Annotated in this window: 91 protein-coding genes and 1 riboswitch (1 of these 92 cut by a window edge); of the genes, 52 read left to right on the top strand and 39 right to left on the bottom strand. The window is 57.8% G+C overall.

Features of this window, described 5'->3' with window-relative positions:
• Positions 1-416 carry the 5' portion of a GNAT family N-acetyltransferase gene (locus IC231_RS02830; protein ID WP_190783093.1) on the bottom strand. Its footprint begins 49 nt before the window's first position, so only the first 416 of its 465 coding nucleotides appear in the window; its start codon is at positions 414-416; the stop codon falls past the left edge of the window.
• 162 nt (positions 417-578) lie between these two features.
• On the opposite strand from IC231_RS02830, the gene IC231_RS02825 reads away from it, so the two are divergent.
• Entirely contained in the window at positions 579-1979 is a 1401-nt protein-coding gene (locus IC231_RS02825) for a PQQ-dependent sugar dehydrogenase (protein WP_190783092.1), read from the top strand.
• Positions 1980-2057: 78 nt separating this feature from the next.
• Here IC231_RS02825 and IC231_RS02820 read toward each other — a convergent pair whose 3' ends face one another.
• Positions 2058-4493, bottom strand: a complete 2436-nt coding sequence (locus tag IC231_RS02820) for a fibronectin type III domain-containing protein (RefSeq protein ID WP_190783091.1) — start codon at positions 4491-4493, stop codon at positions 2058-2060.
• Positions 4494-5030: 537 nt separating this feature from the next.
• Between IC231_RS02820 and IC231_RS02815 the strand changes: the two genes are divergently transcribed.
• The 4 genes from IC231_RS02815 (at position 5031) to IC231_RS02800 (ending at position 12274) form a co-directional block, all read left to right on the top strand.
• Entirely contained in the window at positions 5031-7370 is a 2340-nt protein-coding gene (locus IC231_RS02815) for a gliding motility-associated C-terminal domain-containing protein (protein ID WP_190783090.1), read from the top strand.
• Positions 7371-7636: 266 nt separating this feature from the next.
• Entirely contained in the window at positions 7637-9007 is a 1371-nt protein-coding gene (locus IC231_RS02810; RefSeq protein WP_190783089.1) for an Nramp family divalent metal transporter, read from the top strand.
• A gap of 102 nt (positions 9008-9109) precedes the next feature.
• Positions 9110-11365 (top strand): TonB-dependent receptor, encoded by a 2256-nt coding sequence (locus tag IC231_RS02805; protein WP_190783088.1) that lies wholly within the window; start codon positions 9110-9112, stop codon positions 11363-11365.
• A 63-nt stretch (positions 11366-11428) separates the two neighbouring features.
• Entirely contained in the window at positions 11429-12274 is an 846-nt protein-coding gene (locus IC231_RS02800; protein WP_190783087.1) for a transporter, read from the top strand.
• 44 nt (positions 12275-12318) lie between these two features.
• Here IC231_RS02800 and IC231_RS02795 read toward each other — a convergent pair whose 3' ends face one another.
• The 3 genes from IC231_RS02795 to IC231_RS02785 form a co-directional block, all read right to left on the bottom strand.
• Positions 12319-13530: a DUF1501 domain-containing protein gene (locus IC231_RS02795; RefSeq protein ID WP_190783086.1), complete on the bottom strand. Its 1212-nt coding sequence runs from the start codon at positions 13528-13530 to the stop codon at positions 12319-12321.
• A gap of 92 nt (positions 13531-13622) precedes the next feature.
• Entirely contained in the window at positions 13623-15188 is a 1566-nt protein-coding gene (locus IC231_RS02790; protein WP_190783085.1) for a DUF1800 domain-containing protein, read from the bottom strand.
• Positions 15189-15247: 59 nt separating this feature from the next.
• Positions 15248-17863, bottom strand: coding sequence for a lamin tail domain-containing protein (locus tag IC231_RS02785; RefSeq protein ID WP_190783084.1), 2616 nt, complete (start codon positions 17861-17863; stop codon positions 15248-15250).
• Positions 17864-18013: 150 nt separating this feature from the next.
• Here IC231_RS02785 and IC231_RS02780 point away from each other — a divergent pair, with 150 nt between their 5' ends.
• Both IC231_RS02780 and IC231_RS02775 read left to right on the top strand, forming a co-directional pair.
• Complete coding sequence (locus IC231_RS02780; RefSeq protein WP_190783083.1) at positions 18014-19012, top strand: aspartate-semialdehyde dehydrogenase; 999 nt, start codon at positions 18014-18016, stop codon at positions 19010-19012.
• Positions 19013-19035: 23 nt separating this feature from the next.
• Positions 19036-20151 carry a TonB family protein gene (locus IC231_RS02775; protein WP_190783082.1) on the top strand — a complete coding sequence of 372 codons (1116 nt, stop codon included), beginning with the start codon at positions 19036-19038 and terminating at the stop codon, positions 20149-20151.
• A gap of 28 nt (positions 20152-20179) precedes the next feature.
• Here IC231_RS02775 and IC231_RS02770 read toward each other — a convergent pair whose 3' ends face one another.
• The 4 genes from IC231_RS02770 to dxs form a co-directional block, all read right to left on the bottom strand.
• Positions 20180-20932, bottom strand: a complete 753-nt coding sequence (locus IC231_RS02770) for an alpha/beta fold hydrolase (protein ID WP_211538823.1) — start codon at positions 20930-20932, stop codon at positions 20180-20182.
• A 187-nt stretch (positions 20933-21119) separates the two neighbouring features.
• Positions 21120-22601, bottom strand: coding sequence for a T9SS type A sorting domain-containing protein (locus IC231_RS02765; RefSeq protein ID WP_190783080.1), 1482 nt, complete (start codon positions 22599-22601; stop codon positions 21120-21122).
• Positions 22602-23120: 519 nt separating this feature from the next.
• The gene (locus IC231_RS02760) at positions 23121-23669 is read right to left on the bottom strand and encodes a YceI family protein (protein ID WP_190783079.1); all 549 of its coding nucleotides are present in this window, start codon (positions 23667-23669) and stop codon (positions 23121-23123) included.
• A gap of 204 nt (positions 23670-23873) precedes the next feature.
• Complete coding sequence (dxs, locus tag IC231_RS02755; RefSeq protein ID WP_190783078.1) at positions 23874-25817, bottom strand: 1-deoxy-D-xylulose-5-phosphate synthase; 1944 nt, start codon at positions 25815-25817, stop codon at positions 23874-23876.
• A 323-nt stretch (positions 25818-26140) separates the two neighbouring features.
• On the opposite strand from dxs, the gene IC231_RS02750 reads away from it, so the two are divergent.
• Complete coding sequence (locus tag IC231_RS02750; protein WP_190783077.1) at positions 26141-27232, top strand: lysylphosphatidylglycerol synthase transmembrane domain-containing protein; 1092 nt, start codon at positions 26141-26143, stop codon at positions 27230-27232.
• An 89-nt stretch (positions 27233-27321) separates the two neighbouring features.
• On the opposite strand, the gene IC231_RS02745 is transcribed toward IC231_RS02750, so the two are convergent.
• Positions 27322-27738: a lipocalin family protein gene (locus tag IC231_RS02745; RefSeq protein ID WP_190783076.1), complete on the bottom strand. Its 417-nt coding sequence runs from the start codon at positions 27736-27738 to the stop codon at positions 27322-27324.
• 248 nt (positions 27739-27986) lie between these two features.
• Here IC231_RS02745 and IC231_RS02740 point away from each other — a divergent pair, with 248 nt between their 5' ends.
• From IC231_RS02740 to IC231_RS02725, 4 genes are all read left to right on the top strand, one after another.
• Positions 27987-28274 (top strand): LysM peptidoglycan-binding domain-containing protein, encoded by a 288-nt coding sequence (locus tag IC231_RS02740; protein WP_190783075.1) that lies wholly within the window; start codon positions 27987-27989, stop codon positions 28272-28274.
• Between the two features lie 350 nt (positions 28275-28624).
• Positions 28625-28737, top strand: a riboswitch (SAM riboswitch).
• 384 nt (positions 28738-29121) lie between these two features.
• Complete coding sequence (locus IC231_RS02735; RefSeq protein ID WP_190783074.1) at positions 29122-30510, top strand: O-acetylhomoserine aminocarboxypropyltransferase/cysteine synthase family protein; 1389 nt, start codon at positions 29122-29124, stop codon at positions 30508-30510.
• A gap of 244 nt (positions 30511-30754) precedes the next feature.
• Positions 30755-31789: a homoserine O-acetyltransferase family protein gene (locus IC231_RS02730; RefSeq protein ID WP_190783073.1), complete on the top strand. Its 1035-nt coding sequence runs from the start codon at positions 30755-30757 to the stop codon at positions 31787-31789.
• Positions 31779-32309: a hypothetical protein gene (locus IC231_RS02725; RefSeq protein ID WP_190783072.1), complete on the top strand. Its 531-nt coding sequence runs from the start codon at positions 31779-31781 to the stop codon at positions 32307-32309. The genes IC231_RS02730 and IC231_RS02725 overlap by 11 nt, the downstream gene beginning before the upstream one ends.
• Before the next feature lie 104 nt (positions 32310-32413).
• Here IC231_RS02725 and IC231_RS02720 read toward each other — a convergent pair whose 3' ends face one another.
• Positions 32414-33640 (bottom strand): alpha/beta hydrolase, encoded by a 1227-nt coding sequence (locus IC231_RS02720; protein WP_190783071.1) that lies wholly within the window; start codon positions 33638-33640, stop codon positions 32414-32416.
• A gap of 100 nt (positions 33641-33740) precedes the next feature.
• On the opposite strand from IC231_RS02720, the gene IC231_RS02715 reads away from it, so the two are divergent.
• Both IC231_RS02715 and IC231_RS02710 read left to right on the top strand, forming a co-directional pair.
• Positions 33741-34646 (top strand): S66 peptidase family protein, encoded by a 906-nt coding sequence (locus IC231_RS02715; RefSeq protein WP_190783070.1) that lies wholly within the window; start codon positions 33741-33743, stop codon positions 34644-34646.
• Positions 34647-34657: 11 nt separating this feature from the next.
• Entirely contained in the window at positions 34658-35182 is a 525-nt protein-coding gene (locus IC231_RS02710; RefSeq protein ID WP_190783069.1) for a GNAT family N-acetyltransferase, read from the top strand.
• Positions 35183-35196: 14 nt separating this feature from the next.
• On the opposite strand, the gene IC231_RS02705 is transcribed toward IC231_RS02710, so the two are convergent.
• From IC231_RS02705 to IC231_RS02690, 4 genes are all read right to left on the bottom strand, one after another.
• Positions 35197-36522 (bottom strand): alpha/beta fold hydrolase, encoded by a 1326-nt coding sequence (locus IC231_RS02705; protein ID WP_190783068.1) that lies wholly within the window; start codon positions 36520-36522, stop codon positions 35197-35199.
• Between the two features lie 95 nt (positions 36523-36617).
• The gene (locus IC231_RS02700) at positions 36618-37640 is read right to left on the bottom strand and encodes a M28 family peptidase (RefSeq protein ID WP_190783067.1); all 1023 of its coding nucleotides are present in this window, start codon (positions 37638-37640) and stop codon (positions 36618-36620) included.
• 138 nt (positions 37641-37778) lie between these two features.
• Positions 37779-39326 (bottom strand): cysteine--tRNA ligase, encoded by a 1548-nt coding sequence (cysS, locus tag IC231_RS02695; protein ID WP_190783066.1) that lies wholly within the window; start codon positions 39324-39326, stop codon positions 37779-37781.
• 172 nt (positions 39327-39498) lie between these two features.
• Positions 39499-40644, bottom strand: coding sequence for an endonuclease/exonuclease/phosphatase family protein (locus tag IC231_RS02690; RefSeq protein WP_190783065.1), 1146 nt, complete (start codon positions 40642-40644; stop codon positions 39499-39501).
• A gap of 139 nt (positions 40645-40783) precedes the next feature.
• Here IC231_RS02690 and IC231_RS02685 point away from each other — a divergent pair, with 139 nt between their 5' ends.
• The 5 genes from IC231_RS02685 (at position 40784) to IC231_RS02665 (ending at position 50546) form a co-directional block, all read left to right on the top strand.
• Entirely contained in the window at positions 40784-44341 is a 3558-nt protein-coding gene (locus tag IC231_RS02685; protein WP_190783064.1) for a DUF7948 domain-containing protein, read from the top strand.
• Between the two features lie 129 nt (positions 44342-44470).
• On the top strand, positions 44471-44941 hold the full coding sequence (locus IC231_RS02680) for a ribosome maturation factor RimP (protein ID WP_211538822.1): 471 nt from the start codon (positions 44471-44473) through the stop codon (positions 44939-44941).
• A gap of 119 nt (positions 44942-45060) precedes the next feature.
• A complete protein-coding gene (nusA, locus tag IC231_RS02675) occupies positions 45061-46356 on the top strand; it encodes a transcription termination factor NusA (RefSeq protein ID WP_190783063.1) in 1296 nt (431 codons plus the stop codon).
• Positions 46357-46478: 122 nt separating this feature from the next.
• Positions 46479-49529 (top strand): translation initiation factor IF-2, encoded by a 3051-nt coding sequence (gene infB / locus IC231_RS02670; RefSeq protein WP_190783062.1) that lies wholly within the window; start codon positions 46479-46481, stop codon positions 49527-49529.
• A gap of 384 nt (positions 49530-49913) precedes the next feature.
• Positions 49914-50546 carry a hypothetical protein gene (locus tag IC231_RS02665; protein WP_190783061.1) on the top strand — a complete coding sequence of 211 codons (633 nt, stop codon included), beginning with the start codon at positions 49914-49916 and terminating at the stop codon, positions 50544-50546.
• A gap of 411 nt (positions 50547-50957) precedes the next feature.
• Here IC231_RS02665 and IC231_RS02660 read toward each other — a convergent pair whose 3' ends face one another.
• The 3 genes from IC231_RS02660 to mscL form a co-directional block, all read right to left on the bottom strand.
• A complete protein-coding gene (locus tag IC231_RS02660) occupies positions 50958-51410 on the bottom strand; it encodes a hypothetical protein (protein WP_190783060.1) in 453 nt (150 codons plus the stop codon).
• A 108-nt stretch (positions 51411-51518) separates the two neighbouring features.
• Positions 51519-52529 (bottom strand): DUF3078 domain-containing protein, encoded by a 1011-nt coding sequence (locus IC231_RS02655; RefSeq protein WP_190783059.1) that lies wholly within the window; start codon positions 52527-52529, stop codon positions 51519-51521.
• Between the two features lie 102 nt (positions 52530-52631).
• A complete protein-coding gene (mscL, locus tag IC231_RS02650; protein ID WP_185887752.1) occupies positions 52632-53054 on the bottom strand; it encodes a large conductance mechanosensitive channel protein MscL in 423 nt (140 codons plus the stop codon).
• A 225-nt stretch (positions 53055-53279) separates the two neighbouring features.
• Here mscL and IC231_RS02645 point away from each other — a divergent pair, with 225 nt between their 5' ends.
• The 7 genes from IC231_RS02645 to IC231_RS02615 all read left to right on the top strand — a co-directional run bounded on the left by IC231_RS02645 (position 53280) and on the right by IC231_RS02615 (position 61436).
• The gene (locus IC231_RS02645) at positions 53280-54071 is read left to right on the top strand and encodes an enoyl-CoA hydratase/isomerase family protein (RefSeq protein ID WP_190783058.1); all 792 of its coding nucleotides are present in this window, start codon (positions 53280-53282) and stop codon (positions 54069-54071) included.
• Positions 54072-54198: 127 nt separating this feature from the next.
• Positions 54199-55704, top strand: a complete 1506-nt coding sequence (locus tag IC231_RS02640) for an oligosaccharide flippase family protein (protein ID WP_190783057.1) — start codon at positions 54199-54201, stop codon at positions 55702-55704.
• Between the two features lie 100 nt (positions 55705-55804).
• Positions 55805-56239, top strand: a complete 435-nt coding sequence (gene dut, locus IC231_RS02635) for a dUTP diphosphatase (protein ID WP_190783056.1) — start codon at positions 55805-55807, stop codon at positions 56237-56239.
• Between the two features lie 113 nt (positions 56240-56352).
• A complete protein-coding gene (locus IC231_RS02630) occupies positions 56353-57363 on the top strand; it encodes a sugar phosphate nucleotidyltransferase (protein ID WP_190783055.1) in 1011 nt (336 codons plus the stop codon).
• 114 nt (positions 57364-57477) lie between these two features.
• Positions 57478-59295: a tetratricopeptide repeat protein gene (locus IC231_RS02625; protein WP_190783054.1), complete on the top strand. Its 1818-nt coding sequence runs from the start codon at positions 57478-57480 to the stop codon at positions 59293-59295.
• A complete protein-coding gene (locus IC231_RS02620) occupies positions 59288-60061 on the top strand; it encodes a DUF4292 domain-containing protein (protein ID WP_190783053.1) in 774 nt (257 codons plus the stop codon). The genes IC231_RS02625 and IC231_RS02620 overlap by 8 nt, the downstream gene beginning before the upstream one ends.
• Positions 60045-61436, top strand: coding sequence for a murein hydrolase activator EnvC family protein (locus IC231_RS02615; protein ID WP_190783052.1), 1392 nt, complete (start codon positions 60045-60047; stop codon positions 61434-61436). The genes IC231_RS02620 and IC231_RS02615 overlap by 17 nt, the downstream gene beginning before the upstream one ends.
• Before the next feature lie 247 nt (positions 61437-61683).
• Here the strand turns inward: IC231_RS02615 and IC231_RS02610 are convergent, their stop codons facing one another.
• The gene (locus IC231_RS02610) at positions 61684-62655 is read right to left on the bottom strand and encodes a GAF domain-containing DNA-binding protein (RefSeq protein WP_190783051.1); all 972 of its coding nucleotides are present in this window, start codon (positions 62653-62655) and stop codon (positions 61684-61686) included.
• A gap of 319 nt (positions 62656-62974) precedes the next feature.
• Here IC231_RS02610 and IC231_RS02605 point away from each other — a divergent pair, with 319 nt between their 5' ends.
• The 5 genes from IC231_RS02605 (at position 62975) to IC231_RS02585 (ending at position 68085) form a co-directional block, all read left to right on the top strand.
• Positions 62975-63196: a Sec-independent protein translocase subunit TatA/TatB gene (locus IC231_RS02605; protein ID WP_190783050.1), complete on the top strand. Its 222-nt coding sequence runs from the start codon at positions 62975-62977 to the stop codon at positions 63194-63196.
• Between the two features lie 11 nt (positions 63197-63207).
• Positions 63208-63615, top strand: coding sequence for a Sec-independent protein translocase subunit TatA/TatB (locus tag IC231_RS20285; protein WP_190783049.1), 408 nt, complete (start codon positions 63208-63210; stop codon positions 63613-63615).
• A 14-nt stretch (positions 63616-63629) separates the two neighbouring features.
• Entirely contained in the window at positions 63630-65066 is a 1437-nt protein-coding gene (gatA, locus tag IC231_RS02595) for an Asp-tRNA(Asn)/Glu-tRNA(Gln) amidotransferase subunit GatA (RefSeq protein WP_190783048.1), read from the top strand.
• A 153-nt stretch (positions 65067-65219) separates the two neighbouring features.
• On the top strand, positions 65220-67241 hold the full coding sequence (locus IC231_RS02590) for a LysM peptidoglycan-binding domain-containing protein (protein WP_190783047.1): 2022 nt from the start codon (positions 65220-65222) through the stop codon (positions 67239-67241).
• A gap of 136 nt (positions 67242-67377) precedes the next feature.
• A complete protein-coding gene (locus IC231_RS02585; RefSeq protein ID WP_211538821.1) occupies positions 67378-68085 on the top strand; it encodes a DsbA family oxidoreductase in 708 nt (235 codons plus the stop codon).
• 78 nt (positions 68086-68163) lie between these two features.
• On the opposite strand, the gene IC231_RS02580 is transcribed toward IC231_RS02585, so the two are convergent.
• On the bottom strand, positions 68164-69159 hold the full coding sequence (locus tag IC231_RS02580; RefSeq protein WP_190783046.1) for an aldo/keto reductase: 996 nt from the start codon (positions 69157-69159) through the stop codon (positions 68164-68166).
• A 438-nt stretch (positions 69160-69597) separates the two neighbouring features.
• Between IC231_RS02580 and IC231_RS02575 the strand changes: the two genes are divergently transcribed.
• The gene (locus IC231_RS02575) at positions 69598-71082 is read left to right on the top strand and encodes an alpha/beta hydrolase family protein (protein ID WP_190783045.1); all 1485 of its coding nucleotides are present in this window, start codon (positions 69598-69600) and stop codon (positions 71080-71082) included.
• A gap of 64 nt (positions 71083-71146) precedes the next feature.
• Positions 71147-72553 carry an alpha/beta hydrolase gene (locus IC231_RS02570; RefSeq protein ID WP_190783044.1) on the top strand — a complete coding sequence of 469 codons (1407 nt, stop codon included), beginning with the start codon at positions 71147-71149 and terminating at the stop codon, positions 72551-72553.
• Between the two features lie 87 nt (positions 72554-72640).
• Here the strand turns inward: IC231_RS02570 and IC231_RS02565 are convergent, their stop codons facing one another.
• Positions 72641-73921 carry an MFS transporter gene (locus IC231_RS02565; protein WP_190783043.1) on the bottom strand — a complete coding sequence of 427 codons (1281 nt, stop codon included), beginning with the start codon at positions 73919-73921 and terminating at the stop codon, positions 72641-72643.
• Positions 73922-74026: 105 nt separating this feature from the next.
• Here IC231_RS02565 and IC231_RS02560 point away from each other — a divergent pair, with 105 nt between their 5' ends.
• The 4 genes from IC231_RS02560 (at position 74027) to nth (ending at position 76393) form a co-directional block, all read left to right on the top strand.
• Positions 74027-74497, top strand: coding sequence for a hypothetical protein (locus IC231_RS02560; protein ID WP_190783042.1), 471 nt, complete (start codon positions 74027-74029; stop codon positions 74495-74497).
• Positions 74498-74776: 279 nt separating this feature from the next.
• Positions 74777-75412: an RNA polymerase sigma factor gene (locus tag IC231_RS02555; protein WP_185887769.1), complete on the top strand. Its 636-nt coding sequence runs from the start codon at positions 74777-74779 to the stop codon at positions 75410-75412.
• Positions 75351-75581, top strand: coding sequence for an anti-sigma factor (locus tag IC231_RS02550; RefSeq protein WP_190783041.1), 231 nt, complete (start codon positions 75351-75353; stop codon positions 75579-75581). The genes IC231_RS02555 and IC231_RS02550 overlap by 62 nt, the downstream gene beginning before the upstream one ends.
• 110 nt (positions 75582-75691) lie before the next feature.
• Positions 75692-76393, top strand: a complete 702-nt coding sequence (gene nth / locus IC231_RS02545; protein WP_190783040.1) for an endonuclease III — start codon at positions 75692-75694, stop codon at positions 76391-76393.
• Here the strand turns inward: nth and IC231_RS02540 are convergent.
• Together IC231_RS02540 and gldB are read right to left on the bottom strand one after the other, a co-directional pair.
• Positions 76387-77676, bottom strand: a complete 1290-nt coding sequence (locus IC231_RS02540) for a glycosyltransferase family 4 protein (RefSeq protein ID WP_190783039.1) — start codon at positions 77674-77676, stop codon at positions 76387-76389. The two genes, nth and IC231_RS02540, sit on opposite strands and share 7 nt — an antisense overlap.
• Positions 77677-77773: 97 nt before the next feature.
• Positions 77774-78790 carry a gliding motility lipoprotein GldB gene (gene gldB / locus IC231_RS02535; protein WP_190783038.1) on the bottom strand — a complete coding sequence of 339 codons (1017 nt, stop codon included), beginning with the start codon at positions 78788-78790 and terminating at the stop codon, positions 77774-77776.
• Between the two features lie 108 nt (positions 78791-78898).
• On the opposite strand from gldB, the gene IC231_RS02530 reads away from it, so the two are divergent.
• Positions 78899-79573, top strand: a complete 675-nt coding sequence (locus tag IC231_RS02530; protein ID WP_190783037.1) for a porin family protein — start codon at positions 78899-78901, stop codon at positions 79571-79573.
• 96 nt (positions 79574-79669) lie between these two features.
• Here IC231_RS02530 and IC231_RS02525 read toward each other — a convergent pair whose 3' ends face one another.
• The 3 genes from IC231_RS02525 to IC231_RS02515 all read right to left on the bottom strand — a co-directional run bounded on the left by IC231_RS02525 (position 79670) and on the right by IC231_RS02515 (position 82911).
• Positions 79670-81283 carry an Rne/Rng family ribonuclease gene (locus IC231_RS02525; RefSeq protein WP_190783036.1) on the bottom strand — a complete coding sequence of 538 codons (1614 nt, stop codon included), beginning with the start codon at positions 81281-81283 and terminating at the stop codon, positions 79670-79672.
• A 325-nt stretch (positions 81284-81608) separates the two neighbouring features.
• Positions 81609-82523, bottom strand: a complete 915-nt coding sequence (locus tag IC231_RS02520; protein WP_190783035.1) for a tetratricopeptide repeat protein — start codon at positions 82521-82523, stop codon at positions 81609-81611.
• An 82-nt stretch (positions 82524-82605) separates the two neighbouring features.
• A complete protein-coding gene (locus IC231_RS02515; protein ID WP_044014459.1) occupies positions 82606-82911 on the bottom strand; it encodes an HU family DNA-binding protein in 306 nt (101 codons plus the stop codon).
• 217 nt (positions 82912-83128) lie between these two features.
• On the opposite strand from IC231_RS02515, the gene mutY reads away from it, so the two are divergent.
• The 6 genes from mutY (at position 83129) to IC231_RS02490 (ending at position 89798) form a co-directional block, all read left to right on the top strand.
• The gene (mutY, locus tag IC231_RS02510; protein ID WP_190783034.1) at positions 83129-84196 is read left to right on the top strand and encodes an A/G-specific adenine glycosylase; all 1068 of its coding nucleotides are present in this window, start codon (positions 83129-83131) and stop codon (positions 84194-84196) included.
• Between the two features lie 90 nt (positions 84197-84286).
• Positions 84287-84715 carry a single-stranded DNA-binding protein gene (locus tag IC231_RS02505; protein ID WP_190783033.1) on the top strand — a complete coding sequence of 143 codons (429 nt, stop codon included), beginning with the start codon at positions 84287-84289 and terminating at the stop codon, positions 84713-84715.
• A gap of 150 nt (positions 84716-84865) precedes the next feature.
• A complete protein-coding gene (gene gldD, locus IC231_RS02500) occupies positions 84866-85462 on the top strand; it encodes a gliding motility lipoprotein GldD (protein ID WP_190783032.1) in 597 nt (198 codons plus the stop codon).
• Between the two features lie 69 nt (positions 85463-85531).
• The gene (gene recG, locus IC231_RS02495) at positions 85532-87631 is read left to right on the top strand and encodes an ATP-dependent DNA helicase RecG (protein ID WP_190783031.1); all 2100 of its coding nucleotides are present in this window, start codon (positions 85532-85534) and stop codon (positions 87629-87631) included.
• 580 nt (positions 87632-88211) lie between these two features.
• Positions 88212-88334 (top strand): hypothetical protein, encoded by a 123-nt coding sequence (locus tag IC231_RS20155; protein WP_262892750.1) that lies wholly within the window; start codon positions 88212-88214, stop codon positions 88332-88334.
• A gap of 30 nt (positions 88335-88364) precedes the next feature.
• Complete coding sequence (locus IC231_RS02490; RefSeq protein WP_190783030.1) at positions 88365-89798, top strand: hypothetical protein; 1434 nt, start codon at positions 88365-88367, stop codon at positions 89796-89798.
• A gap of 184 nt (positions 89799-89982) precedes the next feature.
• On the opposite strand, the gene IC231_RS02485 is transcribed toward IC231_RS02490, so the two are convergent.
• The 6 genes from IC231_RS02485 to IC231_RS02460 form a co-directional block, all read right to left on the bottom strand.
• Positions 89983-91407 (bottom strand): Glu/Leu/Phe/Val family dehydrogenase, encoded by a 1425-nt coding sequence (locus tag IC231_RS02485; RefSeq protein ID WP_190783029.1) that lies wholly within the window; start codon positions 91405-91407, stop codon positions 89983-89985.
• A gap of 426 nt (positions 91408-91833) precedes the next feature.
• Positions 91834-93621: an acyl-CoA dehydrogenase family protein gene (locus tag IC231_RS02480; protein WP_190783028.1), complete on the bottom strand. Its 1788-nt coding sequence runs from the start codon at positions 93619-93621 to the stop codon at positions 91834-91836.
• Positions 93622-94017: 396 nt separating this feature from the next.
• Positions 94018-95196 (bottom strand): acetyl-CoA C-acyltransferase, encoded by a 1179-nt coding sequence (locus IC231_RS02475; protein WP_190783027.1) that lies wholly within the window; start codon positions 95194-95196, stop codon positions 94018-94020.
• Between the two features lie 178 nt (positions 95197-95374).
• Positions 95375-97783, bottom strand: coding sequence for a 3-hydroxyacyl-CoA dehydrogenase/enoyl-CoA hydratase family protein (locus tag IC231_RS02470; protein ID WP_190783026.1), 2409 nt, complete (start codon positions 97781-97783; stop codon positions 95375-95377).
• Positions 97784-97939: 156 nt separating this feature from the next.
• On the bottom strand, positions 97940-98416 hold the full coding sequence (locus IC231_RS02465) for a MarR family winged helix-turn-helix transcriptional regulator (protein WP_190783025.1): 477 nt from the start codon (positions 98414-98416) through the stop codon (positions 97940-97942).
• Between the two features lie 143 nt (positions 98417-98559).
• Positions 98560-100341, bottom strand: coding sequence for an AMP-dependent synthetase/ligase (locus tag IC231_RS02460; protein WP_190783024.1), 1782 nt, complete (start codon positions 100339-100341; stop codon positions 98560-98562).
• A 201-nt stretch (positions 100342-100542) separates the two neighbouring features.
• Here IC231_RS02460 and IC231_RS02455 point away from each other — a divergent pair, with 201 nt between their 5' ends.
• The 4 genes from IC231_RS02455 (at position 100543) to IC231_RS02440 (ending at position 103667) form a co-directional block, all read left to right on the top strand.
• Entirely contained in the window at positions 100543-101730 is a 1188-nt protein-coding gene (locus IC231_RS02455; protein WP_190783023.1) for a formimidoylglutamase, read from the top strand.
• Positions 101731-101761: 31 nt separating this feature from the next.
• A complete protein-coding gene (locus tag IC231_RS02450) occupies positions 101762-102046 on the top strand; it encodes a cytochrome b5 domain-containing protein (protein WP_190783022.1) in 285 nt (94 codons plus the stop codon).
• A 92-nt stretch (positions 102047-102138) separates the two neighbouring features.
• A complete protein-coding gene (gene murQ, locus IC231_RS02445; RefSeq protein ID WP_190783021.1) occupies positions 102139-102939 on the top strand; it encodes an N-acetylmuramic acid 6-phosphate etherase in 801 nt (266 codons plus the stop codon).
• 161 nt (positions 102940-103100) lie between these two features.
• Positions 103101-103667, top strand: coding sequence for a hypothetical protein (locus IC231_RS02440; RefSeq protein WP_190783020.1), 567 nt, complete (start codon positions 103101-103103; stop codon positions 103665-103667).
• 89 nt (positions 103668-103756) lie between these two features.
• Here IC231_RS02440 and IC231_RS02435 read toward each other — a convergent pair whose 3' ends face one another.
• From IC231_RS02435 to era, 3 genes are all read right to left on the bottom strand, one after another.
• Positions 103757-103993, bottom strand: coding sequence for a hypothetical protein (locus tag IC231_RS02435; protein WP_190783019.1), 237 nt, complete (start codon positions 103991-103993; stop codon positions 103757-103759).
• Positions 103994-104142: 149 nt separating this feature from the next.
• The gene (der, locus tag IC231_RS02430) at positions 104143-105465 is read right to left on the bottom strand and encodes a ribosome biogenesis GTPase Der (protein ID WP_190783018.1); all 1323 of its coding nucleotides are present in this window, start codon (positions 105463-105465) and stop codon (positions 104143-104145) included.
• A gap of 188 nt (positions 105466-105653) precedes the next feature.
• Complete coding sequence (era, locus tag IC231_RS02425; RefSeq protein ID WP_211538820.1) at positions 105654-106553, bottom strand: GTPase Era; 900 nt, start codon at positions 106551-106553, stop codon at positions 105654-105656.
• 231 nt (positions 106554-106784) lie between these two features.
• On the opposite strand from era, the gene hemH reads away from it, so the two are divergent.
• Complete coding sequence (gene hemH, locus IC231_RS02420) at positions 106785-107822, top strand: ferrochelatase (protein ID WP_394368197.1); 1038 nt, start codon at positions 106785-106787, stop codon at positions 107820-107822.
• 78 nt (positions 107823-107900) lie between these two features.
• On the opposite strand, the gene IC231_RS02415 is transcribed toward hemH, so the two are convergent.
• Positions 107901-108380 carry a PRC-barrel domain-containing protein gene (locus IC231_RS02415; protein ID WP_190783015.1) on the bottom strand — a complete coding sequence of 160 codons (480 nt, stop codon included), beginning with the start codon at positions 108378-108380 and terminating at the stop codon, positions 107901-107903.
• 71 nt (positions 108381-108451) lie between these two features.
• Positions 108452-109108, bottom strand: coding sequence for a hypothetical protein (locus IC231_RS02410; protein WP_190783014.1), 657 nt, complete (start codon positions 109106-109108; stop codon positions 108452-108454).
• Positions 109109-109258: 150 nt separating this feature from the next.
• Here IC231_RS02410 and IC231_RS02405 point away from each other — a divergent pair, with 150 nt between their 5' ends.
• Both IC231_RS02405 and IC231_RS02400 read left to right on the top strand, forming a co-directional pair.
• Positions 109259-110248: a DUF2157 domain-containing protein gene (locus IC231_RS02405; RefSeq protein WP_190783013.1), complete on the top strand. Its 990-nt coding sequence runs from the start codon at positions 109259-109261 to the stop codon at positions 110246-110248.
• Complete coding sequence (locus tag IC231_RS02400; protein ID WP_190783012.1) at positions 110245-111432, top strand: hypothetical protein; 1188 nt, start codon at positions 110245-110247, stop codon at positions 111430-111432. Before IC231_RS02405 ends, IC231_RS02400 begins: the two co-directional genes overlap by 4 nt.
• A gap of 78 nt (positions 111433-111510) precedes the next feature.
• On the opposite strand, the gene IC231_RS02395 is transcribed toward IC231_RS02400, so the two are convergent.
• Both IC231_RS02395 and glmM read right to left on the bottom strand, forming a co-directional pair.
• Positions 111511-112659: a cysteine desulfurase family protein gene (locus tag IC231_RS02395; protein WP_190783011.1), complete on the bottom strand. Its 1149-nt coding sequence runs from the start codon at positions 112657-112659 to the stop codon at positions 111511-111513.
• Between the two features lie 104 nt (positions 112660-112763).
• Positions 112764-114158 carry a phosphoglucosamine mutase gene (gene glmM / locus IC231_RS02390; protein WP_190783010.1) on the bottom strand — a complete coding sequence of 465 codons (1395 nt, stop codon included), beginning with the start codon at positions 114156-114158 and terminating at the stop codon, positions 112764-112766.
• A 179-nt stretch (positions 114159-114337) separates the two neighbouring features.
• Here glmM and mazG point away from each other — a divergent pair, with 179 nt between their 5' ends.
• Complete coding sequence (gene mazG, locus IC231_RS02385; RefSeq protein WP_190783009.1) at positions 114338-115177, top strand: nucleoside triphosphate pyrophosphohydrolase; 840 nt, start codon at positions 114338-114340, stop codon at positions 115175-115177.
• Positions 115178-115343: the final 166 nt, after the last annotated feature.

Raw genomic sequence — 115343 nt, 5'->3', positions numbered from 1 at the left:
AACCGGTCCGGCGCAGCCAGCGGAGCAAACCCGAACTGCGTGTAGAGGCCGTGGGCATCCAGAGTAGCCAGCATCCGGCGGCGCAGCCCCTGCAACTCGGGCCGGGCCCACACTACCTGCATCAGCCACTTGGAAAGGCCCTGCCCACGATGCGCGGGCAGCACAAACACGTCGCAGAGCCAAGCAAACGTAGCATAGTCCGTCACGACGCGTGCGAAACCGGCCTGCTGCCCATCCGGGTCATACAGTCCGAAGCACAGCGAGTTGGCAATAGCCTTTTTCAGCAGCGGCAGCGGCATGCTCTTCGCCCAATACGATTCCTCTGCCAGGTACTGATGGATAGCAGCTATATCAAGCCGGGCAGGGTCGGTGCTGATTGTAAAGCCGGCAGGGTGCCACGAATCGGGAATCGGCATAGGAAGCAGGTAAAGCAGGAGGAAAAGATGAGCCGGCACTGCGTCGCAGCCAGGGGCTCAGCAAATCTACACGGGAACAGGTACAGAGTACGGTCCCAAAAACCAATATTATTTATTCCTAGTATTACAAATGTATTCCTTTCACCATCAACTCTTTTCTCTATGAAACGCATTGCTACTCTACTACTGCTGGCGGGTATGGCAGCGCCGGCCTGTGCCCAGCAGAACCCGGCGCTGGCCACCTACACAGTGGGCACCACTACCCTCACGCTTTCGGCGCTCAGCACAGGGCTCGATACACCCTGGGAAATTCTGTGGGGCCCCGACGGCTTTTTGTGGATGACGGAGCGCGGCGGCCGCATCAGCCGCGTGAATGCCACCACCGGGCAGGTACTGCCGCTGCTTACCGTAGCCGACGTCACCGAAACCGGCGAAAGTGGCTTACTGGGCATGACTCTGCACCCCGATTTCAGCCTCAACCCTTATGTGTACATCGTGTACAACTACACCGAGAATGGTGCGCTGAAGGAAAAGCTGGTGCGCTACACGTATTCGGCCACGGCGGGCACGCTCTCCAGTCCGCTGGTGCTGCTCGGCAACCTGCCCGCTACCACCACGCACAGTGGCTCCCGCCTGCTCATTCTGCCCGACCAAACGCTGCTGATGACGACCGGTGACGCGCAGCTGCAGCCCGAAGCGCAGAACATTGCTTCGCTCAATGGCAAAATTCTGCGGCTAAACCTCGATGGTACGATACCGGCCAACAACCCGACTCCCGGCAGCCCGGTCTACACGCTGGGCCACCGCAATCCGCAGGGCCTGGTCCGGGCAGCAACAGGCCGCCTCTACAGCTCAGAGCACGGGCCCAACAACGACGACGAAGTGAACCTGATTGAACCCGGCCGCAACTATGGCTGGCCGAACGTGGAAGGCTTCTGCAACCTGCCAGCCGAGCAAACCTTCTGTACCGCCAACAATGTGCGTGAGCCCCTGGTTGCCTACACCCCTACCCTGGCGGTAGCCGGCATTACAGCCTATAGCAATCCAGCCATTCCGCAATGGAGCAACTCGCTGCTCATGGTCAGCCTAAAGGCCGGCACCCTCACAAATTTGCAGCTCAACACTGCCGGCGACCAAGTAACCAGCCAGGCCAATATCTGGACCGGCACCTACGGCCGCATGCGCGCTATTTGCGTTTCACCGCAGGGGCGCGTCTATATCGGGACCAGCAACCGCGACGGCCGGGGAGCACCCGCCGCTACCGATGACCGGATTCTTGTGCTCGAAAACCGCGCCTACACTCCCAATTCCGTACGCAGCCGCCAGTCTGACGCCCTAGCCCTGTGGCCCAATCCGACGGCGGGTTCCGTTTCAGTCCGGTTGCCGGAACCTGCCAGCAGCCCACTCACGATACACGATGCGCTGGGCCGGGTTGTTCAGACCGTAGCCATGGCCGGCCGCAAAGAAGCGACTCTGGATATTCGTCAGTTGGTGCCAGGGCTTTACATGCTGCAGACCCAGATGGGCAACACCCAGCTTACGCGCCAGCTGATAGTAGAATAAGCGGTTTCCGCCGGCCTGCACAAAAAAAAGAGCGACGCTGGGCGTCGCTCTTTTTTATTTAGGGTATGCAGGGTCATACTAGTCGAGGACCACCTTGCGGGTGATGGTGCTCTCGCCGACCTGCAGGCGCAGGGTGTAGAAGCCTTTAGCCAGGCCCTGCACCGGCAGCGCCTGGTCTACGGAGCCACCGCGTACTGGCACTTGCTGAGTCATCACGCGCTGGCCCAGGGCATTCAGCATTTCTGCTTTCACCGAGCTGGTCGTGTTGATTCCGCGCAGGCTCAGCGTCAGCGTCCCGTCATGGCTGGGGTTAGGATATACGCTAACCTCGCCCTGTGGCAGCTGCCCTACCCCCGTAGAGAGGATATTGGCAATTCCAATGGTGAACGGTCCCTGCGTATCGCTCGAGCCAAAGCCCGATACGGAAATGTAGTAAGTAGTACCGGCTGTCAGAGCGGGCAAGGGCAGTTGGCCGGCCGCGATGTTGGAGCCCGTGCTGCCCTGGCAGGCAATCTGCGTGAATGGGCCGTTGCAGCTGGCTGCCGAGAACAACCGGACCTGGCCGGCCGGGTTGCCGGCCACCTGCACCGACAGAGTAGTGGAAGAGGCAGGAGCAACAAACCGGAACCAGACATCCTTCGGATTGGCGGCCGTAGAGCAGCCAGGGTTGGAGTAGCCATTGGCAACCGTTGCGGTAGCACCCAGGTTGGAAGAAGCCAGCGGTGCGCTGCCAGGAGTCAGCGCGGTAGCGTTGCAGGGCTCATCGTTGACAGTGGGCGGAATCAGGGTGGTGAAACTGGCCGTCACCGGCACCGACGTCTGGCCCACGGCGCAGCTGCTGACCACACTCACCGTGTACTGCGTCAGCCCCTGCAAGCCCGTCAGGTTCACCGGCGAGCCCGTGCCGGTTACCGTCACGGCCGGACCCGTGGCCGGCGTGGCCACGACCGTGTAGTTGCTCACACCCGTGATGGGGGTGAAGGTAACCGTGGCGCTGGTGCCCGTGATGTTGCTCACGGCCAGGTTGCTCACCCGCGCACACGCCGAAATCGACACGTTGTCCAGACCAATGTCGGTCGAACCGAAGTCAGCGCGGGCCCGGAAGCGGATAACCGTCGTGGCCGAGGTCGTGTTCAAGGCCAGCGTCTTTGGCTGCCAGGCCGTAGCCAGGCCAAAACGCAACAGCTGGGGCCCGAAGGTCAGGCCGCCGTCCGTGGAAATCTGCACCGTCAGCGAGTCCGAGCCGGTGGTGTTGATGTAGTCGAAGCTCAGCTCCCGGTTGCCCGCACCCGTCATGTTCACATACAAATCCATCGTCCCGATCAAGCCGGCGCTGGAATAGCCGCTGTGGAAACGGGCCGAGTGGGCGCTGCCCTGCGCGCCGGTTGGCGAGTACAGGTAGCTGGTGGCAGCGGTCCAGTTGGCAGCGGCGCCATCATCCTCGCGGCGCCAGGAGTTGTTGCCGGTCAGGGGCGTGTTGCGCCAGTTGTTGCCGGGCACGTCGCGCGTGTTGCAGCGGCTGAGCCAGGTGCTTTCGAACGTCTCATTGAACGGAACCGACGCATACAGCGGCGTCACGCAGTCCGTCCGGAACGAGCCTGCGTTGGAGCGGCCCGAAGTGCTGCCCGAGCAGATCTGCGTCACGTAGAACTGGTATTCCGTGCTGGCCGTCAGGCCCGGAATGGTTACCGAGTTAGTCGCGCTGGTAATAGTCTGCCCGCCAGTACCCGGTGTGAAGCCTGTGGGACCGTAGTTGATAGAGAACGTGCCACTACCACCCGTCACGGTCCAGCTTACAACAGCGGAGTTAGCCGTAGTAGAAGTTACCGTCAGGTTGCGTGGCGTTGGGCAGCCGGTAGCCGGAGGCGGCGTAAAGGCATACACTTGGCCAGAGGCAGGAACCGTGGCAATCGACGTGGTTTCTACCGTAGAGCTGGCCGTAGGCGAGGCGCTGGTATTGTTCAGCGAGAGGAAGTCAACAGGTGTTGAGGTTCCCGATATGCCGATGGAAGCCGAGGCCGAGTTAGGCGTGCCATTTTCGGGGCGGTACACAAACTCGACGCGGTTGGTGGTTTCGTAGAGCTTCACCTGAAACGAGACGACTGGCGCAGTAGCACTGTAGTTCCATTCCCAGCTCAGCCACTCGAAGGTGAACACGCGGTTTGGGGCAGTGCCCGTCGTCTGGTACTTAGCGGCACTACCGGCTCCTTCACCGGCCAGGTCGTCCCAGAGGGGCGCTACCAGCGGGCGAATAGCGGCAGCAGCAGCGTCCAGGTCGTTGGTCAGGCTGCTGGAGGCGGCACTGTTGAACGAGAGAAAGCCGTTGGAGCTGGCGTACACGTTGGTGTAGGGCACGCCATCAAAAGCAAACGAAAAGCCGATGGGAACAGCGCCCGATATGGCATCGTCGTCCTGCACCGCTGCTACTACCGTAGCTGTAGCTGGCAGCGGAGTGAACGTACCCTGGGAAGCGGCAAACTGGTAGGTATCTACCTGGGCCTGTGCTGTACTCATTGCCAGCCCTAAACCAGCTACGGTAGCCAAAGCTCTACCCCAATAGGTGCGAGCCCGAACTTTAGTCTGTAAAAGTTTCTGCATGCTTGCTAAGTGTTTGAATGGTTGGGTGAAAAAGAAATGTATCTGGGCGGTATGAAGCTGTAATAAATAGAAAAAACCGCCTATTACATAACCTAACTCCTATTTATTCATCAAAACTTCTCTCTTCTCAGCCATAGGAGGCAGCCACTCTATAGCCAAAACCCGATGTTCCTTTAGAACTTCTGTGGGAAAAGCAGCAGGTCACTGACATTTCACATTACTGCCAGCTACTCATCTATTGTCGAGTTTAGTTTTTAGAGTATTACTTCTGCAATAAATACCATAATTATGTTATAAATCTCCTCGTTTGAATCATATTAAAGGCATGATTCTTGTGCCTTATTTTTCTAAATGACTGTAGAGTGTATGGTCATTGGAGGAAAATGTGTTTATCTTACCGCTGCGTTTTTCCTCCACCCTGTTTTGTTTCTTTTCCTCACTAACAATTCACCCATGCAAAAACTGTTACGTGCCACCTACCTGCTGGTCACGGCGTTGTGTTTGACTTTTTTCGGGATGCACTCCGCCGAAGCTTCCCACTTTCAGGGGGGACAGCTGACCTACGAATCCTTAGGCAACAACCGTTACCGCCTTATCCTGCGCGTATTCCGGGATTGCAGCGGTGCTGACCTTTACACCACTGCCCGGTTTGTTTGCCGGCCAACCGGCTGTGCTACCACAGGCCCGCTGGTGCAGACTTATACAGTGCCTCTAAAAGGTGGCTCCACTATCGGTTCTCCGTACTGCGCTACTGCTCCCGGCGGCACCAGCCCCTGCGACGCCGGTCTCCCTACGAACTACGAAACCGGCCGCTACGACACTGTGGTGACGCTGAACCCTGCCGCTGAGTGGCGCATTAGCGTGGAAGACAACGCCCGCCCGGATCTGGCCAACATCAATGGCAACACCAACATCTACTACGAGGCTACGCTGAACAACTTGGCGAACGGCCAGACCATTCAGAACAACTCGGCCCAGTTTGACCTGCTGAACGTTCCGGTACCATTCGTATGCTGGAAGCAGCAAACCACCCTCAACTTTACGGCTACTGATATTGATGGTGATGAATTGGTGTACTCGCTAGACCGCCCACTGGTGAGCTGCAACAACCCCAACACCTATAATTCAATAGGTGCCGGAACTGGTGGTGTAATTGTGTTGCCGCCCGAAAACGGTCAGCCTTGCGTGGCTATTCTGCCTACTGCTCTGGGCTCCTACAGCCCCACGTTCCCTATTGCTTCTTTCTCAGTAACTGGCAACTGCCCAGCAAAAACGGCTGTTCCTGATTTCCGCTTTAACGCTAGCAACGGTAGCTTCACGTTCACTCCCTACCTCTACACTCCGGGCACTACCACGGCGCAGCAGGCGCAGAATAAGTATGTAGTAGTAGGTAAAGTGTCGGAATACCGGGTTATCAACGGTGTGCGTACGCTTATCGGTTCGGTACGCCGCGACATTCTGGTGGTAGTTATCGACTGCTCGAATGCTATTCCAGGCGCTCCTGTTGCTACCGGCAACAACACCAACTCCGGTGTTTCCATCGTTAACTCCGTCGACTCGACTTTCATTGAAGCTTCGACCTGCAACTACACTCGTGTTCTGGTTCGTTTCACCGACCCGAATCCTGCTGACTTGCTGACGGTAACGTTCCCTCCCCTCGACCCAGGCGTACCTGGTCAGCCTACGTACCTGCCAACGGACGTAGGAACGTTCCGGGTAATTGGCCAGGGTACACGCAACCCGATTGGCATATTCGATATCCAGCCCGACGTACTGTTCACAAACCAGACGTTCCGCATTCCGGTACAGATCCGCGACAACGGCTGCCCAATCATCGGTCAGCAGACCCGTATCATCGTGCTGTCGGTGAAACAGCGTAACCCAGCCAAAGTAGTGGCAGCAACGGCCCAGCCGTTCGTATGCGCCGGTACTCCCGTTAACCTGACGGCCACTCCTACCCGTCCTGACTCTGTGTTGGTAAACATCAATACTCCAAGTGTCACAGGCAAGTTAGCCACCTACACCTACCAGTGGAGCGCGGCCAACGGTCTGGCTACTGCCGACCAGAACAAGCAAAACGTTACGGTACGCCCGACTCAGACCACGCGCTACTATGTGCGGATCAATGCCACGGACTTCCGTCAGTCCCCGGTGCCTACCTGCGTAGATACCACCTCTATTCTGGTGCGCGTTGCGCCTCCGGTAACGGCTAATTTCACGGCCACTGGCCGCCCTGGCTTCAATCTGGATGGTATCAGCAGCAAGGAGAGTGTGCCGCCGCGTATCTTCTCCTTCGTGAATACCTCGAAAGGCAACAATCCTTCGCCGGCCGATACGGCTTCCGTTACTTCCCGCTGGACCTACCAGCGCACTGCTGACGCCAACGGCAACCCTGTAACGGAAACTGCGCAGGTGTTCTCGAACCGCTTTACGCCTCGCGACCTGACATTGCGTGAAGGTGGCACGTATGTATTCACGCTGCGCCTCTCGAACCGGGCTGGTTCTACTGAATGCACGCCAAGCCTGAAAACGCAGGAGGTTAAAGTTCCAAATCTGGTTATCCCGAACGTATTCACGCCTAACAAAGACGGCAAAAATGATGTGTTCGTACTGACGACTGAAGAAACCGGCAGCAAAGTGCAGATCTTCAACCGTTGGGGCCGCCTGATTAAGGAGTACGCCAACTACCAGAACAACTGGGATGGTGGTGAGCAGCCTGCCGGCGTTTACTACTACCTGCTAACCGATAAGAGCGGCAAAACCACGAAAGGCTGGGTAGAACTGGCCCGCTAGTCTACACCCCGCTTTCTTACAAAGGCCCCGCGAATCTCGCGGGGCCTTTTTTGTGCGCCGTCCGCTGGTTCGCTGCATTCCAGGGCTGCCGCCATTGGTCGGTTGGCAATTATTGCGGTAGAGAAAGACTGCCTGAGCACAGCAGGTCACATTTCGCCGTTCTGAGCAAACCTTTTCGCCCTGATCAAGGTATTTATGTTGCCTTAAAAATATTTTTAGACAAGTCTAAAAAGTATATTTGCCTACCTGTTCCGTTGCACGCCCCCATGACCCCAGCACTACAACCGCCTCCTACCCAGCCAGCAGTAGCCCCTGCCGACGCAGGCTGGCGGCGCGTCCGCACTTCTGTTTCGCTGAGTGAAGTTCATGCCAGTATCAAAGTACCCTCTACCGACGCCTCGTTCTGGCGTAAGATGAGGGCTTTCTGGGGCCCGGGCCTGATGGTAGCCGTGGGTTACATGGACCCCGGCAACTGGGCCACCGACATTGCCGGTGGGTCGCAGTTTGGCTACACGCTGCTTTCGGTCATCCTGATATCCAACCTGTTTGCCATGCTGCTGCAGCATCTGGCAGCCAAATTGGGTATCGTAACCGGGCGCGACCTGGCGCAGGCTTGCCGGGACCATTTCTCCAAGCCGGTTTCGATGGTGCTCTGGTTTCTGTGTGAAATTGCCATTGCCGCCTGCGACCTGGCAGAAGTCATCGGCTCGGCCATTGCCCTGAACCTGCTGTTTGGCCTACCCCTGCCGTGGGGCGTAGTGCTTACCATTCTGGATGTGCTGGTAGTGTTGCTGTTTCAGAGCCGCGGTTTCCGCGTGATAGAAAGCATTGTTGCCGGCTTAACAGTCGTGATTTTTGGGTGCTTCCTGTACGAAATCATCGTATCGAACCCCGACTACTTCGGCATTCTCGGTGGCCTGGTGCCGCAGCCGCAAGTCGTAACCAACCCCAAGATGCTCTACATTGCCATCGGGATTCTGGGCGCTACGGTAATGCCCCACAACCTGTACCTGCATTCGAGCATCGTGCAGACGCGCGCCATCGAGCAGACAGAGCCCGGCAAACGCATGGCCATCAAGTTTGCCACCATCGACTCGACCGTCGCGCTTTTCCTCGCGTTTTTCGTGAATGCGGCTATTCTTATTACAGCCGCAGCGGCATTCCACCGCAACGGCCTGCACAACGTAGCCGACATCAGCGACGCGCACAAGCTACTGGCCCCAGTGCTGGGTGCCGGCGCAGCCAGCGCTGTGTTTGCGGTGGCGCTCCTGGCGTCGGGCCAGAACTCCACGCTGACCGGCACCCTGGCCGGGCAGATTGTGATGGAAGGTTTTCTGGATCTGAAACTGCGCCCCTGGCTGCGGCGCCTTATCACCCGGGCTATTGCGGTGGTGCCAGCACTTATCGTGACGCTGATTTACGGCGAGAAAGGCACTGGAGAGCTACTGGTGCTCAGCCAGGTCATCCTGTCCTTTCAGCTGAGCTTTGCGGTGGTGCCGCTGGTGCTTTTTACCAGTAGCAAAGCCAAAATGGGCGTATTCGTGAACCGGCCGTGGGTGCAGGTGCTGGCCTGGATAGTGTCCGGCATTATTATCGTGCTGAACGTGTACTTGCTGTACGAGACATTTTTCGGATAGTCTCCTGAGAAACGCAGTGGCTTGCTAGTGCTGCGTTTTTTTGCAACAACGATTTTAGACTAATCTAAAAAATAGTCATAGCACAGCCTAAATATGCAGGCCATGAAACAGCTTTTACTTACGCTCCTGCTGATCTGGAGCACTGCCTCCGAAGGGTGGAGCCAACCGGGAAGCATACGGGGCACAGTCCGGGCTGAGGGCAAAGCAGTACCGTTTGCCAGCATTGGGGTGAAGGGTACCAGCACGGGCACTACTGCCGATGAGCATGGTGCTTTTAGTTTGCCCAAGCTGACGCCTGGCAGCTACAGGCTGGTTGCTACGGCCGTAGGATTTCAGCCGATGGAACGCTCCGTGACGGTTTCGGCAGGAAAAGCCACCACGGTAGCCATTGCGGTGGCGCCCGCCAGCAGTGCGCTGGGCGAAGTGGTAGTGAGCGGCACTCTGGGCGAAGTCCTCAAGAGCGAGTCGCCAATAGCCGTGGAGCTGTATACGCCGCGTTATTTTCAGAAGAACCCCAGCCCCTGTCTTTTCGAGAACCTGACGATGGTGAATGGCGTGCGCCCCCAGCTCAACTGCAACGTGTGCGGCACCGGCGACATTCACATCAACGGGCTGGAAGGCCCCTACACGATGGTGCTGATTGACGGAATGCCCATCGTCAGCTCGCTAAGCACGGTGTATGGGTTGAGCGGCATTCCGAGTAGCCTAGTGGAGCGAGTGGAAGTGGTAAAAGGTCCCGCCTCGACGCTGTATGGCTCAGAGGCAGTGGGTGGCCTGATCAACGTTATTACAAAGAACCCAGCCAAAGCCCCGCGCTTTTCGGCCGATATCTTCGGCACCTCACACCGCGACCTAAATCTGGATCTGGGCACGGCCGCAAAAGTAGGCACCGCCTCTACCCTGCTCAGCACCAATCTATATGGCTACAACCAGCGCCGCGACGTGAACCGTGACGGTTTTACGGATGTGCCCACACAACACCGGGTATCGGTGTTTAACAAATGGAGCTGGCAGCGGCCCGAGCAGCGTGCGGCCAGCCTAGCCGGCCGCTACTATTACGAGGACCGGTTTGGGGGCCAATTGGGCTGGCGGCCCGAGTTTCGAGGCGGCGACAGTGTGTATGGTGAGAGTGTGTATACCAGCCGCTACGAGCTGCTGGGCCAGTACCAGTTGCCGGTGGCGAGCCAGAAACTAATGCTAAGTGGCTCGTTTAACCAGCACCGCCAAAACTCAGCCTATGGCACCACGCGCTACAACGCAACGCAACGGGTGGGCTTCAGTCAGCTGACCTGGGCTAAAAACCCAAATATTCGCCACAACCTGCTGCTGGGCGCGGCTTTCCGCTCTACCTGGTACGATGATAATACACCGGCCACCGGTAGTGAGCAGCACAATCAACCCGACCTGATTAACCTGCCGGGCGTGTTTGTGCAGGACGAGTTCCGGCTCACGCCCGATGCTACCCTGCTGGCCGGGCTGCGCTACGACTACAATCCGCGGCACGGCAACATCCTGACACCGCGCCTCAACTACAAATGGGGCACGGTGGACGGCAGCCGCGTATTTCGGGTAGGTATCGGCAATGGCTACCGGGTAGTAAACCTCTTTACGGAAGACCACGCTGCCCTCACCGGAGCCCGCCAGGTGGTAGTGCCAGAAGCGCTGCGGCCGGAACGCAGCTGGAATGCCAACATAAACTACACGCGCTTTGTCACGACCAGAGCGGGTGGCACGCTCACCTTCGATGGCAGCCTGTTCTATACTTATTTCACCAACAAAATCAGCCCCGACTACGACACCGACCCCAACCAGATTATCTACCGCAACCTCGACGGCTACGCTATTTCGCGGGGCATTTCACTGAACACTGATTTCGCCTTTTCGCGGCCTCTGAAGCTGATTGCGGGCGTTACCATAATGGATGTTTTCAGGCGCGAACGACTTGCCGAAGGTGAGGCCCTGCGGCGGGTAGCACAATTCCATGCGCCAGTATTCTCGGGCACCTATACCGCCAGCTACACTTTCACGCAACTGGGCCTGACGGTAGACTATACCGGACAGGTGAGCGGACCGATGCAGTTGCCGGTACAGCCCAACGACTTCCGTGCCAGCCGCTCGCCGTGGTTTTCGCTGCAGAATCTGCAGGCCACTAAACGGCTGGGGCCAGGCCTGGAACTGTACGGTGGGGTGAAAAACCTGCTTGACTTCCTGCCTCGCCACGCGCTGCTACGCCCCTTCGACCCGTTCGATAAAGCCGTGAGCCAGAACAACCCCAACGGCTATACTTTCGATACCAGCTATAACTTTGCGCCGCTGCAGGGCCGGCGTACGTTTCTGGGGGTGCGCTATAGTTTATAGGTATTTCTGCCTGAACTCAACAACACCTGCCTGCACTGCGTAGGCAGCGCATTTCCCGCTCGTATGCTGCTTACCCTAACATTGGCTTTGAGCTTGGCCAGTTCGCCCACCGCTCCTGACACGCTCAAACGGGCCAGCCAAACCCGTCCGGCCGATGTGGAACAGGGACCAAAACGGCAATTGCGGCCACTCAACGCCGACCGTCCTGGCGTAACGGAGAGTCCCAACACCGTGGGGCGGGGGCGCATGCAACTGGAAACCGACCTTGTGCGCCTTATTACCAGCAAACCCAGCCAAGAACCCCGTTCACGCGTGATGCGTCTGAATGCCTTTGCCATCCGGGCCGGCCTCACCGACCATACCGAAGTGCAGGTGTTCGTGGACCCCTACACCGTGGAAAAGCAGTGGGAACCGGGAGAGCCAATGGAGCGGAGTGCCGGCTTCGGCGACGTGGCCCTGCGCATGAAGCACAATTTTATTGGCGACGACGACGAAGCTGACGCATTGGTAGTGGCTGCCATCGGCTTTGTGCGTTTGCCCACCGGAGGGAGCCAAGGAACAGGCGGCTACGAATACGGAATACTGGTGCCGGCAACCTACAATTTTCAGCATGAATGGCATATCAGTGCCCAGGCGGCCTCTTTTTTAAGCTACGACCGGGACGCCAAGCAACATGCCGTAGAACTGGCCCCATCCGTTGCCGTTGACCACGGCTTCAACGACTGGCTGGCCGCATTTGCAGAATTCTCAACCAGCAAAAACCTGAAAACCCATCAATGGAATTCGGCAATCAGCACGGGCCCTATATTTCATGTAAGTGAGCGGGTGCAACTGGATTTTGGCCGACGTTTCGCTATCAGTAGCAGTGCAGAACGAGAGTATTACGTGGGACTTGTAATAGAACGTTGATTCAGCTTAAAAGCAACTCCACTAGCTATCAGCCGAACTTATAATCAAACAAGTCCTTTCAGGCGCTCAAACCGGCTGCCCAGAATAGCTTGGTCGTCGGCTTCCAGCCAGTCGTGCAGGAGGGTGGCATAGAGGCTGCGGAAGTCGAGTTGGTGGCGTAGGTCTCCATCGAGCAGGTTCTGCAAATCGGGCGCGTTGTTGAGGACGCCTTTCTGCTGCAGCCCGCCGCCCACAAGCAGCACATTGTTGGCGGTACCGTGGTCGGTGCCGTTGCTGGCATTCTGGCTTACGCGGCGCCCGAACTCCGAAAACACCAGCACCAGCGTATCATCGAAGTTGCCTGCTTTCTGCAGGTCTTCGGCAAAGGAGCCCAGGCCTTCCGATAAATCACCGAGTAGCTTGCCCTGCTGCTCCTGCTGGCGCACGTGCGTATCGAAGCCGGTGAGCGAGACATAAAACACGCGCGACTCAATACCGGAATTAATCAGCTCGGCGGTGGTTTTCAGGTTGCGGCCAAATTCCGTGTTTGGGTACGTTACCGCCGATTTGTAGACCTTGCTGGTCTGGTACAGATAGTCGGCTGAAGACGAGGTTTCGGCCAGCGTCTTGTACAGATAATCCAGCTCCGACACGGTTCCAGCAGGCTTTTCGCCGCTCACCTGCGCAATAAAACGGTTCTGGGTTATCTGATGAAACTTGGTCGGATTCTTCAGCGCTAGGCCTTTGCGCAGGTCGCCTTTCATGGCCAGACTTAGGGTGTCGTCCACTTCCAGTCCGTTGTATGGCACCTGGCAGGATGGGCAGTTAGAGTCGAGGTAGCGGCCTAGCCAACCCGTGCTCAGGTACTGGTCGGAGGCAGAGCCGCTTTGCCAGATGTCCATGGAGCGAAAATGTGACCGGTCGGGGTTGGGGTAGCCCACAGAGTTGAGTACAGCTACCTGCCCTTGGTCGTAAAGGCCTTTCAGCCGCTTCATGGCTGGGTTAAAGCCAAGGTCTTTATCCAACGTCAGAATACCGCTTTGCTCTCTGATGCCGAGCGTGGGCCGGGCTTTATAGTACAGGTCGTTGCGGTACGGAATAACGGTATTCAGCCCATCATTGCCACCGCCCAGCTGCACCACCACCAAGCGGCGGCCTCGCGCGTCGCGCAGGCTTTTAAGGCCTTGCCGGTCCAACGCGTGCAGAAATTTAGGCACGAAGAGCAGGCTGCTGGCCAGCACTGAAGTCTTAAGAAAGTCGCGGCGGGAAGTAGTCATGGAGAGAACTTAGAAATGAGAGCCCAGCACTTAAAAGTGGGGCCACGGAACAATCCGATGTTCTGCGGCCTAAATCCCGGGGTCTGTCTTAATCACATCAACTGGTATTCTGGCAGACTGAGCAGGCTCGTGACCATAGCGCGCAACCTTACTTCGGCCGGGGCCTTGTCGGCAGCCTGCTGAATGAGGGCCAGGTTTTCGGAGCGAATCGGGACCTGCAATACAAATCCGCTGAGCTGCGCGGCCTGCTTTTCCGAGGGTGTTTTGGCCAGAAGCGCCTGCACCGGCCCCAGCTTCACGGTCGTTTTCACCTGCTGCTGAAAGGTGCGGTCGGCCCGCGTCAGGTTAGGAGCTATGTCGTTTTCATCCTGCTTCAGCGCCACATTAAACTCGGCATTTTTGAGCAGCACCGAGGGCAACTGCAAACGGGACAGCAGCGACGACGAATCTATCCAGTTGCGGCCGCCGGGCCAGCCCGCTACGTTTGGCGGCTCAAATAGCGTTTGCCCCAGGGCCTTCTGAAATACAATGAGCGGTTTGTCATCCGCGAGTTGTAGCCCCATAGTGCGCTTGATACCCGCCAGCAGCTCTACCGGCGACTTGATGCGGGTACCCACATGGGCCGGCGCATAGAACCAGTCGGCCGTAAACATCTGCTCCAGCAAAGCGCTGATATCGTAGCCGCTCTTAAAAAACGCCTGGGCCAGCGGCTGAATATGCGCCGGGTTGGGCGTATCGTTTACGAAGAACCGGTAGAGCTTGGTGGTGAGGTACTCGGCCGTGCGCGGCTGCTCCAGAATAATACCCAGCACCTGCTCGCCGGTGAAGTTTCCGGTGCGCCCCAGAAAGGTCTTGCTGCCGTCGTCGTGCTGTTTTTCCCGAAACACAAAGTGTCCCTGCGCATCGTAGCCCCAGCCCGTGAAGGCGCGGGCCGCTTCCTTGATGTCGGTTTCGGTGTAGTTGCCGCGGCCCATCGTGAAGAGCTCCATCACCTCCCGAGCGAAGTTCTCGTTGGGCCGCTGCTTGCGGTTTTGCTGGTTGTTGAGGAACTGCAGCATAGCGGGCTCCTTGCTCACGGCCAGCAGCAGATCAGAAAATTTACCCAGCGCGAGCTGCCGGATGGTGTTGTTGAGGTGCAAAGCGGCATCGGGGCGGCGCACCCGGCAGGCAAAATGGCCGTGCCAGAAGAACGTCAGCTTTTCACGCAGCTGTGCCGGCGAAGTAGCCATCCGCTCCATCCAGCCGGTATTCATGGCGTAAAAAGCATCCCGAATACTCTGGTTCTGCAGTTTGCGCTGCTGGGCATTCATGTCTTGGCGGCGCAGCAACGGCGGCTGAGCACGCCCCTTCGGCTGGGCGGGCAGCGCCGAGCGGCTTGGTAGCGCAGGCAGTTCCGTACCGACAGTCATAGCCGTTTGGTCGGGGGTAGTTACCATACTTGACTGTGGCGTGCCTGCTGCCGGAGCAACCAGCCGAAACTGCGCCAGCGGTTCAGTATAGCGCATGGTTGGGCCATCGAGCAGCTCAACTTTCTCGGAGTCGCGCAGCAATTGGCGCAGGGCTTTGCGTGGTGAAAGGCCAGCGGCTATGTCTTCGGGCCGTGGTCCGAACCCGGCGCGCCAGTACAGGTGCTGCAGTTGCTGTTGCGTCGTCGTCATGGTGCTTGGACGCAATTCTGCGCCGCGGGTTTAACTCGCTTCATGCTACGCAGGCTTCCTCAGAACCGCGCCCCCAGCACCACCGTCTTTTTGTACTCCTGCTTACTGCCGCCGTTGGGCCCAAACAGCTCTACCAGCAGCACATAGTAGCCGACGGCCGCTTTCTGGCCCCGGTCGGTGAGGCCGTCCCATTGGAAAAAACCACTGGTAGCCAGTGTTTCGTTGCGAACCAGCCGGCGTGTGAGGCGGCCTTGTGCATCGTATACCGTGACGCTGGCCGCATACCCGGTACCATCCAACTGATAGTTGAGGGTGGTGAAGTCCTGCATGCCATCCTCATCGGGGGTGAATACCTCGGGCTCGACACTGAACTGCTGCGCGCCGCCTGCTGCGTCTTGCTGCTGCGAGTTGCGGCGGCCCGGCGTGGCATAGCCCACGCTACTGGCGGCCGAATGGAAATTGGCCGCCGTACTGGGCCCTTCCGCCCGGATACGCTCCAGCGACACGCCGTTTAGGTCATCCAGCAGCTTCAGGTGCTGGTCTTTGTTGTAGCTGTAGCGGTCCAGACTGCGGCCCTGGCCGTCGAATACCGCCACTACGCCTGCATCATCGGGAAAAATTGGAAATCCGGACATCGCCAGAAACGCCGCCGGTTCGGAGCTGGTCGGGTACTGGCTTTGCACGATATCGGGGCGGGTGGTGAGCAGCACAAGCTGGCCGGGCGCCAGCACGTAGGCGCCGCTACTGATTTGCTCCGCGTCCACGCTGCCGTCGGGCTTTTCGTTGCCGAGCTGCCAGTTCTGCACGTCCAGGTACTTGCCGGAGCGGTTCAGCAGCTCCACGAAATCCACGGCATTGGTGCGCGGGTTAAACAGAATTTCGTTGATAACCACGTCGCCCGGCGCTGCGGCTGACGGTAGCCCAAACGTGGCGGAAGTAGCCGACCCGGCTGCATTGCCCACACAGTCGGTGGCGCGCTGCACCGTTACGGTCAGCGCCTGGTTGGCTTGCAGAGCCGTTCCCAGCGTTAGGTCTACGGTGCGAAAATCGGGTGCTTCAGGAGCAGCGCGGGTAACCGCAACGGCTGGGCTCAGGCCGTAAAGGGCCGTATTAGCCGCCGCGAGGCTATCGAGCTTCTCCCCAAAAAACAGCCGCACAGTAGTCGGGTTCAGAGCCAACGCGCGCAGCAATACAGGCGCCGCGCGGTCAGGGTTGGAGGTACGCACGGAGTTGGCGCGGCCGGGGGTGCCGCCGCTGGCATCGGTGCTGGCCGTCCAGTTCTCGATGCCGGCGCAGGGGTTGGCAGGGTCTACCATTTCCAGGCTCCAGCCTCCCTCCTTCTTGCGGCTGTCCTTGTACCAGGTATCGGAGTAGCTGATTTCGAACAAGGTCCGGCCGTCCCGGCTGCGCAACAGCAGCTGGTCACCGGCATTGGTCAGGCTCGGAAAATTACTCAGCCCGAATACTTTGCCATAGGCCGCAAATTGTGGCACCCGAGTGCTGCCGCACACCACCGCATATTCGCCGGGCAGCAGCGTGGCACCGGCCGGAAATACGGCCGGGTTGCCGGTCTGTCCCGGTTTCAGGAGTCGCACGCCCGCCAGGTCCAGCACCGCCGTAGCCGACGGGTTGTGGATTTCCAGATACTCTGAGGATGGCAAGCCCACAACCGGCGTTTCGTCCGCGAATATTTCGGTGATGAGCACTTGGTTGATGGTTGGTGCTACTGCCGTTCCGGTATAGGTAAAGCTGGCGGCCAGGGGACCAGCGGCGGTATTTCCGTAGAGGTCGGAAATGGTGCGGGCCTCCACGGTGTTCGGCCCGAGCGGCAACGCGGCGGCCAGCGTCAGGTGCACGAGGGCCGGGTCGGTGGCGTCGCGCTGCGCGGCCGTAACGGCCGGCGCGCCGGTAGCGGTTAGGCGGTAGTTGGCCGCAACTTGGGGAGTGGCTACTGGCTCATTGAAAGTTAAGTCCAGCTGCTGCGCGCCCGCAACACCGGCACTTAGCAGCCGGGGCGCGGCAGAATCCTGCACCCGAAAATCATCGAAATAGAACGCCCTGTTGTTGGCGGCCGAATACGTGAGGTACACCCCGAAATAAAACCCGCGCTGGTAGGTAGCATCAGAGGCGCTGCCTTCGCTGGTATAGGTAGTGCCGCCTGTCAGGTCGCGCTCCAGGTTCCATGCATCAGTAGCCGAGCGGCTTACGCGCACCCGCACCAGGTTGTTGGTGAGCGAGCTAAGAGTCGCATCGGCCCCATTTACGACGTAGACCGGGCTGCCGGTGGCGTCCTTACGGAACAGGGACACTTCGTCGGGAGTGCCGCCGAGGCGCACGAAATAGCCACGGTTGCCGGTGGCTTTCAAATCTGCCTGCTCCGACACCAGCCACACATCGGCGTAGTTGCCACTGCTGGTAGCTAGGCGCAGATTGGCCCAGAATTCCCATACAGTGCCACCTGTAGCGGCTTGGCAAGGCGTCACGAGTTGAAGTTGGGTGCCGGTAGTGGCCGGGCCGTCGCTTTGCAGTTGCTGGCTCGTAACCTGAAAAGAGGTAGCGTCGCCGGTCCAAGAAGGATTTTGGGTAAATTCTCCATCGGCAAAGGTTTCGGTCAGCTGAGCCGTAGCGGCCAAAGGGAGCAACACCGCTAGTAGCGGCAGCATTAGTTTCTTCACGGAGATAAGCAACTACAAATGAGTCCGCACGGCCTAGACGAAGGCAAGTCGCGCAGTGTTATATAATGCGAAGAGAAATATAGAAAACATTCTATTCCGTACCAAACCCTCATCTTTTCCCGAACTTTGTCTTTCTAAACACGCAATTCCATGAAAGTAGCCGTAGTAGGTGCCACCGGCTTGGTCGGGGGCGAAATGCTGAAAGTATTGGCCGAGCGCAACTTCCCGGTCACCGAACTATTACCCGTAGCGTCCGCCAAATCGGTAGGCCAGGAAATTGAGTTTCAGGGCAAAAAATACAAGGTCGTGAGCATGGACGACGCCATTGCGGCGCGCCCGGCCGTGGCTATTTTCTCGGCCGGCGGCTCCATTTCCAAAGAGCAGGCGCCGCGTTTCGCGGAGGTAGGCACCGTAGTCATCGACAACTCCTCGGCCTGGCGCATGGACCCCACCAAGAAGCTGGTGGTGCCCGAAATCAATGCTAACGAGCTGACCGCCAACGATAAAATCATTGCCAATCCTAATTGCTCTACCATTCAGATGGTGGTGGCCCTCAACAAGCTGCACGAGCGGTACAAAGTGGAGCGCATTGTTGTGAGCACCTACCAGAGCGTGACGGGCACCGGCAAGCAGGCCGTAGACCAGCTGCAGGCAGAGCGTGCCGGCCAGACGCCTAGCAACCCCGCCTATCCGCACCGTATCGACCTAAATGTGCTGCCCCACATCGACGTGTTCGAGGACAACGGCTACACCAAGGAAGAAATGAAGATGGTGAAGGAAACCAAGAAAATCTTCGGCGACGACTCCATCCGTGTCACGGCTACTACCGTGCGTATTCCGGTCATGGGTGGCCACTCGGAGGCGGTGAATGTGGAATTTGCCCAGGAATTCGACCTCGACGAAGTGCGCGAAATTCTGCGCCAGACGGAAGGTGTGGAAGTAGTGGACGACGTGAAGAACAACGTGTATCCGATGCCCAAAGACGCTCATGGCCGTGACGCCGTACTCGTCGGGCGTCTCCGCCGCGACGAAACCCAGCCGCGTACCCTCAACATGTGGGTAGTAGCCGACAACCTGCGCAAGGGAGCCGCTACCAACGCCGTGCAGATTGCCGAAGCTATGCTGAAGATGGGCCTGTTGACGGCCTAAACCTTTATGTTACTCACTTACCCATGTTTATAGCATCTTATTTCCGGCCGCTCCTGCTGAGTAGCCTGTTGCTTGTTGCCGGCCGCTCTCTGCAGGCCCAGACACCGACTGTTATTGAAGACAAAGTATTCAGCTATGTTGAGAAGATGCCGGAGTTTCCCGGTGGCCAGCAGGCACTGTTCCGCACGCTGGGCCAGACGGTACAATACCCGGCCGAGGCCATAGCTAAACGCGTGGAAGGCCGGGTGCTTGTCAATTTCGTGGTAGCCTCTACCGGGCAGGTGCAGCAGGTGAAGCTGGCGCGTGGCATCAATCCGCTGCTAGATACCGAGGCGCTGCGGGCCGTAGCAGCGCTGCCTGCTTTCCTGCCGGGCAGGCAGGCGGGTAAGGCCGTGGCCGTTTCCTACACGCTGCCTATTATATTCAAGCTGCCCGCACCAGAACCAGTGGCTGCCCCTGCCGCCGCGCGCCCCGTGACGGAGGATCATGCCCCGCACCCGGTAGGTGGCCAAGAGGCGCTGGAAGCCTATCTGCGTACCGCGTCCTTCCCCGAGGCGGCCCGGCAGGCGGCCTTTTCCGGAGTGGTGTTCGTGGCTGTCAAGGTCGATTCGGTAGGCGCATTTACATCGGTAAAGGCCCAGCCCGGCCCGATGACGAAAGAGCAGCACAAGCGTCTGAAGCCAGAATTGCTGGCTGCCGCCGAGGACCTGCTCGGCAAAGGGCCTACCTGGGCTCCGGCTCTCAAGAAAGGTCAGCCCCGGCGTGGCGGCCACCTGATTCCGCTGGTATTTGATGCGGCCGCGGGCACCGTCAGCCTGTATCCGCGCGTGCGCCTGTTTCCCGATGAGCCGCCCACGGCCGAGGGAGGGCCGCAGACGCTGTCGAATTTTATCGGTCGGAACGTGAAATATCCGCCGGCCGCTTTGCGCAGCCGGACCAGTGGCACCGTCAAAATCTTCTTTGAAGTGAGTGAGGAGGGCCGCGCCGAAAATCCGTTGGTGCTACAGTCCGTTGCGCCGGAGCTGGATGGCGAGGCGCTACGCGTTGTTGGCCTGCTGCCGCCCATATTTCCGGCCCTGGAAAAAGGCAAGCCGGTGCGCGCCTTCTTCGTAGTGCCCGTTACTTATCGTATGCAGTAGGTAGGATAGTTACGCTGCCCTGACTTAATTACTTAAACACCACCTCCGCAAAATCCACCACGGCGCGGCGCGTTAGTTCCGGCTCCTCGAAGTAGCCCAGGTGCCCAACGTCGCTCAGGAGCAAGGCATGGCTTTGGGCCGGCAGGGCCAATTGTGGCAGCAGGCTTTCAGCCGGTACCGCCACATCGTCTTTGCCCGCAATGAACAACACCGGAAACCGGGCCTCGCGCAGCACTTTGGTGCGGTCGGGGCGGTTTTTCATAGCTTCCAGCGCCCCCAGCACAGTGGCTTCGGGTGTAGTCTTGCCAATTTCTTCCAGAAACTCGCGCTGCTCCAGCATACACTCCCGGTTAGCGGGCGCAAACAACGGCCGAATAAACGATTCCATGAACTTCTCGACGCCGTGGCGGCGTACGAAATCCATGTTTTTGTCGCGGTTGGCCTTCTTTTCGCTGGTATCGGGCAGGGCGGTGCTGTGGAAGAGCACGAGGCCGGCCACCATTTCGGGGTAACGCTCGGCGAAGGCCAGGGCCACGTAGCCGCCCATACTATGGCACACCAGCAAGGCCCGCTCCACGTTTTTCTGGCGCAGTTGCTCGGCTACGTAGCGCGCCTGCGCCTCCATCGAGTAGTCCCTTATGTCATGCACGTTGGTGCCGTGGCCGGGCAGGTTTAGCGTGAGCAGGCGGTAGCCGTCGGGAAAGTCGCGGGTGAATTCGGTCCAGACTTCGCGGGATTCGGCAAAGCCGTGGAGAAACAGAATGGTAGGCTGAGAGGACATAAAGCAACAAGAGTGAGGGCGCCACATTACGCCGATTTGCCCCCAAGTACGCACATCCACATGATTCTGCTGGTGGTCCGAATTAGCGGCACCGGTCTAACTGACGTTCCCAATTCAGCCAGTAATACCAACAACAGCCAGCCTATTGTAGGCTGGCTGTTGTTGGTATGCTGCCGATGTACTTCGTTTATCTGTGGTTGAGTTGAATAATCTGCTCGCTGGTAGCCTGCACCACGCGCAGAAAATAGAGACCCCGCGGCAGCCGCGCTACCTCCGGCAGGCTTATTTCTTGGGTGCCACCCGCTAGCGTCAGTTTCTTTTGGAATACTAGCCGGCCAGTGCCGTCCAGCATTTCAAAAGTGGCCGGTCCGGCCGTAGGGGCCGTTACCACTACTCGAATTGCTTGCTGAAACGGATTAGGATAAGCTTCCACCCGGATTTCTTTGCCCGTGCCTTTCAACACCTTCACCGGAGACGTATAGGTCTCACCAGAGGCATCGTGCTGCACCAACCGATAATACAAAACCCCAGCTTTGCTACGACCAAGTTCAGTGTCGGTAAACGAGTAGTAGGTGCGAGCCGAAGTAGTACCTTGGCCCAACTGCTTGTTGATGGCAGTGAAAGTCGTGCCATTGAGACTTCGCTCTACTACAAAATGGCTATTGTTTCGCTCTGAAGCAGTAGCCCAGAGGATGCGTGGCTGTTCCGCTTGCCATTCCGCCGTAAAGCTGATCAACTCGACCGGTAATGGGTTAGGAGTGCCAATATAGAGAGTGGTATTGGCAGAATTACAAGTCAGGGCGGAATTGACGGCGGCAGCCGTATACGTGGTCTGAGTCGTCGGATTCACGATAATCTGGTTGCCAGCGGCGCCAAGCGTGGTCGTTATACCATTAGCTGTTTCTGTCCATACGTATTGGCCACTGGTACTACCCTGCGCTGTCAGCGTTACAGACTGCCCCGACGTGATATAGTTATCAGCGTCGCTGGAGGAAATTGAAACCGGGGTGGCAATGTTGATCCTTTGCGTCACGTTGCCGCTACCACAGGTAGGAATGTTCGTCTCAACCGTGTAGTAGGTAGAGTTTCTAGCCACAACTGTCAGCGTGCCCGTTGTGTTGGCATCAATTCTAACCCCCGCTGCATCCCGAAAAGTGTAGGTAGTGTTAGCTGGAGCACCCGTAGCGGTAAGGGTTACGCTAGTGCCGGGGCATACAGTTGATGTTACGGGCGCACCGCTCTGCAGGGCAGCAGTGAGGTTTAGCGTGGGAGTGAGATCCACATCAATCGTTGCCAGCTTGTTGTTTGAGCAACTAATAGAGTGAAAAAACCGAAACCGAGTAGCCCCGGCAGATTCGACCGGCAGCGTGAATGTATAGCTTTGGCCAGGCTGTGTGGATATGGTTCTGATAAGCGAGTTTGTCGCAATACTTCTTATTTCCAGCGTTCCGGAAGCCGTGTTCCCAGCTTCCGTCAGCGTAAATGTGGCATTGCCGGTACCATCCGGGCAGTAGGTAGCGTTGCCTGTAGCGTTGCCATTCGTGTAATCCTGAGCAATTGTGCTACCCGGATAGAGAATAGAAAACTGCCCTGAGCATGCCCAAACGGAGGGAAAAAATCCGGCAAGCAGAAGTATCAGACTTAGAAGTTTTTTGTACACAGTTTGCATAGTCACTTGGTTACAGTGAAGTGTGATTCATGCCAGAATAGGAATTATACCCATAGGTAGCAGCCGACTTAAGCCAACTTCATACTGTAAAATACAGGACTCCTCTCCGCAAGCACTGAGCCTAAGTAGACTTTGAATTGTAGAAAGAGAAGCCAAGTACCTTCTTCCCGATAACAGCCATTCTTTGCTCAAATACTACCCTGCAATATACGTCCTCCTAGCGCACAAATAACGCTTGGCATATTTTTTATACCATAAAATTCTGTAATTCAGACAATAACAACCATTAACTATCACCTAAATGATACTGTAACATATTATTTGTTTCACATATATCATACACATTTCCAGCGCATTTCAATTTGTACAATTCAAGCACACTATTTTCTGCTAGTAAACTTGCACAGTACCTATCCTCGTTGCACCCAAAATGAGAATAGCCTCAATTTGAATAACACAAGAAAGTGGAAGCAACCATCTCTGGTTACCTCCACTTTCCATAGTTAAAGTCAGCTCTACTTAGACAGCAACTGGCTCAGCCTGCTTCACGAACTGCAGGCTCGCCGACAGTTTCACGTCTTCGCTCACTACAATAGAGCCAGCCTCCGTCACGCCATTCCAAGTCAGGCCGAAATCCTTGCGGTTGATTTTGCCGGTTACTTCAAAGCCTGCCTTCTGATTGCCATAAAAGTCGCCGGCCTGCCCACCGTATTCCACATCAAACGTTACGGGTTTAGTAACGCCGTGCAGCGTCAGGTCGCCGGTAATTTTGTACTCCCCTTCGCTTTGCTTCTCAAACGAAGTCGAAACGAATGTCAGCTCCGGGTACGTGGCTACGTCGAAGAAATCAGCACTTTTCAAATGCTCGTCGCGCTGGGCTTGGTTGGTATCGATGCTGTCGATTTTGGCCGAGAACCGCACGGTGGCGTTATCGAAAGAGTCACCGTCGGTAGTGGCCGAGCCTTCAAACTGCTTGAATGAGCCGGTTACCGTGGAAATAACCAAGTGCTTCACTTTGAACTGTACTTCGGAGTGCGTGGGGTCGAGAATCCAAGTGGTAGAAGCCATGATGGTAAGTGAGTAGGTGAAAGAAAACACGCTGAAACCAGCGGGTGTGTAACAAGATTGAATCTATGACAAATGTAGCAACATTATTTCAATTAATGTACATACATCAATAAATATTTTTTCTCCTGAATATAAAAACCCGGAAACAGCAAAGCCGAAGCAACTGCTCCGGCTTTACAAATACAGGCAATAGGATATACCGGCTTACAGCAGCACCGTTTCTAATGGAGCGGCAGCAGCTACTTTACCGCTCATTTCGCGCAGGGCGGCGGCAATACCAGCCGCGTCGAAGCCGCACTCTTTGTACAGCTCGTCCTGGGTGCCGTGCTCCACGATGCGGTCAGGAATGCCGAGGCGCTTGACGGGCAGGCTGTAGCCGTGGTCGGCGAGGAACTCCAGCACGGCCGCGCCGAAACCGCCGGGCAGGCAGCCATCTTCCACCGTCACAATAGCCTTGTACTGGCGGGCAATGTGGTGCAGCATTTCCTCATCCAGCGGCTTGCAGAAGCGCATGTCGTAGTGACCGGGGTTGAGGCCTTCGGCGGCGAGCTGCTGGGTAGCTTTCACGGCGTAGTTGCCGATATGGCCGATGCTGAGCACCGCCACGCCTTCGCCCTCGCGCACCACACGGCCCGTGCCTACCGTAATTCTCTTCAGGGGCTTGCGCCACTCCGGCATCACGCCCTCGCCGCGCGGGTAGCGGATGCTGAACGGACCGGCGTTTTCGGGCAGGGTGGCCGTGTACATCAGGTTGCGCAGCTCTTCCTCGTTCATGGGGGCCGAAACCACCATGTTCGGGATGCAGCGCATGTAGGCCAAGTCGTAGCAGCCGTGGTGGGTGGGGCCGTCGGCACCGGCGAAACCGGCACGATCGAGGCAGAATACTACGTGCAGCTTCTGCAGGGCCACGTCGTGCAGCACCTGGTCGTAGGCACGCTGCATGAACGAGGAGTAAATGTTGCAGAACGGCACTAAGCCTTGCGTGGCGAGGCCGGCCGAGAAGGTCACGGCGTGCTGCTCGGCAATACCCACGTCGAAGGCGCGGTCGGGCATGGCCTTCATCATGAGGTTCAGCGAGCAGCCCGAAGGCATAGCCGGCGTCACGCCCATGATTTTGTCATTCTGTTCGGCCAGCTCCACGATGGTGTGCCCGAATACGTCCTGGTACTTGGGCGGCTGGGGTTTCTCGTAAGTTTTGGTGTGGATTTCGCCGGTTACCTTATCAAACAGACCAGGCGCGTGCCACAGCGTCTGGTCCTTCTCGGCCAGTGCGTAGCCTTTGCCCTTCACCGTTACGCAGTGCAGGATTTTGGGGCCCGGAATGCTTTTGAGGTCGGTGAGGATGGTGGTCAGATGCTGCACGTCGTGCCCGTCCACGGGGCCGAAGTAGCGGAAGTTCAGGGCCTCGAACAGGTTGCTTTGCTTGAGCAGGGTGGCCTTCATGGCGGCCTCTACTTTGCGGGCAATCTGCTGGGGGTTGGGGCCGAACTTGCTGAGCTTGCCGAGCACGTTCCACAGCTCGTCGCGCACCTTATTGTAAGTGCGGGAGGTGGTGATGTCGGTGAGGTATTCCTTGAGCGCGCCCACATTGGGGTCGATGCTCATGCAGTTGTCGTTGAGGATAACCAGCAGGTTGGAGTTGGCCACGCCGGCGTGGTTGAGGGCCTCGAAAGCCATACCGGCCGTCATGGCCCCGTCGCCGATTACGGCAATATGCTGGCGGTCGAACTCTTTCTTGTAGTCGGAAGCCACGGCCATGCCCAGCGCCGCCCCGATGCTGGTGCTGCTGTGGCCCACCCCGAAGGCATCGTACTCACTTTCGCTGCGCTTGGGAAAGCCCGACATGCCCTGGTAGCGGCGGTTTGTCGGGAACCGGTCGCGGCGGCCGGTGAGGATTTTGTGGCCGTAGGCCTGGTGTCCCACGTCCCACACCAGCTGGTCGTAGGGCGTGTTGAACACATAATGCAGGGCCACCGACAGTTCCACTACGCCCAGCGAGGCGCCAAAGTGGCCTCCGTAGATCGAAACCGAATCGATAATGAACTGACGAAGCTCCTGACTTACCTGCACCAGTTGGTCCGGGCTGAGCTTTTTCAGGTCGGCAGGTGAGTTTATAGCTGCCAGCAATTCACCGGGTTCGACGATCATAAAATGGAAGGAGGCAAGTGGGAATAAGTAGCGGGGCAACAGATGAATAGCCCAAAAGGTTAGGACTATCTGGGGAAGCTGCGCGCGCCTTAGAGCAAAGGTACGATTTTTCCTTCCGGTCGGTTGGAACGGCACAGCCCCGATAATATGCCATTTTCGGGCCGTTTACGGCAGTTTGAGCAGGATCCAACGACGAAGCACTGTTGGGATTTACGGCACCCGTATCGCCGTTTTCGGGCGTATGTAGCCGCTGTACCAATCTGGTACCCGCTGTTCTGGCCTGCCAGAAAATGTACCTTTGTCTCCTCACCCGCCTCCCGCCCATGCTCCAGCCTGCCCCCGTCGACGAACAAGCTCAGGACCAGCAACTACTCGACCGGCTCCGGCCTTCGCGCATCATTCTGCCGGTTCTGATTGGGTTGAGCGTGGTGGGCTTTATGTTCTGGCGCAGCTACAAGCCCGGCGACCTGGCTCCTCTGGCCAATGCAAAGCCCTTGTGGCTGCTCTTGATGCTGGTGGTGCTGCTGGCCCGCGACGCCGGCTACGTGTACCGGATCCGGTACCTGACGGAGGAAGTACTAAGCTGGCGGGCTTCGCTGGACGTGATTATGCTCTGGGAGTTTTCGTCGTGTGTGCTGCCTTCGGCCGTGGGCGGCACGGCGGTAGCGCCAGTATTGCTGCACAAAGAAGGTATCCCGCTGGGCAAATCGGTAGCCTACATCATGGCTACGGCCATGCTCGACAACCTGTATTACGTGCTGGCCGTGCCGCTGGTGGTACTCATTGGGGGCGACGCGTTGTACCCGCACGAAGCGCTGCAGGGCGGCCTGATTGCTACGCTACGTATCGGCTTCATCCTGAGCTACGTATTCGTGACGGTATATGCCGGCCTGATGTTGTATGCTATTTTCATCAATCCCCGGTCTGTGAAACGGCTGCTGATTCGCCTATTTTCTATGCGGGGGCTGCGGCGGTGGCGTGGCAAAGCGTATAAGCTCGGCAACGAGCTGATTCTGGCCTCGGTACAGCTGCGTGGCAATGGCCTGGCCTATTGGCTACGGGCCTCCCTCAGCACGGCTTTCGTCTGGACGGCGCGCTACCTGGTTATCGGCTGCCTGATTGCGGCGTTTATTGACGTATCATGGCCGGAGTTCTGGCTGATTTTTGGGCGGAATCTTACTTACAAGGTTATTCTGCTGATTGCTATTACGCCGGGTGGCGCGGGCATTGCGGAAGGCGCTTTCCCCACGTTCTTCGGCAAGTTCATCGGCACTCCCACCATGACCAATTTCATGGTATTGCTCTACCGCATTGTCACCTATTACCTCTACCTCGTGCTGGGTGCCATCTTCCTTCCACGCTGGATTACGCGCATCTTCGGTAAGCCGGAAGCGGATAAAATCATGTCGTCCTAGCGAATGGAGTAGCAGGTCGCAAACAGGAAAAGCCCTTTCACGCAATGTGAAAGGGCTTTTCCTGTTTGCAGCCTATTGGCAGAGCAGCGTTATTCTTTTTCCAGGCGCAGTTCGGCGCCGGCGCCGCTTTTCAGCGTCAGCTTGTCATCGGTCAGCGTCACGACGTCGAAGGTGTTGCTTTGGGCAGCGCCATCGGGAGTCATGGTGATTTTCTTGCCGGCCTGATCGAAGTCATATTTACCATTCACGGCTCCGGCTGGCGAAGTCATGTTGTACTGGCCATTGGCGAAGAAGGTAATCCGCTCATCCTCCTGAGCGTCGGTCTGCTTTACTTTGTCGCCGGTAGCATCCAGCTCCTTATCGGTTTTCCAGACTTTGCTGGTAGTGCCATACAGCATGTTTACTCCTTCTACTTTGCCTTCCTTGCTTCCGCAGGAAGCCGTGAGGAGCGAAACCAGCACGAGCAGGCTGGCCAGGTAGCGGAACGGATGGGAGAGGGTTTTCATACGATTCTTGATGGTTGGTTGGGAGATATACCTTGCCCACAATATGCTGGCCAGGGCAATGGCTGGCAATAGGGCATTTGCTGGGCTTCTTACGGTAGCTACCTGGAAGTTGTTCAATACTCAGGAATCTGAATATGCACTTTCTGCTTTCATAACTTATTGCTGGCCTTGGCGTAAAAAGCCCTGACCAGCAACCGTTGTGTTTCTCGTCAACGTTTCTCCCTCTCATCCAAAACCAACGCACGACTATGGGACTGTTTGATTTTCTTTCGAATGAAGGCGAAAAGAAGCCGGTTGAGCCCGCCAACAAGCCCGCTGCCGGAGGTGCTACCGACTTTTTCGGCAATGCCAATGCGAATGCTGAGCAAGGCGAAACCTACACCGTAGTAAGCGGCGATTCGCTCTCGAAAATTGCCAAGAACCGCTATGGTGATGCTGCCAAATGGCACCAGATTTACGATGCCAACAAAAGCATCATCGGCTCAAACCCCGACCACATTGAGGTAGGCCAAGTGCTTACAATGCCTAAGCTATAGCATTCTCCTTATCCAGGAAAAATCACAAAAAGCCACTCTTGTTCGAGTGGCTTTTTTAATGCCCAAACTGGCCGAAATTCATTATCCGACATGTACCTAGCAGAGCCTTTGGCAGCCGGTATTTTTAAACAGAGTAATGGCCCATCATCCGCTACCACGTAGCCTCAACCGATTCATCAGCTTATATTATTCTGGCTGAAAGCGAATTACTGGCACGCCATAGAGCGCGCCGCCGAACAGTGCCGGCGAGCGAAATATTTTGCACAGCTATTGCGAATATCAATTTTGCGCCTATACCTTTGCAACACCAACTCGGTACTCCCCCGCTCGCGGCGGGGCAGTTTTCATAGGATTTATACAGAAGCGGCGAGAGAACAGGCTCCCTGACCCGCTGGCAACCTTCGACCGCGCGAAAGGTGCCAATTCCTGCCCGACCGGCTTTTGCTGGCGGGGCATATAACTCGAGTGCCATGGAAAACAACCTCACTTTCGCTCTGTCATACCCTGCCGCCCCGGTTGCCTTGTTGCATGCCGCCTCGCCGCAGGGTTTGCGCATTTCCGTAACCGCCGCTACGGCCAGTGTTTCTGTGCTGCGAATGCGAAAGCGCTGTCTTGGCGCGTGTTGTTGCTGTTGCTAGCCGAATTGCCGGCCCTTTAGCCTTCCCTACCCTTCTGACTTTGCCCGGTTTCGGCTTTGCCGGCCGCCAGTGCTTCTGCAGCTCACAATGTGTTCTGCTTTCTGCTAGCCGATGCTGTGCTGGCCGCTCCCGCTACACGCTGCTGTAGCCTTTTCAGCGCCTTTCGCTTCGCGCTTCCTCCTGCTTCTTTCCTAAACTCAAAGACTATCATGTCTACACCAACCCTTCATTTCGAGACGCTTCAACTCCACGCCGGCCAGCAGCCCGACCCCGTAACTGGTTCGCGGGCCGTGCCTATTCACCAGACTACTTCCTACGTGTTCAGGAATGCAGAGCACGGTGCCAATCTGTTTGCTCTGAAGGAGTTTGGCAACATCTATACCCGTTTGATGAACCCAACGACTGATGTGTTTGAGCAGCGTATTGCGGCGCTGGAGGGAGGTGTAGCCGCATTAGCCGTAGCATCAGGGCAGGCCGCGCAGTTCATTGCCCTCAACAACCTACTGCAGGCCGGCGACAATTTCATCAGCACTACGCACCTGTATGGCGGCACCTACAACCAATTTAAGGTGGCCTTCAAGCGCCTGGGCATCGAGGTGCGTTTCGCTGACGGCGACCGGCCGGAAAGGTTTGAGGCGCTGATTGACGAGAACACCAAAGCGCTTTACCTCGAAACCATCGGCAACCCCAGCTTCAGCGTGCCGGACTTCGAGCGGATTGCGGCCATTGCCAGGAAACACGACCTCCCACTCATCGTCGACAACACGTTTGGAGCGGGCGGCTACCTGTTCCGACCCTTGGAACACGGCGCGCACATCGTGGTAGAATCGGCCACCAAATGGATTGGCGGGCACGGTACCAGCATCGGGGGCGTGATTGTGGACGGTGGCACCTATGACTTTGGCAACGGTAAGTTTACGCAGTTTACGGAGCCGAGCGAGGGATACCACGGGCTGGTATTCAATGACGTTTTCGGCAAAGGCGGGCCGTTCGGCAACATTGCTTTCATCATCCGGGCCCGGGTGGAGGGCCTGCGCGACTTTGGTCCTTCGCAGAGCCCGTTCAATTCCTTTCTGCTGCTGCAGGGCCTCGAAACGCTGAGCCTGCGCGTGGAGCGTACCGTGGAAAACACACTGCGCCTGGCTACCTGGCTGGAACAGCATCCGCAGGTGGAAGCCGTGAACTATCCAGGTCTGAAGAGCAGCCCCTATTACGGGCTGGCCCAGAAATACCTGACCCGCGGCGCGGGCGGCGTACTCACCTTCGCCATCAGAGGCAGCAAGGATACAGCGACCCGCTTCATCGACAACCTGAAGCTGGTGAGCCACTTGGCCAACGTCGGTGATGCAAAAACGCTTATCATCCAGCCCTCGGCTACTACGCACCAGCAGCTTTCAGAAGCCGAGCAGCGCGCCGCCGGCGTTACGCCAACGTTGCTGCGTTTGTCAGTGGGCATTGAGCACTTCGAAGATATTCGCGCCGATCTGGCGCAAGCGTTCGAGGCCGTGCGCCATGCCGCTCCCCAACAATCTGAGGCTGCAGGCAGCACGCTGCTGCCCGAGCCGCAACCCGAACATGCCGCTACGCTGGAGGTCTAGAGAGAGGGGTAAAGTCCGGCCGTTTTGAGAGGGCGGCCGGCTTCACCTCCAGCCATACGGTATGCGGGCAGGGCGCTGCTTTTTTTGTGAGAGAGGGAAACAGCGCTACCTGCCCGCCCATAGCCGGGGCTGAGCTGGCAACAGCTGGCTCAGCCTGCGGGCTATGATAGTAACACTATGTGCTGGAGCACGGCTTCAGCTGCATTTCGGAACGGGTGTCCGTTTCAATTTCCTTTGATGAGTTATGAGTAACGAACCGCACCTTTTCCGGCTGCCGCGTGCTTTGCGGCTGGAAAGTGGCGCTGTGCTGCCGCAGGTGGATATTGCCTATCACACCTACGGCCGCCTTAAGCCGGCCCGCGACAACGTAGTGTGGGTATGCCACGCCCTGACCGCCAACGCCAGCGTGCCGGACTGGTGGCCCGGCCTGTTCGGAGCAGGCTGCTATTTCGACCCCGCCGACTGGTTTATTGTCTGCGCCAATGTGGTGGGCTCCTGCTACGGCAGCACCGGGCCGCTTTCCGTGGATGAAACAACTGGTCTGGCAGCTTATCAGGCGTTTCCGCTTCTCACCGTCCGCGACCTGGTGGCGGTGCACGAGGCGCTGCGGGAGCATTTGGCGCTCCACCAGATCCATACCCTGATTGGCGGCTCATTGGGTGGCCAGCAGGCCGTGGAATGGGCAGTGCAACGCCCGGCCCTGTTTGAAAACCTGATATTGCTGGCCACCAATGCGCGGCATTCGGCCTGGGGCATAGCCTTCAACGAAGCGCAGCGGCTGGCCATTCTCGCCGACCCAACCTACGCCACGGCTACCCCCGGTGGTGGCGCGGCCGGCCTGCGGGCGGCCCGGGCCATGGCGCTGCTCAGCTACCGCAGCTACGATGCGTACCAGCGCAGCCAGACCGAGCCCAACGACGAAGCCTTGGACGACTACCGGGCCAGCTCCTACCAGCGCTACCAGGGCGACAAGCTGGTAGCGCGCTTCAATGCCTATTCCTACGTGGCGCTTTCCCGAACGATGGACTCGCACCATGTGGGGCGCGGCCGCAACGGCATTCGGGCGGCGCTGGAGCGGATTCGGGCCCGGACGCTGGTGATTGGCATTACCTCGGATGTGCTGTTTCCGCCAGCGGAGCAACAGTTGCTGGCGCGCTATATCCAGGGAGCTATGTACGCCGAAATGGATTCCCCTTTTGGCCACGACGGATTCCTGCTTGAAACCGCGCAAATCACGCATCTACTCGAACGATTCTACGTCCAGACCTATGTTCACTGACTTTGTGCCCTTTGCCGGGCTGCCGGGCACTTCGGCCCAGCCAGGCTATCTGTTTCATTTTGCAGAGGAAGCCACCGCTATTGACAAGGCTTTTGCGGCCAGCCAGGGGAAGCATATTAGGCAGGTGAGCAGCCTGCAGCGCTTACCCAACGGCCAAGTAGTGCAACTGTCACTTCCTCAAATGGTCGGTTCCTATACCGCGCTAAACGCTGAAACAGCGGTACCGGAATCCGATTTCAGCACAGGCTTCGTCGGCTTTCCTGATGCCGACCTGCTGTGCGACCTGGAGCTGGAAATTTACCTGCGCACCGAGGAAGAGCGGATTATCGACCTGCTTGATTTCAGCGAAATTTCGGAGGAAGCCGATGAAGACGGGTACATGGTAGGGTATGTGGCCCTGGCCCACCTTATCCGGCACCGCGCCACACTACAGAAATACGGTGTGTTTTTGCTGCGCACCGGTCCGCTACGAGCTGTCAGTGCCGCAACGCAGCAAGTGCTGGCGGCCTCTGCCGCTTAATTACAGCTCCTACTCTACCCAACCAAAGGCCAGCAGCGGCGCGAAACCCCGGATTTTGGGATTTCGCGCCGCTGCTTCTTTCCTATTAAAAACGTGCGGCCCCACTATTCGAACAGCAGCCGGATAGTGGGTAGTTGTTCGCCGCGCAGCAGGTAGGTTCCGGCTTTCAGCTCTTCGCGCAGCAGCAGCTGGTTGGCTTGCTGCCAGCGGAAGCGGCGCACCACCCGGCCCGTAGCATCCAGCAGCTCTACATCCTGTGGCCGGAAAACCACCCCGGGCGGCACCGCCAACCGGATTTCGCTGGAAGCCGGCACCGGGTACGCGCTGGTTACTTGGCCGACTGACCTGGTTCCTGATGCGGTGCTCAGGACTGTACCTGGCTGCCGCAGCAAGGGGCGCAGAAAGTCCCGGATAGTCCGAAATGTGGTATCGGCGTACGCTAGGCCATTGGCACTGGTGCTTTCGAAAGGAATATGGCCGGCCCCGCGCAGCGTACGCAGGGTGTTGGGCACTCCTACAGCCGTAGCACGCGGGTTAAGCAGGCCGCTTCCCACCACGTACTTGGGCGGTAGCGAGGAGCCTACGCGCCCTTTGAAGTATGGTACCACATTGTCGGCTGTGCCGTGCACGCTGCACAGGGGCGGGTTGCCGGGCTCGATGTAGCTGACGCTTTCGGTGGCGCCGCTCAGGTTGAGCACAGCCAGCACCGCGCTGCTGTAGCCGGGGTTGCCGCTCTGCCCCTCAATGCCGCCCAGGCTGGCAAGCCCCACGTAGCCCGGAACTTCCGAAACCTTGTCCAGGTAGCCGACCTGCAGGGCAATAAAGCCGCCGGCCGAGGAGCCACCTACCACAATGTAGCGCGGGTTTGTCCGGTAGACACGCGTGGTAGCTGCGTCCTGCCGGAAAAAGCGCACGGCGGCCCGCATGTCCTGCATGCCCCGGATGGAAGCCTTGGCAATATTGACGGTATCGAACGGAAAGAACAGCAGCCGGTAGTCGATGCTGGCCGTGACGTAGCCGAGGCGGGCAAACCGGGTGCATACGTCCACCATGTACGCATCGGTGCGGCTGCCCGTCACGAAGCCACCCTGATGGGCAAAAATGATAACCGGCCGGCGGCTCACGGTGTCGCCAGTGGGCTGGTAAATGTCCATGGCCAGCGGCTGCGCAGTGCCCAGAAAGTTGATGGCCGAGCCGTACACCACGCCGCTCGTAACCGTTACGTTCGAGAAAACGGGCTGGTAGTAGCGGCCCCGGGTAGTATCAATCTGGGCCGAAGCCGCCACCTGCAGACCCAGCCAGGCAAGTAGCACGAGTAGGAGTTTCTTCATGACCGACGGCTAGCTTTATAAGAAGTTACACCTTCTCAGGACGTGGAAATGCGGGGCAGGGTTCCGTAAGTTTACGGCTTCTACCGTACCGGTTTTCCTTATGTCTGCTATTGCTCCCGTTCCGCTCCGCTCCGGCGACCAGGTGGCCATTGTTTGCCCGGCCCGCTCCGCTTCGCACGAAGAGCTGGGCGCTGCTGTAGCCGTGCTCGAAAGCTGGGGGCTACGCGTCGTGCTCGGCGACAGTACCAATATCCGCCACCACCAGTTTGGCGGCGAGGACGACATGCGCCACCGCGACTTCCAGCAGCAGCTCGATAATCCGGAAATACGGGCCATTCTGAGTGCGCGGGGCGGCTACGGCACCACCCGCATCATCGACCAGCTTGACTTCTCGCGCTTCGCCGACAACCCCAAATGGATAGCCGGCTTCTCCGACATCACGACACTCAACTGCCATCTGCTACGGCTGGGCTACCAAAGCATCCATGGCGTAATGCCGCTGCTCTTCAATCAGGCGGGAGGAGAAGACTCACTCGAAACCCTGCGCCGGGCGCTGTTTGGCGAAAATATACTCTATGCAGTGCCCGCGCACCCGCTCAACCGCCCGGGCATGGCGGCCGGCGAGCTGGTGGGCGGCAACCTTAGTCTGCTCCAGACACTCACCGGCACGCAGTCGGATGTGTCTACGGCCGGGCGCATTCTGTTTCTGGAGGACATTGATGAGTACCTGTATGCCATCGACCGAATGATGGTACACTTGGACCGCACCAATAAGCTGCGCGACCTGGCAGGCCTTATAGTAGGGCATTTCACCAATCCGCAGGACAACACCGTGCCTTACGGCCAAACGCCCAACGAAATCATTCAGCACTACGCCGACAAATACCGCTTTCCGGTGGCGCATGGCTTCCCGGTAGGCCACGAACCGCAGAATATGGCCCTTGTCTGCGGCCGCAAAGCCCGCCTGACGATAAGCCAGGACGGCACGCAGCTGGAGTACCTTTAACTTTTCTTCCGATGGCTATTTCGATTCGACGGGTAGGACTGCCCGAAGCGCTGCCTTTCTTGCCGGAGCTGGTTGGGCTGCTGCAGGATTCCGTGGACAACGGCGCCTCGGTGGGGTTTCTGCCGCCGCTGGCGGCTGCCGAAGCCACGCATTTCTGGCAGCAGGTGCTGGACGCCGTGCAGGCCGACCACCGCATTCTGTTGCTGGCCACCGATGAGACGCAGGTGCTGGGCTCCGTACAGCTCGACCTGGTAGAGAAGCCCAACGGCCGCCACCGCGCCGAAGTCATGAAGCTGCTGGTGCACTCCCGGGCGCGCCGCCAGGGTCTCGGCCGCCAACTGATGCAGGCCCTCGAAGAGCAGGCCCGCCAGCACCAGCGCAGCACCTTGGTACTGGACACGCTGCAGGGCGAGCCATCCGAGCTTCTGTACCAAAGCCTGGGCTACGTAGCAGTTGGGGCCATTCCGCGCTTCGCCCGCGTGGGCAGCGGCGCACTGGAGCCAACGGTCATCTACTACAAGCTGCTGGAAGGCTGAGCAACAGCCGCAGCTTAGTTGCGGGGCCGCTGCTGCCGCAGAAAGTTCAGCACAGTTTCGTTGAAAAGGGGGCCGTTTTCCTGGGGCGCGTAATGCGTCAGGTTAGGCAGGATAATCACCTGTCCCTGCGGAATATGTTGAGCAATCAGGCGGGTGTGGGCTTCTTTGATGATGTCCTTTTCGCCGGCCAGCACCAGCACCGGGGCCGTAATGGCACGAAGCTGGTCGGGCTTCATCTGCGGGTATTTCAGAAGCATGGTAGTCAGCCGATGGCCCAGGTTCCACTCCTTTTTAAATGGCCCCAACAACGTGAGCAGTAGCTGGTCTTGCCGCACCTGGTGCAGCATAGACGCCACCACTGCCGTCGTATCGGAATACAGGTTGGCGCCCATCGTGACGAGCGTGCGCACCTGCTGCGGATAGCGCAGAGCCATGCTCAGGCCAGTATTGCCCCCGTCGCTCCAGCCCACGATGTGCGCGGCCGGAATGCGGAGCGTGTCGAGCAGCGCGTGCATGTCGTCGGCAAACAGGTCGTAGGTGAGCGGACCTTTGGTGCTGCCCGACTGGCCCTGGTCGCGCGTGTCCACGGCAATTACCTGATATTCCTGCGCCAATGCCCCAATCTGGCTCTGGAAGCTACTGATGGATTCGCCGTTGCCATGGAGCAGCAAAAGCGGCTCCCCCGCGCCATAGGTTTCGTAGTACAACCGGGCGCCATTCACGGTAGCGTAGCGGCCCGCCCGCAGATTGTGGCCATAGCGCACAATGTCGTGCCCGTCTATCTGTAGAAACCGGTTGCCGGTGCTGTCCGTGGCCAGCTGCCGGGTGAAGCCCACCACGGGCCAGTTGTGTTGCCAGCCCGCTGGCAGCCCCACTCCGGAAATAGGAGCAGCTTCCTCAAAACTGCTGTTGCGGAGCGGCACTGGCTCCCACTGGCCCCGCCCGCGGGCTACTTCCAGCCGAAAATCATCGAACCCGAAGCGCCCATTCAGGTAGTAGCCCGCGAAAATGGTCAGTGAATCCGCTTCCTTATCGAGAGTACCCGTGATGGTATAGGTGCGCCATTCGTTGGCAACGGCCTTTTGCGGCAGATACGAGAAGGAACCACTGCGGCGACGCGTTTTCATCACCGAGGCCGCTAACCACGCGTCAGCTTTGCCGGAAGTGTCTGATGCTACTTTGATGCGGGCCGACACGCGGTAGGGCAGGCCGGCATACGGGCGCACGCTCACTTTTTGCAGAAACCCATCTACCACGGCAATCCGCGGCGCAGGCTGCGCCAGAGCGGCCAGGGGCAGAATCAGGCACACTACAGCCAGGCATATTTTCTTCGAAATCACGCGTAAAAAAGGATAGAGAGGTGAATAGTAACTGTATTAAAAAAAAGCCCCGGCACTTCACGCAGCCGAGGCTTTTCTTTGCTTGCAACCGGATTCTACTCGCCGTAAATCGTCTGGAGCACCGTTTGGCCTACTGCCTTCAGCGTGCGTTTGTCGATGACGCTCATGTTGTCTTGGGTGGTGTGGTGGTAGGCGGGAAAGTAGTCGTCGCCGACGGGCAGATGGTCGATGATATCGATGGTGCGCACACCAGCCTGGTTCGTGAAGACGTGGTCATCGGTGATGCCCGGCGAATCCTGGAACAGAAAGTAATCGGAGTAGCCAATCTGGGCGGCAATGTTCCAAACCTTGTCTACTACGTCGCGGGCACTCTGGCGCGAGAGGTCCTCACGGCTGAATTTGCCGTTTTTCGCACCTACCATATCCAGCAGAATGCCATATTCGGGCTTGTAGTTGGCGGGCAGCATGTTCTTGGACCAATACTGCGAGCCCAGGCACCAGCTGGAGCCACCCGACGATTCCAGACCAGCCAGTCGGTTTTTCAGCTCGCCCTGGGTGCTCGAATCATAGCCATAGTCCTCCGAGTCGAACAGGATGAAGTCGACGCCGACGGCCGGTGTGAGGCTATCGGGCTGAGCGGCCAGAATCCGGGCCATTTCCAACGCAATACCTACACCGCTGGCGCCATCGGAAGCACCGTCCAGGGGCGCATTTTTGTTCTTTTCATCCTTGTCGGCAAACGGGCGCGTGTCCCAATGCGCGAAAATGGTGACGCGGCGGGCAGCCTGGGGCTGGAACTGCGCGATGATGTTGCGCGACTTCAGCATCTTGCCATCAAACGCCATAGCCTCAAACGGCTGCTCACGCACCGTCAGTCCGTAAGCTTTGAACCTGCTGATAATCCAGTCACCGGTCTTGACGTGGGCGGCCGTATTAGGCACGCGCGGCCCAAATGCCACCTGCTTTGCCACGAAGGCGTACGCCGAATCGGGGTTGAAAACGGGCGCCACCGGTAGCTTGGCCGGCGTTTCTGTTTCGGTGGTGGTTTTCTTGTCGGGGCAGCCGGTGAGCACCAGCAGAGAGGCCAAGGCCAGAGGCGCGAGACGGAAAAGTTTCATGTAGATAGGTTCTGAACGTCATGCAGCGCATGTTGCGCTTGGAGTAAGAACGAAGCATCTCGCCTACTGATATTGAGTTACTAACCTGACGTCAGCCGGCGAGATGCTACGCTCTGGTGACGTTCTTTTACAACCTGGTTACTCTTCGCTGTAGGCCCAGTCGATGCCGGCTTTGGTATCCTTCACCACGATACCCTGCGCCTTGAGGGCCGCCCGAATCTGGTCTACTTTGTCGTAGGCTTTGGTGGCTTTGGCTTCCTGGTAGAACTCCAGCGTGAGGCTGAGCAGGTCTTCGGCGCTGGCGCGGGGCTCATCCACGAGGCCCAGCACATCCTGCACCAGCGCCCGGTAAGCCTCGGTAGCATCCTGCACAGCGGCGGCACTCACGGTAGCCAGCGTGGCGGGGTTGGCCTGGAAACCGTTGAGCTTGCGCAGCAGATTGAACAGGCTGGCAATGGCGCGGGCCGTGTTCAAGTCGTCGTTCAGGCCCACAAAGCAGTCGGCTACCAGCTTGCGCAGTTCGTCGTCACCGGCCATGGTATCAGGAGCCTTGCCTTCGGCCACCGGAGCCACCGTGCGCGCTTTTATTACTTCCGAAGAGAGACTGGCTTCGCGCAGCTTATCGAGCAGGCGCAGGCCGTTCATCAGCTTGCGGTAGCCTTTGCGGGCCGCCTGCAGGCCTTCATCGGTGATGTCTACGGTGCTACGGTAGTGCGCCTGCAACAGGAAGAAGCGGGCCGTCATGGGCGAGTATGCCTGCGCCAGCGTGGTATTGGTGCCGTCGAACAGCTGACTAATGGTAATAAAGTTGCCGAGCGACTTGCTCATCTTGGCCCCGTTCACCGTTATCATGTTGTTGTGCATCCACACCTGCGCCTCGTTGGTGGGGTGGTCGCACGCTTGGCTTTGGGCTATTTCGCACTCGTGGTGCGGAAACATGAGGTCGAGGCCGCCGCCATGAATGTCGAACTCGGCACCCAGGTACTTGCGGCTCATGGCCGAGCACTCCAGATGCCAGCCCGGAAACCCGTCGCTCCATGGCGAGTTCCAGCGCATGAGGTGGCGCTCATCGGCTTTTTTCCAGAGGGCAAAATCCAGCGGGCTGCGCTTTTCGTCCTGCCCGGCCAGGTTGTCGCGGGAGCCGGCCAGCAGCTCTTCTACCACGCGGTTAGAGAGCTTGCCGTAGCCGCGCCCGGCGGCATTGTAGGCCGGCACATCAAAATACACCGACCCATTGGCCTCGTAACCAAAGCCGTTGCTGATGATCTGCTGAATCATCTCAATCTGCTCGATGATATGACCGCTGGCCCGGGGCGTGATATCGGGCGGCAGGCAGCCCAGAGCTTCCATATGGCCCTGGTAGAGGTTGGCAAATTGCTCGGCCACCTGCATGGGCTCCAGTTTCTGCGCCTTGGCGCGTTTGCTGATTTTGTCCTCCCCCTCATCGGCATCCCCTTCGAGGTGGCCGACATCGGTGATGTTGCGCACGTAGCGGACGGTATAGCCGAGGTAGCGCAGGTAGCGCGTCAGCACATCGAACACTACCGGGCCGCGGGCATTGCCTACATGAGCCTCGCTGTACACAGTCGGTCCGCAGAGATAAACGCCTACGAAAGGTGCGTGCAGGGGTTCGAAGGGAGCTTTGCGGCGGGTAAGCGTATTGTAAAGCGAAAGTGGGTGCTGCATGGCCGCAAAGGTATCAAATAGAAGCATCACGAATGGGAGCCGGCCGTGAGGATACGTAGCTTCACCCGCCAGGGTGTTTCGGTTCGTGTCGCGCCCGCTTGGCAACGTAGCATCTACCGTCATTAGCGGGTCCAACGCCCCGTCATCGCCGCCTAGAAAGCCCGAAGGCGCTTTACTTACCGGCTTTTGCCTTTCGGATCAGCCGATACGTGGCCAGAGTGGGAAAGTGGTCGGAGTAGGGAATTTCGTAGTGCACCCAGAAGTCGTCTACCTGCCACTGAGGCCCGGCAAACTGATTGTCGATGCGCACAAAAGGCAGGCGGCCGTTGTAGGTGCTGCCGACGCCATTGCCGACACTGGCCCAGGCGTTCTGGAAACGGTCGGCGAGCTGGTCGTAGCTATAGCTGTAGGGCAGGTCGTTGAGGTCGGCGCAGAGTAGCAGCGGGTACGGGCTGGCCTCGAAGCGGCGGATAAGGGTATCCATCTGCCAGCTGCGCGCCACCATCCCGCGCTTGAAGCGGCGCATCAGACCCAGGCCCTTCTTCTTCAGCCCCGACTTGCTGGAGTAGCTGTCCACGATGTCCTGCTCATCCATGCTCATGCTCTGCAGATGGAAGTTGAACACCCGGATAGTATCGCCGGTGGGCAGATGCAGGTCGGCCCACATGGCGTGGTTCTGGGTGAGCTTGCCGAAACTCACGGTGCCCCGGTGCACAATAGGATAGCGCGAGAAGATGGCCATGCCGAATTCGGACCCGGCGCCGTTGGTGAGTGTCCGGGAGAGGAAGCTTTGCCGCCCGCTCTGCTCCCCGATGCGCTCCACGGAGTTGAACACGTTCTTCTCTTTGCTGGTAGAGGTGCGCGGCTCGTTGTAGAATTCCTGCAGGCAAAGCACTTCGGCCGGGCTGTCGGCGAGCCACTGAATCATCTTTTTGGAGGATGCCAATTCCTTGTCGCGTAGCTGCGGATATACGTTGAAGATGCGCACGTTGGAGCTGAGCACCCGCACGCGCGGCCCGGTGGCGCTGTCGGCCGCGGCGGAAGGCAGCGGCGCAATGCGCAACGGATGCACGGCCAGCCCGCGCTGGAAGTGCGGCCACGTCAGCACCGCCACCAGCAGCGGCAGCGCTGCCACCCGCCAGTTGCGCAGCAGCCAGTAGAACACGGCCAGCAGGTTCAGGCCAAGCGCCACGGGCAGCGTGAGAGCCCCAAACGCAGCCGGCCAGAAGGTATAGGCAGGCACCTGCACGCAGGCAATGGCAATCAGGAGCCAGCCAATAATAAGTAAGGTGCAGGTGAAAGCAAACGAACGACGCACGGCAGAAGCAACCCGGCCCACAGACCGGCGGTGATGTGCAAAGGTAAGCGGAAGCCGGCTAGGCGCCGGGCCCGATTTTTGCGCGCGGATCAAGACCAGTTTTCGTTGTACTTTTAGCTTCTCTGTTTACGATTTATCTATGTTTCTTTCTACTGTACGCTTCTTTTACGCTGGCTTTCTGCTGGCTACCATCCCTGCCGCATCCGGACTGGCCAGCCCTGTAAAATCTGGTGCCGTGGCACCCGAAACAGCCTCGTTGGAGTTTGTCGAAAACAAAGGCCAGTGGGATGGCCCGGCGCGCTATGCGGCGGCCCTGCCGAGCGGCCGCCTGTTCCTGACTTCGGCGGGCTTCACCTACAGCTTCCTCGACCCGAAAGCGCTGGGCCGGCATGCCCGCAAGGGCAAGGGCGAGACGGGAGCGGCTCCCAAACCCGCCAACCCCGACGAGCTGCGCGGCCATGCCTACACCGTCACGTTTGAGGGCGCCAACCCCGCCCCCGCTATGGCCGGCGAAGAAGGCACCCCGGCTCCTTACAATTATTTCCGGGGCAAAGACCCCAAGCGCTGGGCCAGCAATGCCCGCGGCTTCCGGCGCCTGCGCTACACCAACCTGTATCCCGGCATTGGGGCCGTGCTCTACGAAAACGCCGCTCAGAAGCTCGAGTACGACTTTGAGGTAGCGCCCGGCAGCAAGCCGGCCGTTATTCGGATGCGTTACACTGGCCTGGACAAGCTCAGCCTTACCCCGGACGGCAGCCTGCTGGCTCAGACTTCCGTGGGGAACGTGACCGAGCAGGCTCCCAAGGCGTGGCAGGAAATCAATGGCCGGCGGGTGGCCGTGCCGTGCGCCTTCGAACTGCAGGGCACTACCGTGAGCTTCCGGCTGGGCAAGTACGACCGGCGCCGCCCCCTCACCATCGACCCCACAGTCATCTTTTCTTCCTTCACCGGCTCTCAGGCCGATAACTGGGGATTTACGGCCACCTACGACGCGCAGGGCAACATGTATTCAGGCGGGGCCGTCTTCGATAATGGCTTCCCTATTTCGCCCGGCGCGTTCCGCACTACCTTCAGCGGGGGCACCGATGTGGGCATCATCAAGTACAACACGGCGGTGAATGGCTCTGCCGCCCGCCTCTATGCCACCTATGTGGGTGGCAACAGCGCGGAGGTACCGCACAGCATGGTCGTCAATCCGCAGGGCGAGCTGGTGATACTGGGCTCTACCGGCTCCAACAACTTTCCTGTGACTGCCGGCGCATACGACATTACCCACAACGGCGGACCGCAAATCAACCCCGATAATGATTATGAGCCGCTCAAATATCACAATGGAGCGGACCTGTTCATTGCCAAACTCTCGGCCAACGGTACGACCCTACTGGGAAGCACTTATGTGGGCGGCTCTGGCACCGATGGAGTGGTTTCGGTTTTTACGGCTGGCGGCACCGTCGACGGATTGCCTGGCTCGCCCGTCGTCAACTACGGCGACCAGTTTCGGGGGGATGTCACGACGGATGGCGACGGCAATATTTATGTAGCCTCCGTTACAAGCAGCCCCAACTTCCCTACTCCCAACGGCTACCGCACCAGCTTTCAGGGCGGCGCCTTCGATGCGGTAGTGCTGAAACTCTCGGCAGACGTACGCAGCCTGCTCTGGTCTACCTACCTAGGCGGAGCCAGTTCTGATGCGGCTTACTCGCTGCAGGTAGATGCCACGCGCGGCGTGTATGTGGCTGGTGGCACCCTGAGCACTAACTTTCCAGCCACCACCGGCACTGTGCAGCCCACGTTCAGGGGCGTGCTGGACGGCTTCATTACGCACCTGAGCAGCACCGGCTCTTCCGTGTTACAGTCCTCGTACATCGGCACTATTGCCTACGACCAAGTTTTCTTCGTGCAGCTGGATGCCGCCAGCAACGTATATCTGCTGGGCCAGACGCAGGGCAGTATTCCCATCAGCCCGGGTCTCTATGGGGCACCGAATGGCCGGCAATTCATTCAGAAGCTCGACCCCACCCTCAGCAGCACGCTCTACAGTACCCGCTTTGGTAGTGGCAGCACCCTCTTCCCCGACATTTCTCTCTCCGCTTTCCTCGTCGATGACTGTGAGCGGATCTATATCAGCGGCTGGGGCGGTAGGGTCAATGATCCGGGAGTCGATGATCCTACCATTCCGCGAAATTTCAGCTCCACGCTGGGGCTTCCCGTCACGGCCAACGCCATTCAGGCCAATACCGACGGCTCTGACTTCTACCTGGCGCAGTTTCGGCCCGGCATGACGGCCCTGGAGTACGCCACGTTCTATGGGGAGCAGGGCGGCCGCGGCGAGCATGTGGACGGCGGCACGTCGCGCTTCGACAAGAAAGGGGTGATTTATCAGGCGGTATGCGGCGGCTGCGGCGGCACATCTGCCTTCCCGATACCACCGGGCGCCAATACCTACTCGGCTACCAACCGGGCTGGCAACTGCAACAACGCCGCGTTTAAAATCGACTTCGGCATTATCGTGGCCGACCCAGGCCCGAGCCGCTACGTATGCGTCAATAGTGCTCCGCTGGCCCTGACCGGCTCACCAGCCGGGGGCACCTGGACCGGGCCGGGCGTTACGGCCATTCCGGGCGGCGGCTACCAGTTCACGCCGGTTCCGGCCCGTCTGGGGGTCAACGTTCTCACTTACTCGGTGGCGTCTACCGGTACCTGCGTCAGTACCCGTCCGCTGAAAATCACGGTTACACCAGAGCGGCCTGTCACCATCACCCCTGTTCCACCGAAGTGCATTACGTCGGGTAGTGTGAACATGGTGGCTACTCCGGCCGGCGGCACGTTCAGCGGGCCGGGCATGTCGGGCAGTGTTTTCAACCCGGCCACCGCCGGCATTGGCACACACACTCTCACCTACTCCGTTTCTGATACGCTAGGCTGCGGCGTAGGCACCCAGACGGTAGTCGTCAGCCAGTTGCCGCAGGTGCAGGCCGGCCCCGACACCACGCTCTGCGCCGACCAGACCAACCCGTTTCAGCTGCGTGGCATGAGTCCGGCCGGCGGCACCTGGAGCGGCACCGGCGTCACCCCGAACGGGCTTTTCACTCCGCCCAATACCAACAACCGGGGTGGCATTTTCTCGCTCACCTACAACTATACCTCCAACGGCTGCACCAACTCCGATACGCGCACCGTGTTGCTGGCGCCTACTTCCGCTGCCAATGTAGCGTTGAACCTGCCGGAATGCGCGGCCTCGCCCCGTTATACCGGCCTCGCCCCGTTTACCTGCCAGTTTGAGCCCATATTGCCCGGCGGCACCTACGACTGGGATTTTGGCGACGGTTCGCCGCACTCTACCGAAATCAGTCCGTCTCACTTGTATGAGAACAGCGGCACGTATAACGTGCGGCTCGTGGCCCGCTATGCCGGCTGCGTAGTAGAAACGGCCTTCGCGCCGGTCGTGGTAGGCGACGTACTGGTCCCCAACATCATCACCCCCAACGGCGACTCGCTCAACGATTCCTTCAAGCCGCGCTTTAGCTGCAAGCCAACCCGCCTGCAGGTGTTCAACCGCTGGGGCACCCTGGTATTCGAAAGCAAGGAGTATCACAACAACTGGGGCGGACAGGGCCTTCCCAACGGCATCTACTACTACCTGCTACGCGACACGGATAACCGGCGTGCCAAAGGCTGGGTGGAGATAACCCGGTAGGTACTAAAGGCCCAGCAGCAGGCTGGCGCTTGCTTTCGGCGGTTTCTTGCCGTATATTTGCGCAGTATTCGGATTGTGAAGAGGGGACGTAGCGTCCCCTCTTTCTTTTATCACCCGGTTCAAGTCCAGATGAATTTCGATCAAAACCTCATTGCGGAGATGCTTCAGGATAGCCTTGCCGGCTTCGATCTGTTCGTGGTAGACCTGAGCGTATCCGATGCTATCCGGCCCAAAATCACCGTCACCCTCGACAGTGAGCAGGGCCTGGGCATTGATGAGTGTGCCAAAGTGAGCCGTCGGCTTGCCAAGCGCATTGATGAGCACTACGGCGAAGATGCCACCTACTCGCTCGAAGTTACCTCACCCGGTGCCGACCAGCCGCTGACCGACCCGCGCCAGTACACCCGGCACGTAGGCCGCACCTTCAGCCTGAAGCTGCAGGACGGCACTGAGAAAACCGGCACGCTGGAAGCTACCGAAGCCGAAGGCATCCAGCTGGCCGAAGTGGTGAAGGACAAAAACAAAAAAAAGACGCTCCCCGCCATCCTGGTGCCATTCACCGACATTCAGGAAGCCCGAATCGTCATTTCGTTTAAATAGAATGATTGCTCGTTAGAAATTGTTGAGTAATGTTGAGCACTACTGCCCTGGCAGTTTAGCACTCAATTCCATCCAGCAATTCTGGCCAGTAACACCCAATAACCAACAATTTAAATCAGATGAACAGCAACGTCCTGATTGAATCGTTTGCCGAATTCGCCCGGAGCAAAAACATCGACCGTCCCACGATGATGAGCATCCTGGAAGATGTGTTCCGCACGATGATTCGCAAAAAGTACACCGATGACGCCAACTTCGACGTCATCCTCAACGTGGACAAGGGCGACCTGGAAATCTACCGCAACCGTGAGATTGTGGATGACGACTCGGAGGACATCTGGGACCACGACAAAATTCCGCTGGCCGAAGCACAGAAGATCGAGCCCGATTTTGAGGTAGGCGAACAGGTTACGGAAGAGGTAAAGCTGGAAGACTTTGGCCGTCGCGCCGTGCTTATGGCCCGTCAGACGCTGATTCAGCGCGTGAAGGACCTGGAGCGCGACCACCTCTACCAGACCTATAAAGATCAGGTGGGCGAAATCATTGCCGGCGAAGTGTATCAGGTATGGAGCCGTGAGGCTCTCATTCTCGACAAGGACGAGAATGAACTGGTACTGCCCAAAGGCGAGCAGATTCCGAAAGACCGCTACCGCAAAGGCGACTCCGTGCGCGCCGTAGTACACAAGGTGGAAATCATCAACGGTACGCCCAAGATCATTCTGTCGCGGGCTGCGCCAGCCTTCCTAGAGCGTCTGTTCGAGCAGGAAGTACCCGAAATCTACGATGGCCTCATCACCATCAAGAACATTGTGCGCGAGCCGGGCGAGCGGGCCAAAGTAGCCGTAGAAAGCTACGATGACCGCATTGACCCGGTAGGCGCCTGCGTTGGTATGAAAGGCTCCCGTATTCACGCCGTAGTGCGTGAGCTGGAGAACGAGAACATCGACGTGATTAACTATACCGACAATCTGGAGCTTTATATTGCACGGGCCCTGTCGCCGGCCAAGCTCACGTCGATGAAGATAAACGAACAAACCGGCCGGGTTTCAGTGTTCCTGAAGCCAGACCAGGTTTCGCTGGCCATCGGCCGGGGCGGCGCCAACATCAAGCTGGCCAGCCGCCTCGTCGGTATGGAAATCGACGTATTCCGGGATGCCGGCGACTACGAAGAAGACATTGCCCTCGACGAATTCTCGGATGAGATGGAGTCTTGGATTATTGACGAGCTCAAGAAAATCGGCCTCGATACGGGCCGGTCGGTATTAGCTGTGAGCAAAGAAGATATTGTGCGCCGCACGGAGCTGGAAGAAGAGACTGTAGAAGATGTTTTCCGCATCATCCGCAACGAATTTGAAGGCGAAGAAGAGAGCACCGACGAAGCAGAAACCTCCACTGCCAGCGACAACGCGCAATGAGCGCGCGGGCTTCGGCCCGGCAAAGGCGTTAGATTGAGCCAGCCGGCTTGATTTAACACCGGCTGGCTCCATTTAAAATAGTACCTTTGCACCAAGATAAGAGTATCGTTCGCGAGCATAGAATGGCGGAAGCAGCAACCAAACGGCTTAGTCAGGCAGCCAAAGACCTGAACGTTGGGATGAACACTATCGTGGAAACCCTGACGAAAAAGGGATTTCCGGTAGAAAACAAGCCTACAACCAAGCTGACTTCCGAGCAGGTAGCGTTGTTGGACAAGGAATTTGCGTCTTCAGCTCAAGACAAGCTGGAAGCCGCCAAGCTCAGCCAGGCCAAGCGCCAGAGCGAGCTGGAGGCAGCTTCGCATGCCCGTCCGGCAGAGCCTGCAGCCCCGAAAGCCCCGGCTCCCAAACCAGCCGAAGTCCCGGCTCCGGCCCCGACGCCCGCACCAGTTGCTCAGGCAGCTCCAACTCCTCCGGCGCCTGCCCCCGCACCCGCCCCAGAAGCTCCCAAAGCTCCAGGTCTTAAAGTGCTGGGCAAAATTGAGCTTGATGCCAAAGGACGCCCGGTGCCTCCCAAAGCAACTCCGGCTGCTGCTCCCTCTTCTGCTCCGGCAGCAGAACAGACACCTAAGCCAACTCCCGCTCCAGTAGCAGAAGTAAAACCGGCTCCAGCACCGGAAGCGGCTCCTCCTGCTCCTGCTCCTGCTCCTGCTCCTGCGCCAGTGGCTCCTGTAGCTGCTGCTCCAGAGCCCAAACCGGCTCCGGTTGCGCCCACGCCAGCTCCAGTAGCTCAAAAGCCAACCCCAACTCCGACTCCGGAAGTTGCGCCGACATCTGCGGCGCCGGTTACTGATGCGCCAGCTACGGCACCTGTTGCCGATGCTGCGGGCGAAGAAGCCGGTACTATCGTGGCCAAAGCCGACCAGCTGAAAGGCCTGACGGTACTGGGCAAGATTGAGCTGCCGATGGATTCGTCGCGGCGTGGAGGCCGTGGGGCGCGCCCCGTTGCCTCTTCCGACGTGCGCAAAAGCGGCTTGGCGGCCGACAAGAAAAAACGTCAGCGTTTGCCTGGCCCAGGTGGCACCACGCAGCCGGGCTCAGCCAACCAGGGCACTCAGCAAGGCAGCGGCTACCAGGGCAACCGTCCGGTTACTCCGGCTGGTCAGCGCCCGGGTGGTCCCGGCCAGCGTCCCGGCGGCCCCGGTCAGCGCCCCGGTGGTCCTGGCCAGCGCACACAACCCACTGTTCCGCTCACGCCTGAGCAGAACGACAAGCAGATTCAGGAGCAGATCAAGGCTACGCTGGCCAAGCTCAGCGGCGGCCGTGGTGGCAACAATAACAACCGCGCTAAATACCGCCGCGACAAGCGGGCTGGTGTAGCCGAGGACCGGGAAGCCCAGCGCGCTCAGAACGAGCTGGACGCCAAAACGCTCAAAGTAACCGAGTTCATCTCCGCCAATGACTTGGCTTCACTGATGGACGTTTCGGTGAACGAGATTATCAAGGTCTGCCTGAACATGGGCATGTTCGTGTCCATCAACCAGCGCCTCGATGCCGAAGCCATTACCGTCATTGCCGACGAGTTTGGCTACGATGTGGAATTCCTGTCCGCTGAGGAAGAGGATACCGTTATCGAAATCACCGACAGCGAGGAAGAACTGCAGCCGCGTGCACCTGTGGTAACCATCATGGGCCACGTCGACCACGGTAAGACGTCTTTGCTTGACTACATCCGTAGCGCTACGGTAGCCAAAGGCGAAGCCGGCGGTATCACGCAGCACATCGGTGCCTATGATGTGATGACCAAATCGGGCAAGCGCGTAACCTTCCTGGATACGCCGGGTCACGAAGCGTTTACCGCTATGCGTGCCCGTGGTGCCAAGGTGACGGACATTGCCATCATTGTGGTAGCTGCCGACGACTCGGTGATGCCGCAGACGAAGGAAGCCATCAACCACGCGCAAGCCGCTGGTGTTCCGATTGTAATTGCCCTCAACAAGATTGATAAGCCCGGTGCCAACCCCGACAAAGTCCGCGAGGAGTTGTCGGTTATTAACATCCTGGTGGAAGAATGGGGCGGCAAATACCAGAGCCAGGAAGTTTCGGCTAAGACCGGCCTGGGCATCGACGACCTGCTGGAGAAAGTCCTGCTGGAAGCCGAGATTCTGGAACTGAAAGCCAATCCAGACCGCAACGCCATAGGTAGCGTTATTGAAGCCTCGCTGGACAAAGGTCGTGGCTACGTAACCACCATTCTGGTACAGACGGGCACCATGAAAGTGGGCGACATCGTGCTGGCGGGCCCACACTACGGCCGCGTGAAGGCCATGACGGACCACCGCGGTAAGAAGATGAAGCAGGCTGGTCCCTCTACTCCGGTGCAGGTACTGGGTCTGACCGGCGCACCGCAGGCCGGCGACAAGATTCAGGTGATGGAGTCGGAGCGCGAAGCCCGCGAACTGGCCACGCAGCGTCAGCAGCTGGCCCGCGAGCAGAGCATGCGTACCAAGAAGCACATCACGCTGGACGAAATTGGTCGCCGCCTGGCTATCGGTTCGTTCAAGGAGCTCAACGTCATCGTGAAAGGCGACGTGGATGGCTCGGTGGAAGCACTGGCCGACTCGCTGCTGAAACTGAGCACGCCGGAAGTGGCCGTGAACATTCTCAGCAAGAGCGTGGGTGCCATCTCCGAGTCCGACGTATTGCTGGCTTCCGCTTCGGATGCCATCATCATCGGCTTCCAGGTTCGTCCTTCGCAGAGTGCCCGCAAGCTGGCTGAGCAGGAGCAGATTGACATCCGCCTCTACTCTATCATCTACAACGCCATCAACGAGGTGAAGGATGCTATGGAAGGCATGCTGGCCCCGACGGTGAAGGAAGTAGTAGTAGCCAACGCCGAAGTTCGCCAGGTATTCAACATCACCAAAGTAGGCACCATCGGTGGCTGTATGGTGACGGACGGTACCTTCACCCGCAAAACCAAAGTGCGCCTCGTGCGCGATGGTATCGTGGTGTACGCCGGCGACATTCAGGACCTCAAGCGCTACAAAGACGACGTGTCGGAAGTGCGCCAGGGCTACGAGTGCGGTATCTCTATCAAAGGCTTCAATGACCTGCGCGAAGGCGACAACATTGAGGGCTTCGAAGAACAGGAAATCAAACGGACGCTCTAAGTGTAACCCGTTTCGATAGGTACAACGCCCCCTACTGCTTTGGCAGTAGGGGGCGTTTGCGTTTGGACGTGGCTGTCACATCATTATGCTATTGACCTCGGGGAGGCAGAAAGGTAGTTTTGTATCAGTTCATGATTGGATTGAACAACCGCCTGTCACTCAGGCCTTGATGTAGACGCATAGCTCACCTGACTGGTAGCAATAGCACTGACTTGGGCAGCTCGCATGGTAGCGCTTGCCACGCCTCAGCAATCTTTCCGGGGGTGCTGTTTCTTCATCGATAACCTCGAGACGTCAGCGGAACAAGACTGTGATATACTCCTGAAAACAGGCCGCTCTGCCGCAGTTCAGCACACCCCGCCCCGATTCTTTTCTGCTTCTGCTATGAACAACTTCGCAACTCTTCTGGTCCTCACAGAAATAGCTCTGCTTGCTTCCTGCGGGCAGCTTGATGAGGCCCGCAGTACCTACACAGCCGTTGCTACAAGCGCCCGGGCTGCGAAGAATATGGGAGCCGCACTGGAGGCCGCCGAGAAGAAGCGGGCAGTACGGACCGAGCGGGGCGACACAGTCTCCCTCAATTACAAGGACCTACAGCGCTATCTGCCAGGAAGCATTGCTGGTTTTATGCCGGTAGGTGACCCCAAGGGCGAATCCGTGAACATGAGCGGTATCAGCTATTCCAGCTGCGAACAGACGTACAGGAAAGGCGACCAGCACCTGAAGGTGCAGCTTATAGACTACAATGGGGCAAATGCCCTTTACGCCGGCGCCACGGCCATGATGTCAGCAGGCTTTTCGCAGGAGAATGATGAAGAACTCATGCGCGGCTGCGACCTGGGCATAGCCAATGTGAAGGGCTGGGAAACGCTGCAGAAGAAAGAGCACAAGGCCAGCGTAGCCTTGGGAGTCGGCGACAGATTCTTTGTAGCGGTGGAATCGGATGGGCAGAATAATACTGATTTCGTGAAGCAAGTAGCCCGCGACATCGACCTGAACGCGCTGGCCAAACTATAGCACGGCAGGCGCTCAAAAGCCGCCTTCCTCACTGGTACCATACAGAATCCAGCATTATGCGCCGTACTTGTCCTCCACTGAGCAAACGTCCCGCTTCCTGCCACTGCCATATGCCGGCGCCGGTCTGCTACCTCTCGCTGTGCAGCAACACCTCGGCTGGCTCCTCCGCAACAGCGGCCCCGGAATCCTCAATGGCACTGCCGGGGCCCGGCTGGGACCCAAGCAAGCGCCAACTATCCTGACACCACACCTATTTGTGCTGCCAGCCTGTGCAGCACGTACCGCAACTCAGTTCTTCTTTAGCAGCATCGAGGGCGAACGGTGGCCTCGAAACCGCTGAAGATGCGAAAAGCCCCGGAGCGATGCGCCGGGGCTTTTTTTCTTTCTTATTGCATAGAAGTTTCTGTGCCTTTAAAAAGGCAGGAAGCGCTTCTTCTTTTTATGATTGAGCGGCTTGCCTTTGGGGTCGATACCAGGAGCAGCACGTCCTTCCCCCTTCTTCATCATGGCGTTACGGGTATGCTTGCCCGCTTTAAATTTGCGCACCGTAAAGCCCCCAGAACCTTTCTCATACTGCCGCGCCGGCCCCGAAGCCCGTCCGAAGCTGGTATTGGCCGACCCGCCTGCGCGCGCCTCCAGCAGCTCGATCTGCTGGTCGCGCTTGGCATCCTCGGGGTTCATGTTCATGCGCCGCTGCATGTTGGCAATATCGGCGGAGGAAGCCTTGCGCTTGCTTTTGCGCAGGCCCTGCTCGTTGGCCTGCCGCACCTGGTCTTCAGATGTAGAACGAGGAGCCTGAGCGTGAGCGGGCTGGCTAAGCAGGCCGGCGGAGGCCAACAAAGTGGTTGCAATCAGTTTTTTCATGCGCGGAAGCGGGTGGAAAAGCATTGAGTACCGACCAGGGAAGGCAAAGGGGGTGGCTTCGGGCCTATGGCGCGGCAACGGGTGGGTCCCCAAGTTAGTTCAAAATCTTTAAAACTTGTAAGTCAGTCCAATACCCAGCGTTTCCTTGAATTGTATGCGTCTGCCGCGGGCAGTGGGGTCTCCGTTCTGCTCGTCCACGTTCAGCGGCACCAAAATGTCGTCGTCGTACACGAGGGTAGTAGCCACACTGGCACTAAAGAACTTATTGACCTTGAAATCCAGCAGGTTTTCCCAGTTCACATCCACGTTCTGTGGATTGTGGGCGTAGTTGCTGAACAACTCCAGTCGGGTCTGGTAGGTAATGTTAGGCAGCAGCGGCCGGCGGTAGCGGGCATTGATGTAAGCGCCTAACTCCTCACGCAGCCTTTCGCCGGTACCAGCTACAGCCCGGCCGTCGGAGCCAAGACGGGCAGCTCGCACGCCAAAAGCACCGGCATCGGCCAGCGCCTGATCGGCGACTACTGTGAACTTACCTGTTACGGGAGAAAGAAACAGTGAAAAGTCATCATTGGGCTTGTACTCAAAGCCCAGAGAAGCCAAGATGTAGGCGGGCGCAAAGAACTTCGACAGCAGTGAATCCGTCCTGACGATGTCGTTGGTAGGGGTCAGTTGGGTTTTGAGGTTTAGCTGGCCGGCATAAGACCATTTGGGAGCAAAATTGCGGGCATAGCGGGCATTCAATTCCAGGCGGTCATCGTTCTTGCGCACTCTCGATTTGCCGGCTTTCAGCAGGCCATAAATCAGGTTGCCGGCCAGGTCCACGGAGTGCTTGTCTTCGCGGTAGTGCGCATAGATATTGCCCAGCCCCAGCAACGACAAAGAGCTTTGTCCGCCTGGCGCCCAGTTGCTTAGGCTTACCTGGCTGAAATTGAGCGTACCGGCTCCGCCTCGCCGCCACCCTTGGGCCGTGTCAACTTCAGCAGATATCTTGTAAGCGGCTTGCGGAGCAGGCACCCGGTTCGGAATCGGGTCCTGACCGTAAGCCAACGCCACAGGCAACCATGCACACAAGGCAGCCAACAGGAAACGTTGGCCGAAGAAGGAGGAAACAGTTTTCATAGCGTAGGCTGAGAAAGTGAATGAGAGCCAAAAAGCCGGCCTCTGCCCCGCTAGTCAGCAGAGAAAAGGCCGGCTTTATAAGCGGCAATCGAAACTGGTGTATTAGCTGCGGGTGCGCAGTGCATCCCGGATTTCCATGAGCAGCACCTGGTCTTTAGTTGGGCCCGGATCAGCAACAATTACTTCCTGCGGCTTCTTAAAGCGGTTTGCCAGCTTCACAATCCAGAAGATGGCAAACGCCATCAGTATGAAAGCAATGACAGCGTTCAGAAACAGTCCGTAGTTGACGGTGGCAGCCCCAGCTTTCTTCGCTTCCTCCAGCGTTTTGTAGGTCGAGCCATCGAGCGCAAGGAACCAATCTTTGAAATCCATTCCGCCGGTGAGCAGGCTCAGCACAGGCATCAGAATATCATCGGTCAATGATTTGACGATGTTTCCAAAAGCCCCACCGATGATAACACCTACGGCCAGATCCAGCACGTTCCCTTTGGAAATGAACTCCTTAAACTCAGAAACGAATCCCATATACGTGAAGGGTTTTGGTGGAAGAGAGAATAGAACTCGGGCAATATAATATCTTTTTAATTCCTTCTACAGTCCGGGTTAGTTCAGTAGTATCAAAATAGTAAGAGCATTTTCTGCCCTTTTTTTACCTGCCCTCCCTGGCTCCATAGCCGGTAGGGCCGCGGGCATGAGGGCTGGCGTTTTGCGCTATCTTTGCTCATCCGCTGATCTATTTCTTCCTTCTGCATGGCCACTTTCGACAATCTGCTGTATGACCTTGATGCTGCATCCGGCATCCTGACCATCACGCTGAACCGCCCTTCCAAGCTGAATGCACTGAATGCTGCCACGATTAAGGAAATCGGCATGGCAATGCAGTTGGCCCTCGATGATACCGCCGTGCGCGGCATTATTCTGACCGGGAGCGGAGAAAAGGCGTTTGTGGCCGGAGCAGATATTGCCGAACTAGCGGCTGTTGAGAGTGAGTCGTTGGCGCGCCGAGCGTCAGAATCAGGCCAGGAAGTATTCTGCGCTATTGAGGAAAGCCCGAAACCGGTTATTGCTGCCGTTAATGGCTTTGCATTGGGCGGAGGCTGCGAGTTGGCTATGGCTTGCCATATGCGTATTGCTGCTGATACGGCCCGTTTTGGCCAGCCGGAAGTGAACCTGGGCCTGATTCCGGGCTATGGCGGTACGCAGCGCCTTACGCAGCTGGTGGGCAAAGGAAAAGCACTGGAATTGATGCTGACCGCCGACATGATAAAAGCTGATGAAGCCCTGCGTCTTGGTTTGGCGAACCATGTGGTGCCGGCCGCTGAGCTGATGGACTTTACCCGGGCTTTGCTGGGCCGCATTCTAAGCAAAGCGCCTCTGGCCGTTGGGCTGGTCATCGACAGCGTGAATGCCTATTATGCAGATGAGCGCCACGGCTACCAAGTAGAAGCCAATGCCTTCGGGCAGTGTTTTGCCTCCGATGACTTCAAAGAAGGCACTCAGGCGTTTCTGGAAAAGCGCCCGGCGGCATTTACCGGCAACTAGTAGAGAACGAAGCAACAACGCCCATGCAGCGGTTTGGCAAAGCCCTTTTTTGGGTTAGAACAGGCTCTTTGCTTTGGCGAGATACTCCGGTTGTGCCGCTGCACAATCGTCATCAGTACCATATTAAATGAGCGTAGCGAAGAAGCTTGCCTCGCAGACCGCCGTGTACGGTATCAGCAGTATTGTGGGCCGGGTGCTCACCTATTTGCTGGTACCCGTGTACACGGCCCGCTTTGCGGCAGCCGAATACGGCATTGTGACCGGACTCTACGCCTACGTATCTTTCCTGAACGTGGTATTCACGTACGGTCTGGAAACGACGTTTTTCCGCTTCGCCAACCGGGCTGGTGCCGACCGGCAACTTCTCTATGACAGAGTGCTTAGCCTGTTATTGGTTAGCAGCGTGGTGCTTGCTGGGCTGCTGGCGTGGCAAGCTGGCCCATTGCTGCAGCTGCTGGGGTTGCCGCCCGGCCACGAGCGGTATGCCGTGTGGCTGGCCCTGATTTTGGGCCTCGATGCGGTGGCGGCTATTCCGTTTGCCCGCCTTCGGTTGGAAAACAAGGCCCGCAAGTTTGCCGCCATTCGCATGGCCAATATTCTGCTGAACGTAGGGCTGAACCTGTTTTTTATTGTAGTGTGCCCCGATGTGCTGGCTGGCAAATACCTGACTGGCTTGCAGCCGCTGGTAACACGCCTCTACGACCCCACCATCGGCGTTGGCTACGTGTTCTTGGCCAACCTGGCAGCTAGCGCCTTCACACTGCTGCTGCTAGGCCGCGAATTGGCCGCTTTCCGGTTCCGTCTGAGCCTGGAACCATTGCGCCCATTGCTCACCTACGCCTACCCTATCATGCTGATGGGCCTCGCTGGCATGGTCAACGAGACACTGGACCGGATTCTGCTGCCGACCTGGCTGCCGGAAGGCTTCTATCCCGGCAAGAGCAGCCTGACGGCCGTAGGCATTTATGGAGCTTGCTACAAGCTTAGCATCTTTATGAGCCTCGTGATTCAGGCGTTCCGCTACGCCGCCGAGCCGTTCTTCTTTGCCCAAAGCACCGAGAAAAATTCGCCAGCCACTTTCGCGCAGGTACTGAAGTGGTTCACATTGTGCTGTGCCCTGATTTTTGTGTTCATCAGCGTGAATCTGGAGGTATTTGCGGAGCTGTTTCTTAAGCGTGCCGAATACCGCGAGGGTATAGCAGTCGTACCAGTGCTGTTGCTGGCCAATCTGTTTCTGGGGGTGTATTGGAACCTGTCCGTATGGTTCAAGCTCACAGACAAGACCTACTACGGCACCTACATAGGGGCCGCCGGCGCAGTGCTGACCATTGCACTGAACTTTCTGCTGATTCCGGTGCTGGGCTACATGGGTTCGGCCCTGGCTACGCTGGCCTGCTACTTTATGATGGCAGCCATCTGCTGGTGGCTGGGCGAACGGCATTTTCCCGTGCCGTACCCGGTAGCGAGGCTGCTGGGCTGGCTGCTGGTGGCCACTGGTGTAGTGGCCCTGGGCTGGCTGGTTTCGGTGGAAAGCTACTGGCTCCGACAGGCGTGGCACGGGCTGCTATGCGCCGGGTTCCTGGGGCTGATGGTGGCCGTCGAGAAGCCGCAGCGTGTGCTAGCCCGGCGCTAGCCGCGGGTGCTGTCATCCTCTGCACAACCAATTACCTCGCGTGAGTCTGTCTGAATTGACTGGGCAATCAAAACGAGTAATCAAAAACTACCTTTGTCTTATGCAGATTCCCGTTATCAACCGTTCCCACCATCCGCTGCCCGAGTACCAGACAGCCCATGCCGCCGGCCTTGATGTACGTGCCAACCTGGAGGCGCCTATTACGTTGAAGCCCCTGCAGCGCGCCCTGGTTCCAACTGGTCTGTTTATGGAAATTCCGGTGGGCTATGAGGTGCAGGTGCGGCCTCGCAGCGGCCTTGCCTACAAGCACGGAATCGGTATCGTGAACAGTCCGGGTACCATTGATGCTGACTATCGTGGCGAACTGAAGGTGCTGCTGGTAAACCTTTCCGACACGGAGTTCGTGATACAGGATGGCGAGCGTATTGCCCAGTTGGTTGTGGCCCGGCACGAAGTCGTTTCGTGGCAGCCGGCCGAGATGCTGAGCGAAACGCAACGCGGCGCGGGCGGCTACGGCAGCACAGGCGTGCAGTAGCCATATTGAGTCGAGAAGGGAGAAGCTGACATGCTGTTAGCGGCTCTGCTACAGAAGATTCAATAGATATTTTTACAATTCACCATCCAAACTCCTCATAACCAACTTACCAGATGAGAATCATTGTCCCGATGGCAGGCATGGGCAAGCGTATGCGCCCGCACACCCTCACTGTTCCGAAACCACTCATTCCCATTGCTGGCAAACCCATTGTGCAGCGTCTGGTGGAGGATATCGCCAAAGTATGCGGCGAGCCGGTGCAGGAAGTAGCATTCATCATTGGCCGCTTTGGAGCAGAGGTGGAGAAAAGCCTTGTGAAGATTGCAGAGTCAGTAGGCGCCAAGGGCACGATTCATTACCAGGACGAGCCGCTGGGCACGGCACACGCTATTCTATGTGCTCAAAGCGCCCTGACTGGCCCCGTGGTAGTAGCCTTCGCCGACACGCTCTTCAAGGCAGATTTTACACTTGATTCCAGCGTGCCCGGCACCATCTGGGTGCAGAAAGTAGACGACCCGAAACCCTTTGGCGTGGTCAAGCTGAATGAGCAGGGCCAGATTACAGACTTCGTCGAAAAGCCTCAGGAGTTTGTATCAGACCTAGCCATTATCGGCATCTACTATTTCCAGGACGGCGAGTATCTGCGCAGCGAACTGCAGTACCTGCTCGACAACAACATCATGGACAAAGGCGAGTACCAGCTCACCAATGCCCTCGAAAACATGAAAAACAAGGGCACTACGTTCGTGCCCGGCCGCGTTACGGAATGGCTTGACTGCGGCAACAAAGACGCTACCGTTTTCACCAACCAACGCTACCTGGAGTACCTGCAGGAGCGTGGTGAAAACCTGGTAGCTGACTCAGCCAAGGTGACCAACTCCGTTCTGATTCCGCCAGTGTATGTGGGCGAAGGCGTAATTATCACGGATTCGGTAGTAGGCCCACACGTTTCGCTGGGCAACCAAACCAACGTGCGTGGGTCTGTTATTACGAATTCCATCGTGCAGCAATCGGCCACGGTGCTTCACGCCAATGTCACCAATTCCATGATTGGCAACTTTGCCACCGTGGCCAGCACCCCTGACGACCTGAGCTTGGGCGACTACAATACGCTGCGCGTATGATAATTTAGTAGCCGCTTACGTTACGCAGAAGCGCGGGGCCATTCCGCCGTTTTGGGTATCTTGACCTTCTTCCGTTTCTTCTGACTGGCGGATCTGCTCCGCGCTCCTGTCTTCATGCGTCGCGTTTTTCCTTCCCTATTCCTCCTGCTGGCTTTGCTGTACCTGCCCGAACCGGGAAGGGCACAGCAAAGCCAGTCTGGTACTACGGCCACTCCGAAGGCAGAGGCCAAGCCCCGCAAGCTGAGCCGCAAAGAGCGCAAGGAACTGGCCCGTCGGGCCGAGTTGGATGCCGTCAGCAGCCAGCGCCAGCTCACTGAAAAGGACCGTGAGGCCAGTGAAGCCTTCTTCGTGGAGGGAGTGAAGTATGTGATTCTGGAGGACTACAACAAGGCGCTGGAGCGGCTGCTGAAGGCGTATGCCCTCAATCCTGGTAATGCGGCCATTAGCTACAAGATTGCCGAAACCAACCTGCTTAGCGGCAACCTGAAAGACGCCAGCAACTTCGCGCAATCGGCTGTCAAGCTCGACCCCAAAAACGCCTACTATTACCTGCTGCTGGCCCAGACCTACGCTTCGCAGAAGCAATACGACCAGGCTGCCAAAGTATATACCCAGCTGATTCAGGATGTGCCGGACTCCGGCTACTACCTTTTTAATCTGGCAGATCTGTATCTGGCCCAGGGCAAGCTGAACGAGGCGCTGGCCACACTGGAACGCGCTGAGAAGCAGTTTGGCCCGCTGGATGAGGTGTCGTTCAAGAAACAGCAGATTTACCTCAAACAGAACAACCTCGACAAGGCGCTGCTGGAAGGCGAAGCCTTGATCAAGGCCAACCCCGACGAAATACGCTACGTGCTGGCGCAGGCCGAAATGTATGCTGCCAACAACCGCCTGCCTGATGCTGTGCGGGTAGCCGAACAGGCCCTCCGCCAAGACCCCGAGAGTCCACAGGCCCGCATGATTCTGGCCGATGTGTACCGGCAGCAGGGCAACGCCGCTGAGTCGGAGAAGCAGATTAAGCTGGCCTTCGAAAGCCCGGGCCTTGATATTGATGACAAGGTGCGTGTGCTGGTGGATTTCATTAAGCAGCTGCCCAATCCCAAGATTGAGAAAACAGCCCTAGACCTAGCCGCCATTACAGTGCGGGTACACCCGAAAGAAGCCAAAGCCTACTCCGTGGCCGGCGACATTCAAACCCTCACCAACCATAAAGAGGACGCCCGCAACACCTACTTGCAGGCCATTAAGCTTGATAATTCCCGTTACCAGATCTGGCAGCAGGTAGTATTGATTGACGCGGAGCTGAACCAGACTGATTCGCTGCTGCGACACACGGACCGCGCGCTGGAGCTGTTTCCGAACCAGGCACCGCTTTGGTTTTATAATGGGGTAGCCTACGTGCTGAACAAGCAGCCCGCTAAAGGCGTGAAAGCGCTGGAATATGGCCGCAAGCTGGCCACCGACAACCCCGAGCTGCTAGCCCAGTTTGACACCCAGCTTGGTGATGCCTACCATGAGTTAAAGGAGTATGCCAAGTCGGATGCGGCCTATGAGGCAGCGCTGACATTTGATGCCAACAACGCACAGGCTCTCAACAACTACAGCTACTTCCTATCGGTGCGGGGCGAAAAGCTGGACCGCGCCAAGGAAATGTCGGGCAAGCTGGTGAAGCAGTTCCCTGATAACGACACATATCTGGACACCTACGCTTGGGTGCTGTATAAGCAGAAGGACTATGCTGGCGCCAAGCAGTATCTGGAAAAGGCACTACTTACCAGCAAAGATGCCACGGTAATTGAGCACTACGGCGACGTGTTGTTCCAACTTGGCGACAAGGATAAAGCCCACACCGAATGGCTACGGGCGAAAAAGATAGGCGGTGCATCGAGCCTGATTGACCGCAAAATCAAAGACAAGAAACTATATGAGTAAACACATTGCGCTGAGCCTGCTTCTGGCCATCATCCTGCTGGGCAGCTGCACCCGGAAAGCGGTTCCTACCAAATCGGGGGCGGCCACCAAGCGGCCTGTACCGGAAGCCGTGCGCGCTACCAATGTGGAGTTCCGCTTCCTATCGGCGAAAGGCAAAGCGCAGTTCGATTACCAAGGCAACCAGCAGGCAGCCAACATCAATGTTCGTATCCGCAAAGACAGTGTCATCTGGATTTCGGCTTCACTAATTGGCTTAGAGGGCGTACGCGCTTATATCACCCGCGACTCAGTGCAGGTGCTAGATAAGCTGCACCGCGAATATTACGCCGGTGACTATGCCTACCTGAGCAAACGCCTGAATGTGCCCGTCAACTTCGACATGCTACAGGCCCTGCTTCTTGGCAACTACCTCCCTCCTCTCGACCCAGCCACCGAACCCAAAGTGGCCACGGAAAACTCGATGCAGCGGGTCAATTATGAGCAGGTAGGCCTGCTTGTGCAGCAGCTCATCGAGTTGGGAAAGGCACGCGTGCAGCAGCTTACAGTAGAAGATCCGGCTACTCAGAACAAGGTAACCGTGGACTACACCGATTTCCGGGTGTTGGAACGGGCGCCGCAGTCTTTCGCCTACAATACGCTTTTGCAGATTCAGCAGGGCCAGAACAAACCCACCACTGCTACGCTCAGCTACCGTACCGTTGATGTAGACAAGGAGCGCCTGCAATTTCCGTTCTCCATTCCAAAAGGCTATGCCCGGAAGAAGTAAGCGCTGGCTGGCAATTGTCTTGCTGTGCAGCCAGCTGGGAGCGCTCAGCCTGAATAGTGTCTTGCTGGCACAGCGCGCACAAACAGCCAAGCGTACCACGACGACCAAAAAGACGAAGGCCCAGCTGGAGCGGGAACGGCAGGCTACTCTGCGCCGCATCCGGGAAACCAGCCGTATTCTGGAGCAAACTCAACGCCAGAAAGAGGCCTCTTTGGGCCAGCTGAATGCGCTGAAAGAAAAGCTGACCGTACAGCAGGGCGTCATCCGCAATATTTCCTCGGAGCTGTACTACATCAAAACCGATGTACAGCAAACCGAGACGCAGGTCCAGAAAACCAAACAGAACCTGGAGCAGCTGAAGGCGGAGTATGGCCGGCTTATCTATGCCGGCTCCAAAACGGCCAACAGCTACAACCGCATCATGTTTCTGTTTGCGGCGGAGTCCTTCAACCAATTTATGTTGCGCCTGCGCTACATCCGGCAATACTCGGAAGTGCGCCAGGCCCAAGCTGCACAAATTGCAGGCACCCAACAGCGCCTGAGCCAGCAGCTCAACGGCCTGAAAGTGAAACAGGAGCAGCAAGGCCAGCTCCTGAACACGCAGGTAGCCGAGAAGAACAACCTAGTAACGCTCAAAACCCAGCAGGACCAAGTAGTAACCAAGCTCAGCAAACAGGAACAGGGGCTTCGGCAGGAACTAGCCGACCGCCAGCGCGCCATAAGCCGGCTCGACAACCTGATTGCGGACCGGGTGCGGGAAGAAATTGCCCGTGCCGCCCGGGTGGCTGCGGCCAAAGCCGCCGCTCGTGCCGCTGCCCGCGAACGGGCCGAACGGGCAATTTCTTCCACACCCGGCCGCACTTCCACGGAGGCGCCGGCGCGCACATACTCCGAGCCGTCGGAGCCCGCTGAACCCGTCCGGACTGACCGGGTGACGCTGACCCCGGAAACAGCCGTGCTTTCGTCATCCTTCGCCGATAACCGGGGCCGCCTGCTCTGGCCGGTTGCCAAAGGCTTTATCTCCCAGCGCTTTGGCCGCCACAATCATCCGGTGCTCAAGAACGTGGTAGTAGAAAACCGCGGCATCGATATTCAGACTGGTTCCGGCGAGGCAGTGCGGTCCATTTTCGACGGCAAAGTGCTGACCGTAGCCAGCGTGCCGGGCATGAACAACATCGTGATGATTCAGCACGGCGAATATTTCACGGTGTACGCCAAGCTGCGGAGTGTGAGCGTGAGCGAAGGCCAGACCGTAAAAATGCGCCAGCAGATCGGCACGGTATATACCTCTTCCGAAGGCACTTCCGAGGTGCAGTTTCAGGTGTGGCGCAACAGCTCCAACCTCAACCCTGAAAACTGGCTGGGGCGCCACTAGCGTGCTGCCGGCGCATAAAAAAACACCGCACACGGTACGGTGTCTTTCTGAGCTATGAAAACAAACTTAGCTATCAGGATTCCCTGCTTACCGAACCAGACGAAGCTGGCCCACAGCAAGGCAGGAGCCCACCGATAACATGCCGAAATATAGGGAGTTGCCTGGCCACCCCGCGTGAAAATTCGGTGAAAGCCGGATTTTTCACGCTGAACGGCCGGCTTTTCTCATTCCAGTTCCGCAACCGGCATTAAATCAGGTTCAGGCGGCTCAGCAGAATGGCTTTGTAGGAATTGCCGATAGGAATGAGAGTGGGGGCCTGACGGTCTTGCGGCCGGCCTACGTCCACCTGCACCGAGTCGCCTTCGATAGCCATAATCCGATCCAGACAGACGATATACTTTCGGTGAATGCGGGCAAATTCGCGGACCGGCAGCTTCGTTTCCAGCTCTTTCATGGTGCTGTACACTGTATACCGTTCCCGCGAGGTATAGATGTTTACGTAGTCGCCCAAGGCTTCTACGTACCGAATGTCTTCGGTATGCACGCGAATCAGGCGGTGCTCCTGCTTCACGAATATTTCGTTGCGGCTGCCCATAAACATGGATTGCGCCGCGTCGTTGGCCAGCCGGATCAGTCCGTCCAGTTTCTGGCTTTCCTGCTCCAGTTGCAAACGGGCGCGGCGTAGCTCCAGATGCGCTACTACCTCCTTCGCCAGAATGCGTAGCGCGTCGCGTTGCTGGGCCGTCAGCTGGCGAGGCTCCGTATCAATAGTGCAAATCGTGCCCAGTGCCTGGCCTTCCGGCGTAATCAGGGGCGCGCCGGCATAGAAGCGTACGTTCGGATCATTTATCACCGTTGGGTAATGCTGAAAAATGGGGTCCTTCCGGGCATCAGGCACTTCGAAGACGTCATCTACCTGCAAGGCATACTGGCAAAACGTGAAATTCCGGTCGGTTTCTTTGATGTCAAACTCTACGTTGCAAGCTTTTATCCATTGCCGTTTATCATCGATAAACGACATCATCGACAGGGGCGTGCCACAGATATAGGCGGCCAGCCGCACTAGGTTGTCGAAGGCAGCCTCAGATGGCGTATCCAGAATTTGATAGTTGCGTAGCGCTTCCAGCCGCTCCGCCTCTTTCGTGTGAAGTGCATGTTTTGGAAAGCCAAGGCTGTTTTCCACTTCCGGTGATACTTTAACTGATGTCGACTTTGGCATAGAGCAGAAGAGGGAAGGAAACCGGAACACTGGATAGCAAGCGCACCGCTCCGGCAGACAAGGAAACAACTAAACGACGAACTTGCTTTTTCACGCGCCCAGCAAAGGCTATACTCTGTTGAATAAGCCTATTTTACCGACGAACATTTGTCTATAAAGATAGGAGTTGAATTCGTTTGGCCCGAGTTGCCGGGCAAGTCTTCACGGGTGCGCCGGGCACTTTTTTTAAAATTATGAGGTACCTTTACCAATCCTATTGTATGTGCGTATGCGTACACTAGGCTTTCAACTCCCAACCGGGCTACACGCCCTCCCCAGTATGTTACTTTCCTCGCTTTTCCTGATCGGCAATTTCGGTACGACCGAGATTCTGCTGATTGTTGTTGCCATTATTTTGTTGTTTGGTGCCAAGCGTATCCCAGAGCTGTTCCGGGGCATGGGCCAGGGCATCCGCGAGTTCAAGGACGCCTCCAAGGAGGAAAAGCCGGAGTTTCGCGACCGTCCGGTTAACCCCAACGACTCCAACCAGCCTCGCGCATAACGCCCCGCATCATGCAAACGCCACTTCTTTTTATTGGCGACATCGGGGGTAGTGAGCTGATCCTCATCCTGGTCGTCATTCTCATCTTCTTTGGGGCCAACAAGATTCCTGAGTTGGCCCGTGGCCTTGGCAAAGGCATCCGGGAGTTCAAAGACGCTTCCCGCGAGATTCGCAGCGAATTTGAAAACGCCGGCCAGCCTCAGCAGCCTTATCAGCAGCAGTTCAACCAGAACTATGTGGCACCGGCCCCCGAGGCGGCGCCCCAGCCCCTGCCCGACGACGCTTACGCGCCTTCTGACGCCGCCCCGGTTTCGCCCGGCACTGCCTATGTTCCGCCGGTAGCGCCTCCGATAGATGGCGGCATCACGCCCCCGGTAACGCCCTCAGCCGAGCGCCCCCGTCTTGACCAAATGTCCTAACTGATTTATTCGATTTGAGACGCTTTCATTCTCTCACGGAAGTTCGCCACGAGCTGACGGCAGGCACCACGACCTGCCGTCAGCTCGTGGAGTATTATCTGGACAACATTGAGCGGCAGAACGGCCGCCTCAACGCTTTTCTGGAAGTATGGCCCGATGAAGCACGTGCCCAGGCTGATGCCATAGATGCTAAACTGGCGGCCGGCACGGCCGGCAAGCTGGCCGGTATGGTTATCGGGCTGAAGGATGTGCTGGCCTACAAAGACCACGCGCTGCAAAGCAGCAGCCACATTCTGGACGGCTTCAAGTCGCTGTACACCGCTTCGGCAGTACAGCGGCTGCTGGATGAGGACGCCATCTTCATTGGACGCCAGAACTGCGACGAGTTTGCGATGGGCGCTTCAAACGAAACATCTTATTTTGGGCCGGTGCGCAATGCGCTGGACGAAGAGCGGGTTTCGGGTGGTTCTTCGGGTGGTTCGGCCGTGGCGGTGCAAGCCGATATGTGCCTGGCTTCGATTGGCTCGGACACCGGCGGCTCGGTGCGGCAGCCGGCGGCGTTCTGTGGTATTGTCGGTTTTAAGCCTACGTACTCACGGATTTCCCGCTACGGTCTGGTTGCCTATGCCTCGTCGTTTGATCAGATTGGTACCCTTACCCGCTCCGTAGAGGATGCTGCGCTGCTGCTGGAAGTAATGGCCGGCGCCGATAACTTCGATAGCACGGCCAGCCAGCGTGATGTGCCCGCTTACAGCCAGCTGCTGGAGCCGGCGCCTCATTACCGCATCGGCTACATCCGCGACGCGGTGGAGCGCCCCGGCCTCGACCCGGAGATAAAGGAGGCGCTGGAACGTAAGCTGGAAGAGCTACGCGGCCAGGGCCATGTGGTAGACGCGGTAGATTTCCCTTACCTCGACTACATGGTGCCTACCTATTACATCCTGACCACCGCCGAAGCCAGCTCCAACCTGAGCCGCTTCGATGGTGTGAAGTACGGCTATCGGGCTCCGGATGCTACTGACCTGGCTTCACTCTACAAAAAGACCCGCTCGCAGGGTTTTGGGCCGGAAGTGCAGCGCCGTATTCTGCTGGGCACCTTCGTGCTGTCAGCTGATTATTACGACGCGTACTACACCAAAGCGCAGCAGGTACGCCGCCTCATCAAGGACAAAACCGACGAATTGCTGCGCCAGTACGATTTTCTGGTGTTGCCAACCGCGCCTACCACGGCCTTCCGTATTGGGGAGGTGAACAAAGACACCCTGGCCATGTATCTGGCCGATATATTTACGGTGCAGGCCTCACTGGCTGGCGTACCGGCCGTGTCGGTGCCCGCCGGCCACGACTCGCAAGGGCTGCCGATTGGGCTGCAGGTTATAAGCGGCGCGTTCCGCGAGGAGCACCTGCTGGCTTTCGCCAACTCCTTGACTGAAACTCTGACTCCTGCATAAACAGGCTGTTTTCAGAGTAAAAGCCAAAACGACGAGCGGCAGTTACCGCTCGTCGTTTTGGCTTTTACCTTGGAGTTGTACTTGTGCTGAGTATATTTAACCCGATTTGAATCAGGGCCTTTCGTTTTATAACACGATAACCCGGCCAAGCGAATGAAGAAAAAACTGTTCCGTGTTGTAATAGGCAGTAGCCTCCTGAGTGCTACTCTGGCGCCGGCTGCATGGGCCCAAACGCTGCCCGAAAGGCTGCCGGAAGCTCCCAGGCCATCCGGTGCCGATGACACCACACAGGTAGTGGACCTGCAGCTGCTGCCCGACTCGCTGGTAGAGGCGCCCGTGCCGCTGGATTCGGCCAAGCTGGTTTGGATGCAGACGCCCCCAGAACTGCGCGACCTGGTAGGCGACCGTATCAACTGCTTTGAAACCGACGCTCCGCACGCCTTCAATCCGGCAGTGATGCCGTTTGTGCTGTATTTTACGGAGCGTAACCGGAAGTACATGCAGCGGGTACTGGAGCGAGAGAACCTGTATTTTCCGCTGTTTGAGAAATACCTCGCCAAATACAACCTGCCCGTAGACCTCAAATACCTGGCGGTTGTAGAATCGGCGCTGATTCCAACGGCCAAGTCGCACGTGGGCGCCACCGGCTTATGGCAGTTCATGGGCCCTACGGCCGGCGACCTGCGTCTACGCCGCGACGAATGGGTAGATGAGCGGATGAATCCGGAAAAGGCCACGGAAGCCGCTTGCAAGCATCTGCGCTACCTCTACGGCGTTTTTCACGACTGGGAGCTGGTGCTGGCCGCCTACAACTGGGGAGCGGGCAGCATGCAGCGGGCCATGCGGCGCACTGGCAAGAAAACATTCTGGGACCTGTATCCACATCTGCCGAAGGAGACGCGCAACTACGTGCCTACTTTTACGGCCATCATGTACTCTATGAAGTACGCGCAGGCCCACAACCTGCACTCGCCGGAGCTGAATTACCGGTACGCCGAAGTAATGGATACGCTCCAGGTAGGCGGCCGCGCCCTCGACCTGCACCGGCTCAGCCAAGCCTGCGGCTTCGCCGACTCCTCCGCCCTGCTACGCTACAACCCCGAGCTGAAACGCAGCTGGCTGCCGGAAGGCTACCGCAGCTATGCCGTGCAGGTGCCCGCCACAGCCCGCCCACAGCTGGCCATGGTAGACCGAAGCACTCTGTTTGACTATTGTCGTCCGCGCACGGATATACCCAGCCCGCTGGCTCCGCTGATGGCCCGCCTGCAGGGAGTAGAAGCATTTCCGGCGCGTACGATGGCCGCCAACGGCACACCACGCGAAGAAGATGCCACTCCGGCTCCACGGTTTCGGCGCTTGCGGCACACCGTACGACGAGGCGAAACAGCCGCTGCCGTAGCCGGGCGTTACGATGTTAGTACGGCCCAGTTGGCCCGCTGGAACGCTCTGCGCCAAGGCCGGCCACTGGTTCCGGGCAAACAACTGGTGGTATTTGTGCCGGTAGCTGTGCCGGCCGCCGCGCCTGCTGTTGCTGCAGCGCGTAAGCCGACTACTCCTGCCCGCCTCCCTTCATTTCCTGTAAAAACCGCTTCTGCAACTTCTCCTTCGCCTCAGCCGGACAAACACGCTGTGCCTACTGCAATAGAGGAAGTGGTAGCGGCGGCAGAACCCGTCAGGAGTGCCATTCTAAGCCGCAATCCGCGCGCTATCAGCGAGGAAGCCGCGGCTACTGCCGCCACAGCCGCCACCCTGACGGCTCCCGACGACAGCCTGCCGGGTTTCTATGTGGTTCGGCGCGGTGATAATCTGGCGAAGATTGCCGAAAAGCGAGGCCTGACAGCCACTCAGCTTATGGACTGGAATGAGCTGGGCTCGGAAAAGGTAGTGCCCGGTCAGAAGCTGGTGCTGCGTGCTCCTGCCGACGAGGAAGCGCCGGTGGCAGAAGCACCGGCTAGAAAAGCCCGTACTCCCGAAAAAGCCAGTGTCGCCGTAGCGGCCCGGCCCGCGCCGGCACCAGCCGTTGCCGACCACAAAGTGCACATGGTGCAGAAGGGAGATACTCTCTACAACATCTCACGCCGCTACCAGGGCGTAACGGTAGAACAACTCCGTCGCCTCAACAACCTGACGTCGGATGAAGTGAAGCCCGGGCAGAAGCTGATTGTGGCTCGCTAATTCAACTCAAGATTGGTAGCACAGTTGCCGGTTCCGGAATATCCGGGCCGGCAATTTTGCATTCGGCGAAACCGGGGCATTGGCACAATGGTTATAGGCGCCGGAGCAGGTTGCTTCCCTTCCATCGACTCTACTCATGAAAAAGATACCCATAGAAATCTGGTCTGATATCGTTTGCCCGTTTTGCTATATCGGCAAGCGGCGCCTCGAAAAGGCCCTGGCCGGCTTTCCCCACGCAGATGCCATTGAAATCAAATGGCGCAGCTTCGAACTGGATCCGGAGGCTAACCCAACGCCAGGCGAAAATCAGTACAAGCGCCTCGCAGCCAAGTATGGCAAAACCGAGGACTGGGCCCGGCAGATGAGCGCCAACATGACCCAGATGGCCGCTGAAGAAGGCCTAGCTTTCGACTTCGACCATGCGGTGCCGGCCAACACCTTCCGAGCACACCAGTTGGTACACTTGGCGGCACAACATGGCCTACAGGATGCTGCTAAGGAGCGTCTGTTCAAAGCCTATCTAGAAGAAGGCCAAGACCTCAACGAGGTAGGCACGCTCATCAGCCTAGCGCAGGAGTTAGGTATCCCCAACGACCAAGCGGAAAAGGTACTGGCCGCCGATGCATTTGCGCAGGAAGTGCGCCACGACGAATACCAGGCCCGGCAGATTGGCGTGCGGGGCGTGCCTTATTTCGTCTTCGATGATAAGTACGCCGTTTCGGGGGCCCAGCCCTCCGAAATGTTTGCGGAAGTGCTGGCGCGGGTCTGGGAAGAGGCGCGGCCCCAGCCCGTAGAACTTACCGGTACCGAAGGCGCCGCCTGCGACATTGATGGCAATTGCTAGCCACTGCCTTATCACACAGAAAACGGCCGTTTCAGCAATGAGGCGGCCGTTTTCTGTGCGGTAAAAGCACTTGGTATGTTAAGCTGGTTGCGGCATTTGCTCCAGCTGCTGGCTGATGAACTCTACTTCCTGCGGGGAGAGTTCTACGTCAATGGCACGCGCGTTCTGCACAGCTTGCTCTGGGTTGCGGGCTCCTGCCAGCACCACCGAAATACCCGGTTGCGCCAGCGTCCAGCGCAGCACCAACTGGCCAAGCGTGGCATTTTTGCTCTCTGCCATTGGCCGGATTTTGCTCAGAAACGCATTTACACGCGCCACGTTTTCAGAGGCAAACAGCGGATGCTTGGCACGTAAGTCACTTTCTTCAAATACCTGCCCTGGCTTAATCTTGCCGGTAAGCAGGCCCAGCTGCATTGGGCTGTACGCCAGGATGGCCTTGTGATGTGCCAGGGTGTATGGCACCAAGTTCTTTTCAATATCACGCCGCACCATGCTATAGGGCACCTGGTTGGAAGCCAACGGCAGCACCTTTTCTGCTTCCTGCATCTGTTCCACCGAATAGTTGCTTACGCCCACAGCGCGGACTTTGCCCTGCTCCACCAGCCGAAGTACGGCCTCCATAGTTTCCGGGATGGGCGTGGTTTTGTCGGGCCAATGAATCTGGTACAGGTCAACGTAGTCGGTGCCGAGGCGGCGCAGGCTGTCTTCGCACTCCTTGATGATGCTTTCTGGCGCGGCATACTTATACACGTCGATATCTTGGCCGTCGTTGTTCTTGGTCTTCATGGCGAAGTCGCCTTTTGCCAGGTCCCACCGCATCCCGAACTTGGTTAGCAGCTGTACTTTGTCGCGCGGAAGACCTTTGATGGCCTCGCCCACAATCTGCTCACTCAGCCCCTGTCCATAAATAGGGGCGGTGTCAATGCTGGTCACACCCAGCTCGAAAGAGGCCCGAATAGCCCCTACGGCATCATTCTGCTCGGTACCGCCCCACATCCAGCCACCGGCAGCCCAGCTGCCAAAAGCAATGCGTGAAACATGCACCCCGGAATTTCCTAGCTCTGTGTACTCCATAACGTCTGTCTACTGCAGAGCTGGCTCCGTTGCCAGCCTGCGAAGAGAGGTATAAGCCAGTTAGCCGGATAAGGTTCCGGAAATCTGTCCTGTGGCACTTTGTCAAAGCCAAAATGTAGCCTTCGCAGCCGTTCGTTGGTCAGGCGCTGGTTCTACAGCGGAGAAGCCGCCGGCTCAAACAGGCGGAGCCGTAACGACAGGTAGAAAGAACTTCTGGTTCGAATCCTTCCCCAAGCGTTGGCGTGATAGTCCACAGGCACCATCGGCAAGCCAACAGGAGGCAAGCCCAGTTTGCTACTATTTAGCATCCCCACCATCCTGTGTATACGCCAAGTTAAACCTGGGCAAAAAATAATTGATTGAACTACCTTTGGTTTTGATACTTTCCGTGCCTTCCCCGTATATAGGCATTCTGAAAGGCTTTCTGTTTGTAACTTTATGAAGAAAAGTTTATACGCTCTTTTCCTGTTTTGTGCATTCCTTTTCACTACTCAGGTTTTTGCCGCCGATGGCCCGGTCCTGAACGGCCAGTGGCGTGGCCCGTTGAAAGTACCGGGCGGCCAGCTTGAGCTGATCATAACCATCATTCCGCTCACCAATGGTGGCTACTACGCGGCCCTTGATGTGCCGCAGCAGCGTATCTACCGCATGCCGGTGGAAGTGACGGTGAAAGGCAATGAGCTTAGCCTGGAAATCGAGCAGGCGGGCAGCAGTTTTGTTGGTAAGATCCAGAATAACGGGGCCTTGCTTTCCGGCAACTGGAAGCAGCCCGGCCTGAGTGGCCCCCTGCAGTTGCAACGGGCTAAGTCTTCGGAAATGGCCGCTGGTAAAGTTCGCCTCACTCCTCCTTACCGGGAAGACGAAATCAGCTTCACCAATCCCACTGCCCGGCTGCGTTTGAGCGGCATGCTCACGGTGCCGGCCGGTCCGGGGCCTTTCCCGGCCGTTGTGCTGGTTTCCGACTCTGGGCCGCAGGACCGTGACGCCGGCGAGCAGGAATACCGCATGTTCAGTATCCTAGGCGACTACCTGACGCGCCGGGGCATTGCCGTGCTGCGCTTCGACGACCGGGGTACCGGCAAGTCGCAGGGCATTTACCTCACAGCTACCACGCAGGATTTGGTAGGCGATGCGCAGGCTGCAATGGCCTTTTTGCGCGGTCGTGAGCTTATCAATCCGCAAGAAATAGGGTTCATCGGGCACGGAGAAGGTGCCAACGTAGCCCTGCTGGCCGCCGCCGATGCGGGCCCCGCCAAACCGGCTTTTGTCGTGTCGATGGCCGGCTATGGCTTGCCAGGCCGCCACGTTCTTACCCGGCAGCAGTTGGAGATTATGCGTCTTATCGGCGCCAGTCCGGCGCAGGTCAAGGCTTCTATGGAGTTGCACGCCGATATGATTGATATTATCCGGCAGACCCCTAACGATGCACAGGCACGCGGCAAAGTGGCGGCTACGCTTCGCATGAGCAACACCGACCTCGACCCGCACATGGCGCGGGCCCGAGCGGTGCAGCTTACGTCGCCTTGGTCACGCTACTTCATCGATTTTGAGCCTATGCGCAAGCTGCCGGATGTGAAGTGCCCCGTGTTGGCCATTAACGGGGCCGATGACCTGCAGGTGGAAGCCACGAACAACCTTGCCATGCTGCGCAAAGGGCTGCGCGCCAACCGCGACGTGACCACACGCCGCCTGCCCGGCGTGAACCACTGGCTACAGCCTAAAATGGAAGAGTGGGCCATTGTGAACGGAGAGCAACAGCCTACCTTCTCGCCGAAGGCGCTGGATGTTATGCGCGAATGGATTGCCAAACGCACTACCCAGCCCAATGCGCTACCCGTCACAGTGAAGCGTGCAGCACCGGCCAAGCCGGCCAAGGCCCCTCGGAAGCCTCGGGCTGCCGCGCAACAGCAAGCCAGCCGCTAGCCCGCAGACTCCACAGGTTGCCGTATACTTGCGTTTCTGATTGCCGACCTCTAATTCCGAGCAGATGAAACGTATTTTTTCAGGAGTGCAGGCTCTGCTTTGCGCCCTGCTCCTGAGTGGCAGCGTTGGTGCTAATGCCCAAAGTTCAAAGTCGGTTGCGGGGCCCTGGAATGGTATTCTGGAAACGCCGAACCCGGCGCAGCTCATCATCAACATCAGTGAGCCCCCGAACGGGCCGCGTATTGCTGCGCTGAGCGTGCCGCAGCAAAAAGTGACCGATATGGCCTTCTCCGGCGCAGAAATGCAGGGAGACAGTCTGATACTGCTTTCCGATTTCCTGGGGCTGCGCTACGCTGCCAAGCTCTCTGCCGATGGCCAGCAACTCGTAGGCCTTTGGAAGCAGAACGGGGAAAAATGGAATCTGACGCTGACCCGGGGCCTGCCCGCCCCACCGCCCCCACCCAAGCGCCCGCAGGACCCGCTGGCTCCTCTCCCCTACAGAGAGCAGGAAGTCAGTTTTCAGAACCCTCGAAGCGGCCAGCAGCTGGCCGGCACCCTCACACTACCCGCTGGTAAAGGCCCTTTTCCGGCGGTAGTGCTGGTTTCAGGGTCGGGTCCCCAGGACCGGGACGAGGCTCTCATGGGCCACCGGCCGTTCCTGGTATTAGCCGACTACCTCACGCGCCGGGGCGTTGCCGTACTGCGCTACGACGACCGGGGCGTGGGCAAATCAGGCGGCACGTATGCAACGGCTACCACCGCCGACTTCCTGACCGATGCGCAGGCAGCGCTGCAGTTCCTGCGTACTCAACCCGGCATTCAGCCGAAGCGGGTGGGTATGCTTGGGCACAGTGAGGGGGGGACTATTGCGTTGCTGGCAGGTGCTCAGCCTGCGCCGCCCGCCTTTATTGTGTCGCTGGCCGGCGTGGGCGTGAGCGGCACCGAACTGCTGATTCGCCAACAGGCTGACCTGTTGCGTACGGCTGGCCTCGACACTGCCCGCCTGCAGCAGTTGCGCCGCACCCAGCAGCAGGTTCTACAGATTATCACCACCACTCCCGACAACCCGCCTGCTATATCCAAGGTGGTGCCTTTGCTGAAACAGGCCAGCCCCGGCGTTACGGAATCAGCCCTCACAGCCATGGCATCCCAAATGACGGCCCCTTGGTATCGGTATTTCCTAACTCTCAATCCACAGCCCGAACTGGCGAAGGTAAAAGTGCCGGTATTGGCCCTCAATGGCAGCAAAGATTTGCAGGTTGCCGCTGACCTGAACTTGCCCGCTATTGAGAAAGGCCTGAAGGCGGGCGGCAACCGCGACGTGACTATTCAGCAGCTTGATGGGCTAAACCACCTGCTGCAGACTGCTACAACGGGGTTGCCATCGGAGTACGGCCAGTTGGATGAAACCATTTCCCCCGCAGCACTGCAACTCATTGGTAACTGGATAGCCAGCCACACTAAGCGCTAACTGACCACAAAACAAAAGCGGCCTACTCAGCCCAATGCTGGGCAGGCCGCTTTTGTCTGCACTCTAGCACCTATTACGCTTACGCTGCTAGGCATTCACCTTCTCTGGAGTCATATCAAGCCGGCGCAATTTGTCGGCGCGCCAGGCCGTGATGCCCACTACCAGAATGGTCATGCCTCCGCCAAACACGACGGAACGCACCACGCCCAACAACCGCGCCGCTGCTCCCGACTCGAACGAGCCGATTTCGTTGCTGGAGCCAATGAAGATGTTGTTCACGGCTGAAACCCGGCCTTTCATGTACTCCGGCGTATAGGTGTGCAGCAGTGTGGAGCGCACGATAACGGAAACCGAATCGAAGACGCCCGTCATGAAAAGCAGGAAAAGTGAAAGCCAGAAGCTGGTAGACAGGGCAAACAGGATAGTCGCTACCCCGAAGCCGGCCACTGCCCACAGCAGCTTGCGGCCTGCGTGGCGCTTGAGCGGGAAGTAGGTCAGGAACACTGCCATCAGAACCGAACCTACCGCCGGTGCCGATTCCAGATGACCCAGCCCGGCGGCCCCTACTTTCAGAATATCCACCGCAAACACCGGCAGCAGCGCCACAGCTCCGCCAAACAGCACCGCAAACAGGTCGAGCGACAAAGCGGCCAACACGAGTTGATTCTGAAAGATAAACTGCAGCCCACTCAGCACACTGTCTTTCAGGCCCAGCTTCTCTCCCTCCAGCGGCGGCAGCGGCCGTGACGCAATCTGCAGAAACTGCAGTAGTGCCAGGCCCAGCAGCACCGAAGACACCGTGTAAGAAGCAGCCACGCCTAAGTGCGCAATCAGGTAGCCCCCTATTGCCGGCCCCATGACGGAGGCAGCCTGGTACGTTGTGCTGTTCCAAGTCACGGCATTGGCTAGCTTGTCGCGGGAGGGTAGTAACTGCGGCATAAATGAGAATAGCGCCGGCCCCAGAAAGCCGCGCGCAATGCCACTCAAAAATATTACACTGTAGAGTGGCAGCGTATAAAACGACTCTTTTGCCAGCAGCCCAATGCCAGCTGGCGAAGCAAAGAACCATAGCGCGGCTGCACACAGCACCAGCACTCCTACCGCAGCCACAATAATGTTCTTGCGCCGCACCGAATCGGCAACATGCCCGGCATACAGCGACACTGTGATACTAGGAATAGCCTCCGCCAACCCAATCAGACCCAGAGCCAGCGGATCATTGGTCAGCTTGAATATCTGCCAGCTGACGACTAGGCCCTGAATGCGCGTAGCAATAGTCAGGAATATCCGCGCCGAAATCAGACGACGAAAGTCCGGCAGGCGTAATGCGGCATACGAGTCGTGGCGCGGAACAGAAGAATCGGGCATAGAAGTGTGTCGCAGGCGAAGAAGCGGCAAAGGTAGAGGCTACGCATCGGCAAGCCCCGTATTTCTGCGGCGCTGCTCTTGTTTGCCGGCTGCTTCTTCGTAAAATTGATTGAAACCGGCCCTCTATTATTTCCGGCCGACTTCCCCACCATTATGCCCCAATCCGTTCAGGTCGCCGATTTTGCGGAACTCACTTTCCGGGAAGACCTCCGCGTGCTGCTAGCCCGCTGGCTGCGCCCTATTTCTTCACTTGAGCTGCAACAGAGCTACGAGGCGCTCCTGGCAATGGCAGCACCCCACCGCTGCCGCTTCTGGCTGCTTGATTTGCGCCGCCGTGGCACCAGCACTGAAGACGACACCCATTGGGTACTGGAAATATTTTTGCCACAGCTAGCCCCTCGCTTGGGCGGCCGGATCTATCTAGCCTTTCTTGTCTCGCCGGTTCACTTGGCCGTTATTGACCAGGAGAGCGGTGCACCGCTGGTGGCAAATGCCCATTGTCATGCCCGCCTTTTCACCAAAGAGGGTCTGGCCTCTGCTTGGCTGGCGCGGCGGCACCAGCATGAAAGTGTATAGCCCTTTACAGATACCCGACTTTTTCTACCCCTGAATCAAGGGTTTATCAAAAAAACCAACGGGGTCAACAATAGAAAACCTCTAATTGTCAATGTTCTATGAAAAGGTTTTGAAAAGCCTGAAAAAAAATTCACTTTGAGCATTCCAGGCATTGTGATTGGTCCGGCAGTTACATACATTTGGTTCAGAGGTTCTTCATCATTCGCTCATCTCGAGTTTTTTTCACGGCAACTGCACAATATGGCATAAAGCTCTACGTTTCTTAACCTGTAGTTCTTTATGGAAACCATGCAGCCGAGCGACTCCGCTCTGATATCCCTTTACATTGCTGGCAATGAAGAGGCCTTCGCGCATTTGCTCGAACGGCACAAGGCCCGTGTTTTCACGACAATCATGTTGATTGTGCGCGACGAAGACGTGGCCGAAGACCTGCTGCAGGACACATTCATAAAGGCCATTCACACCATGAAAGGTGGCCGATACAATGAGGAGGGCAAGTTCTCCTCCTGGATCTGCCGGATTGCCCACAACTTAGCCATTGATTTTTTCCGTCGGGAGAAGCGTAGTCCCCTACTCAATCTTGACACTGCCAGCCATGCGTTCAACTCTCTTTCGCACGCCGAAGAGGGAGTGGAAGCGGCTCTAACGCGGGAGGAAACCTATGCCCGGCTTCGGGAGTTAATACAGGACCTGCCTGCGGCACAAAAGGAAGTGCTCGTGATGCGCCACTACGGCGACATGAGCTTCCAGGAAATTGCTGATGCAACAGGTGTAAGCATTAACACCGCTCTAGGGCGGATGCGCTACGCCCTGATTAACCTGCGGAAAAAAATGGCCGCACAGCCCGTTTTCTATGATCAAAACCTTTACCCACGAGAAACTGCTCCGGTACGTATACAACGAATTGCCAGCTGATGAGCAGCAAGAAATAGAGCAAGCCCTGCAGCACGACGCCGAACTGGCGGCCACCTGCGCCGACCTGCTCCTGGCCCAACGCACCCTCGACAGCCTGCGCCACAAACCTGGCCAACGCAGCACCGAGGCCATTCTGCAATACTCCCGCACGTTTCTACGCTCAGCGTAGAAACTTCTTCTTCTCCTCTTTTCCTGCATCCTGCCGGGCTGTTTTCATACAGCTTAGGCAGGATGCTGTTTTTAGGGGGATATTTGTGCATATTCTTTTGCCGTTGCCTTATGCGCAAAACCGAGCGTTACCGCCACTTTCTGGAGTATTTCACAACTCACTTTCCGCAGCCGGAAACGGAGTTGCATTATCGCAACCCCTACGAGCTGATTGTGGCAGTAGTGCTAAGCGCGCAGTGTACTGACAAGCGGGTGAACCAGGTAATGCCTGCCCTCCTGGAGCAGTTCCCGACGCCCGAGCAGCTGGCGGCAGCTACCGCCGACGATATTTTTCCATTCATTCGCAGCGTTTCCTACCCCAATAACAAAGCCAAGCACCTGGCCGGCCTTGGCCGCATGCTGCTGGCTGATTTTGGCGGCGAAGTACCTAGCAGCATTGAGGAATTGCAGCGGCTGCCCGGCGTAGGACGCAAGACGGCCAACGTGGTTGTTTCAGTGATTTACAACCAACCCGCCATGGCCGTAGACACGCACGTGTTCCGGGTTTCACATCGGCTGGGACTGGTAGCTCGCACGGCTACTACGCCGCTGGCAGTCGAAAAAGAGCTGGTACAACACATTCCACAGGACCTTATTCCCAAGGCACATCACTGGCTGATCTTGCACGGCCGCTACGTTTGTGTGGCCCGCCAGCCCAAATGTGCAGCCTGCCCCCTCAGTGGCTGGTGCAAGTATTATGCTGAAGTGGTTGCCAAGCAGGAGAGAGCGAATGCAAAATCTAATTTGGCCGGCCGTATTACAGGAAATCAATAGCCATTCAGCACAACATAGTATATAACCAGCTTACAGAAGCACAAAAGGCAGGTCGTTCGAATACTGGCTTGTTCGAGGATACTCTGCACCGTTGCGGCCAGCTTTTCGCGGCCAAAGGCACTCTGCGCCACCTCGCGCCCGGCCTTGCCTGCCGCTACCAGTTGGGCCGGTTCAGCGAGCAGGCTGGCAAGCAGTGCGCACAAAGCCGTAGCGTCGCTGGGAGGCGAGTACCAACCACAACTGTATGTTTCCACTAGGTCCCGCGTCCAACCGTTGTTCGTCACAATGACGGGCGTGCCAACGGCAAGGCTGTCGTAGAGTTTCGCCGGCGAGTTTGTATCCAGCACCGGCATTCCCAGGAACGACACTACCGACACTTCCGCCAGCCGAAACCAGCTAAATACAGCGTGCCTAGGCTGCGGTGGCACCAGCCGGATAGCCGGGCAGCGGGCAGCGGCCTCCCTCACCCGCGGCTCATCATACCCGAGCCCCAGGAAAAGCCATGTCAGGTTGGGCATCTGGGTGGCCAGTAGCTCTGCTGCTGCCAGCAGCGTCGGGATATCATTGGCGCGGCCCAGCGTACCGGCATAAAGCACCACCCTGCACCCTTCCAAACCCTGCTCACGGCGCAAAGCGGCCACAGCTACATCAGTTGCGCTGGCGGCCAGATCCAAGTCGGTGCCATTGAGTACTGTAGTAACTTTGGCAGGCAGGGCCAACGGAGATTCAGCAGCCGGGCTTCCCAGAACGGTTTCCACGTAGCGCGTCATGTCCGGCGACAGGGCCATAATATGCTGCGCGCTCCTATACAGGCTCTTTTCTAGCGCAAACAAGCGCCGCTGCGCCCAGTGGTTCGGTATAGCGCCCATAGCAACAGGAAACGAAGGCCACAGATCCTGCACTTCGAACACCCACGGTACCTTGCGCCAGCCGGCGACCCGTGCCGCCGCCCAGGCCGCCGTCAGGGGCGTACTGATACCCCAAATGACATCGGGCTTGTCGATCCGCAGGCCTTCCTGCACTGCATAAGCCGCATACTGCCCGAACGCCAGGCCGCGCCGCGCAACCCCCATTCGGTTGTCGTATGGCACTTCAGCAGCCCGCATTTCCACTCCTTCCGGCAACCACGGAAACTGCTGCGTAAGCCGTTGCCGCTCCCACGTGCGTGTCGTAATCAGCGTAATACGGTGCGTGCGGGCCAGGTGCGCCAACAGCGAATAGTGCCGGCTGGTGGCCGGGCAATCCGGATTGGTGTGGTACTGGCTGAAAACGGCTATGTGCACGTTGGAACAGTTACGAATGATGCCGTGTAGGCCGATGCTGCGCAGCTACAGAACTCCCGTAGAACCGGCTTTCTACCGCCTTATGCGGCCTTTCCTTCTAACGTTCGGCCCGGCGTGGGCGCGGCCGGTAGTGCGACTCCGTCAGGATATGCTGCGGGTTCTTGTCAGCCATAAGCTGGGCCAGCGTCACGTTGGGATGTTCGGCCATGTACTTGCGCACAATCTGCCAGCCTACCCAGGCTCCAATCCGGCCGGGACACGTCTTATCGATTTCCGGGATATTGGGCCGCTCGCCCACGTATTTCTGCACCGTGAATGGAGCTGTATTGTACAGCAGTTTTTTGTCCAGGAAGTGCGCCCAGATCTTGCCTTCGTTGAAATACACCCCCTGAAGTTCCTTATCGGTGTAGCCAATCAGGAGCGAATCGGCGGTGCAGGGCAGCACCCGTTCCGCAAAGTAGAGCGACTTGCCATACTGCACCATTTCGCCCAGCATGGTCTGGTTGGTCAGTTCCTTCTTGTTGTACTTGCTGCTGATGGCCAGCGCGGCGGTTGGCAGCACGTATTCCGGGCGGTAGCGGCGTAGAATATACTCGGGCACATTGGGGCGGTATTTTGCTTTGTCACCCACGAAGAAGTCCAGCCCCAGCACCATCAGGCTGTCGTTCACAAACATATCCTGGCTCAGGCCCGACACAAACGTCTTGACCGCAGGTACCCGAAAGTCGGGGAAATTATACCGAATATGCTTGAACATGCCCTCCAGACCGTTTTTCAGCATTTCGGAGTCCTGAAATGTGCTGTCGGTTTGGCGTCCGAGCTGCTGCAAGCCGGGGTTGGTAGCCAGGCGCGTAAGGGTCGCCGCTAGCATATCGTCGGAAGGAAACTGCCGACGCTGCAGAAACTGGTTGGCAAACAGCGGATGCTCCACCAAAAAACGTCTGGCATCCCCGTCCGTTCTGATCTGAAAAAACGGCTTTTCCAGCCGCTCCAGCTGCACCGGAGCCGACACGCTGGCCACGGCCGGGTCCGGCGCACAGGATTTTTCGCTTTGTCCGCAGGCAGCCAATAAGGCCATACAGAAACCGAGCACAAGGGCTGGAACGGGACGCATAATCAGGGGAAAGTGAGGCACGCTTCTATCTTTGAGGCGAAAATAGCCAAAACCAAACGCCGGACGACGTAGCTTCGTATCCAACGCCTACTCTAGCCTACTTCTGCCATGAAAAAAATGATTCTCGCCGCCCTCCTTGTTGGAGCATCGGCCGCCACGGCTTCGGCCCAGGTTGAAATCGGGCTGAAACTCTCGCCTTCCATCACCAGTCTGCGCACCGAGTCGCCCAGTGCCCTGGGTTTCCAGAGCGAAGGCAGCAAGCTCACCATCGGCGGCGGCCTTGTAGTGGACTACTTTTTCGGGCAGAATTATGCCTTCAGCACCGGCGTGATGCTCACGGGCAAGGGGGGCAAGTTCAGCTACTACGACCCGGCCACCAACCTGCGCTACGAGCAGAAGCTGGGCTTGCAGTACATTGAGGTACCCGTTACGGTAAAGCTTTTCACCAACGATATTGCCACCGACACCAAGCTCTATTTTCAGCTGGGCGGCTCCCTGAATGCGGCCATTGCCGGCAAGATCAACGGCAACAAGCGCTATGCCGACCCCGGCAAAAACAACCTCGAAACCAAAGCTTCCGACCACGTAATTGTGCCGGATGCGGCGGTGCTGCTTGGCACAGGCGTAGAATATCAGGTGGGCCAGAGCACCAAGGTATTTGCCGGCGTCAGCTACCACCGCGGCCTGCTGAACATCGAAAAGTACTTCGAGAATGAGCGGGATTTCTCGGATGTGTCCCTTAAGAACAGCGAGTTCCGCCTGGATCTGGGCCTGAAGTTTTAACCAGCCACTCACCAGCCACAAAAAAGCCCGCCTTGCAAGCTGCAAGGTGGGCTTTTCTTCTCTTCAGGAGGGGTTGTCGCAGACAACTACGCTTGTTTAATCGGTGATTTCAATCTCAATTTCGCGGTCCTGCAGGCGGGCCATAGCCGCAGCGGCTGAGTGCAGCTCGATTTCCTCGCCGTGCTCATCCTCAATGCGGTAGTCGGTCAGGCCCAGGCTGGTATCCTTCGTGACCTTGATCCACTTGTAGTACTTGAGGTACCACTTCATCTGCCGGCTCACGAGGCCTTTGGTGTAGTACGCATGCAGGAACGGATGCACGTGCAGCGTAATGCCCGACTGATTCTGCGTCACCAGCAAATCTTCAATGCTGTTGTCGATTTCGTCCGTCACCTGAATGGAAGCCGAAATCTTACCCGTGCCGCCGCAGGTGGGGCACACCTCGCCGGTCACGATTTTCTCGGCCGGGCGCACGCGCTGCCGCGTAATCTGCAGCAGCCCGAACTTGGTGATGGGCAGAATCGTGAAGCGGGCTTTGTCGTGTTTCATGATCTGATACACGACGTCCTCCACTTTCTTGCGGCTTTCCCCCGACTTCATATCGATGAAGTCGACGACGATGATGCCGCCCATGTCGCGCAGCCGCAGCTGACGGGCCACCTCTTTGGCGGCCAGCATGTTCACCATCAGAGCAGTGGCTTCCTGGTCGCTTTCCTGGTTGCTCTTGTTGCCGGAGTTGACGTCGATGACGTGCAGGGCTTCGGTATGCTCAATTACCAAGTAGCCGCCGCCGGGCACCGTCACGGTTTTGCCAAACAGCGTTTTCAGCTGCTTTTCAATCCCTAGATGCTCAAACACCTTCACCTTACCGGTGTAGTGCTTCAGCAGGCCCAGCTTGTCGGGCGCAATCTGCTCCAGGTAGCCCCGGATTTCGTCGTAGCGGGCCGTTGTGTCCACCGTAATGGCGTCAAACGACTCGTTGAGCATGTCACGCAGCATGGAGCTCGTGCGTCCCAGCTCTCCCAGCACCTTGTCGCGCTCCTTAGCGACGCGCAACGCCTGGAAGAGTTGCTCCCACTTGCCCACCATGCTTTGCATGTCCCGGTCGAGTTCCGCTACCTCGCGGCCTTCGGCTACCGTCCGGATAATGACGCCAAAATTGTCGGGCTTGATGGAGGCAATGAGCCGCTTAAGCCGCTCCCGCTCCGTCTTGCTGACAATTTTCTTCGAGACGCTGATGGTGTTTGAAAACGGCACCAGCACCAAGTAGCGGCCTGCCATCGAAATGTCGGTGGACAGGCGCGGGCCCTTGGTTGAAATCGGCTCTTTTACTATCTGAACCAGCACCTGCTGGCTCTTTTTAAGCGTATCGGCAATCTTGCCCACCTTATCCAGTGGCTTTTCCAGGCCAAAGGATTTGAGCGCGGCTACCGCCGTTTTCTGCGACTGTACGCCCCGCACCCACTTAGTGAGCGAGGGAAACTGCTCGCCCAGGTCGCCGTAGTGCAGAAACGCATCTTTTTCGTACCCGATGTCAATAAACGCAGCGTTCAGACCGGGCATAACTTTCTTGACCGTGCCCAGGAAGATGTCGCCCACCGAATAATTGGTGTCGTTGCGGTCGAAATGATATTCGATGAGCCGCTTGTCCTGTAGCAGGGCAATCCGTTCTCCTTCCTGAGTAGAATTAATTATTAATTCGTTACTCAATGGATTGGGTTGTTAGGTAGTCCCGGGTAGCGGTAGAGTCCGCCCCGAAACCGGCAAAGGGAAGCCGGTACGCGCGGGTACCGGCTTCCCTTGCAAGCCTCGGGGAAAGCGAACTAGTAGCCACTCTCGGGGATACAAGATGAGAGATAGACAGGGAGCATTTCTTAGGCGAAATACCCTGCCAGCAGACCCCGAAAGGGATTACTTCTTCTTGTGACGGTTTTTGCGCAGGCGCTTCTTCCGCTTGTGGGTAGCAATCTTATGGCGCTTTCTTTTTTTACCGCAGGGCATGTTTGATGAGGTTAAGGGTTAGTAGAAAAGGTACTTAATTCAATTTCTGAAGCTGCTCGTCGACCGAGGCCGTCAGGCCGGGGTCAGTGCTCAGGCTTTTGGCTTTCTGGAAGGCTTTCCGGGCATCTTCTTTCGCTCCGGTCTGAGCTAACGCGACGCCAAGATAAAACTGTCCGTTGACGTTTTCAGGATTTACCTTCGTTAGCTCCCGAAAACGCTCCACTGCTTTCTCGTATTGATTGCTCTGCATCGAGAGTAGACCAAGGTTATAAATGGCCTTTTCGTTCTGCGGATCAATGGCCAATACTTCGCGCAGCAGCACCACGCCCTGCACCGGGTTTTCGCTGGCCATGAAGGCCATACCCAGGTTGGTTTTGGCATCCAGGTTTTCCGGGTTGTTTTTCAACACCTTCCCGTAAAGCTCCTGGCACTTGGCACCCAGTTGCTTCTGGCGTTCCTGCGTAGCTGCGAAGCTGAACGCCTCGAAGTATGCATCAGCCGCCCGCTTCCAGGCTTGCTCGCCGGGGCGGGCCTGCGCCAACTGCTCCAGATAGTAGCCGGCACTGTCGAACTTTTCCACTGCCTTATACTTGATAGCCAGATCAGAGGCTACACGAAGCTTAGCAATTGGGTCTTTTTCAGCCGAGTACTTGGCCAGCAGTCCGTTGATTTCGCGGCGCTGTGCCGGCGCTATCACCATGTGCGGCTGCTCAGGTGTAGGCCCGGACTCGTCGTGGCTACCGGCCGGGTGGCCGTGCTCGTCCAACTCAGCGGTAGAAGGGGCTGCCGCGCCATTGTCGCGGTTGGCAGTACGGGCAGCATTCTGAGCCAGGTCGCCTTTGCCTTCCTTAGGCTTGACAATCACCTTGGGCAGCAGAAACAGCCCGGCTACCAACGCCAGAGCGACGGCAAGCAGAATCAGCTGATGTGAGTTGGTGCGTGTAGCCATCCGAAAAAAGCAGGCCGCCGGGCTTCCATAAGCAGGATGCCCAGCGGCGCCGCCAGCAGTGCGTTATGCCTGAGCCTGAAGCTTAGGCGTTAGCCAGTTCCTTGATTTTTTTGCTGTTCTTGATTTTGCCGATGAACGTTTTCGACGGCTTAAAGCTCGGGATAAAATGCTCGTCAATGATGATCGACGTATTTTTCGAGATGTTGCGGGCGACTTTCTTCGCGCGTTTCTTGTTTACGAAGCTGCCGAAGCCGCGTACGTAGATGTTGTTGCCTTCGGCCATCGAATCCTTCACGACTTTGAAGAAGGCTTCCACGGTAGCCGAAACGTCTGCTTTCTCAATGCCAGTCTTGTCGGCAATTTCGGCGATTACTTCTGCTTTAGTCACGCTGGTAGGTACTATGGGGTGAAAAATGAATGCTGGGCAAAAAGTCCAATTCAAGACGTAAGCCCTTGCCCGGTAAGCTGTTCGCTTGCGAATTGGGGCCACAAAGGTAGCCCCCTTTTTTGGTTTTGCAATAGTTTTCACAGCAATAGAAACGGGCTTCTAAAAACCATACAACTTATTCTTTTTCAAACGCTTGAATCATTCCCTCTCTTCTATTATGCCCCCCTTTTTTGCACAGGCTCTCTTGGAATGGTACCCACGGCATCGCCGCGACCTACCCTGGCGCCACACCCGCGACCCATATGCTATTTGGCTGTCGGAGGTGATCCTGCAACAGACCCGTGTAAAGCAGGGCCTGCCCTACTACCTCACCTTCATCAACTCCTATCCGACGGTGCAGGATCTGGCTGCTGCGCCTCAGGATGAAGTGCTACGCCACTGGCAGGGCCTGGGCTACTACAGCCGCGCCCGCAATATGCACCACACGGCACAGCAGGTAGTACGCGAGTATGGTGGGCGGTTTCCGACCTCCTATACCGGGCTACTCCAGCTCCGGGGCGTGGGCCAGTATACAGCGGCGGCTATTGCCTCTTTTGCCTACGATGAGCGGGTGGCGGTGCTGGATGGCAACGTGTTTCGGGTGCTGGCCCGTGTGTTTGGTATTACGCAGGATATTGCCGCCCCGGCCAGCCGCAAAATCTTCCAGCAACTGGCCGATACCCTGATTCCGGCGGACCGGCCAGCGGAATTCAATCAGGCTGTTATGGAGTTTGGCGCTATCCAGTGCACACCCCTAAAACCCGACTGCCTGTTTTGCCCGCTGCAGAGCCACTGCTATGCGTTCCAGCACGGTATGGTGAGCGAGCTGCCGGTGAAGAGCAAAGCCAAAGCCGCCCGCACCCGCTTCTTTCACTATCTGGTGCTACGCCACGCCGACACGCTGTACATGCGCAAGCGGGGGCCCAAGGACATCTGGGAAGGCCTCTACGACTTTCACCTGCAGGAAACCGACTCGGGGGAATTGCCAGCAGCAGCGCTATTAGCAGCCGTTGAGGCGGTAGGCGGCCAGATAGATGTGCGGCGGGCTGAGGAGCCCACTCAGGCATTGCGCCATGTATTGAGCCACCAGAAAGTGGAAGCCCGGTTTCATGTCGTGTGGCTACAGGCACCGCTGCCTGTTCAGGCCCTGCAATTAACCGGATTGGCTGCTTTCGGAAGTGCTGAAGTGGAAGAGCTACCTAAGCCGATTCTCATTGCTAATTATATTGGCAATACATTGAAATAACAAGCTAATTTACTTGGAGTTGTTGACAAATTTTAATATCTTTAAATCAAGATAAATGCAGTTCTTACTTCTTCACTTCTTTATTTAACCATGGCAGGCATCAACAAAGTAATCTTAGTAGGAAATCTGGGCAAAGACCCGGAGGTGCGCCACCTTGAAGGCGGTAGCAGCGTGGCAAACTTCACGCTGGCCACTAACGAATATTACCGTGACAAGCAAGGTACCCGCATCGAGCGGACCGAATGGCATAACATTGCAGCGTGGCGCGGCCTGGCTGAAATGGCAGAGAAGTACCTCAAAAAGGGCCAGCAGGTATATGTAGAAGGCAAAATCCGGACGCGCCAATATCAGGATAAGGACAACCAGACCCGCTACATCACCGAAATTATTGCCGACGAAATAACCATGCTAGGTGGCCGGCCGCACGGCGCCGAAAGCCACAACACCCTGCAGGAAACTGCCACGGAAGCGCCCCAAACCTTCCGGCAGGAGCCCGAGCTGGACCAGTTGCCCTTCTGATCCGGCTACGCACAAAAAAAGCCCTGGCACGCAGCCAGGGCTTTTTGCGTTACAGCTGTTACCGAAACCTGTGGCAACGACAGGACAGTGCCCGGCATTTTCACGTTGGGTTTCGCGTTACCTTTGGGTTGTACTTCTGCATTGCCGCCAATGCCTGCTTTCCGATTCTTCTGCGTTCTGCCAGCCCTGGGGCTGCTTGCCACCGCCTGCACTTCATCTGGTTCTGAAGGCGACTATACGCCCAAGCCGAAAGGCTATAACCGCATTGATCTGCCACCGCATGCCTACCAGCAGCTGGCGCCGGGCCACCCCTACACGTTCCAGTATTCGCGCCATGCCAGGGTCCTGCGCGACTCGTCCTATCTGGCGCAGCCCCACTGGATTAACGTGTACTATCCAAAGCTGCAGGCCAACGTGCAGATTACGTATGCCAACATTGCCGGCAAGCCGCAACTCTACACCAAGCTGCTGGAAGATGCCCGCAAGCTCACCAGCAAGCACGAAATCAAGGCTACTGCCATTGATGAAAACATCCTGAAAACGCCCAACGGAATGCGCGTAGCGGTGTTCGAGTTGCAAGGCGAAGTGCCCAGTCAGTTTCAGTTTTATACCACCGACAGCACAAAACACTTCTTCCGCGGCGCGCTGTATTTCCGTACCGCCACCGCCAACGACTCGCTGGCGCCGGTGATTGACTACGTGAAAAAGGACATTGTACAGCTCCTGAACACCCTGAAATATCAGTAGCATAGCGGTTATGGCCTCCCTGTATGTTCTCAAGCTAACAGCTATCAGCCATTCGCTAACAGCTAGTAAATGAGTAATTTCTTTCAGACCAAGATTGAATACCTGCGCGGCGTGGGGCTGCAGCGGGCTCAGTTGCTGCAAAAAGAGCTGAACCTGTTCACCTATGGTGATTTAATTCAACGGTATCCGTTCCGCTACCTCGACCGCACCCAGTTCTACAACATCTGCGACCTGCACGACGATCTGCCTTACGTGCAGGTGAAAGGCATTTTGCGCAACCGTGAAGTAGTAGGCGAAGGCCCCAAGAAACGCATGGTGGCCAAACTAGCGGACGCCAGCGGCGAACTTGAGTTGGTGTGGTTCAAGGGAGTGAACTACCTGGAGAAGATCATCAAAAACCACCAGGAGTACATTGTATTTGGCAAACCTACGATGTTCAACGGTCGGCCCCAGATGGCGCATCCGGAACTTGAGGAAGTAACTGAAGCCAAGCCCGGCCAGAGTTATCTGCAACCCGTCTACAACACGACGGAGAAGCTCAAGAACTACCACCGCGTCGATAGCAAGGCCATTGCGCGCATGGTATTCGACCTGCTGAAGCTGGCGCTGCCGCAGGTGCACGAAACGCTTTCGAAAGACCTGGTGCGGCAATATGGACTGATGGATAAGGCCACCGCCTACCAACAGATTCACTTTCCGCAAAGTACCGAATTGCTGCAGGCGGCGCGGTTCCGGCTCAAGTTTGAGGAACTGTTCTACGTGCAGCTCAAACTGTTGCGCCAGCGCGACCAACGCAAAGTAGAGTTGGCCGGACAAATATTCCGGGAAGTGCCTTCCTTGGTGCATTTCTACAAAGAGGTGATGCCTTTTGACCTGACCGGAGCCCAGAAGCGCGTTATCCACGACATTTATAAGGACTTCTGCTCGGGCAAGCAGATGAACCGCCTGCTGCAGGGCGACGTAGGCTCGGGCAAAACCATTGTGGCCTTCATCAGCATGCTGATGGCGGCCGACAACGGCGCGCAGAGCTGCCTGATGGCGCCCACCGAAATCCTGGCCGACCAGCATTACGTGGGGCTGAAACAGTACGCTGACCTGCTGGGGTTGAAAATTGGGAAGCTGACGGGCAGTACCCGAACGGCTGAGCGGCGCGTGCTGCACGAGCAGCTGCGCTCCGGCGAGATGCACATGCTGGTCGGTACGCACGCGTTGCTCGAGGACGTGGTGCAATTCCGCAATCTGGGCCTCACTATCATGGATGAGCAGCACCGCTTTGGGGTAGCGCAACGCTCCAAGCTTTGGCAGAAAAATCCGCACGTGATACCCCATGTGCTGGTGATGACGGCGACGCCCATTCCGCGCACCTTGGCCATGACGCTCTACGGCGACCTGGACGTATCCGTCATCGACGAGTTGCCGGCCGGCCGTAAGCCCATCGTCACGGTGCACCGCTTCGACTCAAACCGCCTGAAGGTCTTCGGCTTCCTGCGCGACCAGATCAACCTGGGGCGGCAGGTGTACATCGTGTATCCGCTGATTGAGGAAAGCGAAGCCATGGCCGACTACAAGGACCTTATGGACGGCTACGAAAGCATTGCCCGCGCCTTCCCGGAGTTCCAGATCAGCATCGTGCACGGGCGCATGTCGGCGGCGGAAAAGGATGCCGAGATGCAGCGCTTCGTGGAGCGCAAAACCCAGATTATGGTGGCCACTACCGTAATTGAGGTAGGCGTGAACGTGCCCAATGCCTCTGTCATGGTGATTGAAAGCACCGAGCGGTTCGGCCTCTCGCAGCTGCACCAGCTGCGCGGCCGCGTGGGCCGGGGCGCCGAGCAGAGCTATTGCATTCTGATGAGCGGCTATAAGCTCAGCAAAGACTCCCGTACGCGTATCGAAACCATGGTGCGCACCAACAACGGCTTCGAAATTGCCGACATCGACCTGAAGCTGCGCGGCCCCGGCGACCTGATGGGCACCCAGCAAAGCGGTGTGCTGGACCTGCTCATTGCTGATCTGGCCAAGGATGGCCGCATTCTGACGGAAAGCCGGGCTGCGGCCCAGGCGCTGCTCAACGACGACCCAGCCTTGGCCAAGCCCGATAATCAGCCCATCCGGCGGCACATCGAGAGCTTACCCGCTACGGCCGTCAACTGGAGCCGAATCAGCTAGCATTCTGCGCAGGCCGTTGCAGAGCGGGCATAAAAAAAGCGGCCTGCAACGGCCGCTTACCGAAAACTCTATTGAAAGCTTGTAGCTGACTTGCTGACAGGCTCCAGGATATGCCACTGGGAATCCCCCGCCGGGGCGCCGGACTGGACTGTGAGCTGCTGCAGAAGTGACACCGGCTGAGCTGGAACCAACTGGACCGAGCGTACAGCTTTTGCCATATCCGACAGACCTGATGGTTCTTTTGCTACCTTACCGATGATGATGAGAGCGAAGAGGACAATGAAGCGAAGTAAAGATTTCATATTGAGTGTGTAGCTGCCCCGACTAGCGAAAGCGCGGCGGAACAAAGTTAAGGCCAAATTTCTTCTCCGCTGGCAGCTTTCTGATTACCAGTAAGCCTTGCAGCAGTTGAAAACCCTTGTTCAATGCTCTGGAGTAAGAAAAGTGCTGTCTACTTATTTTTCAGTGAGTAGGTAAACAGTACGTTGCCTTCTTATTCCGGGCAGGCTTCGTTTAGCATTCTGCCTGCAAAGTAAACGGAGGGCAGGCGCAAAAGTGACCTTCCCTGCGTTATGGAAGCATGAACAAATCGTTACCCAACGGCCGGTTGCCCAAATGGGTGCGGGGCGTGTACGGCGAGAGCCGGGAGTTGGATACCTTTGGAGAATACATTTTTTTGGGTTTTGTCCATTATTTCACGTAACCTGCTTTCACTGTGCGTTTTAAATATCTATTGACTGCCAGCTCCCTGGCTTGGGGCCTTCTGTTTACGCCCACAGTGGTATGGGCACAGAAAGTAAAGTCAGCTGCTTTCAGCTACCTGCCGGAGCAGTCTGATGACCGTTACAACCAGCGTGTAGCTCGCAAAACGCTGCCGTTGGCCAAAGGAGGCTTCCTTATTCTGGCGCATAAGTCGGCTACGGAGTATGCTGTAGAACGCTACGACAACGACCTCAAGCTGCAATGGACGGCCCCATTGCCTCTAACTACCGAACAGGCCATTGACGGGTTTGCCAGCAGCAATAGTCAGGCTGTCGTCGTGATTCATCAGAAAAACGGGGCTTCCCAGACACTTACGGCACAGGCCATCGACCTGAGCAACGGCCAGAAGGCGCCGCTAAAGAAGCTGATAGAAACCGGCATCCGCGACCGGCGCCCCGGCGTGGCTTTCTCCCCCGATGGCAGCAAGCTGGTTGCATGGCGCTACCTCACCCGCGACGTACAAATCAGGTCTATCAGCGCCAGCATCTATGATGAGAAGCTGACCAAAGTGAAAGACCGCGCTTACGATTTCAGTGACCAGGGGGCTTTCTTTTCCACTACCATCCACGTCGGCAACGACGGCACGCAGTACGTGACGCTGGTGAGCGACGAGATGAAGAAGCTCACTGTACGCCGCTACCTCAATACCAGCAATGATATCAAAGTAATGTCGGTGGCAGTTGGCGGTGTTTTCGGGGGCAAAGTCGTCAACGTGTTTGACTCCAGGTTTCTGCTACAGCCCGACAACACCCTCTACGCCGCCGCTATTTGCAACGAACGGGAAAGCGGACTCTACTATAGCCTGAAAGTGGTCAAGTTCGACTTCTCAGCCGAGGGCGATATGAAGTTTGCCCCGGAGTTCCGCTTCACTCCCGAGTACCTGGCCGAAACCAACAAAGCCAGCGCGACCAGCGCTAAGCGCTTGGAAGACGTGTATCTCACAGACCTGCTTGTTTCAGAGGAGAAGCAGTTGGTAGTGGTAGCGGAGAAGAAGTATGAGGAAGGCGGAGACGACTCGCCCGGCCATACCCGCGAACTGCACCTGTTTGGGTATAATGAGTTTCAGGCACCCAGTTGGCACAGCATTATCGCCAAAGACCAGGTAGCTCCCGCCACCGAGGGTTTCAGCAGCATTGGCTACCGCGCCGCCGTATTCGGGCAGGACATTCAGTTTGTAACCTGGGAAAAACTCAAGAACAAGTCCGATCTATATCTGCGCCGGGTAAACGCGCAGACGGGCGTGGTATCGGGGCCAAAAGGCTTGGGCCTGAACGTGGCCGCCGACCAGAACCCGTCCTACGTGAAGGATTTCACCGGCTGGCTTGATACCAAAACCCTCGTGGGCGTAAGCCGCCCCAGCAAAAAATCAGCGGCCCTCATGCTGAATAAGATTGTGGTGAAGTAAACCTCGGACTTAGCTGGCACTGTCATGCTGAGCTTGCGAAGGACCTTATCATGTTGGAGTTACCGTCGAACGACGCGTTCTACCGTACTAGGGTCCTTCGCAAGCTCAGCATGACAGTGCCAGCATACAAAAAGCCGCTCCTGTTTCCGGGAGCGGCTTTTTGTATGCTGGTATTTCAGTCAGTTTATGGAAAGATGCCTAGGGACTGATAGCTGACGCCGATTTTCTCGATGGCGCTGTAGAAGGCGGCCGTACGCAGGTCAGTGATGCCTGGTATGTCCTCCATCACCTTGCGGATGGACTGGTACGCGGTAATCATCGTATCCTCAAGGCCGGAGCGCACGAGGTCGATTTCGTCGGCGCCGTGTACGATCTGCTGGCGCTCTTCCGGCGTGATGGTTTTGCCGGTAGTGCGCTCGATGGTAGCTACCAAACGGCGCATAGCGCCTTCCTCAGCCCGCTTGCCCATGCGGCCAAAGCGCACGTTCGATAGGTTTTTCAGCCACTCGAAGTACGACACCGTCACGCCACCAGCATTCAGATACAGGTCGGGCAGAATGATGATCCCTTTCTCCAGCAGAATTTTTTCGGCGCCCTGCGTGGTGGGGCCGTTGGCTCCTTCGGCAATAATTTTGGCTTTAATATTGGCCGCATTGCCCTCGTGAATCTGGTTTTCCAAGGCGGCGGGCAGCAGCACGTCGCACTCGTACTCCAGCAAATCCAGCGACTCAGCCACATCCTGCGCACCTGCGAAGCCCATGATAGAGCCCGTTTCCTGGCGGTGCTTGAACACGGCCGCCACGTCGAGGCCCTTTTCACTGTAGATGCCGCCTTCCCGTTCTGCAATGCCAGTGATGAGGGCGCCTTCTTCCTGACAGAAATGCGCCGCGTAGTAGCCCACGTTGCCCAAGCCCTGCACGATGATGCGCTTACCCGCAATGCCGCTACTCAGGCCCGCTTTCTTCAGCATAGGCTCATCAAGTAGCAACTCGCGCAGACCATAGAATACGCCCAGGCCCGTGGCCTCGGTCCGGCCCCGGATACCGCCCTGCCCCACGGGCTTACCGGTCACGCAGCCCAGCGCGTTGGTGTCGCCGTACTTGAACGTCATATACGTATCGGCAATCCAGGCCATTTCGCGGCTGCCGGTACCATAATCTGGCGCCGGCACGTCCATGCCCGGGCCGATGAGATTTTTCTTGATCAGCTCACTGGCGTAGCGTCGCGTTACGCGCTCCAGAACGTTGACGGGCGTGGTGCGCGGGTTGATTTTCACGCCGCCTTTCGCGCCGCCGAAGGGCACGTCCACCAGGGCACACTTGAACGTCATCAGGGTTGCCAGGGCCATTACCTCCTCCTCATCCACATACACGCTGTACCGGATACCGCCCTTGCTGGGCAACTTGTGGTGGCTATGCTGCACCCGGATGCCTTCGAACACCTGCACGTGGCCGTCTACCTCCACCGGAAAGTTGACCTTATAAATACTGTTGCAGGCCCGGATCTGGGCGATAATGCCGGGGTCGAGCTTGGAGAAGCTGGCTGCGTGGTCGTAAAACCGCAGCACGCTCTCGTAAAAGTCCTTGCCCTGTACCTGTTCGTTGGCCATAGCTGGAGGGAGTTGAAGGTGGGAGATGTATCAGCAAACGGCGGCCCGGCCGTCGGCGTTGTGCCAAACTGCGTTTTTCAGGCCGCCAGAACGAGGTAGAGACGCGTATTTGCGTCTCGTCATTACTGATGTTGTTTATGCGAACGGCCCGAACGGCCCCAGCATCTCACACGCTAACCAAAGGCCAGAACGGCGCGGACGCCGAGACGCGAAGGGTCGCGTCTCTACATCGTTCGGGTAGTATCACCCAGATTCTTCCCTTTGGTCGGAATGACAACAGGCCAAAAACCCAGCAAGCCGCCCCCGAACCGGGAGCGGCTTGCTGTTTCCTGAGGTTCCCCGATTTCACGACCCGCAGAAAGCGCCTGCCAGCACCGTCCACAAAATCCGTGAAATCCGCGAAAAATCCGTGTTAATCAGTGGTCCTTAGTAGGTGTACTCGTTGGCGGCAATGAGGTGGTCGGCAATGCGACGACGGGCCTCCTTAGCGTTGTAGAGGTCGGCTTTGGTGAAGCGCTTCAGGCCCATGGCCAAGAGGCGCTGCTCGTCGCCCTCGGTCATGGTGGCGATGGCGTCTTTGCCGAACTTGTTCACCTGGTCCACAGTGTCGTAGAGGTACACGCGGGCAATATCGATTTGCGTCGAAACGGCCTCCTCGCCTTTGGTGGCGGCTTCCTTCTCTACGCGCAGCAACGTGCTTTCGGCGGTGTACACCTTGATGGCCATGTCGGCAATGTTCATCAGTACTTCCTGCTCTTTGGCGAGCGAGTTCATGTACTTCTGCACGGCCGTACCAGCTACCATCAGGATGGCCTTTTTCAGCTTGGCAATGGTCTTTTTCTCAGCAGCAAACAGGCCGGTTTCCTCTTCCAGATTGAAGTCCGGAATGGCCATCAGCTCCTGCTGCACGGCCTGGGCCGGACCCATCAGGTCCAGTTCGCCTTTCATGGCCTTCTTCAGGATCATGTCGACGGCCAGCATGCGGTTGATTTCGTTGGTACCCTCGAAGATGCGGTTGATGCGCGAATCCCGGTAGGCGCGGTCCATGGGGTAATCGGCCGAGAAGCCGTAGCCACCGTAGATCTGTACGCCTTCATCCACCACGTAGTCGAGCACTTCTGAGCCTTCCACTTTCAGAATGGCGCACTCCACAGCAAACTCGCGGGCAGCCCCCAGCAGGGCCTCGTTGTGGCTCTGGCCTTTGCTGAGCAGCTCCTGCTCCATGCGGAAGATGTCCATGCCGGCGCGGTAAATAGCCGATTCTACGGCGTAAATCCGCACGGCCTGCTGGGCCAGCTTGTACTTGATAGCGCCGAACTTGCTGATGGGCAGCTTGAACTGCACCCGCTCGTTGGCGTATTTCACGCTCAGCGTAGCGGCCATTTTGGTAGCACCCAGGCAAGCGGCAGCCAGCTTAATGCGGCCGATGTTCAGGATGTTGAAGGCAATGAGGTGGCCTTTGCCAATCTCGCCCAGCACCGCCGATTTCGGCACTTTCACGTCGGACAGGAACACCTGACGGGTCGAGGAACCCTTGATGCCCATCTTGTGCTCCTCGTTGCCGAGGCTCAGGCCGGGCGTTTCTTTCTCGATGATGAAGCCGGTGAACTTGTCACCATCCACCTGAGCAAACACGATGAATACGTCGGCGAAACCACCGTTCGTAATCCACATTTTCTGGCCGTTGAGCACGTAATGCTCGCCGTCCTCGGTGGGCATGGCTTTGGTTTTGGCACCCAGGGCGTCGGAACCGGAGCCAGGCTCGGTGAGGCAGTAGGCACCCATCAGCTCACCGTTGGTGAGGCCTGGCAGGTATTTAGCCTTCTGCTCCTCGTTACCGAAGTACAGAATAGGCAGCATGGCAATGCCCGTGTGGGCCGCGAAGGCCACCGGGAACGAGTGGCCACCACCCACACCCTCCGTCACGCGCAGCGACGTGGGGAAGTCCATGTCCAGTCCGCCATATTGCTCGGGTACGCTCACGCCGAACAGGCCCAGCTCGCCGGCCTTTTCCATCAGGCCGCGCATGAGGCCTTCCTCGTGGTTATCGAGGCGGTCCAGCAGCGGCGTCACCTCCTTCTCCACGAAGTCGAGAGCGGTCTGGTGCATCATGTTCTGCTCCTCCGAAAAATCGGCGGGCGTGAATACGTCCTGGGCGTCGGTTTCCTTGATGATAAACTCGCCGCCTTTCACAAGTTGGTTGGTTACTTCCATGACCGGGTGAGGGTTGATGTGGGAAAATTCGAAGTCAAAAAGAAGAGAAACTACTCGGCTTACCTACTATTTACCGGCAAGTAAGCCCCGTTGTTTTGTCGTACCGAAAGATACAAAAATTTGTTATGCTTGCCGACTAGTTCACGAAAAGAAAACCCCAGTTTGATGTGGGGTTTCTTTTTGCGGTTCGGCAGAACGTGTAGAGACGCAATATTTTGCGACTCCTAGTTGAACGAGTAGGCATGAGCCTATCGAACAACGTCAGCAACGACGAGACGCAAAATGTTGCGTCTCTACACCGTTCTGACCACGCAGCTTTGGCTTGTGCCGTGAGCGGCTGAGTTTTCCGTCCGAAGCTGGGCTTCGGGCCGCCCACGGCACAAGCTAAAGCATGTGCTACTTCAGCAGCTCGTAGATGCCGGCTACGCCCTGGCCGCCGCCTACGCAGGCGGTTACCATGCCGTATTTCTGGCCCCGGGCGCGCAGCTCGTGGAACAGCTGGATGCTGAGCTTGGCGCCGGAGCAGCCCAGCGGGTGGCCGAGGGCAATAGCGCCGCCGTTCACGTTCACTTTGCTCTGGTCCATGTCCAGCTCGCGCATTACGGCCAGGCTCTGGGAGGCGAAGGCCTCATTCAGCTCAAACAGGTCGATATCCTGAAGCTTCATGCCGGCCTGGCGCAGCGCCTTCGGCACGGCCTTGATGGGGCCCATGCCCATGATGCGCGGGTCGATGCCTTCGGTGGCGTAGGTCACCATGCGGGCAATCGGCTCCAGGTTCAGCTCCTTCACCATGCGCTCCGACATGACGATAACGAAGGCAGCACCATCCGAAGTCTGGGACGAGTTACCGGCCGTTACCGAGCCGTTGGCGGCAAACACCGGGCGCAGCTTGCCCAGCGCCTCCAGGGAGGTATCGGCGCGGGGGCCTTCGTCGGTGTCGACTACGAACGAGCGGTTTTTCTTTTTGCCAGTAGCCTGGTCGAGGTAGGTTTCCTCCACGGTTACGGGCACAATCTGCTCCTTGAACTTGCCTTCCTGAATGGCTTTGATGGCCTTCTGGTGCGAGTTGTAGGCGAACTGGTCCTGGTCTTCGCGGGTAATTTTATAATCCTGGGCTACGGCTTCGGCGGTGAGGCCCATGCCGAGGTAGTAGTCGGGGTGCTGCTGGGCGAGCTTGTAGTTGGGCACGGTTTTCCAGCCCACGGTGGGCACCAGACTCATGCTCTCGGTACCACCGGCCACGATGCAGTCGGCCATGCCGGCGGCAATTTTACCGGCGGCCATAGCAATGGTTTCCACGCCGGAGCCGCAGTAACGGTTCACAATGAGGCCCGACACGTTCATCGGCAAGGCCAGAAGCGAAATCAGGCGGCCCATCTGCAGGCCCTGCTCGGCCTCCGGTACGGCGTTGCCCACAATCACGTCGTCGATGCGGGTGGGGTCCAGCTGGGGCACCGAGGCCACCAGGTGCTTGATGACGTCGGCGGCGAGGTCATCGGGGCGGGTGAAGCGGAAACCGCCACGGTTGGCCTTGCCAACGGCCGTGCGGTAACCGGCTACGATATATGCGTTCATGGTTTCAAGTCTAAGAGAAGGTGGGGAAGTAGAGGTTGGCTAGCTCCCCTCCTTGGAAAGGAGGGGTTGGGGGTGGTTGATTGGTTGAACGATAGTTAGAGTTAGCTCTAGCATTGTTCTGGCGTCATTCAACCACCCCTAGCCCCTCCTTTCCAAGGAGGGGAACTAACTTCTAGCTCTAGTTTCTCAAGGGTTTGCCGGTCGTCAGAATCGACTGAATCCGCTCCAGCGTTTTCCGTTCGCCGGTGAGGCTGAGGAAGGCTTCGCGCTCCAGGTCCAGCAGGTACTGCTCCGATACTTCGGTGGGGCTGCTCAGGTCGCCGCCGCACATGATGTAAGCCAGCTTGTTGGCAATCTTCACGTCGTGGTCGGAGATGTAGCGGCCTTCCTTCATGGCGTGTACGCCGGTCAGGAACATGCCCAGGGCGCCTTTGCCCTGCACCTTGATGTTGGTTTTCTGCAGCGGCTGGGTGTAGCCATCCTCAGCCAGCTCAATGGCGGCGGCTTTGGCCTGGGCCAGTACGCGGTTGGAGTTCACCACCACTTCGTCGCCGCGGCGCAGGAAGCCCAGGTCGAAGGCTTCGTGGGCCGAGGTGGATACCTTGGCGGTGCTCACCGTCATGAAGGCGTTGCGCAGCAGGTTGTACTCCGGCTCGCCTTCCTCGTACTTGAGGGCGGTGCGCAAAGTCATTTCCTTGGTGCCGCCGCCGCCCGGAATCAGGCCCACGCCGAATTCCACGAGGCCCATGTAGGTTTCGGCCGCCGCTACCACCCGGTCGCAGTGCAGGTTCAGCTCGCAGCCGCCGCCCAGGGCCAGGCCGTGGGGCGCGCCCACCACCGGAATGCTGCTGTAGCGCATCCGCATCATGGCCTGCTGGAACTGGGCAATCATCAGGTTCAACTCGTCGTACTCCTGGTCCAACGCGAACATGTACACGAGGCCCAGGTTGGCACCGGCCGAGAAGTTCGGCGCGTCGTTGCCCACCACGAGGCCGCGGAAGTCCTTTTCGGCCAGCTCCACGCCTTTCAATAGGCCTTGGATGACGTCGGAACCCAGCGCGTTCATCTTCGAGTGGAACTCCACGTTCAGGATACCGTCGCCCATGTCGAGCACCGAGGCCCCGGCGTTTTTCCACAGCACTTTGCCCGTGGCGCGCAGGTTGTCCAGAATGATAAAGTTCTCCATGCCCGGAATGGCCTGGTAGCTCTTCGACTCGATGTCGTAAAACTGCTTCACGCCCGCTTCGCTCACTTTGTAGAAGGCGGTGTGGCCGGCAGCTACCATCTCCTCCACCCACGGCGCTACGGTTTTGCCTTCAGCCTTAGCCAGCTCCAGACCCTTCTGCACGCCCAAGGCATCCCAGGTTTCGAAGGGGCCCAGGTCCCAGCCGAAGCCGGCGCGCAGGGCGTCGTCAATCTTGTAGAGCGAGTCGGTGATTTCCGGAATCCGGTTGCTCACGTAGGCAAACAGGCCCGCGAAGGTCTTGCGGTAGAAGTCCCCGGCCTTGTCTTTGCCGGCGGCCAGCACCTTGAAGCGGTCCGCCAGCTTTTCAATCGGCTTGGTGGCTTCCAGGGTGGCAAATTTCACCTTGGCGCTGGGCTTGTATTCCAGCGTGTTTAGGTCGAGAGCCTGGATTTCCGACTTACCGCTGGCGCCCTTCACTTTCTTGTAGAAGCCCTGGGCGGTTTTGTCGCCCAGCCACTTGTTCTCGGCCATCTTCTTGATGAAGTCGGGCAGCTGGAACACGTGCTTGGCTTCGTCGTTGGGCAGGTTCTGGGCGAGGCCGTTGGCCACGTTGATCATCGTATCCAGACCCACCACGTCGGAGGTGCGGAACGTGGCCGACTTGGCGTGGCCGATAACCGGCCCGGTCAGCTTGTCCACTTCCTCCACCGTCAGGCCCAGCTCGCTCATCACCTGCACCACGTCCATGATGGCGAAAACGCCCACGCGGTTGGCAATGAAGGCGGGCGTATCCTTGGCCAGTACCGTGGTTTTGCCCAGGTACAGGTCGCCGTAATGCATCAGGAAATCCACCACCGACTTGTCGGTTTCCGGCGTCGGGATGATTTCGAGCAGCTTCAGGTATCGGGGCGGGTTGAAGAAGTGCGTGCCGCAGAAGTGCTTGCGGAAGTTGTCGGAACGACCTTCCGTCATCATGTGAATCGGAATGCCCGAGGTGTTCGAGGTGATGAGCGTACCGGGCTTGCGGTACTGCTCCACGCGCTCAAACAGGCTCTTTTTGATGTCGAGACGTTCCACTACCACCTCAATCGTCCAGTCGCAGCCGGCAATGTCCTTGAGGTTATCGTCGAAGTTGCCGGTCTTGATACGCGTGGCATCAGCCTTGCGGTACAGCGGCGACGGGTTGGCCGCCACGGCTGCCTGCAACGAGGCATTCACGATGCGGTTCTTCACGGCCGGGTTGTCCAGCTTCAGGCCTTTGGCCTCCTCGGCGGGCAGCAGTTCCTTGGGCGCAATGTCGAGCAGCAGCACCTGCACACCGATGTTGGCGAAGTGGCACGCAATGCGCGAGCCCATCACCCCGGAGCCCAATACGGCTACTTTTTTGATGGTACGGTTCATTCGTGGGGAGGAATGAGGTGGGAAAATGAGTTGTTAGTTGTCAGTTACCAGTTGTCAGCCGCAGGCTTGAACTAGTCGTCATGCCGAGTTTCTAAGCAAGCAAACTTCCATTCTTAGCCGGAAGCAAGCCCGTAAAAAAAGCTCCGCGCCGCCTAGCTAAGCCGGCGACTCGGAGCGCAAAGGTTTCGGTTTGAAGTCTTCGTACAGGGTTTTGCCTTCAATCATGCCCGTAATCTGGGCCACTACCTTAAAGAACACGTTCAGCTCGCTCTGCGGGATTTTGTCGCGCACCTTCAGGTTGAAGTGGCGCACCGTCTGGCGGGAAATTTCCTTGCCGCGCAGGCCTTCCTCAGTCAGGAAGATGCGCACCGAGCGTTTGTCCTGGGTGTCAGCTTGCTTATATATCAGGCCTTTCTCCTCCATGGAACGCAGAATGCGCGTCAGGGAGCGGGTTTCGAGGCCGAGCAATGGGGCTATCTTGGTAGCGGGCGTGCCGTTTTCCTGGTCGATGTTCAGCAGCACGAAGCCAATGCTCGTGGTGATGTCGTGCTTGGCGGCCTGCGTATTATACATACGCGAAATGGCGTGCCAGGCAACCTTGATGTTATAATCGACGGTTTCTTCGGGAGTCATGGGGAGGTACTGCAAGTCCGGTAAACATACAGAAAACTGTTATGCTTGCATACTAAGTTAGCCAAAAAAAGTTTTGGCATAGCTCCCCGCTTTCCGAAACGAAAAGCCCCACAACCGAGTGGATTGTGGGGCTTCTTGGATACTTACCGCCGTTCGTCACGGTTATAGAGACTTTCAATAAGGTCTTTGTTGTTTTCGGTAATAGCCTTGCGCTTGACCTTCATGGTGGGCGTCATCTCGCCGGTTTCCACGGTCCAGAGCTGCGGGAGCAGAGCTATTTTCTTGACCTGCTCCCACTGCGCGAAGCCGTTGTTGTACTTATGCACGAGGTCCTCGTACATCTTCACCACTTTCTCGTTTTTGACTAACTCCTCATTGGAGCAGTTGCAATCCACGCCGTTGCGCTTGCACCAGCCCTTGAGGTCGTCGAAGGAGGGAATGACGAGGGCCGACGGAAACTTCTGGCCGTCGCCGACCACCATGCACTGCTCTACCAGCGGCGACTCTTTCAGCTTGCCTTCCAGCACCTGCGGAGCAATGTATTTGCCGCCGGAGGTCTTGAACATCTCCTTCTTGCGGTCAGTAATTTTGAGGAATTTACCTTCTACCATCTCGCCGATGTCGCCGGTATGAAACCAACCTTCTTCGTCGAATTCCTTGGCTGTCAGCTCGGGCTTGTTGTAGTAGCCTTTCATCACCGACTCCGACTTGGTTAGAATCTCGCCGTCAGCAGCAATTTTTACCTCGGTGTTGTCGATGATAGGGCCCACGGTGCCAATCATGTTGTTTTCGGGCTCGTAGCCGCCGACTGCAATAACGGGAGAGGTTTCGGTAAGTCCGTAGCCTTCCATCACGCGAATGCCGGCCGACCAGAACACGCGGGCTAAGCGAGGCTGCAGGGCCCCGCCCCCACTCACAATACACCGCAGGTTGCCGCCAAGGGCCTCGCGCCACTTGTTGAAGATGAGCTTATTGGCCAGCTTGAGCTGCGTGTTATAGAAGAAGCCGTGGTCTTTCTGGTTGTCGTACTTCAGGCCCAGGTCCAGGGCCCAGAAAAACAGGTTCTTCTTAACGCCTTCCAGCGTGTGCCCTTTCGCGACAATCTTGTCGTAGACCTTTTCTAGCAGGCGCGGCACGGTAGTGAAGATTTCGGGCTTCACCTCGCGCAGGTTGTCGGCAATGGTTTCCATGCTCTCGGCGTAGTAGATGCTCACGCCGTTGATGAGGTACAGATGCGTTACCATCCGCTCGAAGATGTGGCAGAGCGGCAGGAAACTCAGGGCTTTATCATCCTTCGTGACGGGCACGAAGCGTTGGGAATTGCGGCAGTTGCTGAGCAGGTTATTATGCGTCAGCATGACGCCCTTGGGCTGGCCGGTGGTGCCGGAAGTGTAGATGAGCGTCAGCAGATCATCGGGCTGCACGGCGGCTTTCAGGGGCTCCAGGTCGGCAGGGTTGCCTTTTTTGCCCAGTTCCAGCAGTTCGGAGAAGTGCCGGGCACCTGGCACTTTATCGAAAGTAAAGACGTTGTCGGGCGGAATGTTCAGGCCCTGCGTGGCCTCGCGCACTTTATCCAGCAGCTTCGCATCAGCCACAAAAACGGCTTTCACCCCGGCATCGGCGAATATGTACTTGTAGTCTTCCACCGTGATGCTAGGGTACATGGGCACGCTGGTAGCACCTAGCTGCGCAATACCAAAATCGGCGAACATCCACTCAGGGCGGTTCATGGAGATGATGGCGACTTTGTCGTCTTTTCCAATTCCCAGATTGCGCAGACCAAGGCTTACCAGATTCACCTGCTCTACCACCGCATCGGTACTGATGGGGGTGTACTGGCCGTTGATTTTGGCCGCGAAGCAGTCTGGTTTGTTGTACTTCTGCTGCAGATTGGGCAGAATATCGAACGTACGGCGAATGTCCATAGAGTGAAAAGGCACTAAGGTGGGACTGGCGAATGAAGGTCAGTTTTGCGCTCCGGCCTGGCCTTACTACATAAGCCGAACAGGAAACGCCGCTTAAATAACTACTTTTTTCGTGGGAAAGCTCCTATTCGCCGCAGAAAGCCAATAGGGCCGTGGCAGGCTTTTGCGTAGCTTTGTCGGAGTCCGCATCTTCCGTGCCCGATGAATCTGGCCATTTTTTTTGATCCGCTCCACGAAGAGCTACCATCTGCTACTGCCGCCAGTGCCACTGCGTTGGCAACGTACATCTCCGCTTTCCTGGATATTTTTCCTGACTGGCGGGCGGCAGACATAGCGCTTATCGGGCTGGATGAGTGGCGCGGCAGTGCTGCGGGCGCGCCCGCTCTGCAGGGCGCCGATGAGGTACGCCTCCGCTTTTACCAGTTACAGAAAGGCACCGGCCCGGCCCGCATCGTTGACTTAGGCAACCTGCGGCCTGGCCTGACCCTGGATGACACCTATCAGCGGCTGCGCGAAATCGTGGCCATACTACTGGAACACAACACCGTGCCTATTCTGCTGGGCGGCTCCCACGACCTGGATTACGGGCAGTTTCTGGCTTACGAAACCCTTGACCGGCCCATCAGCTTTGCGGCCGTAGATGCGCGGGTGGACATGGCCGAGCAGGACTGTGCCGCGCCGGAAGAGAGCCATCTGCGGCGCATGCTCATGCACGAGCCCAGCTTCCTGTTCAATTTCGCGCAGTTGGCGCACCAGCAATATCTGGTGGCGCCGGACGTACTGGCGGCGCTGGAAAAGCTGCATTTCGAAACGTTGCGCGTGGGGCAGATTCGGGACGACATCCGGCAGTCGGAACCGCTGCTTCGCCAGGCTGATTTCGTGAGCTTTGATATTGCGGCGCTACGCTGGAACGACGCGCCCGGCTACTACCCGGCCAATCCGTTTGGGCTCACCAACGAAGAGGCCGCCAAGCTGGCCTGGTATGCCGGCTGCAACGACCAGCTCAGCTCCTTCGGCCTTTATGGGTATAGGCCCGACCATGATACGCACGGCCTGGCGGCGTCCGTCCTGGCCACGATGCTCTGGTATTTTGTGGAGGGCTACTACCACCGGCGCCGCGAAACCGACTTCCGGGGGCCCAACTTCATCCGCTACGCCGCCGGGTTACATGGCCCCCCCGAACTTATTTCTTTGGACGAGGACAAGGAAGACGGCCCCGACCGTATTGTGTTTTATAAGTCGCAGCAAACGGAGCGGTGGTGGATGGAAGTAGTGAACCTGACCGGTGAAGTGAAGCGTATTGTCCCGTGCAGCTACGAGGACTACTTCCATGCCTCTCAGGGTGACCTGCCCAACCGCTGGATTCTGACGCAGGCGCTGCTGGGTTGAGTGCTGAATTTTAGTTGATTGGTCTTCCTGTATGTCTGAATCCTTATCTGCCCCAAACGAGCACCAGCCAACAATAAGCCATCAGCTGCCGGCCTATACGCGCGGGCAACTCGCCCTGCGCAACGGCCAGGACCGGGACGAAATCTGGGTAGCCTATCAGGGGCTTATCTATGACGTAACTCGTTCGCGCCTGTGGCGCCGCGGCAACCACTACGAGCACTGGGCGGGCCAGGACCTTACCCAGGAGCTGGAACGGGATGCGCCCCACACGTCCAATGTGTTCGATAATTTTTCTGTTGTCGGCCGGCTTACGTAGAGCGCTGCACGCCGTAAGAGGCGCTATATGCTCGCAGCGCGGCCTGCTCATTTTGCCCGAAATGCCTGTCTTACCCGTTACCTACTTTCCTCATGAATACAACTGAAAGCGCCTCTCTTTTCAACCACCTCGAAACGCTGAGCACACGCGAACTGCTGGAAGGCATCAACAGTGTGGACCAAACGGTGCCGCAGGTGGTAGCGAAGGCGCTGCCGCAGATTGAGGCGCTGGTTGAAGCTACCGTAACACGGCTGGGTGCCGGAGGTCGGCTGTTTTATATTGGAGCCGGTACCAGCGGCCGGCTGGGTGTGCTGGATGCCTCCGAGTGCCCGCCTACGTTTGGGGTGCCGCACGGACTGGTAGTGGGGCTGATTGCGGGAGGCGACACGGCCATCCGCAAGGCCGTGGAAAACGCCGAAGATGATGCCGAGCAAGCTTGGCGCGACCTGACAGCGCACGACATCACGGCCAAAGATATAGTGGTAGGCATTGCAGCGTCGGGCCGCACGCCCTACGTGATAGGCGGGCTGGAGCAGGCCCGGCAGCACGGGCTGGCCACGGGCTGCGTCGTCTGCAACGCCGACTCTCCGGTAGCGGCAGTGGCCGAATTTCCAGTAGAAGTGGTGACGGGGCCGGAATTCGTGACGGGCAGCACCCGCCTGAAGGCCGGTACAGCCCAGAAGCTGGTGCTCAACATGCTGACCACCGCCACATTCATCCGGCTGGGCCGGGTGAAGGGCAATAAAATGGTGGACATGCAGCTATCCAACGCGAAGCTGGTAGACCGAGGCGAGAAGATGCTGATGGATGAGCTGGGCATTGGCCAGGCGGAAGCGGCGGAGCTGCTGCAGCGGCACGGCTCCGTGCGGGCAGCGCTGGCGGCTAAGCGGTAGCAGCCAGGCGTCGCGTGGCGTAGAGCTCAGGGGGCTCGGTGGTTTTGGCCGGCTTTCCGGAAACCCGTCGTCTTTCTTCGGGGTTTAGGCACTACGGGAAGTTGCAGGGACTTTCCTTTCGGGCCTGCGTAAGCAGACACTTACGCCTCTTCTTCCTCTCCATGCATACCATTGAGCCGCACTATGCCTGGATCGACCAGTATTCTGCTACTGAAGATCCTCGTTCTCCGCTATTTGAAGCCGAAAACAGTCTCGACTCGTACGTCAACACCATTTACGGCTATTATATACACCCACAGTGGGACAGCCTCGACTCCGAGACACTGTTCCTCAAGATTCTGTTCGTCGACTACGAACTGGGTATTGCCATCATCGAGTTTATCGGGGAGTGGAATGACGCCATCGAAAACGACGTGATGCACCTCAAGCGCAACATCATCGACCTGATGACGCACGAGGGAATCCGCAAATTCATTCTCATCGGGGAAAGTGTCTTCAATTTTCATGGGGCAGAAGACGACTATTACGAGGAGTGGTTTGAGGATGTGGAAGACGGCTGGATTGCGGCCGTCAACTTTCAGGAGCACGTGACGCGCGAAATGCGCCAGTACAACCTTGATTCCTACATCAATTTTGGGGGCCAGCTGGATGAGATGCCTTGGCGTACGTATCCGCCGCGCAAGCTATTTGAAGTGGTGGATGGCCTGCTTCAGCGCCGCTTGGGATAGATGCGGCTTATTGGCCGGTGAAACCAACAAAAAAGAGCCGCTCCCCGAGGGAAGCGGCTCTTTTTTTGAGCGCCGGGAGGCGCGTCAGACTACTTAGCGTCTTGCGCGTCAGCAGCGTTTTCCATAGCGTCAGCTTTAACTTCAGTAGCGTTTTCTACCGAGTCAGCACCAGCTTCGTTGCCAGCTTCTTCCATAGCGTCAGCCTTAGCTTCGCCAGCTTCTTCTACCTGCTCAGCCTGAGCTTCTTGAGCGTTTTCGGTTTTGCTGTCGCAAGAAGCGAAAGAGAAAGAAACAGCGGCCAGGGCGAGGAACAGTACTTTTTTCATGGTTTTGAAAGAAAAGAGGGGGTGAAAATCAGAATTGAAAACTCTTCGCCTTACGGCTGAGAATCGGAGCTTTATATTCAGTTTGGCAGAAGGTAACCTGACTGTTCAGAAAAAATTCGTGTTTTTTCCTGACCAAGCGTCTAACCACCTTATTTCTTGCGGAATACAATACCGATTGGCACGCCCGTAAAGTCGAAATGCTCGCGCAGGCGGTTTTCCAGGTAGCGCGAATAGCTTTCCTTCACATACTGCGGCAGGTTGCAGAAGAAGGCAAACACGGGGTTGTGCGTGGGGAGCTGCGTGGCATATTTGATGCGCACCAGCTTGCCTTTCTGAATGGGCGGCGGATACTTCTCAATTTCCTTCAGCATCACCTCGTTCAGCTCCGAAGTCGGAATTTTGCGGCGCTTGTTTTCGTACACTTCAATGGCCGTTTCAATGGCCTTGTGCACACGCTGCTTGCTGAGCACCGAAATGAAGATGATGGGTGGATAGCTGATAGGAGCTATTTTTTCGCGGATTTTGTCCTCGAACTCCTTGGCCGTGTTGGTTTCTTTGTTCTCAATCAGGTCCCACTTGTTCACCAGAATCACAATGCCTTTGCGGTTCTTGTCGGCCAGCCCGATGATGTTCAGGTCCTGGGCCTCAATGCCGCGGGTAGCATCAAGCATCACGATGCAGATATCCGACTCTTCCAGTGCCCGGATGGAGCGTAGCACCGAGTAGAACTCTACGTCTTCGTGCACCTTGGTTTTGCGGCGCAGACCAGCCGTATCCACCAGTATGAATTCCTTGCCGAAAGCGTTGTAGCGCGCCTGAATCGAGTCGCGGGTGGTACCGGCAATATCCGTCACGATGCTGCGGTCGGTGCCCAGCAGCAGGTTCACGAACGACGACTTGCCCACGTTGGGGCGGCCGACTACGGCAATTTTCGGGATACCAGCATCGGGCTCCTCCACTCCTTCTTCCTCGAAGTGGCTTACTACAGCGTCGAGCAGGTCGCCGGTGCCGGAGCCGCTGGCGGAGGAAATCGGGAATATTTCACCGTCGCCGACGCCCAGCGCGTAGAATTCGCCGGCTGAGTGGATACGAGAGTTGGTATCGGCCTTGTTGGCTACCACATAAATGGGCTTTTTGCCCTGATAGCGGCGCATTACGTTGGCAAACTCTTCGTCGAGGGAGTGCACGCCGGCCATGGCATCTACCATAAACAACACGACATCAGCCTCGTCAATGGCCAGCTTCACCTGCTTGTTGATTTCGCCTTCGAAAATATCGTCGGAGTTGTGCACGTAGCCGCCCGTGTCGATGACGGTGTAGTACTTGCCTACCCAGTCGCCGTAGCCGTAGTGCCGGTCGCGGGTGACGCCGCTTTCATCGTCCATGATGGCCTTGCGCTGGCCGACGAGGCGGTTAAAGAGCGTGGATTTGCCCACGTTGGGGCGCCCCACAATTGCAATGGTATTCTTCATGTGTCTGACTCCAGCCGCCGGCCCGACCAGTTTCGGCAGTGCCCGGAGTAGTTAAGTGAATGTGAGGTCGGTGGTTGATTAGAACGTCATTCCGGGATTGTCAAGGAATCTCGCGTGCTGAGGTTGTAATGGTAATTAGTTACCCTCTGGCAAGATTCCTCGACAAGCTCGGAATGACGTTCTTCTGTCTATTGATTGTAGCCGAAGCGGGTGAGAGCCTTCGGATCAGTGCGCCAGTTCTCGTTGACTTTGACGTAGATTTCGAGGAACACTTTTTTCTGGAAAAACTTCTCCATTTCCTCGCGGGCCCAAGTGCCTACTTTCTTCAGCGCCGTGCCCTGCTGCCCGATGATGATGCCTTTCTGACTGGCGCGCTCTACGTAGATAATGGAGCGCATCCGGATGATATTTTCATCTTCCTTGAACTCCTCAATCTCCACTTCGCAGCTGTAGGGAACCTCTTTCTTATAGAGCTTGAAGATTTTCTCCCGGATCATCTCGGCCGCGAAAAACCGCTCGGGCTTGTCCGTTAGCTCATCTTTGGGGTAGTAAGCAGGATGCTCGGGCAGCTTGGCCAGCACCAGGTCCAGCAGCTCGCCGGTCCCGAACTTTTCCAGTGCCGAAATCGGTAGTACGCGGGTGGCATTGGGCAGATGCTCCTGCCAATACTCCACCTTAGCTTCCACTTCGGCCTGGTCGGCCTGATCTATTTTATTGACGAGCAGGAAAATAGGCGTGTTCACCATCTTGCGCAGACGCTCCACCACGGGCTCTTCGTCGTGCTTTTCGTAGATATCGGTCACAAACAGCACCACGTCGGCATCTTCCAGCGACGAGTATACAAACGACATCATGGCGTTGTGCAGCTCGTATTTAGGCTGAATAATGCCGGGCGTGTCGGAGTAGACCAGCTGGAAATTTTCGCCGTTGAGGATGCCCAGGATACGGTGACGCGTGGTCTGGGCTTTGCTCGTAACGATGCTGAGCCGTTCGCCCATCAGGGCGTTCATGAGCGTGGACTTGCCCACGTTGGGCTTGCCGATAATGCTCACGAAGCCAGCGCGGTGCGGTGTAGGTTCGGTATTCACTTCAGGATCTGAAAATTGGCCTGCAAAGGTACGGGTTTTCGCGTGCCCCACCGCCAGCTTGGTAAACATCAGCCGGCGGAAGATTGTCTGTACCCCAACTGAAAGATGAGATACATCAGGTTTTAGTTCGCGAATGGTTGTGCGACCTTTGCAGTTCACCCCCCGCAGACTACTCCTCTTTCTTCACCGTTCTGCCGCACCGGCATTGCCCCGGCGCTACCTTCTATGCCCATTTCCGCTCCCACTAACGGCCGCATTGGTGTTCTGCTCGTGAACCTCGGCACCCCCGACTCGCCGCAGACCAGCGACGTGCGCCGCTACCTCAACGAGTTTCTGACCGATGCCCGCGTGATTGACATGCCGGCCGCTATCCGCTACCCGCTGTTTCAGGGGCTGGTGGTACCGCTGCGTGCGCCCAAGTCGGCCAAAATCTATCAGCAACTCTGGACGGAGCGCGGCTCCCCACTGCTCTACCACGGCCTGGACCTGCAAAAGCTGGTGCAGGAAAAGCTGGGCAAGGACTACCTGGTGGCTTTCGGGATGCGCTACCAGAACCCCAGCATCGAGAGTGCCCTGCAGGAACTGCGCGACGCGGCTGTAGACCGGATTATTGTGCTGCCGCTGTTTCCGCAATATGCGGCGGCCAGCACGGGCTCGGTGCAGGAAAAGGTGATGGAACTGGTGAGCAAGTGGTGGGTGGTGCCCAGCATTTCCTTCATCAGCACGTTCGTGGAAGACCCCGGCTTTATTGGTACGTTTGCTACGCTGGGCAAAGAGGAAATGGCCAAGCACGACTACGACCATGTAGTATTCAGCTACCACGGCATTCCAGAGCGGCACGTGCTGAAGGGCAGCCACAACAACTACTGCAAGCTGGGCACCTGCTGCGCCAGCTACAACAAAAACAACCGTTACTGCTACCGCGCCCAGTGCTTCGAAACGTCGCGGCAGTTGGGCAAAGCACTGGGTTTGGCGCCGGAGCAGTACACTACCACATTCCAGAGCCGCCTGCAGAGCCGCCTCCGCGACCCATGGCTGCAGCCCTATACTGATGAGGTTATCAAGGAAATGCCGGCCAAAGGCATCAAGAGCGTGCTTGCCTTCTCCCCCGCTTTTGTGGCCGACTGCCTGGAAACGACAATTGAGGTGGGCGAGGAATTCAAGGAGCTGTTTGAGGAAGCCGGTGGGCAGCACTGGCAACTGGTACCCAGCCTGAACTCGCACCCGCAATGGGTACAGGCCGTAGCCGACATGATTCGCCGGAACTAAGACGCCTTTATCAATACCGAAAAAGCCCCTTATGCGGAAGCGTAAGGGGCTTTTTCGGTATTGACAGATGACTGTGCACTACACTTCGCGGCGGCGGAAGCCAGACGGTAGGCCAGCCGCGCGACGCGTGCCGTAGAAGTGACCTTCATCGAAGGACGGCTGCTCATAGAAGGGGCCGGTTGAGTGCGCGGGCAGCTCCAGCCGCAGGGCGCGCAGCATGGCTTCTTCGTACTCGCGCGTAATCTGAAACTCCTGATATGGAGGATACTCCAATACTGAGTCCAGCGTGAGCGAGGGCACGAACAGGTTGTCGCCGTCGTCGTCCAGCGCGGCCACTCCAATCGGAATCAGAATGTGCCGCTCCCGGTCGTTGATGTTGAGGCTGGCACTCAGCTCCACATCAAGGTAGCGCACCTTCAGCGTTTCTTCTTCTACAATCAGCTCCGTGACTTCACCGAAAGGGCGGCCGTCGCCGCCGCGCACGGTCCAGCCGCGCACATCCGGGTTGCCGTCGGCCACTTCGTAGTCGGTCAGGTCGCGCAGGCGGCGCAGATGCATGCTTCCGGCAGAAGGGATATGAGTTGGTTCCACAATAAAATGGGGCTTAATGCTTTACGGATGGTGCTTTTCTACGAAGCCGGCTCACTCAGCGTGCGCACAATTTCGGCAGCACGGACAAAGAACTCCTGGGTCTGCTTTTGGTCGGCGGCCGTTTCGGTGCGGCCCGAGAGCTGCGTAGCACGGCCCACCAGCTCTGCCACGGCAGGTTCCAGTACCGGATAACGTTTCTGCTGCATGGCCTGCATGAGGCCGGCGGCGGCCACAAACCCAGGCCGCACGCTGGTGTTTGGCTCAGCAAGGCGGGCGGTAGCGCTGGTCAGGCCATCACGCTTTTCGCTTACCGCCGCATCGCGCAGATCGTCGCGGTCAGCCAGCTCTACCAGGGCTGAGGTTAATAGCCGTAGTCCTTCGCGCGAGTAGCCAGGCTGCGCAGGGTTGGTTTTGGCGAAGCCTGCCAGCACTTCCGGTGTTACGGGTGCGGCTTCGGAGGCCATATCACCTACGGCTTCAGCATCTGCAGGCCGCGGGCCGGTTTCGGCACCGGTAGTGGTGTCGGGGGCCGGGCTGACGGTTTGCTCTACGGAGCTGGATGGCGAACTACCGGCCTGCGGATCATCGTGGCGCAACAGGTACCAGGCAGCGGCACCTACCACGGCCAGCACCAGTAGAATCAGAAGCCAGGGGCTGGGCGAGCTTTTTTTGCGTTGAATGTTGATGTCGGCCATAAAGGAAGCGGGCTAGGGTTTGGGCCATCCATACGAAGGCAGGCCAAAATACGATACGCCAGACGCTTTTCTTTGCCATCCTGCGGCGCCTTGGTATTCAGCAAACTGCTATGTTTAGCCGCACCAACGGCAACTTACCCCTCACTGCTTATGCGCTCCGACCAGCTACTTGCCGATTTGGAAGCCTGCGGCCTACTGCCGCCCGAACAAGCTGCTGCAATTGCGCAGGATGAGCGGACGCGGCCTTTTTCACTGCACCAGGAGTTGCGGGCGGCGCTGTATCTGGGCATCACGCTGCTTACCGGAGGGCTGGGCGTACTGCTGTACCAACACCTCGACGAAATCGGGCACGGCGTCATCATTGCCAGCATATTTCTGCTGATGATGGCCGGTTTCGGCTATGCGGTGCGGCATCGGCAGCCCTTCACGTGGGGCCAGGTCACAGTTCCCGGCTTTGTACCCGAGTATGCGCTGCTGCTGGGCTGCCTGCTGTTTCTGGCCCTGGAAACCTACCTGCAGATGCAATACAATGTGTTCGGAAGCCGCTACGGGCTGGCTACCATCCTGCCGGCCGTGCTGTTTCTCGGGCTGGCGTACCGCTTCGACCACCGGGGCGTGCTGGCCATGGGCATTACGGCGCTGGCTTCGTGGGTGGGCGTCAGCATTGCGCCGGTTTCGGCCTTCACCAACAATAATTTCTTCACCACGCGCCTCGGCGGCGTAGCGGTGCTGCTGGGCTTGTTGCTGACCGGCGTGGGGCTGGATGCCGACCTTAACCGCCGCAAGCCGCATTTTGCCTTCACTTACATTTCGCTGGGGGCCAACCTGGCGCTGCTGGCCGCCACGGCCGCTTTGTTCGATTTCTACCCGCAGCCATTCCTGCCCAAAGTGGTGGTCGTTCCGCTGATTCTGGCGCTGAGCGCGGCGCTGGTGTGGTATGCGCGCCGCACCCAGTCGTACCTGTTTCTGCTGATGGGCCTGCTGTACGGCTACCTCACGGTGTCGTATCTGTTTTTCAGGGCATTGGAGCTCAGTCGTGGCGCAGGTGCAGAGCTGATTATTACGTTCTACTTCACGCTCTCGGCAGTTGGTATCATTCTGCTGTTTGTCAACGGCAAGAAATTTCTACAACGCCCATGAGCTGGAAAGCCTACAACCCTGCCTGGCCGCTACACGAAGCCATGCACGCCGCCACTGCCCGCTGGCACCGCCGGGGCCTGCTGGCGCCCGCGCAGCAGTTGGCCATCCAGACTGCCTATCCCCTCGATTTCTACCGACCGGGGTTGTTTCTGCGCATCGGGCTGTTCATTTTCGCCTGCATTGGCGCGTTTGGCGGGGCCGTTTTTTTTGCGCTGCTCACAGAATTCGACCACCTCAAGGCTGTAGCGGCAATGTGCGGTTTGGGAACGTTGGCGGCATTGGAATTCTTTATCCGCAACTCTCGCCTGTACCATGCCGGCGCCGACCAGGCCCTGCTCTACATCACACTGGGCTGGTTTACGGTGTTTCTGGTTGATGCTGTGTCAGATGCCGTACCTTATTCAGCGCGCTACGGCACTTCGCTGGGCAGCAGCTACCTGTTCCTGATTCTGTGGCCTCTGTTTTTGCTGTTTCTGGTTGCCACTATCCGCTACGCCGACCGGCTGGTAGCTGCAGGCACTTACCTGCTTCTGCTGCTCCTGATGGCCAACTGGCTGTTGCAGTTCCCGGTGGGCCGGCTGATGCTGCCGTTTGTGCTGATGCTGGCCTCGGGGGCGGCCTACTGGCTGGTGAAGCGGCTAGGCCGCCGGCCCGATTACCTGTATTACCGGCCCTGCCTGCTAGGGCTGCAGGCGTTGGCGCTGGCTACGTTCTATCTGGGCGGCAACTACTACATCGTGCGGGAAGGCAATGCGCAGATCAGTGGCGAGTACGTTTCCTCTCAGATTCCGTTTGCACCGCTGTTCTATCTGTTCACGGCAAGTATTCCGCTCGTGTACATAGCCATAGGGCTGCGCCGCCCCAGCCGGATATGGCTGCTCACAGGCCTGGCAGCCGCGGTTTTTTCAATCTTCACGCTACGCTACTACCGTGCCCTGATGCCGCCGGAAATAGCCGCTGTGCTGGCCGGGACCGTGCTGCTGGCGTTGGCGGCCTGGGCGGCGCGCTACCTGCGTCCGGCCCGTCATGGCCTTACTTCTCTGCCCAATGATGACCATTCCTCCCATTTCAACCTGGAGTCGTTGGTGGTAGCCCAGACGGCGGTAGTGCCGCAGGCGCCGCCGCCCGGCTTTCAGTTTGGGGGCGGCCATTCCGGCGGCGGCGGTGCCGAGGGCAGTTTCTAACTCCATCATTTGGAATCGGCATAAAAAAGCCGCCTGCACGACGAATGCACAGGCGGCTTTTTTATGTATACAGGGTGCCTATACTTTCAGCGGCTCTTTGCGGTACATTTTGGCGAGCTGCTCTACGGCGTAGTCAACTTCCTCCACGGTGTTGTACTTGCTCATAGAGAAACGGATGGTTCCCCGGTCGGGGTCGGCGCCCAGGGCCTGCAGCACGTGCGAGCCAGCCTGGGCACCACTGGTACATGCCGAGCCACCCGACACCGATATGTGATTGATATCGAGGTTGAACAGCAACATCTCGTTCAGGGAGGAAGGCGGCAGGCTCACGCTCAGAACGGTGTAGAGGCTGTGCTCCGTATCGGCTGAGGTACCATTGAACTGCACACCTTCAATTTCAGCCTGCAGCTTTTCAATAAACCGGTCCTTCAGCCCCTGAATGTGACGCTGGTGCTCCGCCATGTCGCGGTACGCAATTTCCAGCGCCTTAGCCAGCCCAATGATGCCGTACACGTTTTCGGTGCCGGCCCGCTGGTTGCGCTCCTGCGAGCCGCCATGAATCAGGGCATCCAAGTTCTGGCCCGAGCGGCGGTAGAGGAACCCCACCCCTTTCGGACCGTGGAATTTGTGCGCCGAGCCCACCAGAAAGTGGGTTTTCAGCTGCTGCACATCGTGCCGGTAGTGCCCCATGGTCTGCACTGTATCTGTATGGAACACGGCATCGTGGCGGGAACAGATTTCGCCAATGGCAGCAATGTCGTTCAGGTTGCCGATTTCGTTGTTGGCGTGCATTAGGCTCACGAAAGTGCGCGGATGCGTGGCCAGCAGCTCCTCCAGATGCGCCAGATCCAGGCGGCCCTGCGCATCGTGGCGCAGGTAGCTGAGTTGGGCATCACCGCACTTTTCCAGGGCCTGTGTGGTGTGCAGCACCGCGTGGTGCTCCAGCCGCGACGTAATTATGTGCTTCAGCCCCAGCGGCCGGACACTGCCAAAAGCGGCGTAGTTGTCGGCTTCCGTACCACACGAGGTAAACACGATTTCAGCCGGCGCCGCATTAATTAGGTGCGCAATGCTTTTGCGTGCGTTTTCGATGGCTGCCCGCGCCTGCCGCCCGTGTCCATGAATACTGCTGGGGTTGCCGAAATAGTCCCGCATAAAAGGCAGCATAGCATCCAGCACTTCGGGGTCCAGGGGCGTGGTGGCGGCGTTATCGAAGTAAACAGTCATGGGCGGCAACGTAGGTTGTGGGTGGCAACGGCCACAAAAATAAAGGATTCCGGCGGGGTAGCCGGAATCCTTCTGTCAAGAGGCAAAAAATGCAGTGACCAGCCTTAGCTCTTCACCGAAATAATTTCCTTGATGTCGGCAATGATTTTATTGGCCAGATGGTCGGCGGTGGCGTTGGAATCCGACTCGGCGTAAATCCGGATGATAGGCTCCGTGTTCGACTTGCGCAGGTGTACCCACTCCTTATCAAACTCGATTTTTACGCCATCAATCGTGTTGACGGGCTGCTTAGCGTAGCGCTGCTGCATCTGCTCCAGCACCTGATCGGTGTTGATTTCCGGCGTCAGCTCAATCTTGTTTTTCGAGATGAAGTAGCTGGGGTACGAGGCCCGCAGCCGCGTCATGGTGAGGCCGGTTTTGGCCAGATGGCTCAGGAAAAGCGCAATGCCCACCAGCGAGTCGCGGCCGTAGTGCAGCTCCGGGTAGATGATGCCGCCGTTGCCTTCGCCGCCAATTACGGCGTTGGTTTCCTTCATTTTGGTCACCACGTTCACCTCGCCCACGGCCGCAGCGGCGTACTGGCCGCCCTGCTTTTCCGTCACGTCGCGCAGGGCGCGGGTGCTGCTCAGGTTGCTGACGGTGTTGCCGCCGCCGTTCTGCTGCAGCACGTAGTCGGCCACGGCCACCAGCGTGTACTCTTCGCCGAACATGGTGCCGTCTTCGTTCACCAGCGCCAGGCGGTCCACGTCGGGGTCCACCACAATGCCCAGGTCGAAGGAGCCTTTCTCCATCGTTTTGGCAATTTCCCGCAGGTTTTCGGGCAGCGGTTCGGGGTTATGCGCAAAGTCGCCGGTTGGCTCGCAGAACAGCTTCTCGATAACCTCCACGCCCAACTGCTCCAGCAGCATCGGCACGGCAAAGCCACCCGTGGAGTTCACCGCATCTACCACCACCCGGAAGTTCTTGGCCTTGATGGCGGCCTTATCCACCAGCGGCAGCGCCAGAATGGTGTTGATGTGCTCCTGCAGGAAGGTGTCGTCGGTGCTGTACTGGCCCAGTTTGGTTACGGGCGCAAAGTCGAAGGCTTCGGAGTCGCCGAGAGCCAGCACTTTCTGGCCTTCCGCGTCCGAGATAAACTCGCCTTTGTTGTTGAGCAGTTTCAGTGCGTTCCACTGCTTCGGGTTGTGCGAAGCCGTCAGGATAATGCCTCCACCCGCGTTTTTGGCTGGCACCGCCATTTCTACGGTAGGAGTTGTGCTCAGGCCCAGGTCTACTACGTCGATGCCCAGGCCCTGCAGCGTAGCCGCTACCAGCTTGCTCACCATCTCGCCAGAGATGCGTGCGTCGCGCCCGATGACGATGGTATTGTTTTGGGTGGTATTGAGGACCCACGTGCCAAAGGCCGCCGCGTACTTTACAATGTCGATGGGCGTCAGGCCTTCGCCGGCTGCGCCGCCAATAGTACCCCGGATGCCCGAAATGGATTTAATCAGTGCCACAAGCCAAGTCTGTTTTTTGAATGGGCAAAAGTAGAGAAATGCCCCTGCTTTCGCTATGAAAGTACGTATTCTGTGCCGCTGCCTTGTGCGGGCCGGAGGGGTAGCGGCGCAACTCCGCTTTCTTCCCTCCCATGACGACCTAACGACGGAGTGAAGCACGGCGTTGTATCTTTGGACTAATGGAATACAACACTCCCAACCGCCGCCCGGCTCAACTGGAAGCCTTTGGCCGCCTGCTTGATGTACTGGAGCGCCTGCGCGCCGAATGCCCCTGGGACCGGAAGCAAACCCTGGAAAGCCTGCGCCATCTCACCATCGAAGAAACCTACGAGCTCAGCGACGCCATCATTCGCCACGACCTGCCGGACCTGAAAAAGGAGTTGGGCGACGTGTTTCTACACTTGATTTTCTATGCCAAAATAGCCTCCGAAACCGGCCAGTTCGATATAGCCGATGTGCTAAACGCACAGTGCGAAAAGCTTATTTTCCGGCATCCGCACATCTACGGCAGCGTGCAGGCCGAAACCGAAGAAGAGGTAAAACGCAACTGGGAGCAGCTTAAACTGCAGGAAAAAGGCAACACGTCGGTGCTTGGTGGCGTACCTACTTCGCTACCGGCTCTTGTGAAGGCGATGCGCATCCAGGAGAAAGCGCGCGGTGCGGGCTTCGACTGGGAGCGGCCAGAGCAGGTCTGGGAGAAGGTGCAGGAGGAACTTGGTGAGTTTCAGGCAGAATTTGCGCACGCCGAACCGGCGGCAATCAATCCGGAGCGGGCCGCCGCTGAGTTTGGCGACCTACTGTTTTCACTGATCAACTTTGCCCGGCACGCCGGCATCAATCCTGAAGAAGCTCTCGAACGTACCAACCATAAATTCATTCACCGCTTTCAATACCTCGAAACTGAAGCAGCGCGGGACGGCCACCAACTCCGCGACTTGACCCTGGCTCAGATGGACGTGTATTGGGAGCAGGCCAAAAAGCAAGCCCTTTCCTCCACTCCTGCCACACCTAAGAAATAGCCTTTTTTCGGGGCCCTACCCGTTTTAAAGCGTTTAAACCCCGATTTCATTTGGCGACACTCCGATTTTTTAATTAGGTTTGCCAAGGATAGACTGAATTTCGGACGGGCCCCGCACACGAGCAGACCCACGTTTTTTGCCGTCGGCAATACGTGCGGGTGAGCGG

The organism is Hymenobacter duratus (assembly GCF_014698995.1).
GTDB classification, from domain to species: domain Bacteria; phylum Bacteroidota; class Bacteroidia; order Cytophagales; family Hymenobacteraceae; genus Hymenobacter; species Hymenobacter duratus.
This window is presented reverse-complemented; position numbering and strand designations above follow the sequence as displayed.

Coding starts and splice junctions, on each gene's coding strand:
- IC231_RS02825 (WP_190783092.1), top strand. CDS start 579: ATGAAACGCATTGCTACTCTACTACTGCTGGCGGGTATGGCAGCGCCG.
- IC231_RS02820 (WP_190783091.1), bottom strand. CDS start 4,493: ATGAGTACAGCACAGGCCCAGGTAGATACCTACCAGTTTGCCGCTTCC.
- IC231_RS02815 (WP_190783090.1), top strand. CDS start 5,031: ATGCAAAAACTGTTACGTGCCACCTACCTGCTGGTCACGGCGTTGTGT.
- IC231_RS02810 (WP_190783089.1), top strand. CDS start 7,637: ATGACCCCAGCACTACAACCGCCTCCTACCCAGCCAGCAGTAGCCCCT.
- IC231_RS02805 (WP_190783088.1), top strand. CDS start 9,110: ATGAAACAGCTTTTACTTACGCTCCTGCTGATCTGGAGCACTGCCTCC.
- IC231_RS02800 (WP_190783087.1), top strand. CDS start 11,429: ATGCTGCTTACCCTAACATTGGCTTTGAGCTTGGCCAGTTCGCCCACC.
- IC231_RS02795 (WP_190783086.1), bottom strand. CDS start 13,530: ATGACTACTTCCCGCCGCGACTTTCTTAAGACTTCAGTGCTGGCCAGC.
- IC231_RS02790 (WP_190783085.1), bottom strand. CDS start 15,188: ATGACGACGACGCAACAGCAACTGCAGCACCTGTACTGGCGCGCCGGG.
- IC231_RS02780 (WP_190783083.1), top strand. CDS start 18,014: ATGAAAGTAGCCGTAGTAGGTGCCACCGGCTTGGTCGGGGGCGAAATG.
- IC231_RS02775 (WP_190783082.1), top strand. CDS start 19,036: ATGTTTATAGCATCTTATTTCCGGCCGCTCCTGCTGAGTAGCCTGTTG.
- IC231_RS02770 (WP_211538823.1), bottom strand. CDS start 20,932: ATGTCCTCTCAGCCTACCATTCTGTTTCTCCACGGCTTTGCCGAATCC.
- IC231_RS02765 (WP_190783080.1), bottom strand. CDS start 22,601: ATGCAAACTGTGTACAAAAAACTTCTAAGTCTGATACTTCTGCTTGCC.
- IC231_RS02760 (WP_190783079.1), bottom strand. CDS start 23,669: ATGGCTTCTACCACTTGGATTCTCGACCCCACGCACTCCGAAGTACAG.
- dxs (WP_190783078.1), bottom strand. CDS start 25,817: ATGATCGTCGAACCCGGTGAATTGCTGGCAGCTATAAACTCACCTGCC.
- IC231_RS02750 (WP_190783077.1), top strand. CDS start 26,141: ATGCTCCAGCCTGCCCCCGTCGACGAACAAGCTCAGGACCAGCAACTA.
- IC231_RS02745 (WP_190783076.1), bottom strand. CDS start 27,738: ATGAAAACCCTCTCCCATCCGTTCCGCTACCTGGCCAGCCTGCTCGTG.
- IC231_RS02740 (WP_190783075.1), top strand. CDS start 27,987: ATGGGACTGTTTGATTTTCTTTCGAATGAAGGCGAAAAGAAGCCGGTT.
- IC231_RS02735 (WP_190783074.1), top strand. CDS start 29,122: ATGTCTACACCAACCCTTCATTTCGAGACGCTTCAACTCCACGCCGGC.
- IC231_RS02730 (WP_190783073.1), top strand. CDS start 30,755: ATGAGTAACGAACCGCACCTTTTCCGGCTGCCGCGTGCTTTGCGGCTG.
- IC231_RS02725 (WP_190783072.1), top strand. CDS start 31,779: ATGTTCACTGACTTTGTGCCCTTTGCCGGGCTGCCGGGCACTTCGGCC.
- IC231_RS02720 (WP_190783071.1), bottom strand. CDS start 33,640: ATGAAGAAACTCCTACTCGTGCTACTTGCCTGGCTGGGTCTGCAGGTG.
- IC231_RS02715 (WP_190783070.1), top strand. CDS start 33,741: ATGTCTGCTATTGCTCCCGTTCCGCTCCGCTCCGGCGACCAGGTGGCC.
- IC231_RS02710 (WP_190783069.1), top strand. CDS start 34,658: ATGGCTATTTCGATTCGACGGGTAGGACTGCCCGAAGCGCTGCCTTTC.
- IC231_RS02700 (WP_190783067.1), bottom strand. CDS start 37,640: ATGAAACTTTTCCGTCTCGCGCCTCTGGCCTTGGCCTCTCTGCTGGTG.
- cysS (WP_190783066.1), bottom strand. CDS start 39,326: ATGCAGCACCCACTTTCGCTTTACAATACGCTTACCCGCCGCAAAGCT.
- IC231_RS02685 (WP_190783064.1), top strand. CDS start 40,784: ATGTTTCTTTCTACTGTACGCTTCTTTTACGCTGGCTTTCTGCTGGCT.
- IC231_RS02680 (WP_211538822.1), top strand. CDS start 44,471: ATGAATTTCGATCAAAACCTCATTGCGGAGATGCTTCAGGATAGCCTT.
- nusA (WP_190783063.1), top strand. CDS start 45,061: ATGAACAGCAACGTCCTGATTGAATCGTTTGCCGAATTCGCCCGGAGC.
- infB (WP_190783062.1), top strand. CDS start 46,479: ATGGCGGAAGCAGCAACCAAACGGCTTAGTCAGGCAGCCAAAGACCTG.
- IC231_RS02665 (WP_190783061.1), top strand. CDS start 49,914: ATGAACAACTTCGCAACTCTTCTGGTCCTCACAGAAATAGCTCTGCTT.
- IC231_RS02660 (WP_190783060.1), bottom strand. CDS start 51,410: ATGAAAAAACTGATTGCAACCACTTTGTTGGCCTCCGCCGGCCTGCTT.
- IC231_RS02655 (WP_190783059.1), bottom strand. CDS start 52,529: ATGAAAACTGTTTCCTCCTTCTTCGGCCAACGTTTCCTGTTGGCTGCC.
- mscL (WP_185887752.1), bottom strand. CDS start 53,054: ATGGGATTCGTTTCTGAGTTTAAGGAGTTCATTTCCAAAGGGAACGTG.
- IC231_RS02645 (WP_190783058.1), top strand. CDS start 53,280: ATGGCCACTTTCGACAATCTGCTGTATGACCTTGATGCTGCATCCGGC.
- IC231_RS02640 (WP_190783057.1), top strand. CDS start 54,199: ATGAGCGTAGCGAAGAAGCTTGCCTCGCAGACCGCCGTGTACGGTATC.
- dut (WP_190783056.1), top strand. CDS start 55,805: ATGCAGATTCCCGTTATCAACCGTTCCCACCATCCGCTGCCCGAGTAC.
- IC231_RS02630 (WP_190783055.1), top strand. CDS start 56,353: ATGAGAATCATTGTCCCGATGGCAGGCATGGGCAAGCGTATGCGCCCG.
- IC231_RS02625 (WP_190783054.1), top strand. CDS start 57,478: ATGCGTCGCGTTTTTCCTTCCCTATTCCTCCTGCTGGCTTTGCTGTAC.
- IC231_RS02620 (WP_190783053.1), top strand. CDS start 59,288: ATGAGTAAACACATTGCGCTGAGCCTGCTTCTGGCCATCATCCTGCTG.
- IC231_RS02615 (WP_190783052.1), top strand. CDS start 60,045: ATGCCCGGAAGAAGTAAGCGCTGGCTGGCAATTGTCTTGCTGTGCAGC.
- IC231_RS02610 (WP_190783051.1), bottom strand. CDS start 62,655: ATGCCAAAGTCGACATCAGTTAAAGTATCACCGGAAGTGGAAAACAGC.
- IC231_RS02605 (WP_190783050.1), top strand. CDS start 62,975: ATGTTACTTTCCTCGCTTTTCCTGATCGGCAATTTCGGTACGACCGAG.
- IC231_RS20285 (WP_190783049.1), top strand. CDS start 63,208: ATGCAAACGCCACTTCTTTTTATTGGCGACATCGGGGGTAGTGAGCTG.
- IC231_RS02590 (WP_190783047.1), top strand. CDS start 65,220: ATGAAGAAAAAACTGTTCCGTGTTGTAATAGGCAGTAGCCTCCTGAGT.
- IC231_RS02585 (WP_211538821.1), top strand. CDS start 67,378: ATGAAAAAGATACCCATAGAAATCTGGTCTGATATCGTTTGCCCGTTT.
- IC231_RS02580 (WP_190783046.1), bottom strand. CDS start 69,159: ATGGAGTACACAGAGCTAGGAAATTCCGGGGTGCATGTTTCACGCATT.
- IC231_RS02575 (WP_190783045.1), top strand. CDS start 69,598: ATGAAGAAAAGTTTATACGCTCTTTTCCTGTTTTGTGCATTCCTTTTC.
- IC231_RS02570 (WP_190783044.1), top strand. CDS start 71,147: ATGAAACGTATTTTTTCAGGAGTGCAGGCTCTGCTTTGCGCCCTGCTC.
- IC231_RS02565 (WP_190783043.1), bottom strand. CDS start 73,921: ATGCCCGATTCTTCTGTTCCGCGCCACGACTCGTATGCCGCATTACGC.
- IC231_RS02555 (WP_185887769.1), top strand. CDS start 74,777: ATGGAAACCATGCAGCCGAGCGACTCCGCTCTGATATCCCTTTACATT.
- IC231_RS02550 (WP_190783041.1), top strand. CDS start 75,351: ATGATCAAAACCTTTACCCACGAGAAACTGCTCCGGTACGTATACAAC.
- nth (WP_190783040.1), top strand. CDS start 75,692: ATGCGCAAAACCGAGCGTTACCGCCACTTTCTGGAGTATTTCACAACT.
- gldB (WP_190783038.1), bottom strand. CDS start 78,790: ATGCGTCCCGTTCCAGCCCTTGTGCTCGGTTTCTGTATGGCCTTATTG.
- IC231_RS02530 (WP_190783037.1), top strand. CDS start 78,899: ATGAAAAAAATGATTCTCGCCGCCCTCCTTGTTGGAGCATCGGCCGCC.
- IC231_RS02520 (WP_190783035.1), bottom strand. CDS start 82,523: ATGGCTACACGCACCAACTCACATCAGCTGATTCTGCTTGCCGTCGCT.
- mutY (WP_190783034.1), top strand. CDS start 83,129: ATGCCCCCCTTTTTTGCACAGGCTCTCTTGGAATGGTACCCACGGCAT.
- IC231_RS02505 (WP_190783033.1), top strand. CDS start 84,287: ATGGCAGGCATCAACAAAGTAATCTTAGTAGGAAATCTGGGCAAAGAC.
- gldD (WP_190783032.1), top strand. CDS start 84,866: ATGCCTGCTTTCCGATTCTTCTGCGTTCTGCCAGCCCTGGGGCTGCTT.
- recG (WP_190783031.1), top strand. CDS start 85,532: ATGAGTAATTTCTTTCAGACCAAGATTGAATACCTGCGCGGCGTGGGG.
- IC231_RS20155 (WP_262892750.1), top strand. CDS start 88,212: ATGAACAAATCGTTACCCAACGGCCGGTTGCCCAAATGGGTGCGGGGC.
- IC231_RS02485 (WP_190783029.1), bottom strand. CDS start 91,407: ATGGCCAACGAACAGGTACAGGGCAAGGACTTTTACGAGAGCGTGCTG.
- IC231_RS02480 (WP_190783028.1), bottom strand. CDS start 93,621: ATGGAAGTAACCAACCAACTTGTGAAAGGCGGCGAGTTTATCATCAAG.
- IC231_RS02475 (WP_190783027.1), bottom strand. CDS start 95,196: ATGAACGCATATATCGTAGCCGGTTACCGCACGGCCGTTGGCAAGGCC.
- IC231_RS02470 (WP_190783026.1), bottom strand. CDS start 97,783: ATGAACCGTACCATCAAAAAAGTAGCCGTATTGGGCTCCGGGGTGATG.
- IC231_RS02465 (WP_190783025.1), bottom strand. CDS start 98,416: ATGACTCCCGAAGAAACCGTCGATTATAACATCAAGGTTGCCTGGCAC.
- IC231_RS02460 (WP_190783024.1), bottom strand. CDS start 100,341: ATGGACATTCGCCGTACGTTCGATATTCTGCCCAATCTGCAGCAGAAG.
- IC231_RS02455 (WP_190783023.1), top strand. CDS start 100,543: ATGAATCTGGCCATTTTTTTTGATCCGCTCCACGAAGAGCTACCATCT.
- IC231_RS02450 (WP_190783022.1), top strand. CDS start 101,762: ATGTCTGAATCCTTATCTGCCCCAAACGAGCACCAGCCAACAATAAGC.
- murQ (WP_190783021.1), top strand. CDS start 102,139: ATGAATACAACTGAAAGCGCCTCTCTTTTCAACCACCTCGAAACGCTG.
- IC231_RS02440 (WP_190783020.1), top strand. CDS start 103,101: ATGCATACCATTGAGCCGCACTATGCCTGGATCGACCAGTATTCTGCT.
- IC231_RS02435 (WP_190783019.1), bottom strand. CDS start 103,993: ATGAAAAAAGTACTGTTCCTCGCCCTGGCCGCTGTTTCTTTCTCTTTC.
- der (WP_190783018.1), bottom strand. CDS start 105,465: ATGAAGAATACCATTGCAATTGTGGGGCGCCCCAACGTGGGCAAATCC.
- IC231_RS02415 (WP_190783015.1), bottom strand. CDS start 108,380: ATGCATCTGCGCCGCCTGCGCGACCTGACCGACTACGAAGTGGCCGAC.
- IC231_RS02410 (WP_190783014.1), bottom strand. CDS start 109,108: ATGGCCGACATCAACATTCAACGCAAAAAAAGCTCGCCCAGCCCCTGG.
- IC231_RS02405 (WP_190783013.1), top strand. CDS start 109,259: ATGCGCTCCGACCAGCTACTTGCCGATTTGGAAGCCTGCGGCCTACTG.
- IC231_RS02400 (WP_190783012.1), top strand. CDS start 110,245: ATGAGCTGGAAAGCCTACAACCCTGCCTGGCCGCTACACGAAGCCATG.
- IC231_RS02395 (WP_190783011.1), bottom strand. CDS start 112,659: ATGACTGTTTACTTCGATAACGCCGCCACCACGCCCCTGGACCCCGAA.
- mazG (WP_190783009.1), top strand. CDS start 114,338: ATGGAATACAACACTCCCAACCGCCGCCCGGCTCAACTGGAAGCCTTT.